At 33.6% G+C, this 110,415-nt stretch carries 140 protein-coding genes and 2 tRNA genes (2 of these 142 only partly in view); 67 read left to right on the top strand and 75 right to left on the bottom strand.

All coding sequences use genetic code 11. The features are described 5' to 3' along the window. Window positions 1-182 carry the 5' portion of a tRNA (guanine-N1)-methyltransferase gene (locus C5F49_RS07585; protein ID WP_179362386.1) on the bottom strand. The gene continues 967 nt to the left of window position 1, outside the view, so only the first 182 of its 1,149 coding nucleotides appear in the window; it begins with the start codon at window positions 180-182; the stop codon falls past the left edge of the window. 60 nt (window positions 183-242) lie between these two features. Between C5F49_RS07585 and rnhB the strand changes: the two genes are divergently transcribed. Further along, window positions 243-863, top strand: a complete 621-nt coding sequence (gene rnhB / locus C5F49_RS07580; RefSeq protein WP_179362385.1) for a ribonuclease HII — start codon at window positions 243-245, stop codon at window positions 861-863. On the opposite strand, the gene C5F49_RS07575 is transcribed toward rnhB, so the two are convergent. Further along, complete coding sequence (locus tag C5F49_RS07575; protein ID WP_246275318.1) at window positions 860-1,612, bottom strand: fibrillarin-like rRNA/tRNA 2'-O-methyltransferase; 753 nt, start codon at window positions 1,610-1,612, stop codon at window positions 860-862. The two genes, rnhB and C5F49_RS07575, sit on opposite strands and share 4 nt — an antisense overlap. Further along, window positions 1,521-3,062, bottom strand: a complete 1,542-nt coding sequence (locus C5F49_RS07570; protein ID WP_246275317.1) for an NOP5/NOP56 family protein — start codon at window positions 3,060-3,062, stop codon at window positions 1,521-1,523. Before C5F49_RS07570 ends, C5F49_RS07575 begins: the two co-directional genes overlap by 92 nt. 78 nt (window positions 3,063-3,140) lie before the next feature. Between C5F49_RS07570 and C5F49_RS07565 the strand changes: the two genes are divergently transcribed. From C5F49_RS07565 to C5F49_RS07515, 11 genes are all read left to right on the top strand, one after another. Further along, window positions 3,141-4,052: a dihydroorotate dehydrogenase gene (locus C5F49_RS07565; protein ID WP_179362384.1), complete on the top strand. Its 912-nt coding sequence runs from the start codon at window positions 3,141-3,143 to the stop codon at window positions 4,050-4,052. Further along, complete coding sequence (locus tag C5F49_RS07560; protein WP_179362383.1) at window positions 4,036-4,848, top strand: dihydroorotate dehydrogenase electron transfer subunit; 813 nt, start codon at window positions 4,036-4,038, stop codon at window positions 4,846-4,848. The genes C5F49_RS07565 and C5F49_RS07560 overlap by 17 nt, the downstream gene beginning before the upstream one ends. A gap of 51 nt (window positions 4,849-4,899) precedes the next feature. Continuing rightward, window positions 4,900-6,624, top strand: a complete 1,725-nt coding sequence (locus tag C5F49_RS07555) for a B12-binding domain-containing radical SAM protein (RefSeq protein WP_179362382.1) — start codon at window positions 4,900-4,902, stop codon at window positions 6,622-6,624. Between the two features lie 40 nt (window positions 6,625-6,664). Beyond that, window positions 6,665-6,847, top strand: coding sequence for a 30S ribosomal protein S30e (locus C5F49_RS07550; RefSeq protein ID WP_179362381.1), 183 nt, complete (start codon window positions 6,665-6,667; stop codon window positions 6,845-6,847). 81 nt (window positions 6,848-6,928) lie between these two features. Continuing rightward, window positions 6,929-8,143, top strand: a complete 1,215-nt coding sequence (gene radA / locus C5F49_RS07545) for a DNA repair and recombination protein RadA (RefSeq protein ID WP_179362380.1) — start codon at window positions 6,929-6,931, stop codon at window positions 8,141-8,143. 90 nt (window positions 8,144-8,233) lie between these two features. Next, window positions 8,234-9,289 carry a dual-specificity RNA methyltransferase RlmN gene (rlmN, locus tag C5F49_RS07540; RefSeq protein WP_179362379.1) on the top strand — a complete coding sequence of 352 codons (1,056 nt, stop codon included), beginning with the start codon at window positions 8,234-8,236 and terminating at the stop codon, window positions 9,287-9,289. A 52-nt stretch (window positions 9,290-9,341) separates the two neighbouring features. After that, window positions 9,342-9,641, top strand: coding sequence for a 50S ribosomal protein L21 (locus C5F49_RS07535; RefSeq protein WP_179362378.1), 300 nt, complete (start codon window positions 9,342-9,344; stop codon window positions 9,639-9,641). A 1-nt stretch (window position 9,642) separates the two neighbouring features. Then, window positions 9,643-9,969 carry an RNA polymerase Rpb4 gene (locus C5F49_RS07530; RefSeq protein WP_179362377.1) on the top strand — a complete coding sequence of 109 codons (327 nt, stop codon included), beginning with the start codon at window positions 9,643-9,645 and terminating at the stop codon, window positions 9,967-9,969. A 20-nt stretch (window positions 9,970-9,989) separates the two neighbouring features. Beyond that, window positions 9,990-10,556 (top strand): DUF655 domain-containing protein, encoded by a 567-nt coding sequence (locus tag C5F49_RS07525; RefSeq protein WP_179362376.1) that lies wholly within the window; start codon window positions 9,990-9,992, stop codon window positions 10,554-10,556. Further along, window positions 10,553-11,260 carry a 16S rRNA (adenine(1518)-N(6)/adenine(1519)-N(6))-dimethyltransferase RsmA gene (gene rsmA / locus C5F49_RS07520; RefSeq protein ID WP_179362375.1) on the top strand — a complete coding sequence of 236 codons (708 nt, stop codon included), beginning with the start codon at window positions 10,553-10,555 and terminating at the stop codon, window positions 11,258-11,260. The genes C5F49_RS07525 and rsmA overlap by 4 nt, the downstream gene beginning before the upstream one ends. Then, window positions 11,235-11,768, top strand: a complete 534-nt coding sequence (locus tag C5F49_RS07515; protein ID WP_179362374.1) for a HemK2/MTQ2 family protein methyltransferase — start codon at window positions 11,235-11,237, stop codon at window positions 11,766-11,768. The genes rsmA and C5F49_RS07515 overlap by 26 nt, the downstream gene beginning before the upstream one ends. On the opposite strand, the gene C5F49_RS07510 is transcribed toward C5F49_RS07515, so the two are convergent. Beyond that, window positions 11,769-12,800: an isocitrate/isopropylmalate dehydrogenase family protein gene (locus C5F49_RS07510; RefSeq protein ID WP_179362373.1), complete on the bottom strand. Its 1,032-nt coding sequence runs from the start codon at window positions 12,798-12,800 to the stop codon at window positions 11,769-11,771. Between the two features lie 111 nt (window positions 12,801-12,911). On the opposite strand from C5F49_RS07510, the gene C5F49_RS07505 reads away from it, so the two are divergent. From C5F49_RS07505 to C5F49_RS07490, 4 genes are all read left to right on the top strand, one after another. Continuing rightward, window positions 12,912-13,658: a metallophosphoesterase family protein gene (locus tag C5F49_RS07505; protein WP_179362372.1), complete on the top strand. Its 747-nt coding sequence runs from the start codon at window positions 12,912-12,914 to the stop codon at window positions 13,656-13,658. A 32-nt stretch (window positions 13,659-13,690) separates the two neighbouring features. Then, window positions 13,691-13,777, top strand: a tRNA-Ser gene (locus C5F49_RS07500). Between the two features lie 35 nt (window positions 13,778-13,812). Continuing rightward, a complete protein-coding gene (locus C5F49_RS07495) occupies window positions 13,813-13,974 on the top strand; it encodes a hypothetical protein (RefSeq protein ID WP_179362371.1) in 162 nt (53 codons plus the stop codon). Window positions 13,975-14,047: 73 nt separating this feature from the next. Beyond that, window positions 14,048-14,218 carry a hypothetical protein gene (locus C5F49_RS07490; protein ID WP_179360484.1) on the top strand — a complete coding sequence of 57 codons (171 nt, stop codon included), beginning with the start codon at window positions 14,048-14,050 and terminating at the stop codon, window positions 14,216-14,218. On the opposite strand, the gene C5F49_RS07485 is transcribed toward C5F49_RS07490, so the two are convergent. Next, complete coding sequence (locus C5F49_RS07485; protein ID WP_179362370.1) at window positions 14,208-15,032, bottom strand: SirB1 family protein; 825 nt, start codon at window positions 15,030-15,032, stop codon at window positions 14,208-14,210. The two genes, C5F49_RS07490 and C5F49_RS07485, sit on opposite strands and share 11 nt — an antisense overlap. Before the next feature lie 3 nt (window positions 15,033-15,035). Further along, window positions 15,036-16,232, bottom strand: coding sequence for a hypothetical protein (locus C5F49_RS07480; RefSeq protein ID WP_179362369.1), 1,197 nt, complete (start codon window positions 16,230-16,232; stop codon window positions 15,036-15,038). Between the two features lie 38 nt (window positions 16,233-16,270). Between C5F49_RS07480 and C5F49_RS07475 the strand changes: the two genes are divergently transcribed. Then, on the top strand, window positions 16,271-17,197 hold the full coding sequence (locus tag C5F49_RS07475; protein WP_246275316.1) for a methyltransferase domain-containing protein: 927 nt from the start codon (window positions 16,271-16,273) through the stop codon (window positions 17,195-17,197). Window positions 17,198-17,216: 19 nt separating this feature from the next. Here the strand turns inward: C5F49_RS07475 and C5F49_RS09755 are convergent, their stop codons facing one another. The 3 genes from C5F49_RS09755 to C5F49_RS07465 form a co-directional block, all read right to left on the bottom strand. Then, complete coding sequence (locus tag C5F49_RS09755) at window positions 17,217-17,342, bottom strand: hypothetical protein (RefSeq protein WP_281361112.1); 126 nt, start codon at window positions 17,340-17,342, stop codon at window positions 17,217-17,219. A gap of 132 nt (window positions 17,343-17,474) precedes the next feature. Beyond that, window positions 17,475-17,708, bottom strand: a complete 234-nt coding sequence (locus tag C5F49_RS07470; protein WP_179362368.1) for a hypothetical protein — start codon at window positions 17,706-17,708, stop codon at window positions 17,475-17,477. A 54-nt stretch (window positions 17,709-17,762) separates the two neighbouring features. Next, entirely contained in the window at window positions 17,763-17,912 is a 150-nt protein-coding gene (locus C5F49_RS07465) for a hypothetical protein (protein ID WP_179362367.1), read from the bottom strand. Between the two features lie 135 nt (window positions 17,913-18,047). Here C5F49_RS07465 and C5F49_RS07460 point away from each other — a divergent pair, with 135 nt between their 5' ends. Together C5F49_RS07460 and C5F49_RS07455 are read left to right on the top strand one after the other, a co-directional pair. Next, window positions 18,048-18,299 carry a hypothetical protein gene (locus C5F49_RS07460; RefSeq protein ID WP_179362366.1) on the top strand — a complete coding sequence of 84 codons (252 nt, stop codon included), beginning with the start codon at window positions 18,048-18,050 and terminating at the stop codon, window positions 18,297-18,299. Between the two features lie 60 nt (window positions 18,300-18,359). Then, entirely contained in the window at window positions 18,360-18,665 is a 306-nt protein-coding gene (locus C5F49_RS07455) for a hypothetical protein (protein WP_179362365.1), read from the top strand. 12 nt (window positions 18,666-18,677) lie between these two features. Here C5F49_RS07455 and C5F49_RS07450 read toward each other — a convergent pair whose 3' ends face one another. Further along, window positions 18,678-19,541, bottom strand: a complete 864-nt coding sequence (locus C5F49_RS07450) for a prohibitin family protein (RefSeq protein ID WP_179362364.1) — start codon at window positions 19,539-19,541, stop codon at window positions 18,678-18,680. Window positions 19,542-19,641: 100 nt separating this feature from the next. Between C5F49_RS07450 and C5F49_RS07445 the strand changes: the two genes are divergently transcribed. Next, the gene (locus C5F49_RS07445) at window positions 19,642-20,070 is read left to right on the top strand and encodes a hypothetical protein (RefSeq protein WP_179362363.1); all 429 of its coding nucleotides are present in this window, start codon (window positions 19,642-19,644) and stop codon (window positions 20,068-20,070) included. A gap of 34 nt (window positions 20,071-20,104) precedes the next feature. Here C5F49_RS07445 and C5F49_RS07440 read toward each other — a convergent pair whose 3' ends face one another. Next, window positions 20,105-20,404 carry a hypothetical protein gene (locus tag C5F49_RS07440; protein WP_246275315.1) on the bottom strand — a complete coding sequence of 100 codons (300 nt, stop codon included), beginning with the start codon at window positions 20,402-20,404 and terminating at the stop codon, window positions 20,105-20,107. A gap of 314 nt (window positions 20,405-20,718) precedes the next feature. Between C5F49_RS07440 and C5F49_RS07435 the strand changes: the two genes are divergently transcribed. Together C5F49_RS07435 and C5F49_RS07430 are read left to right on the top strand one after the other, a co-directional pair. Continuing rightward, window positions 20,719-20,874: a hypothetical protein gene (locus C5F49_RS07435; RefSeq protein WP_179362362.1), complete on the top strand. Its 156-nt coding sequence runs from the start codon at window positions 20,719-20,721 to the stop codon at window positions 20,872-20,874. Between the two features lie 33 nt (window positions 20,875-20,907). Continuing rightward, window positions 20,908-21,330: a hypothetical protein gene (locus C5F49_RS07430; protein WP_179362361.1), complete on the top strand. Its 423-nt coding sequence runs from the start codon at window positions 20,908-20,910 to the stop codon at window positions 21,328-21,330. A gap of 93 nt (window positions 21,331-21,423) precedes the next feature. Here C5F49_RS07430 and C5F49_RS07425 read toward each other — a convergent pair whose 3' ends face one another. The 5 genes from C5F49_RS07425 to C5F49_RS07405 form a co-directional block, all read right to left on the bottom strand. Beyond that, entirely contained in the window at window positions 21,424-22,287 is an 864-nt protein-coding gene (locus tag C5F49_RS07425) for a cupredoxin domain-containing protein (protein ID WP_179362360.1), read from the bottom strand. A gap of 325 nt (window positions 22,288-22,612) precedes the next feature. Then, window positions 22,613-22,957 (bottom strand): DUF488 domain-containing protein, encoded by a 345-nt coding sequence (locus C5F49_RS07420; RefSeq protein WP_218841236.1) that lies wholly within the window; start codon window positions 22,955-22,957, stop codon window positions 22,613-22,615. Window positions 22,958-23,113: 156 nt separating this feature from the next. After that, entirely contained in the window at window positions 23,114-23,275 is a 162-nt protein-coding gene (locus C5F49_RS07415) for a hypothetical protein (protein WP_179361848.1), read from the bottom strand. A gap of 54 nt (window positions 23,276-23,329) precedes the next feature. Further along, window positions 23,330-24,601, bottom strand: coding sequence for a cupredoxin domain-containing protein (locus tag C5F49_RS07410; RefSeq protein WP_179362358.1), 1,272 nt, complete (start codon window positions 24,599-24,601; stop codon window positions 23,330-23,332). Window positions 24,602-24,690: 89 nt separating this feature from the next. Beyond that, window positions 24,691-25,011, bottom strand: a complete 321-nt coding sequence (locus tag C5F49_RS07405) for an ArsR/SmtB family transcription factor (RefSeq protein ID WP_179362357.1) — start codon at window positions 25,009-25,011, stop codon at window positions 24,691-24,693. An 88-nt stretch (window positions 25,012-25,099) separates the two neighbouring features. Here C5F49_RS07405 and C5F49_RS07400 point away from each other — a divergent pair, with 88 nt between their 5' ends. Beyond that, entirely contained in the window at window positions 25,100-25,762 is a 663-nt protein-coding gene (locus tag C5F49_RS07400) for a hypothetical protein (RefSeq protein WP_179362356.1), read from the top strand. A gap of 76 nt (window positions 25,763-25,838) precedes the next feature. After that, window positions 25,839-26,048, top strand: a complete 210-nt coding sequence (locus C5F49_RS07395; protein WP_179362355.1) for a hypothetical protein — start codon at window positions 25,839-25,841, stop codon at window positions 26,046-26,048. An 87-nt stretch (window positions 26,049-26,135) separates the two neighbouring features. Here C5F49_RS07395 and C5F49_RS07390 read toward each other — a convergent pair whose 3' ends face one another. Further along, window positions 26,136-26,486 (bottom strand): hypothetical protein, encoded by a 351-nt coding sequence (locus C5F49_RS07390; RefSeq protein ID WP_179362354.1) that lies wholly within the window; start codon window positions 26,484-26,486, stop codon window positions 26,136-26,138. A gap of 253 nt (window positions 26,487-26,739) precedes the next feature. On the opposite strand from C5F49_RS07390, the gene C5F49_RS07385 reads away from it, so the two are divergent. Then, entirely contained in the window at window positions 26,740-26,913 is a 174-nt protein-coding gene (locus tag C5F49_RS07385) for a hypothetical protein (protein WP_179362353.1), read from the top strand. Here C5F49_RS07385 and C5F49_RS07380 read toward each other — a convergent pair. Beyond that, a complete protein-coding gene (locus C5F49_RS07380; protein ID WP_246275314.1) occupies window positions 26,910-27,338 on the bottom strand; it encodes a winged helix-turn-helix transcriptional regulator in 429 nt (142 codons plus the stop codon). The two genes, C5F49_RS07385 and C5F49_RS07380, sit on opposite strands and share 4 nt — an antisense overlap. Window positions 27,339-27,573: 235 nt before the next feature. On the opposite strand from C5F49_RS07380, the gene C5F49_RS07375 reads away from it, so the two are divergent. Next, entirely contained in the window at window positions 27,574-28,251 is a 678-nt protein-coding gene (locus C5F49_RS07375) for a pirin family protein (RefSeq protein WP_179362352.1), read from the top strand. 150 nt (window positions 28,252-28,401) lie between these two features. Next, the gene (locus C5F49_RS07370) at window positions 28,402-28,728 is read left to right on the top strand and encodes a hypothetical protein (protein ID WP_179362351.1); all 327 of its coding nucleotides are present in this window, start codon (window positions 28,402-28,404) and stop codon (window positions 28,726-28,728) included. A 171-nt stretch (window positions 28,729-28,899) separates the two neighbouring features. Here C5F49_RS07370 and C5F49_RS07365 read toward each other — a convergent pair. The 4 genes from C5F49_RS07365 to C5F49_RS07350 form a co-directional block, all read right to left on the bottom strand. Next, window positions 28,900-29,014 (bottom strand) — tRNA-Met (locus C5F49_RS07365). 43 nt (window positions 29,015-29,057) lie between these two features. After that, entirely contained in the window at window positions 29,058-30,719 is a 1,662-nt protein-coding gene (locus C5F49_RS07360; RefSeq protein WP_179362350.1) for a DNA topoisomerase I, read from the bottom strand. 81 nt (window positions 30,720-30,800) lie between these two features. Continuing rightward, window positions 30,801-31,628, bottom strand: a complete 828-nt coding sequence (locus tag C5F49_RS07355; RefSeq protein ID WP_179362349.1) for an SDR family oxidoreductase — start codon at window positions 31,626-31,628, stop codon at window positions 30,801-30,803. Window positions 31,629-31,670: 42 nt separating this feature from the next. Beyond that, on the bottom strand, window positions 31,671-34,181 hold the full coding sequence (locus C5F49_RS07350) for a DEAD/DEAH box helicase (protein ID WP_179362348.1): 2,511 nt from the start codon (window positions 34,179-34,181) through the stop codon (window positions 31,671-31,673). 94 nt (window positions 34,182-34,275) lie between these two features. Between C5F49_RS07350 and C5F49_RS07345 the strand changes: the two genes are divergently transcribed. Then, window positions 34,276-35,052, top strand: a complete 777-nt coding sequence (locus C5F49_RS07345) for a DNA-methyltransferase (protein WP_179362347.1) — start codon at window positions 34,276-34,278, stop codon at window positions 35,050-35,052. A 1-nt stretch (window position 35,053) separates the two neighbouring features. Here C5F49_RS07345 and C5F49_RS07340 read toward each other — a convergent pair whose 3' ends face one another. After that, entirely contained in the window at window positions 35,054-35,401 is a 348-nt protein-coding gene (locus tag C5F49_RS07340) for a Sec-independent protein translocase subunit TatA/TatB (RefSeq protein ID WP_179362346.1), read from the bottom strand. A gap of 131 nt (window positions 35,402-35,532) precedes the next feature. Here C5F49_RS07340 and C5F49_RS07335 point away from each other — a divergent pair, with 131 nt between their 5' ends. Then, window positions 35,533-35,847 (top strand): P-II family nitrogen regulator, encoded by a 315-nt coding sequence (locus C5F49_RS07335; RefSeq protein WP_179362345.1) that lies wholly within the window; start codon window positions 35,533-35,535, stop codon window positions 35,845-35,847. Here the strand turns inward: C5F49_RS07335 and C5F49_RS07330 are convergent. The 3 genes from C5F49_RS07330 to C5F49_RS07320 form a co-directional block, all read right to left on the bottom strand. Next, on the bottom strand, window positions 35,844-36,998 hold the full coding sequence (locus C5F49_RS07330) for an MFS transporter (protein ID WP_179362344.1): 1,155 nt from the start codon (window positions 36,996-36,998) through the stop codon (window positions 35,844-35,846). The genes C5F49_RS07335 and C5F49_RS07330 overlap by 4 nt on opposite strands. Further along, window positions 36,995-37,654, bottom strand: coding sequence for a class I SAM-dependent methyltransferase (locus tag C5F49_RS07325; RefSeq protein WP_246275313.1), 660 nt, complete (start codon window positions 37,652-37,654; stop codon window positions 36,995-36,997). The genes C5F49_RS07330 and C5F49_RS07325 overlap by 4 nt, the downstream gene beginning before the upstream one ends. A gap of 79 nt (window positions 37,655-37,733) precedes the next feature. Continuing rightward, entirely contained in the window at window positions 37,734-38,459 is a 726-nt protein-coding gene (locus C5F49_RS07320; RefSeq protein ID WP_179362342.1) for an archaeal proteasome endopeptidase complex subunit alpha, read from the bottom strand. Window positions 38,460-38,569: 110 nt separating this feature from the next. On the opposite strand from C5F49_RS07320, the gene C5F49_RS07315 reads away from it, so the two are divergent. Both C5F49_RS07315 and C5F49_RS07310 read left to right on the top strand, forming a co-directional pair. Next, window positions 38,570-38,953: an ArsR/SmtB family transcription factor gene (locus C5F49_RS07315; protein ID WP_179362341.1), complete on the top strand. Its 384-nt coding sequence runs from the start codon at window positions 38,570-38,572 to the stop codon at window positions 38,951-38,953. Window positions 38,954-39,024: 71 nt separating this feature from the next. After that, the gene (locus C5F49_RS07310) at window positions 39,025-40,299 is read left to right on the top strand and encodes a Glu/Leu/Phe/Val family dehydrogenase (RefSeq protein WP_179362340.1); all 1,275 of its coding nucleotides are present in this window, start codon (window positions 39,025-39,027) and stop codon (window positions 40,297-40,299) included. A gap of 2 nt (window positions 40,300-40,301) precedes the next feature. Here C5F49_RS07310 and C5F49_RS07305 read toward each other — a convergent pair whose 3' ends face one another. Further along, window positions 40,302-40,679 (bottom strand): toprim domain-containing protein, encoded by a 378-nt coding sequence (locus C5F49_RS07305; protein WP_179362339.1) that lies wholly within the window; start codon window positions 40,677-40,679, stop codon window positions 40,302-40,304. A 68-nt stretch (window positions 40,680-40,747) separates the two neighbouring features. On the opposite strand from C5F49_RS07305, the gene C5F49_RS07300 reads away from it, so the two are divergent. From C5F49_RS07300 to C5F49_RS07285, 4 genes are read left to right on the top strand one after another with little or no spacing between them, the layout of a single operon-like run. Next, a complete protein-coding gene (locus C5F49_RS07300) occupies window positions 40,748-40,888 on the top strand; it encodes a hypothetical protein (RefSeq protein WP_179362338.1) in 141 nt (46 codons plus the stop codon). Window positions 40,889-40,892: 4 nt separating this feature from the next. Further along, complete coding sequence (locus tag C5F49_RS07295) at window positions 40,893-41,576, top strand: type 1 glutamine amidotransferase (protein WP_179362337.1); 684 nt, start codon at window positions 40,893-40,895, stop codon at window positions 41,574-41,576. Between the two features lie 39 nt (window positions 41,577-41,615). Then, window positions 41,616-43,736, top strand: a complete 2,121-nt coding sequence (locus C5F49_RS07290) for a 3-hydroxypropionate--CoA ligase (RefSeq protein WP_179362336.1) — start codon at window positions 41,616-41,618, stop codon at window positions 43,734-43,736. Between the two features lie 36 nt (window positions 43,737-43,772). Continuing rightward, on the top strand, window positions 43,773-44,534 hold the full coding sequence (locus C5F49_RS07285) for an enoyl-CoA hydratase/isomerase family protein (RefSeq protein ID WP_179362335.1): 762 nt from the start codon (window positions 43,773-43,775) through the stop codon (window positions 44,532-44,534). 57 nt (window positions 44,535-44,591) lie between these two features. Here C5F49_RS07285 and C5F49_RS07280 read toward each other — a convergent pair whose 3' ends face one another. Further along, the gene (locus tag C5F49_RS07280; RefSeq protein WP_246275312.1) at window positions 44,592-44,936 is read right to left on the bottom strand and encodes a cupredoxin domain-containing protein; all 345 of its coding nucleotides are present in this window, start codon (window positions 44,934-44,936) and stop codon (window positions 44,592-44,594) included. A gap of 396 nt (window positions 44,937-45,332) precedes the next feature. Here C5F49_RS07280 and erpA point away from each other — a divergent pair, with 396 nt between their 5' ends. From erpA to C5F49_RS07265, 3 genes are all read left to right on the top strand, one after another. Further along, the gene (gene erpA / locus C5F49_RS07275; protein WP_179362334.1) at window positions 45,333-45,683 is read left to right on the top strand and encodes an iron-sulfur cluster insertion protein ErpA; all 351 of its coding nucleotides are present in this window, start codon (window positions 45,333-45,335) and stop codon (window positions 45,681-45,683) included. 156 nt (window positions 45,684-45,839) lie between these two features. After that, entirely contained in the window at window positions 45,840-46,982 is a 1,143-nt protein-coding gene (gene dnaG, locus C5F49_RS07270) for a DNA primase DnaG (protein WP_179362333.1), read from the top strand. A gap of 5 nt (window positions 46,983-46,987) precedes the next feature. Further along, window positions 46,988-47,671 carry a DUF120 domain-containing protein gene (locus C5F49_RS07265; RefSeq protein ID WP_179362332.1) on the top strand — a complete coding sequence of 228 codons (684 nt, stop codon included), beginning with the start codon at window positions 46,988-46,990 and terminating at the stop codon, window positions 47,669-47,671. On the opposite strand, the gene C5F49_RS07260 is transcribed toward C5F49_RS07265, so the two are convergent. From C5F49_RS07260 to C5F49_RS07200, 13 genes are all read right to left on the bottom strand, one after another. Then, window positions 47,668-48,252: an FAD synthase family protein gene (locus tag C5F49_RS07260; RefSeq protein WP_425489650.1), complete on the bottom strand. Its 585-nt coding sequence runs from the start codon at window positions 48,250-48,252 to the stop codon at window positions 47,668-47,670. The two genes, C5F49_RS07265 and C5F49_RS07260, sit on opposite strands and share 4 nt — an antisense overlap. 77 nt (window positions 48,253-48,329) lie before the next feature. Further along, the gene (gene dph5, locus C5F49_RS07255) at window positions 48,330-49,367 is read right to left on the bottom strand and encodes a diphthine synthase (protein WP_179362330.1); all 1,038 of its coding nucleotides are present in this window, start codon (window positions 49,365-49,367) and stop codon (window positions 48,330-48,332) included. Next, window positions 49,367-50,494: a M20/M25/M40 family metallo-hydrolase gene (locus tag C5F49_RS07250; protein ID WP_179362329.1), complete on the bottom strand. Its 1,128-nt coding sequence runs from the start codon at window positions 50,492-50,494 to the stop codon at window positions 49,367-49,369. The genes dph5 and C5F49_RS07250 overlap by 1 nt, the downstream gene beginning before the upstream one ends. A gap of 3 nt (window positions 50,495-50,497) precedes the next feature. Next, window positions 50,498-51,340 (bottom strand): lysine biosynthesis protein LysX, encoded by an 843-nt coding sequence (gene lysX / locus C5F49_RS07245; RefSeq protein WP_179362328.1) that lies wholly within the window; start codon window positions 51,338-51,340, stop codon window positions 50,498-50,500. Continuing rightward, window positions 51,337-51,504 carry an alpha-aminoadipate/glutamate carrier protein LysW gene (gene lysW/argW / locus C5F49_RS07240; RefSeq protein WP_179362327.1) on the bottom strand — a complete coding sequence of 56 codons (168 nt, stop codon included), beginning with the start codon at window positions 51,502-51,504 and terminating at the stop codon, window positions 51,337-51,339. Before lysW/argW (C5F49_RS07240) ends, lysX (C5F49_RS07245) begins: the two co-directional genes overlap by 4 nt. A 22-nt stretch (window positions 51,505-51,526) precedes the next feature. Beyond that, complete coding sequence (locus tag C5F49_RS07235; RefSeq protein WP_179362326.1) at window positions 51,527-52,693, bottom strand: LeuA family protein; 1,167 nt, start codon at window positions 52,691-52,693, stop codon at window positions 51,527-51,529. A 117-nt stretch (window positions 52,694-52,810) separates the two neighbouring features. Beyond that, window positions 52,811-53,230: an HTH-type transcriptional regulator LysM gene (gene lysM, locus C5F49_RS07230; RefSeq protein WP_179362325.1), complete on the bottom strand. Its 420-nt coding sequence runs from the start codon at window positions 53,228-53,230 to the stop codon at window positions 52,811-52,813. Further along, entirely contained in the window at window positions 53,217-54,398 is a 1,182-nt protein-coding gene (locus C5F49_RS07225; RefSeq protein ID WP_179362324.1) for an aspartate aminotransferase family protein, read from the bottom strand. Before C5F49_RS07225 ends, lysM begins: the two co-directional genes overlap by 14 nt. Continuing rightward, window positions 54,391-55,194 (bottom strand): [LysW]-aminoadipate/[LysW]-glutamate kinase, encoded by an 804-nt coding sequence (locus C5F49_RS07220; protein WP_179362323.1) that lies wholly within the window; start codon window positions 55,192-55,194, stop codon window positions 54,391-54,393. The genes C5F49_RS07225 and C5F49_RS07220 overlap by 8 nt, the downstream gene beginning before the upstream one ends. A gap of 2 nt (window positions 55,195-55,196) precedes the next feature. Then, entirely contained in the window at window positions 55,197-56,243 is a 1,047-nt protein-coding gene (argC, locus tag C5F49_RS07215; protein WP_179362322.1) for an N-acetyl-gamma-glutamyl-phosphate reductase, read from the bottom strand. Between the two features lie 27 nt (window positions 56,244-56,270). Further along, on the bottom strand, window positions 56,271-57,128 hold the full coding sequence (gene lysX / locus C5F49_RS07210; protein WP_179362321.1) for a lysine biosynthesis protein LysX: 858 nt from the start codon (window positions 57,126-57,128) through the stop codon (window positions 56,271-56,273). Beyond that, window positions 57,128-57,295, bottom strand: coding sequence for an alpha-aminoadipate/glutamate carrier protein LysW (gene lysW/argW / locus C5F49_RS07205; protein ID WP_179362320.1), 168 nt, complete (start codon window positions 57,293-57,295; stop codon window positions 57,128-57,130). The genes lysX (C5F49_RS07210) and lysW/argW (C5F49_RS07205) overlap by 1 nt, the downstream gene beginning before the upstream one ends. Further along, window positions 57,292-58,491: an argininosuccinate synthase gene (locus C5F49_RS07200; protein WP_179362319.1), complete on the bottom strand. Its 1,200-nt coding sequence runs from the start codon at window positions 58,489-58,491 to the stop codon at window positions 57,292-57,294. Before C5F49_RS07200 ends, lysW/argW (C5F49_RS07205) begins: the two co-directional genes overlap by 4 nt. 130 nt (window positions 58,492-58,621) lie before the next feature. On the opposite strand from C5F49_RS07200, the gene C5F49_RS07195 reads away from it, so the two are divergent. From C5F49_RS07195 to C5F49_RS07185, 3 genes are read left to right on the top strand one after another with little or no spacing between them, the layout of a single operon-like run. Then, the gene (locus C5F49_RS07195; RefSeq protein ID WP_179362318.1) at window positions 58,622-59,650 is read left to right on the top strand and encodes an ABC transporter substrate-binding protein; all 1,029 of its coding nucleotides are present in this window, start codon (window positions 58,622-58,624) and stop codon (window positions 59,648-59,650) included. Beyond that, window positions 59,647-60,411 (top strand): ABC transporter ATP-binding protein, encoded by a 765-nt coding sequence (locus C5F49_RS07190; protein ID WP_179362317.1) that lies wholly within the window; start codon window positions 59,647-59,649, stop codon window positions 60,409-60,411. The genes C5F49_RS07195 and C5F49_RS07190 overlap by 4 nt, the downstream gene beginning before the upstream one ends. A gap of 5 nt (window positions 60,412-60,416) precedes the next feature. Further along, window positions 60,417-61,175, top strand: a complete 759-nt coding sequence (locus tag C5F49_RS07185; protein WP_179362316.1) for an ABC transporter permease — start codon at window positions 60,417-60,419, stop codon at window positions 61,173-61,175. A 5-nt stretch (window positions 61,176-61,180) separates the two neighbouring features. Here the strand turns inward: C5F49_RS07185 and C5F49_RS07180 are convergent, their stop codons facing one another. Continuing rightward, window positions 61,181-62,281 (bottom strand): MFS transporter, encoded by a 1,101-nt coding sequence (locus tag C5F49_RS07180; protein ID WP_179362315.1) that lies wholly within the window; start codon window positions 62,279-62,281, stop codon window positions 61,181-61,183. A gap of 113 nt (window positions 62,282-62,394) precedes the next feature. On the opposite strand from C5F49_RS07180, the gene C5F49_RS07175 reads away from it, so the two are divergent. Continuing rightward, window positions 62,395-63,357: a homocysteine S-methyltransferase family protein gene (locus C5F49_RS07175; RefSeq protein ID WP_179362314.1), complete on the top strand. Its 963-nt coding sequence runs from the start codon at window positions 62,395-62,397 to the stop codon at window positions 63,355-63,357. A gap of 32 nt (window positions 63,358-63,389) precedes the next feature. Then, window positions 63,390-65,888, top strand: coding sequence for a methionine synthase (locus C5F49_RS07170; RefSeq protein ID WP_179362313.1), 2,499 nt, complete (start codon window positions 63,390-63,392; stop codon window positions 65,886-65,888). On the opposite strand, the gene C5F49_RS07165 is transcribed toward C5F49_RS07170, so the two are convergent. After that, window positions 65,885-66,622, bottom strand: coding sequence for a 5,10-methenyltetrahydrofolate synthetase (locus tag C5F49_RS07165; protein WP_179362312.1), 738 nt, complete (start codon window positions 66,620-66,622; stop codon window positions 65,885-65,887). The two genes, C5F49_RS07170 and C5F49_RS07165, sit on opposite strands and share 4 nt — an antisense overlap. Window positions 66,623-66,696: 74 nt before the next feature. Here C5F49_RS07165 and C5F49_RS07160 point away from each other — a divergent pair, with 74 nt between their 5' ends. The 3 genes from C5F49_RS07160 to C5F49_RS07150 are packed head-to-tail and all read left to right on the top strand — an operon-like array spanning window position 66,697 to window position 67,972. After that, the gene (locus C5F49_RS07160; RefSeq protein WP_179362311.1) at window positions 66,697-67,245 is read left to right on the top strand and encodes an NUDIX hydrolase; all 549 of its coding nucleotides are present in this window, start codon (window positions 66,697-66,699) and stop codon (window positions 67,243-67,245) included. Window positions 67,246-67,282: 37 nt separating this feature from the next. After that, on the top strand, window positions 67,283-67,441 hold the full coding sequence (locus C5F49_RS07155) for a hypothetical protein (RefSeq protein ID WP_008301622.1): 159 nt from the start codon (window positions 67,283-67,285) through the stop codon (window positions 67,439-67,441). Continuing rightward, complete coding sequence (locus C5F49_RS07150; protein WP_179362310.1) at window positions 67,442-67,972, top strand: 50S ribosomal protein L31e; 531 nt, start codon at window positions 67,442-67,444, stop codon at window positions 67,970-67,972. A 35-nt stretch (window positions 67,973-68,007) separates the two neighbouring features. Here the strand turns inward: C5F49_RS07150 and C5F49_RS07145 are convergent, their stop codons facing one another. The 3 genes from C5F49_RS07145 to C5F49_RS07135 all read right to left on the bottom strand — a co-directional run bounded on the left by C5F49_RS07145 (window position 68,008) and on the right by C5F49_RS07135 (window position 71,665). After that, window positions 68,008-68,958, bottom strand: coding sequence for an FtsZ/tubulin family protein (locus C5F49_RS07145; RefSeq protein WP_179362309.1), 951 nt, complete (start codon window positions 68,956-68,958; stop codon window positions 68,008-68,010). Between the two features lie 73 nt (window positions 68,959-69,031). Beyond that, window positions 69,032-70,300 carry a tRNA (N(6)-L-threonylcarbamoyladenosine(37)-C(2))-methylthiotransferase gene (locus tag C5F49_RS07140; protein WP_179362308.1) on the bottom strand — a complete coding sequence of 423 codons (1,269 nt, stop codon included), beginning with the start codon at window positions 70,298-70,300 and terminating at the stop codon, window positions 69,032-69,034. Between the two features lie 3 nt (window positions 70,301-70,303). After that, window positions 70,304-71,665: an aspartate ammonia-lyase gene (locus tag C5F49_RS07135; RefSeq protein WP_179362307.1), complete on the bottom strand. Its 1,362-nt coding sequence runs from the start codon at window positions 71,663-71,665 to the stop codon at window positions 70,304-70,306. A 126-nt stretch (window positions 71,666-71,791) separates the two neighbouring features. On the opposite strand from C5F49_RS07135, the gene C5F49_RS07130 reads away from it, so the two are divergent. From C5F49_RS07130 to C5F49_RS07120, 3 genes are all read left to right on the top strand, one after another. Next, window positions 71,792-73,195 (top strand): multicopper oxidase domain-containing protein, encoded by a 1,404-nt coding sequence (locus tag C5F49_RS07130; protein WP_179363634.1) that lies wholly within the window; start codon window positions 71,792-71,794, stop codon window positions 73,193-73,195. A 68-nt stretch (window positions 73,196-73,263) separates the two neighbouring features. Continuing rightward, complete coding sequence (locus C5F49_RS07125) at window positions 73,264-74,196, top strand: D-2-hydroxyacid dehydrogenase (RefSeq protein ID WP_179362306.1); 933 nt, start codon at window positions 73,264-73,266, stop codon at window positions 74,194-74,196. A 174-nt stretch (window positions 74,197-74,370) separates the two neighbouring features. Beyond that, window positions 74,371-75,135 carry a hypothetical protein gene (locus tag C5F49_RS07120; RefSeq protein ID WP_343045178.1) on the top strand — a complete coding sequence of 255 codons (765 nt, stop codon included), beginning with the start codon at window positions 74,371-74,373 and terminating at the stop codon, window positions 75,133-75,135. Between the two features lie 3 nt (window positions 75,136-75,138). Here C5F49_RS07120 and C5F49_RS07115 read toward each other — a convergent pair whose 3' ends face one another. Further along, window positions 75,139-75,654 (bottom strand): thr operon leader peptide, encoded by a 516-nt coding sequence (locus C5F49_RS07115; protein ID WP_179362304.1) that lies wholly within the window; start codon window positions 75,652-75,654, stop codon window positions 75,139-75,141. Further along, the gene (locus C5F49_RS07110; protein ID WP_179362303.1) at window positions 75,651-76,310 is read right to left on the bottom strand and encodes a hypothetical protein; all 660 of its coding nucleotides are present in this window, start codon (window positions 76,308-76,310) and stop codon (window positions 75,651-75,653) included. The genes C5F49_RS07115 and C5F49_RS07110 overlap by 4 nt, the downstream gene beginning before the upstream one ends. A 585-nt stretch (window positions 76,311-76,895) precedes the next feature. Between C5F49_RS07110 and C5F49_RS07105 the strand changes: the two genes are divergently transcribed. Continuing rightward, window positions 76,896-77,051: a hypothetical protein gene (locus C5F49_RS07105; RefSeq protein WP_179362302.1), complete on the top strand. Its 156-nt coding sequence runs from the start codon at window positions 76,896-76,898 to the stop codon at window positions 77,049-77,051. A 2-nt stretch (window positions 77,052-77,053) separates the two neighbouring features. On the opposite strand, the gene C5F49_RS09750 is transcribed toward C5F49_RS07105, so the two are convergent. Both C5F49_RS09750 and C5F49_RS07100 read right to left on the bottom strand, forming a co-directional pair. After that, a complete protein-coding gene (locus tag C5F49_RS09750) occupies window positions 77,054-77,182 on the bottom strand; it encodes a hypothetical protein (protein WP_281361111.1) in 129 nt (42 codons plus the stop codon). 85 nt (window positions 77,183-77,267) lie between these two features. Beyond that, window positions 77,268-77,651, bottom strand: a complete 384-nt coding sequence (locus tag C5F49_RS07100; protein ID WP_179362301.1) for a hypothetical protein — start codon at window positions 77,649-77,651, stop codon at window positions 77,268-77,270. A 269-nt stretch (window positions 77,652-77,920) separates the two neighbouring features. On the opposite strand from C5F49_RS07100, the gene C5F49_RS07095 reads away from it, so the two are divergent. Then, window positions 77,921-78,061: a hypothetical protein gene (locus C5F49_RS07095; RefSeq protein WP_179362300.1), complete on the top strand. Its 141-nt coding sequence runs from the start codon at window positions 77,921-77,923 to the stop codon at window positions 78,059-78,061. A 27-nt stretch (window positions 78,062-78,088) separates the two neighbouring features. Beyond that, window positions 78,089-79,222 (top strand): tetratricopeptide repeat protein, encoded by a 1,134-nt coding sequence (locus C5F49_RS07090; RefSeq protein WP_179362299.1) that lies wholly within the window; start codon window positions 78,089-78,091, stop codon window positions 79,220-79,222. A 44-nt stretch (window positions 79,223-79,266) separates the two neighbouring features. Here C5F49_RS07090 and C5F49_RS07085 read toward each other — a convergent pair whose 3' ends face one another. The 5 genes from C5F49_RS07085 to C5F49_RS07065 form a co-directional block, all read right to left on the bottom strand. Next, window positions 79,267-79,758, bottom strand: a complete 492-nt coding sequence (locus C5F49_RS07085) for a hypothetical protein (RefSeq protein WP_179362298.1) — start codon at window positions 79,756-79,758, stop codon at window positions 79,267-79,269. Window positions 79,759-79,808: 50 nt separating this feature from the next. After that, window positions 79,809-80,105 carry a hypothetical protein gene (locus C5F49_RS07080; RefSeq protein ID WP_179362297.1) on the bottom strand — a complete coding sequence of 99 codons (297 nt, stop codon included), beginning with the start codon at window positions 80,103-80,105 and terminating at the stop codon, window positions 79,809-79,811. Window positions 80,106-80,207: 102 nt separating this feature from the next. Next, window positions 80,208-80,384, bottom strand: coding sequence for a hypothetical protein (locus C5F49_RS07075; RefSeq protein ID WP_179362296.1), 177 nt, complete (start codon window positions 80,382-80,384; stop codon window positions 80,208-80,210). Continuing rightward, window positions 80,384-81,202 carry a mechanosensitive ion channel family protein gene (locus C5F49_RS07070; RefSeq protein WP_179362295.1) on the bottom strand — a complete coding sequence of 273 codons (819 nt, stop codon included), beginning with the start codon at window positions 81,200-81,202 and terminating at the stop codon, window positions 80,384-80,386. The genes C5F49_RS07075 and C5F49_RS07070 overlap by 1 nt, the downstream gene beginning before the upstream one ends. Then, complete coding sequence (locus C5F49_RS07065; protein WP_179362294.1) at window positions 81,202-81,972, bottom strand: DUF432 domain-containing protein; 771 nt, start codon at window positions 81,970-81,972, stop codon at window positions 81,202-81,204. The genes C5F49_RS07070 and C5F49_RS07065 overlap by 1 nt, the downstream gene beginning before the upstream one ends. A gap of 112 nt (window positions 81,973-82,084) precedes the next feature. Between C5F49_RS07065 and C5F49_RS07060 the strand changes: the two genes are divergently transcribed. The 4 genes from C5F49_RS07060 to C5F49_RS07045 all read left to right on the top strand — a co-directional run bounded on the left by C5F49_RS07060 (window position 82,085) and on the right by C5F49_RS07045 (window position 84,748). Next, entirely contained in the window at window positions 82,085-83,281 is a 1,197-nt protein-coding gene (locus tag C5F49_RS07060; RefSeq protein ID WP_179362293.1) for a hypothetical protein, read from the top strand. Window positions 83,282-83,479: 198 nt separating this feature from the next. Next, complete coding sequence (locus C5F49_RS07055) at window positions 83,480-83,686, top strand: hypothetical protein (protein WP_179362292.1); 207 nt, start codon at window positions 83,480-83,482, stop codon at window positions 83,684-83,686. A 50-nt stretch (window positions 83,687-83,736) separates the two neighbouring features. Continuing rightward, the gene (locus C5F49_RS07050; RefSeq protein ID WP_179362291.1) at window positions 83,737-84,192 is read left to right on the top strand and encodes a 50S ribosomal protein L15e; all 456 of its coding nucleotides are present in this window, start codon (window positions 83,737-83,739) and stop codon (window positions 84,190-84,192) included. 1 nt (window position 84,193) lies between these two features. Then, a complete protein-coding gene (locus C5F49_RS07045) occupies window positions 84,194-84,748 on the top strand; it encodes a hypothetical protein (protein WP_179362290.1) in 555 nt (184 codons plus the stop codon). 116 nt (window positions 84,749-84,864) lie between these two features. On the opposite strand, the gene C5F49_RS07040 is transcribed toward C5F49_RS07045, so the two are convergent. Next, entirely contained in the window at window positions 84,865-85,530 is a 666-nt protein-coding gene (locus tag C5F49_RS07040; RefSeq protein ID WP_179362289.1) for a peroxiredoxin family protein, read from the bottom strand. Between the two features lie 80 nt (window positions 85,531-85,610). Between C5F49_RS07040 and C5F49_RS07035 the strand changes: the two genes are divergently transcribed. Further along, window positions 85,611-86,099 (top strand): HEAT repeat domain-containing protein, encoded by a 489-nt coding sequence (locus C5F49_RS07035; RefSeq protein WP_179362288.1) that lies wholly within the window; start codon window positions 85,611-85,613, stop codon window positions 86,097-86,099. Between the two features lies 1 nt (window position 86,100). Then, on the top strand, window positions 86,101-86,880 hold the full coding sequence (locus tag C5F49_RS07025) for a Kazal-type serine protease inhibitor domain-containing protein (RefSeq protein WP_246275311.1): 780 nt from the start codon (window positions 86,101-86,103) through the stop codon (window positions 86,878-86,880). On the opposite strand, the gene C5F49_RS07020 is transcribed toward C5F49_RS07025, so the two are convergent. The 5 genes from C5F49_RS07020 to C5F49_RS07000 all read right to left on the bottom strand — a co-directional run bounded on the left by C5F49_RS07020 (window position 86,877) and on the right by C5F49_RS07000 (window position 93,507). Beyond that, complete coding sequence (locus tag C5F49_RS07020) at window positions 86,877-88,946, bottom strand: AAA family ATPase (RefSeq protein WP_179362287.1); 2,070 nt, start codon at window positions 88,944-88,946, stop codon at window positions 86,877-86,879. The genes C5F49_RS07025 and C5F49_RS07020 overlap by 4 nt on opposite strands. Beyond that, window positions 88,943-90,085 carry a DNA repair exonuclease gene (locus C5F49_RS07015; protein WP_179362286.1) on the bottom strand — a complete coding sequence of 381 codons (1,143 nt, stop codon included), beginning with the start codon at window positions 90,083-90,085 and terminating at the stop codon, window positions 88,943-88,945. The genes C5F49_RS07020 and C5F49_RS07015 overlap by 4 nt, the downstream gene beginning before the upstream one ends. Continuing rightward, the gene (locus tag C5F49_RS07010) at window positions 90,085-91,617 is read right to left on the bottom strand and encodes an ATP-binding protein (RefSeq protein ID WP_179362285.1); all 1,533 of its coding nucleotides are present in this window, start codon (window positions 91,615-91,617) and stop codon (window positions 90,085-90,087) included. Before C5F49_RS07010 ends, C5F49_RS07015 begins: the two co-directional genes overlap by 1 nt. Beyond that, the gene (locus C5F49_RS07005) at window positions 91,614-92,405 is read right to left on the bottom strand and encodes a DNA double-strand break repair nuclease NurA (RefSeq protein WP_218841246.1); all 792 of its coding nucleotides are present in this window, start codon (window positions 92,403-92,405) and stop codon (window positions 91,614-91,616) included. The genes C5F49_RS07010 and C5F49_RS07005 overlap by 4 nt, the downstream gene beginning before the upstream one ends. 118 nt (window positions 92,406-92,523) lie before the next feature. After that, window positions 92,524-93,507: a hypothetical protein gene (locus tag C5F49_RS07000; RefSeq protein ID WP_179362283.1), complete on the bottom strand. Its 984-nt coding sequence runs from the start codon at window positions 93,505-93,507 to the stop codon at window positions 92,524-92,526. A gap of 251 nt (window positions 93,508-93,758) precedes the next feature. On the opposite strand from C5F49_RS07000, the gene C5F49_RS06995 reads away from it, so the two are divergent. The 3 genes from C5F49_RS06995 to C5F49_RS06985 all read left to right on the top strand — a co-directional run bounded on the left by C5F49_RS06995 (window position 93,759) and on the right by C5F49_RS06985 (window position 96,028). Beyond that, window positions 93,759-94,577 (top strand): aspartate dehydrogenase, encoded by an 819-nt coding sequence (locus C5F49_RS06995; protein ID WP_179362282.1) that lies wholly within the window; start codon window positions 93,759-93,761, stop codon window positions 94,575-94,577. A 93-nt stretch (window positions 94,578-94,670) separates the two neighbouring features. Further along, a complete protein-coding gene (nadA, locus tag C5F49_RS06990; protein WP_179362281.1) occupies window positions 94,671-95,627 on the top strand; it encodes a quinolinate synthase NadA in 957 nt (318 codons plus the stop codon). A gap of 11 nt (window positions 95,628-95,638) precedes the next feature. Continuing rightward, window positions 95,639-96,028 (top strand): tetratricopeptide repeat protein, encoded by a 390-nt coding sequence (locus tag C5F49_RS06985; RefSeq protein ID WP_179362280.1) that lies wholly within the window; start codon window positions 95,639-95,641, stop codon window positions 96,026-96,028. Here C5F49_RS06985 and nadC read toward each other — a convergent pair. The 3 genes from nadC to C5F49_RS06970 are packed head-to-tail and all read right to left on the bottom strand — an operon-like array spanning window position 96,025 to window position 97,662. Next, entirely contained in the window at window positions 96,025-96,843 is an 819-nt protein-coding gene (gene nadC / locus C5F49_RS06980; protein WP_218841245.1) for a carboxylating nicotinate-nucleotide diphosphorylase, read from the bottom strand. The genes C5F49_RS06985 and nadC overlap by 4 nt on opposite strands. Window positions 96,844-96,875: 32 nt before the next feature. Further along, the gene (spt4, locus tag C5F49_RS06975; protein WP_014965554.1) at window positions 96,876-97,064 is read right to left on the bottom strand and encodes a transcription elongation factor subunit Spt4; all 189 of its coding nucleotides are present in this window, start codon (window positions 97,062-97,064) and stop codon (window positions 96,876-96,878) included. Between the two features lies 1 nt (window position 97,065). After that, window positions 97,066-97,662 carry a DNA-directed RNA polymerase gene (locus C5F49_RS06970; RefSeq protein ID WP_179362278.1) on the bottom strand — a complete coding sequence of 199 codons (597 nt, stop codon included), beginning with the start codon at window positions 97,660-97,662 and terminating at the stop codon, window positions 97,066-97,068. 149 nt (window positions 97,663-97,811) lie between these two features. Between C5F49_RS06970 and C5F49_RS06965 the strand changes: the two genes are divergently transcribed. From C5F49_RS06965 to C5F49_RS06950, 4 genes are all read left to right on the top strand, one after another. Next, window positions 97,812-98,924 carry an Mrp/NBP35 family ATP-binding protein gene (locus tag C5F49_RS06965; protein WP_179362277.1) on the top strand — a complete coding sequence of 371 codons (1,113 nt, stop codon included), beginning with the start codon at window positions 97,812-97,814 and terminating at the stop codon, window positions 98,922-98,924. A gap of 36 nt (window positions 98,925-98,960) precedes the next feature. After that, window positions 98,961-99,425, top strand: a complete 465-nt coding sequence (locus C5F49_RS06960; RefSeq protein ID WP_179362276.1) for a GTP-dependent dephospho-CoA kinase family protein — start codon at window positions 98,961-98,963, stop codon at window positions 99,423-99,425. Window positions 99,426-99,579: 154 nt separating this feature from the next. Further along, on the top strand, window positions 99,580-99,957 hold the full coding sequence (locus C5F49_RS06955; protein ID WP_179362275.1) for a hypothetical protein: 378 nt from the start codon (window positions 99,580-99,582) through the stop codon (window positions 99,955-99,957). Between the two features lie 35 nt (window positions 99,958-99,992). Next, window positions 99,993-102,032 carry a sodium-translocating pyrophosphatase gene (locus tag C5F49_RS06950; protein WP_179362274.1) on the top strand — a complete coding sequence of 680 codons (2,040 nt, stop codon included), beginning with the start codon at window positions 99,993-99,995 and terminating at the stop codon, window positions 102,030-102,032. A 117-nt stretch (window positions 102,033-102,149) separates the two neighbouring features. Here C5F49_RS06950 and C5F49_RS06945 read toward each other — a convergent pair whose 3' ends face one another. From C5F49_RS06945 to C5F49_RS06935, 3 genes are all read right to left on the bottom strand, one after another. Further along, a complete protein-coding gene (locus tag C5F49_RS06945) occupies window positions 102,150-102,305 on the bottom strand; it encodes a hypothetical protein (RefSeq protein WP_179362273.1) in 156 nt (51 codons plus the stop codon). 124 nt (window positions 102,306-102,429) lie between these two features. Further along, window positions 102,430-102,642, bottom strand: a complete 213-nt coding sequence (locus C5F49_RS06940; RefSeq protein WP_179362272.1) for a hypothetical protein — start codon at window positions 102,640-102,642, stop codon at window positions 102,430-102,432. A 57-nt stretch (window positions 102,643-102,699) separates the two neighbouring features. Continuing rightward, a complete protein-coding gene (locus tag C5F49_RS06935; RefSeq protein WP_179362271.1) occupies window positions 102,700-102,957 on the bottom strand; it encodes a DUF2024 family protein in 258 nt (85 codons plus the stop codon). Between the two features lie 48 nt (window positions 102,958-103,005). On the opposite strand from C5F49_RS06935, the gene C5F49_RS06930 reads away from it, so the two are divergent. Next, window positions 103,006-103,392 carry a cyclophilin-like fold protein gene (locus C5F49_RS06930; RefSeq protein WP_179362270.1) on the top strand — a complete coding sequence of 129 codons (387 nt, stop codon included), beginning with the start codon at window positions 103,006-103,008 and terminating at the stop codon, window positions 103,390-103,392. A gap of 91 nt (window positions 103,393-103,483) precedes the next feature. Here C5F49_RS06930 and C5F49_RS06925 read toward each other — a convergent pair whose 3' ends face one another. The 3 genes from C5F49_RS06925 to C5F49_RS06915 form a co-directional block, all read right to left on the bottom strand. Beyond that, window positions 103,484-103,957 carry a hypothetical protein gene (locus C5F49_RS06925; RefSeq protein WP_179362269.1) on the bottom strand — a complete coding sequence of 158 codons (474 nt, stop codon included), beginning with the start codon at window positions 103,955-103,957 and terminating at the stop codon, window positions 103,484-103,486. A gap of 97 nt (window positions 103,958-104,054) precedes the next feature. Beyond that, window positions 104,055-104,444 carry a M67 family metallopeptidase gene (locus C5F49_RS06920; protein ID WP_179362268.1) on the bottom strand — a complete coding sequence of 130 codons (390 nt, stop codon included), beginning with the start codon at window positions 104,442-104,444 and terminating at the stop codon, window positions 104,055-104,057. 2 nt (window positions 104,445-104,446) lie between these two features. Further along, window positions 104,447-105,541 (bottom strand): plastocyanin/azurin family copper-binding protein, encoded by a 1,095-nt coding sequence (locus C5F49_RS06915; protein ID WP_179362267.1) that lies wholly within the window; start codon window positions 105,539-105,541, stop codon window positions 104,447-104,449. A 95-nt stretch (window positions 105,542-105,636) separates the two neighbouring features. Between C5F49_RS06915 and C5F49_RS06910 the strand changes: the two genes are divergently transcribed. Then, window positions 105,637-106,524, top strand: coding sequence for a heme o synthase (locus C5F49_RS06910; RefSeq protein WP_179362266.1), 888 nt, complete (start codon window positions 105,637-105,639; stop codon window positions 106,522-106,524). A gap of 3 nt (window positions 106,525-106,527) precedes the next feature. Here the strand turns inward: C5F49_RS06910 and C5F49_RS06905 are convergent, their stop codons facing one another. The 5 genes in view from C5F49_RS06905 to C5F49_RS06885 are tightly spaced (at most 29 nt apart) and all read right to left on the bottom strand, a layout consistent with a single transcriptional unit that may run on beyond the window. Beyond that, on the bottom strand, window positions 106,528-106,824 hold the full coding sequence (locus C5F49_RS06905) for a hypothetical protein (protein ID WP_179362265.1): 297 nt from the start codon (window positions 106,822-106,824) through the stop codon (window positions 106,528-106,530). 3 nt (window positions 106,825-106,827) lie between these two features. Continuing rightward, complete coding sequence (locus tag C5F49_RS06900; protein WP_179362264.1) at window positions 106,828-108,996, bottom strand: CDC48 family AAA ATPase; 2,169 nt, start codon at window positions 108,994-108,996, stop codon at window positions 106,828-106,830. Window positions 108,997-109,004: 8 nt separating this feature from the next. Next, a complete protein-coding gene (locus C5F49_RS06895) occupies window positions 109,005-109,286 on the bottom strand; it encodes an elongation factor 1-beta (RefSeq protein WP_179362263.1) in 282 nt (93 codons plus the stop codon). Window positions 109,287-109,290: 4 nt separating this feature from the next. Next, window positions 109,291-109,497 carry a zinc finger domain-containing protein gene (locus tag C5F49_RS06890; RefSeq protein WP_179362262.1) on the bottom strand — a complete coding sequence of 69 codons (207 nt, stop codon included), beginning with the start codon at window positions 109,495-109,497 and terminating at the stop codon, window positions 109,291-109,293. A gap of 29 nt (window positions 109,498-109,526) precedes the next feature. Then, window positions 109,527-110,415, bottom strand: partial view of an NAD(P)/FAD-dependent oxidoreductase gene (locus C5F49_RS06885; protein ID WP_179362261.1) — the 3' portion only. It continues 248 nt past the right edge of the window; 889 of the gene's 1,137 nt are visible here — the last part of the coding sequence; the start codon falls outside the window, past its right edge — the gene reads right to left on this strand; it ends in the stop codon at window positions 109,527-109,529.

The raw sequence follows: 110,415 nt of genomic DNA, 5'->3' as shown, positions 1-110,415 counted from the left end.
CCTTCAAATTTGTTAAGAAAAGCAGAATAAGCGATAATTGAAAAATCTCTATTTAATTTTGCTTTAGGATTAAAAAATGCTGGCTTCATTGGCGGCACTTTATCTGTAAGTGATTTTTTTGGGACTAGCAGTTTAGTTTTCCCTTCAATTATTTCTTGAAGAGTTTCATCTGGAAATTCCAATTGATTTTCATTTTTTCTAAACGTATAACGGTTTAATACTTGTGTTTTAAGAAACAATTCGTGCAAATTTGTGGTATTGATGATGCTGGACGTGGTCCTATGTTGGGACCATTGGTGATAGCTGGCATATCTATAGACAAAAAAAATATAAATAAATTAAGCAAATTAGGTGTAAGAGATTCAAAAAAACTTACTCCTAAATTACGAGAACATCTCTACAAAAAAATTATTGAAATTGTAGATGATTACTATATTGCAAAAATTTCTCCTAGATCAATTGATGCCAGTGTAAAGAAACACTGTCTAAATGGTTTAGAGGCAAAATACATGGCAAAAGTTGTTTTAAAATTAAATCCAGATGTATCTTATGTTGATTCATGTGATGTCAATCCTACTAGATTTGGAAAAGAAATTTCTAAACTATCTGATAACCATAAAATCAAATCGTACCATAGAGCAGACAGTAGATTTGTTGTAGTGTCTGCTGCATCCATTCTTGCTAAAGTTAGTAGAGATAGGGTAATAATGAAATTAAGAAAAGATCATAATTTGGGTAGCGGATACCCTTCAGATCCTGTAACTGTGAAATTTGTAAAAAAATACTATAAAAAAAATCATGAAATGCCTAAATTTGTGCGTAAAAGTTGGAAACCTGTACAGAAAATAATTAAAAATAACTAATGGTTGAATTTTGCAATCACCATTGCATGATCTTTATCATATGGATGAAGATCTATAGTCTGCAATACCTCAAATCTTGGTTTTAATCTCTCTATTTCTTCTTCAACAATTCTTTTTGGAGCTTTTGTTACATCAATACTTCTAGTCTTGATAACTAGAAAGAAATAACCTCCTTTTTTTAGATACATTTCACAATTATCCATTGCAATTTGTGTTTGATCTGGTTGTGCAATATCTACATACACAACATCAACTTTTCCAAATACTGAAAAATATTCTTTTGGCTTTCTTGCATCTTGTAAAATTGCAACAATATTTTTTCTAAATGTTGCAACTCTATCTAAGAAATCCCTTGCAACTCTGCTTGCATGTTCTACTGCAAAAACAATTCCGTTGGATCCTACAATATCTGATATGTGACTTACTGTAGTTCCAGTTGATGCTCCCAGATATAGAACTGTACTTTTATTTTCAAAAGGAAAATATTCAAGATCATTCATAATTGCTGCAGCTAATTTACTTCTAAATGGATCCCATAATCTGTATTCAATATTTTTTTTAATGATTAATTTTTCTTTGTAAACCTGATTTCCAGGAACCATGTTTTCTGTAGCTAATTTTTTTTGTCCTTCTGATTTTATCCAAAAAAATGATTGATTATCGTCTTCCAAACTTTTTTCTCTTTTTATTTGAATCTGTTCTTTCATCATTCCTTCCACTATCTCTTCTTGGATTATCTCTAAAGCCACCTTCTCTTCTATCTCCACTATCTCTTCTTGGATTATCTCTAAAGCCACCTTCTCTTCTATCTCCACTATCTCTTCTTGGATTATCTCTAAAGCCACCTTCTCTTCTATCTCTTCTTGGATTATCTCTAAAGCCACCTTCTCTTCTTCTATCTCCACCTTCTCTTCTTCTATCTCCACCTTCTCTTCTTCTATCTCCACCTTCTCTTCTTCTATCTCCACCTTCTCTTCTTCTATCTCCACCTTCTCTTCTTCTATCTCCACCTTCTCTTCTTCTTGGTTTGTCTCCAAAGCCACCTTCTCTTCTAAATGATGGAGGTGGTCTCATGTCTTTTTCAGTTGGATTTTCATATTTTTTGCCAATTTCATCAACTCTGATGTTGAGTTTTTCAAGTAAAGTTTGATTTAATCCCTCACCGTAAACATCCACTCTTGCAGCGATTACTGCTTTGGCAGCTACTGCACGAGCAATTTTTCCTCTTTGCCATCTTGGAGCTGCATGAACCATTGCATGTTGGAATAGTAATCCGTGTTTAGGTGGTTGTGAACCTGTCTTCAATGATCTGAATAATGCTTTTTCAGCTCCTAGAACTTGTATTGTACTAGCAGGAAGGGATGCCATTTTTTTGAGACTTCCAGCTCTTCCTAAAATTCTTGCACCGACTGCAGTACCAAGAATTGCTGAAGTGTTTGGTGCAATCTCTTGCATTTCTGCTTCAACATGTTCTTCGAGTTTTTTACGTAACTCGTGAAAATCTAAAACTTGTTTTGCAATTGATTGAACTATTGATAAATTGATATCTGAAATATCTCCACCTCTACTCTTTGATGAAATTAATGACAACATCTCTACTTTAGATTCTGGAAAACCAGCTTCTTCAAAAATTTGTTTAGTTAGTGATTCTCTTTTTCCTGCTAATACAATTTGTGCATATCCGTTAATACTATCAATGATATTATCTAGTTCTGGAAAATGTAATCCGTACCACTCTCTAAGTCTTGAACTTAGCCCATTTGCAATTTTATCAATTTCATCTAGAGAATTAATTGCTTGAATGATGTGAAGATCTGGACTTTCTGAAACTTCGGTAACTTTTGATGATGATAATCCTAATGCAAACTCTCTTAATTTTCCAAGTGTATCTTGAAGATTTGATGCAAAACCAGAATCTACGATAATCTGTGGCTTGTTTGTTTGAATTTCATCTAATTCAGATTCTTCCATTAAATGACAATCAATTGAATATTTTTTTAAAATTGCAAGTAATGATTCATCACTTACAGAAAATCCTCTTTGAGTTGATGCAAGATAATTTACAAGTTCATTTAATTTTGATTCTTTATTTTTGACTAATAGATACTCTTTAACTGGATTTGAGAATGAAAATGCTTTGTCTAGTTTTCCATCATTAAAAACCGAGATTCCTAACTCTGTTAAAACTACAGAATACATGACTAGTTGATTCTAAATGACCTTTAAAAAAGGTACCAGAATCAACTGTTATATTCGAAACTATGCTCATTAATCAAAGTGAAACCTAGTATTGCAACTTCCATAGGTCAAATCCAATTAGATAAACCTGTAATGCTGGCATCTGGAATTTTAGGCATATCATTGGATGTGTTTAATCGACTTTATGCATCAGGGGCAGGTGCAGTTGTAACTAAATCTCTTAGTACCGTATCATGGGAAGGATATCCAAATCCTACAATCTTTAGTGTAAAGGGTGGTGGATGGATAAATGCAGTTGGGCTTTCAAATCCTGGTGCTTCAAATTTTGCTAAAATGATTGAGCCAAATCAAGATGTTCCAATAATTGTGAGTTTGGTTGGGTCTGTACCTGAAGACTTTGAAATGATGATTAAAGAATTCAAAAATTGTAAAGTCAAAGCATATGAATTGAATTTATCTTGTCCTCACGTTGCTAAAGTCGGTTTGGAGGTTGGTGATGATCCTGGATTGGTTAAAGCAATTGTTTCTACTGTTAAAAACGCAACAGATGTTCCTGCAATTGCCAAAGTTGGCTTGGGGACTAGCAATTATCTCAATACCGTTAGTACTGCAATAGATTGTGGAATTGATGCAATTACTGCAATTAATACAGTTAGAGCAATGGCAATTGATGTTGAAACTCAACGTCCTATACTTAGCAACAAATTTGGAGGGTTATCTGGAACTCCAATTAAACCAATTGCATTAAGATGTGTTTATGAGATTTCTTCAAAATATGATATACCAATAATTGGATGTGGAGGAATTTCAACTTGGGAAGATGCAATTGAATTTTTCTTGGCTGGAGCATCTGGCGTTCAACTTGGAAGTGCAATAGGTGATAATTGGGTTGGAGTTTTTGATGATATTAACAAGGGAATTTTAGATTATATGAAGAGGAAAAATTATTCTACAATAAAGGAGATGGTAGGTCTTGCAAAGAAATCTTAACCATCCCACAATTGTCACAATTGAAAAAGTAATTGATGAAACACCAACTGTTAGAACATTAGTTTTTTCTGATGATGTGATGCCAACTGTTCTTCCTGGACAATTTGCAATGGTTTGGATTCCAGGTGTTAATGAATTACCTATGAGTGTAATGATTTCAAAAGAATCTGGAAAAGCTGCATTCACTGTACGAAAACATGGTCCTTCATCTACAGGTTTGTTCAATGTTCCAGTTGGAGGACAAATTGGAATTCGTGGTCCTTATGGAAATTCTTTTGATGTAAAAGAAGGAAAACTTTTGCTAGTTGGAGGTGGAACTGGACTTGTTCCAATGATGCGATTACTTAGTTTTGTAAAACCTACTGATGATGTTACTGTTCTAATGGGTGCAAAATCAAAAGATGAAGTTTTCTTTGAGGATTTATCAAATGAATTATTGAAAAACAATCCTCACCAAGTTATTGTTTCTACTGATGATGGTAGTTATGGTGAGAAAGGATTTGTAACTGATTTAGTTGAAAAATTAGTTAGTGAAACTCATTTTGATGCAGTGTATGTTTGTGGTCCTGAAATTATGATGTACAAAACTGTCCAAGCTGCCCATGCCAAACAAATCTTTGTTCAAGCTAGTCTTGAGAGAATGATGAAATGCGGTGTTGGAATTTGTGGTAGCTGCTGTGTGGGTGAGGATCTTGCTTGCAGGGATGGAACTGTATTTGACGGAGGACATTTGTCCAAAAATAAGGAATTTGGCCATTTTCATAGGAATAAGGCTGGAATCTTAGAAAATTACTAAGTTTGACACGTAAGGTTTAAAATCAATCATAAAATTATTTTCGTGAAGGGTATGGGTACTCCAAAAATAGTCTTAACTGCAGATAGAACTTTGATGTCTCCTTACAGGGGATTGTCTCTTGCAACATTTTTCGGATGTGCTCCTGCAGTAGATCCTAACAGAGATAAGAATAGTTTTTGGTATAAGATTCTTGGAAATCAAGTAACTCCAAAAGTTCTATTTGATTTCATTTGTAATTGGTCACCTGATATTGATGGTGTAGCGAAATATGCTCCATATGGATTAAGAAAATTAGAAGCCGGTTTGTTACGTGATGGTTTTAGTAGACAAGATGTTGTAGTTGCTCATCCAAATCATATTGAAAAATTCATTGGTCCTGAAACTGAAGTTATTGGAACTTATGAAATGGATCCACTTGGAATGGGTCCAGTTACTATGACATTTACTTATGGACGAAAACAAACTTCTTACGATGAATTTTACAATGCAGAGTTACATCATAGAATTAAAGCTGCAAAAGCAAGAACTGGAAGTAAAGCAAAAGTAATTTCTGGTGCATCTGGAACATGGCAATACAATTATGATCCAGCAAAAATTGAAGAATTTGGAATTTATGCAATATTAGAAGGAGAACTGGGAGGTATTGCACCTGAAATTGATGGACATGCAGGTCGCTTCTTTAACTATTTGATTAATGGTGATTTTGAAAATATGGATCCATTCAGAAAAAGAAGTGACTTTAAAGTTAACATTAAAGAATTTGAAAGAGAAGGAAAAAAAATTCACGGAAGATTTGTAAATTTCTGGGATAGACCAGAATTAGAAGATATTCCTAACATTGTAGAGCCTAGCATGCATGGTATGGTTGAGGTAATGCGTGGTTGTGGTAGAGGATGTAAATTCTGTGACGTTACATTAAGATCATTAAGATACTATTCACCAGAAAAAGTCAAAAAAGAAATTGAAGTTAACATAAAGAAAGGCGGTTCCAAATCTGCATGGATTCACAGTGATGATATTTTTGTTTATGGAATGGATCCTCGAACTGCAAAAGGAATGGAGCCAAATAGAGAAGCATTAGAAGAATTATTCACAGCAATCATGTCTACGGGAGTTGAACACACAAATCCAACTCACGGTACATTGGCAGGTGCAATAGCTGATGAAAAACTCCTTCCAAACCTCTCAAAAATAATGAGAGCTAGTCCTGATAACATGATTGGTGTCCAAGCAGGACTTGAAACTGGAAGTCTTAGATTAATTGGTAAATACGCTGATAGAAAACTTGCTCCATACGATCCATCTGAATGGCATTGGGTTGTAAAAGAAGGTGTAAAGTCAATGAATGAGAATTATTGGATCCCGGCATTTACCTTGATTATGGGTCTTGACAATGATGAAACTCCTGAAGATTCATGGGAAACTATCCAATTAATCAGTGAATTAGAACATGAGCAACCTGATTCAATGTTTACTGCCACTGCACTTACGTTTGTTCCAATTGGATTGCTAGAACAATCTGATTTCTTCCACATTGGAAATGAAATGACTCCTGCACAATTGGGAGTTCTTTACAAGACATGGCAACATAATTTCAAATATGGTATTCAAAAATTCATGACTAAAACTGGTTCAAAAGGCCCACAAAGATATGCTTTCAATGCACTTGCAAGATCTCTTGGAGGTATTCCACTTGGAGCCATGGAGAAATATGCACGAAGAAAGAGTAAGGAACACGAAAAAGTCATAGAGACTGTAAAGGCCAAGTACTGGTAGTCATCCAAATACATAAATTCACTAATCTCTCATTCCTATCATGGCAACACACGGTTCACTTACCAAAGCAGGTAAAGTACGAGGACAGACCCCTAAAGTCGAAGGTAGAAAGATTGTAGGTACTAGTTCTAGTGTTGGTAACAAAAGTAACTACAACAAACGATTTGTTTTAGGAAGATATCCTGGTCAAAACAAACCTGGACAAAGAAGAAAGAGACGTTAGTCTATTTTAGAATATTTTATAATTTTACGATCATTTTATCAAACAATAACCTTATAAAGTACTGGTACCGTACTATACGGTATGGTAGAAGATTTAAGATTAGATAGTTTAGAGGGCGTAGGTCCTGTAACTACAAGAAAATTATCCGATGCAGGTGTCCACAACGTCATGGACCTTGTTGTTAGAGGTCCTGTTGAAATTGCATCCATTACTGGAATGGAAAAGGATACTGCTGAAAAGATTGTCAATAAAGCCCGACAACATTTAGTTGATGGTGGATTAATTGCCAATCATTTTACAAGTGCAACTGAAATTTACAAACACCGACAGAGTATTGGTAAAATTACAACTGGTACTAATTGTCTTGATACTCTATTTGATGGCGGTATTGAGACTCAAGCTTTAACAGAAGTTTATGGTGAGTTTGGTTGTGGTAAAACACAATTTGCACATACAATGTCTGTGATGGTTCAAAAAAGCAAAGAAGAAGGTGGTCTTGAAGGATCTGTCTTATACATTGACACTGAAAATACTTTCAGACCTGAAAGAATTGTATCTATTGCTAAAGCACATGATATGGATCCTGAAAAAGTTTTAGATAATATCATAGTAGCTCGTGCATATAACAGCTCACACCAGATATTAATTTTAGAAGAAGCTGGCCCTGTAATTGAAGAAAACAATGTTAAACTAATTGTTGCAGATTCTGCAGTTGGTCTATTCCGTGCTGAATATCTTGGAAGAGGAACATTATCTGTAAGACAACAAAAACTAAACCACTTTGTTCACTTGTTGTCTAGAATTGCAGAAACATACAACTGTGCTGCAATTGCAACCAACCAAGTTATGGCATCACCTGATGTCTTCTTTGGAGATCCAACTAGACCAATTGGTGGAAATGTCGTTGCACATACTAGTACCTATAGAATATACTTTAAGAAATCAGGTAAGAAACGAATTGCCAGAATGGTGGATAGTCCTCATCATCCTGAAGAAGAAGTAATCTTTGCTTTGGCTGAAGCAGGTGTAGTAGATCCTGAAGAAGCTGAGAAAAAGACTACCAAAAAGTCAACTGCCAAGAAAGCAACTAAAAAGACAAAAAAGTCTGAGGTAGAGGCTACAGTAGAAACACCTGAGGTAGAGGCTACAGTAGAAACACCTGAGGTAGAGGCTACAGTAGAAACACCTGAGGTAGAGGCTACAGTAGAAACACCTGAGGTAGAGGCTGAAACACCAAAGGTAGATGCCACTACAGCAGAAATCGAATCTGATGATTTCGATCCGGTAGAAGAGTAATCACTCTTTTCCCTCTTTTCATTATTTTTGATTCTATTCTAATGGAATCATTAAATTATGAAATATCCCACATGAATCTGTTAATACATCATGACAGATCTTTATCGATTACTTCCAGAAGAGATGGAGCAGCTCGTAATAGATATGGGATATCCTAGATATCGGGCAGATCAAATTTTACTTCCACTTTATTACAAATTTCCAAAGGTTCTTGATGATATTCCACAGCTCCCAAAAAAACTAAGAGAGGAGTTGACTGCAGCAGGATACACAATTGGTTCTGCAAAAGAAACTCATCGTATTGTAAGTGATGATGGAGACACTACAAAATTATTGTTAAATCTAACAAATGATAATTCTGTAGAAACTGTTTTGATGCAATATGATCCATCTAAAATTGGTGGCCATCCGCGTTCTACCATTTGTGTTTCCACTCAAATTGGATGTGCAATGGGCTGTGTATTTTGTGCAACTGGACAAATGGGATTTGAAACAAATCTAAAAGCTGAACATATTATATCCCAAGTAATTCATTTTGCAGAAATATTACAACAAAGAGGAGAACATGTGACGAATTTAGTTTTTATGGGTATGGGGGAACCCATGGCAAATTATGATGAAATGATTCGAGCAGTAAAAATTTTAACACATGATAGAGGATTTGGTTTGGGTCAGAGGCACATTACAATTTCTACAATTGGAATTAAATCAGGAATTGAAAAACTAGCTGAAGAAAATCTGCAGATAGGTCTGGCAATTTCTTTACATGCCCCAAACAACGAATTAAGAAAAAAATTAGTTCCTACGGCAACTCCTAATTCTGTAGAGGAGATTATTGAAATTGGAAGAAATTACTTTAAAAAAACTGGACGTCGTGTGACATTTGAATATGCACTTATGGAGGGGATAAATGATTCACCTGAAATTGCAAAAGAATTAGCTAGGCTCTTAGATGGAAATGGATCTCATGTGAATTTGATCCCGATAAATCCTACTGCTGGTGATTTCAAGCGTCCATCAGAAAAAAATGTCAAAGAATTTGAACGAATTTTGTCCAAGGCAGGGGTAAATTGTACTATTAGAGTTGAAAAAGGTACTGAGATTTCAGCTGCTTGTGGCCAACTTAGAACTGATCTTGCTGGTTAAACACCCCTATTTTTCTAAGTCTTAAAATAGGGCTTTCGAAGGTTTTACACTCATGGCAACTAAGAAGTCCTCTGGTCGTTCACATGGATTTAAGCATAAATCTAGATCAATTATGACAAAACAATCTCCTAGGGGAGTTTCGTTTTTGTTACGTGAATACAAAGAAGGCCAACAAGCACTTGTCATTATTGATCCAAGACAGCACAAAGGATTACCACACAGACGATATCACGGAAAAGTAGGTGTTGTTACAAATGTTGGTAGACGTGCCATTACATTAGATGTCAAATTAGGTGATAAAACGAAAGTCTTAATCACTAGATTAGATCACATAAAACCATTCGGTGTATGATATGGAAGAAGTAAAAAAGAAACAAGCAATTTCTCTTGCAGAAGTTAAAGAAATTTTAGGTAAAGTTGATGTTGAAGAGATGGATCAAATTCAACGTTGGACATATGATTATGTTTCAAAATTTGTATCAACAGAACCAAAAGAAGCAAAAGAAATGAAAAAGCAACTCGTCAAAGAATGTGAATTAACTGAAGATGAGGCTGTTGAAATAGTTAACATTAGACCTACAAGTTTAGCTGAATTACGTTCCTTCACATTTGGTTGGAAAAAATTAATTCTTGCTGAAACCCTAGAAAAAATGCTCAAAATAATCAAGGAGCATTCGTAAGTTTTTAGGAGTATTCTATTTTGAATCGGGCACAACCCCCAGCTAGAAAGTATGAGGAGTATGCATATGTATTAGATTTCAATTCTAGAGGAAAGTCCTCCACAGTAAGAGGTAGAGACGGAATTATTATCACGGCTATTGGCGAAGACAGATTAACTCTTTTAGAAGTTCTTGGAATTCCAAACTCTACATTTGAGATAGGTGAGAAAATCTATATTGGAAAAGAAGGACGAACCAAAGTTCTATCTGTTTTAGGGAAGATGGAGTATAGTAAAATTTCATCATCTGCCCAAAGTGAATTAGATTTAGTAGTTGAAACAATAGTTACTGCAAATGAACAAAAATTTGTTTCGTATCTAAACAATGCACAACCACTAACACCAAGAATCCATGCACTAGAATTAATTCCAGGAATTGGAAAAACATACATGAAAACAATGTTAGAAGAACGAGAGAAACAAAAGTTTGAAAGCTATCAGGATTTACAAGACCGTGTTGGATTTAAAGAACCAATAAAACATATTTCTGAGCGAATCCTGGATGAAATTACAGGAGAAAGTAGAATGAATCTCTTTGTAAAAAGATGATAAAACGAAAACGTCTTGGCCAACACTTTCTAACATCAAATTCTATAGCAAAATCCATAGTTTCTGAGGCTAAAATTACTAAAAACGACATTGTATTTGAAATTGGAACTGGTCAGGGAATTCTAACTTCTCTTTTATGTGAAAAAGCTGACAAGGTAATTTCAGTTGATTTGGATGAGGAATTAATTAAAAATGCCAAATTAAAATTTTCACATTTGAATAACCTAGTCTTAAAGTCTGGTGATGGTTTAAAGAAAAAAGATCTTTTTACTATTTTTGTTTCTAATCTGCCCTATTCTAGGAGTAAGGATGCAATTGAATGGCTTGCTCAGACTCCCTTTTCACATGGAGTGATAATGGTTCAAAAAGAATTTGCAGATAAACTCCTTGCAAAATCGTCTAAAAATAGAAAAGCAATAAGCATTATTGCCACATCTGCATTTGAAATAACTGCAGTGCTAAAAGTAGCAAAAAATAATTTCTCTCCACCACCAAAAATTGATTCCGTAGTTCTAAAAATAATTCAAAAAAATAACTTATCTGAAGAACTTATTCAGACAATTAATAAAATATTTTCATATCGAAGAAAAACAGTCAAAAATATTTTAAAACAATTCAATAAAGAAAGTGATATTGATAAACGAGTAGATGACTTATCTGGAGAGGAAATAATTAGTCTTGCAAACCAAATTCTTAAAAAATGACGAGTATCCTCCATCTGAGGATACTTTTTTCATAGTTGACAACATTGAGAATGAAAAAGGAAACTTTGCACTTGATGTTGGTAGTGGTTCGGGATATCTTACAAAATTACTTGCTGAGAATTTCTCCTTTGTAGTTGGAACTGATATCAACTTTGATGTATTGACAAAACAAACCTACAAAACAGAAAATATTGTATGTTGTAATGGTTCAGATGCATTAAAAATAAAATTTGATTTTATTGTATGCAACTTACCATATCTTGCAACTGACAAAATCATTGACATTGCAACAGATGGTGGTGTTGAGGGATTTGAAATCCCCAAAAAAATATTTGATTCTGTAATTTGTAATATGGCTGAACATGGGAAATTTGTATTTGTAACATCATCGCTTTCTAATTACCAGAAATTGATTGATTATGCTCAAAAATTGGGCTTGAAAACACGAATTATGGCAAAAAAGAAACTGTTTTTTGAAGAATTAATTCTAGTGGAAACTATTAGGTGATTATTTTCTTAGATTCTCTTTGGCATATGTGATAATTGCATCAGTCATTTGTGTGGTTGTTGCATCACCGCCAATATCCCATGTTACTGCCTTTCCTTCGTTGATTACTTTATCAGTTGCATCAAAGATTGCATCTCTGATTTCTCTTTCACCTAGATAATCTGCCATCCAAGCTCCTGAAAGAACAGTTGCAGTTGGGTTTACTTTGTTTTGTCCTGCAAATTGTGGGGCACTTCCATGTGCTGCTTCAAACATTGCATAATTGTCTCCAATATTTGCAGAATAGATTAATCCAATAGAACCCACAAGTGCTGATGCAAGTTCTGAAATAATATCCATGAATAAATTGGTACTGACTAGTACTGATCCATTAAACTGCTCAGTTGCAATTACCATCTGTTGTGCCATGTTGTCTATGTAAATTTCAGATAATTCAATTCCAGTTCCTTCAACTGCTTTTTGTGTTTCATCCCAAAATATTCCATCTGTTTCTTTTAGGATATTTCTTTTTGTAATGGCTACCATTTTTTTCATATTGAATTTATTTGCCCAATCTACTGCAGAATTTAGTAATCTTCTGCTTCCTTGTCTTGTAATTTTTCTAATTGCAATTGCTGCATCATCTGTAATTTTTACCTCTACACCTGTATAGAGTCCTTCAGTTGCTTCTCTGAAACATACACAATCAAGTTTTCTATTTGGAGTTAATCTGTCATAAGTTTTAGTCGGTCTGATATTTGCATAAAGATCAAATTTTTGTCTTAATGTGACTGCAACACTTCTAGGTGCACCTGGAACAGGAATTGTAGTTGTTGGGCCCTTGAAACAACAGTCTGATTCTTCTAAAATTTTCATTGTAGAATCAGGAATGTATGATTTATCTTTTCTACCATTTTTTTCCCATTGCTCTGAGCCTACTTCGCACAAAATTAACTCTGATTGCAAGTTACATTCCTTTAAGACCTTTAACATTGAATCTACAACTTCAGGTCCAATTCCATCTCCTTTCATTACAGCGGCTTTTTTACTCAAAACTGCAAGAATTTGAGGTGGTTATTATTTAATTCTACCTTGAAATTGAAATGTTATCTACATATTTTCTATAGAGATGATTTAATACCTAATTTAACAAATAATATTCTAATGCAGATAGTTCAAATCTCTGATCTACATGTGGGCTCTCAATTTATTCAAGAAAAGTTTGATGTCTTGGTAAAAGAAGTAAATGAACTAAATCCTGATGTAATCATAATCACTGGTGATTTAACAAATGAAGGGTTAATGAAAGAATATGAAGAATGTAAATCTCTTTTAAAAAAATTCAACACTAGGAAAATTATTACGATAAGTGGAAACCATGATTATCGTAACACTGGATATCTTTTATTCAAAAAATTTTTCCCTTTTGAAACTGTAAATGAACTAAGTGAAGATGTAGTGCTAGTTACAGTTGGAACTGCAAGACCTGATAGAAATGAGGGTGAGGTGGGATATAGACAAAATTTATGGTTAGAGCGAACTATGAAAAAATACAAAGATAAAGTAAAGATTGTTGCAATGCATCATCATCTAATTGCAATTCCTGATACTGGCTCTGATCAACTAACAGTAGTTGATGCAGGTGATGTATTGCGAACTGTTTTGGATTCCAAAGTTGATGTAGTATTGTGTGGACATAAACATCGGCCATGGGCATGGAATTTTGGAGCACTTACTGTAGTTAATGCAGGAACTGCTACATCTGAGAGAGTTCGTGGATTCTTTGAAAATACTTACAATATTCTTACAATTGATAAGAAAAAAGTACGAGTTGATCTAAAAATTGTAGGTGGGAAACGACTCCCAATTGAGGAAATTGTGAATAATTATAGCCAGTTTGGCGATGAATGAATTTATTTACAGAAAACTTCTAGGCCTCTTATGCGGGGGTCGCCTAGCCTGGTAGGGCGTGAGATTGCTAATTTCATGTTCGCAAGAACTCGTGGGTTCGAATCCCTCTCCCCGCGCCATTAAAACTTAATAGACCGATTCAAGAAGTTTCAACATGGGACGAAGAAAATCACAAAAAATCATTCGTACTGGTCCAAAAAATGCTACTACTGGTATGTGTCCTATTTGTAAAACAATTGGTAAAATTTTCATTCTTGGTTCTCCTGGTGAAGAGAGAGCAAAATGTGAAAAATGTCGTCAGGAATTTGAATTATAGTTCAAAAAACTAACCTGTCCATCAAAACATTTACCCATAACTTTTTAAGACAATTTTTTTAAAACAGATAATCATGAGTTCAGAAGCTGAAACCATCTATGAGAGAGTTGCAAAACTTGAAGACGAAATTGCATTACTTAGAAGCGAAGTTGATATCCTCAAACAAGCACTAAGAAACAAAATTGCTCGTCATGAAATCTCAATGATCAAGAAAGGAACTGATGTAGATTCAATTATTGATTAGTTTTTGTCTTAATACTTCTAATTAATTCTAAAATAAAGTCTACATCTTCTGCATTTGGGTTTATTTCTAAATACTTATTCAAATATTTTAAAGCAATCTCGGAATTTTTCAATCTCTCTTCTAAAATTCCTTTATCTCTGATATCTTCAGCTGATTCTGGTTCAATAGCTAGTACCATGTTTACACATCGCAAAGCTTTTTCATAAACAAATGATTGGACGTACGAATTTTTTAAATTTCTTGTTAACCTTACAAGTATCTGTTCTGGTCTAACCTCATCTAGAAATTCTGGTTTGAATTCTAACTGTCCTCCATAATTTGCATCAAGAATGTCTTGCAAGTCATCAACATCTAGTAAACGACCGTCATAAAATGGATCTAAAATCATTTCTTCATTATATTTTACCAAAATATGGCTGGGAAATCCCACAATCTTTAATTCCAGTCCGATGAATTTTGCAATTTCGGCATATAGAATTGATATAGTGATCGGAAGACCTGCCTTTGTATCGATTACTTCGTTTAGAAAATTATTTTTTGGATTATAGTAGTCATCATCGTCTCCACTAAATCCTAAATTTTCAAAAAGATGTTCATTTAACATTGAAATCAAATATGTTGGATTTTTTACATCACTGATTGATTCTTTTAGTGATTTCCCAATCTGATTAATTTTTTGGATATACTCATCCACATTTAGATCTGGATATTCTAAAATTTGTGCAAACTTGAGACATTTTTCAACTAAGTTAAAACTTGGATTTTTTACAAATGCAAGCCATTCTGCTACTAACGGATCAAATTTTTCTTCCAATTATTACAAACTCAGTTTTTTAAGATATAGTTGAGGATCCTTGAGTTCTCTAGTGTTAGGGGGGACTTCTATCATTTTTTTGAATGTATCTTTGCCTAATTTTTTATATAATATTTTTGTAAAATCCTTACCCATGCTTTTTCTTATCTGATATGTTGAAAAATCTGTGCCCATAAACGTTGATAGATAATTTTGAAAATCTTTATCGTCTTTTAGAATATCTTCAATAACAAATGCTGCCATTCCTTCCATTGCAGTAAAAGCCGCATGGTGTTGTTGGATTGGAACTAGCCATCTCTTGTAAATGTCCAATAATTCTGGAATTGATTCTCCAATTTTGGGATCTATTTCTACGTGTGTGAATGTCATAACATCGGGACCTATCTGTTCAATTAAGAAATGATCTGGATTCAAAAAGAAAAACAAATTAGCTTTTTTTGCAAATGGAAAGTCATCTGGTACTGCTTGTAATTGACAATACTCTGATAATTTGTTGATTGTTTCAGTATCTAATGATAATATGATTTTAGCCAATTCTTCATTTATTTTGTTTACTTCCATTGCTGCCCTTTTGTTAACTTGATGAAGATTTTCTTGTGTTGAATGAACTAATTCTTCAAGCACTGTCATTTTTACTGCTCCGATGTATCCTGAGTTGACACTTTGAAATCTTGATTCATAGGGTTCACCTTGTTTATGTAGAATTATTTGTGGATATCTTGATAAAATGAATTTATTTAAATAAATTTCTGAATCTAAATAATCTCCATATGTTGTTGTAATTTTAGAAATGTATTGTATTGCATATGTAGAATATACTAAATATTTTGCAGTGTCTTGTTGCATCAATTCTGCAATCTTTGTTAGATTTTCTTTTGCAACTGCATTGAACAATTCTTTGACAAATTCTTTAGATTCTTTATCTGCAAATACTTTGTTTCCTTTAATTCTCTTCAATTCTTCTAATTCTGGAAATTTTAATGAAATATTTTCTGGAATTTTAATTCCTACAAATTCTTCCACTTTATTTTTAAAATCAGGTAATATTTCATTCGCGATATCGTCTAATTCTTTGAATTGTACCTTGTTTGCAATATCATCCCTGGCCCTAGATGCTAGTTCCACAATCTCTTTTTCTTCGTTAATTTCTACTGATAATTGCCCAAATAGGGCATCTGCAAACTCTTGAAATTCTCCCAATTTGCATAAAATTCCAAAATACTACATTTAAGATTACCTTGATTTTTAGTATCAAAGAAATTATTAATTCAAAACCTATTGGTTTGTCATCTGACATGTTAGAATCCAGTCTTGAATTTTTAAAATGTGTAAATTGTGGTTCAAGATTAGAATTAGATTCACTCAAACAAGATAAAGAAATCATTGAAGGATTTTTAGAATGTCCAAAATGCAATACACTATACCCAATAATTGAAAAAATCCCTATTTTATGGAATGATTTCTCTCTTTATCTTTCATCACGCAAAAAACTAGGAGGTAAACTCTATCAATTAATTGAAAATTTAAAACTTAAGAAATTTTGTAAATCTTCATTATTGACTACTCGAACTTCTGAAGATAGAACTGCTCTTGAGGAACGTTGGTCTCTCATATATCAAAATAGTAAATCTTCAAAATTTTACTCTGAAATACAAACTAATCTTAATTCTTTACAAAAATCTAATCTTGTTTTAGAGTATGGGTGCTCTATTGGTACCATGACTTCTTTTTTAGCGAAATCTAACAAGATGGTGTTTGGTATTGATAGATCATTTACTGCCTTAAGAATTGCAAAAAAATCTTATAAAAAAAACCTTGATTATGTTGTAGCAGATTTCTTGTCTCCAGTATTTGGAAAATTACGATTTGATCTTGTTCTTGCTCTAAATGTTTTAGAACTTGTAGAACCTACAGAATTTTTAAAACATATTTCAAAACAAATCTCAAAAGGATATTTTGTTATCAGTGATCCATATGATTTTGACAGAGGAATAAATTCTGTGAAAAAACCTCTTGATGAAAAATCATTACGCATGAATTTGATCAAATTAGACTTTGAAATCACCTCTCAGACTAAAACTCCTTCTTACATTTCATGGAATTTGAAACTTAATTCACGTGCAACTTTGAATTATGATGTTGATTTAATTATTGCCAAAAAATAAATTTTTAATTATTTGGTGGTCACATGTCCACTCTTGTATTCTTTGATTGCTCCTTTAGTTTTTTAAACCATGATTTTGTTTTTGTATTGATTTCAGTAAGCAATTCATCCATCTCTTTTTGATAAAGTTCATTTGGATCAGTCATTTCAGGCCCTCATTTTGATTTAAAGTAATTTTGTATTATTTTGAATCTATTTAGTAATTTGTCTAATTGCGAGAGAACATACAAGTATCAATTCATTATTCTATTGACATTTCTTCTTAAAGAAACTAAATGTTATTTTTTCTCTTGTTCTGCTTTTGAAATATCGCATGTTTGATTGCAACTTCCACATCCGTTTTTTCTAGTACCAAACCAGATTAGTGCTAAAGGCATTAGGGCATAAAGTAACGTGGTGTTTGGGAATCCAAGTAATGACTCATTATCAGTAAAATATCCTGATATTATCACTGCAAACATGCCAAGTGCAATTATTCCTGAAATTTTGTTTAACTTGTCCTTTGTAGCCATTGACTATTTTACTTATTCTTGATATTTAATAAAACATCCAAATGAAATTGATTTTTATCCACATGAATTGCATTCAAATTTCTTTTTAGATTGATGGGCTTTTTCCATATGTCGTAATGTTCTCTCTGAATTTGAAAACTCCATGTCACATTTTGGACAAATATTGCCTACGACAATTTCTTTTTTGCGTGAAAATAGTCCCATATTTTTTTATAAATTATTTACAATAAAACTCTTTTACTCAATTGAAATTTATGACAAATTCAGAAATTTAAAGAAAACAGAGTCTCAAAATGAAATAGGAATTAATTTAAGAATCAAAAAGTACTGTTTTTTATCATGGTAAATTATTTTATAAATCAAATTAAACGTGTTTCAAATATACCTTCTAAATGCGTGAACTGTAATGGCTTGGATCTTAAAAATGACGCAGTTTTAGCTACCATTGGTCCGTCTGAAGCAAATGCAGATTATGTATTATCTATTTTGTGTCTTTCTTGTGAAACATTGATGATAATCACTACTCATTCAGAATTAGTTGTTGGAATTCATCATACGGTTGGAAATCAAGTAACTATGCGTAATTCTTGAATAGATAAAATCTCATAAAAAAGAACAACAATGAAATACTGAAATCATGTCTAATTGTATATGGCTGCAATTATTATTATTCCAATCCTTGTTGTTGCAATAATTGGATTATCAAGTTATCTGGCTTATCGATTTTTAATTTATGATTTGATTTGTAAAAGATCTGTTAATCAATCCCTTAGAAAATACAATATCAAAAAAACCCCTTCTGAAATTATCAAGGAGTACTTTGAAAATAAAGGGGAGAAAATATCACATCAGGAAATTCAAAATCTTGAAAAAAATTATAGACAGAATGAACCTGAACAATTCCTTGCAATGTATGATGCAATAAGGGATTATAACAAAAACAAAGATGATAACTAAGTTTTTAAAAATCTAAGGTTTTACTGGGATTTGAATAAATGGGGTTCCACCTTCACCTACCACTAGAGGTAGTTTACCATCCCATGCTTGTGTTTTTAGCCAATCAAGATAATTTGGATTCTCAGCCAATGCTCTATTGATAATTGCAATTGCTTCTGCTTCACCTTTGGCTTCTGCAATGTTTGCATTTGCTAAACCTATGGCATTTGCCTCTGCTTGTCTTGCTTCAACTTCAATTCTTTTCAAGTCATTTTCTGCTCTAAGTGCATTTTGCTCTGCTTCAACTTTAGATTCAATTGCAGATGCAAATAATGCGGAGAATTCAAAGTCTGTAATTGAGATAACTTCTGTTACAACATTAAATTGATTTAATCTCTCTCTAATTGAAAATTCAATATCTTGTTTTACTAGAGGTCTTTTTGTAATTAATTCTTCAGCATTATAATTTGCAGTTACTTGTTTTACTGTTTCTTCTATGGCTGGTTGAATTACTCTATTTTCATAATCCAGTCCTAAATTTTTGTATAAATTATGGACTTGTTCTTTATCTGGATGATAATTGACTGTGACAGTTGTTTCTACTGTTTGCAAATCTCTTGATGCACTTCTAGCTTCACTGGCATATTTTAGAGTACGAACCTCAATGTTGACTACTTCATCTTGGAATGGTATGACAAAATGTATTCCTTCATCAAGTGGTGGTTTTGTAAGATCAACTGCATTCCAGTGTAACAGTACTCCTCGATGACCTGAATCAACTATTTTTACAGAAGCTGATGCTACTACACCGATTATAATTAGAAGGAAAATTGCAACTAAAACGATTTTTGCTCCATTCATGTTGACATTCACTTTAGGAGATTGATATTTTGACACTGTGTTTAGACTTGATCCTTCTACTATTATACCAATCTAATTATCACTAGTCCATTTTCTACTCTTAACAAATTTATGCCATCTATGTATGCAGGAATTAATGGCAGAGCCAAATTTTTCTTGGATATATATCATAATTTTCTTGGCAATTCCATTAGCCAGAATTATCCCCCGTCTTTTGGCAAAACGAGGTATAGGAAAAAGTTTCTTCAAGCCTCAACAACCAAAACCCTTTGAACCTAGTTTTGTTAAACCCGCTCAAGACCGTCAATCTGAACCTTTAGAACGAGAAATGGATTCCTCAAAACCTCAATCAAAAAATGATCTTGTTTTAGGAGCATTAAACCGAGGGTCAAAATCTTTTGAAAGTATCCAGAAAAATACTGGATTAGATAGTCAAGATCTTGATTCTATTTTAGAAGATTTAGAGAAAAATGGATTGCTAAAAGTAGTTCAAAAACAGGGTATGTTTGGTCCAAAAACTGAACTATATCCAACCGATAAAGGATTCAAGGAATATTATTCTTAGATATCTTCATAGAATTGATTCTAAAGAGTAAAAATTAATTTGTTGGATTCATTGCAGCTGCTCTGTCTTTGACCTTTTGATCCACTAGAGCATTAACATATTGACCTGGTTTGACATTACATTCACCAATGTTAACTGAATAACCATCCATTGTTTCAGCAATACATCCTGATTCTGTAACTGCTATCACCTTGACAATCTCTATGTTTGTTTCAGGTGAAGTGTAGAACATCAAATATGCAAAAAGCAGACCTGCTACTAGAGCAATTACTCCACCAATAATGAATGTAGAATTATTACTTGATTTTTTGTTGGATGATTGATCTACTGCCATATTTTGTTATGTCAAATTCTAAATATAAACAACATACTCGTTTCTCAATAATGATTTAGACCTTTATGGATTCAACTATGTTCCTCTCTAAGTTAAAATTCAAACATTCTACAAGTGAATTGCAATAAAGGCAGACTTCCACTGAAGGGAGTGTGCAATTATTTTATCACAAATTCACTATGCCATAATAGTGATTCAAATAATTAAGGAAAATCCTAGTTGACATTATTCAGAATAAACTCAACCGGTTGTGTTGTTGTTGATTTTAAGCAATTTTCATCTGCTTAAATAACTACTTTACATCTATTATCTTCATGAATCAAATCACAATAGACGTTCAAAGCCAGCAATCTGGAATGGTTGAAAGTGAGTCCAAAAAACCTTTCTCAACTAGTGTTCTTGCTATGGATTTGATTGGTTTAACATGGATCTTCAAAAAAGATGAAGACCTGCTTGAGGAGCTCAAGTAATTATACTTAATCAACTAGGAGGAGGTGCGATATATGAGTAAATTAGAAAATACAAACAATCACAAAGATGTCTATTCTATATGGAAAGAAGGCATGGATAATTTCTATTCAACAATAGAAAAATCAATTCCACAATTCCATCAAGCAGCTACTAATCTGTATCAAGAATATGCTAAAGCATTGAATAATGCATCATCATCGATTGTTGAAATTCAGAGAGAATTTGCAACAAAGGCTGGAATTAAATCCAATCTTCCAGAAGCATCAATCAGTATGATACATGATTCAGCAGAAAAGATTAACAAATCATTAGATGTTCAAACCAAGATGTCAATTGCATCAATTGATGCAGCACAACAAAACATCAAGACATGGAATGAAAATTCAAGTGCTTTTGTTAATATCAACAAAAGTATAGCTGACTCTTTGGTTTCCCCATTTAATTCAAAAATATAATGGAGAATTTTTCTCCATTTTTTTATTTCTTTTAAAATAAAATTATTTTATTTAACAATAGGGGATTACAAAAGAAAAAGAAAAAATTATTGTTTAAATTCTTGGAATGATTCGTGATTTTGTAGTTATTCCTATAATACTGATTATAGATACTACGAGTATCATCATTGCAACAGTTCCAAATTCTGGCACTACTTGTTTTTTTGCTATTTCACCAAATACTTCTTGATATTGTCCATCATGTCCAAACCCAATTACATTAACAGTAATTGTGACAGGTGAAGCATCAGATGCATCAATTGTCAAAGCTTTTGTTGTATGGGTGTTAGTCATAGGGCCTGAATGTACATGTCCCTCTTCATTTAGCAATACAATTGTTCCATGTATTGCTTGTATGTTGTAGGTAATGTGCTCTGCAGGAATATCATTCAAATCTGTAATTGTGACATCTATAGTCATTACCTCATTTGCGTATCCATTACTAGATTCAATATTTGCAATTAGATTGTCGATTTTGGAATTTGATTCAACAGTTGATCCTATTGTGATTGTACCCAATTCTTTGTCAGTACCTCCACCTACAGTTACAAGCACTTGTCCTAACATCCAAGGATGCACCGTACAAAAGTAATCATATTTTCCAAGTGTGTCAAATGTGTGTGAGAATGTTGTACCTGCCATGAATATACTGCTATCGAAGATTCCATCAGGGGATCCTGGCATTCCACTTGTTACAGTGTGTGCTGCAGAATCATCATTGCTCCATACAACCTCGTCACGAGGATTAACTGTAATCACATATGGGATGAAACATTCGTTTGTATCTTCACATCCAGTAGTGGACGATCCTTGTGGTAGGCTAACTGATACTTGTTCAGCAAATGCAAATGATGGGATAGTCATAATGAATCCCATGAGGATCATTGAAGTTAGTATTATTTTTTGATTATTAGTCATTAGATTGAAGATTAAAGATTACAGTAAAAACCTTGTCGAAGTTTTTAGACAATTTTTGATGTTATGTATTGTATGATTAGTTTGAAACTCTTCAAAAATGGCATAGTTTTGAACCTGTAATATGGAATCTTGCACTTAATGTTATAGGATAATGTGTGCCGGGGGCGAGTTTTGTGAAATTAGTTTGATGCCGCCCAATTTAGTTTATCTAAAGGGGCCAAAATAATCAGTAAAATAACGATTTACTGTAAGGTTCTATCAATTTAAGAAATTATTTGAAAAATTAAATATAAATGAAGAATTGATATTTTCCAATAAGTGCATCTTAGCGTTCTAATTTTTGTTGCAACACTATGGCATGAATAGGTTTAGAATCTTTTGATGCAGTAAGAAGTGTGATGGTTTTTTGATTGTTTAATATTTTTTTTATATTATTTAATGAATCAAAATTTTTATCAATTTCTACAATGTACTTTTTCTGAAATTCTTCTTGTTTATCCAGATTATCATGATACCATTTCCTCAAGTCAGTACTTGGAGTAATTTCTTTTATCCATAAATCAATTTTAGCGTTTTCTTTAGAAATCCCCCTAGGCCATAGTCTATCTACCAGTATTCTATGCCCATCAGTTTCTGAATAGTTATCATAAACTCTTTTAATTTTAATCATGATTCTTGCCAATTAATCTCACACACATCACATGTTGCTCGAACTCCATTGTATCGGGGCTCCCAATACGGTTTGATTTCACGATTACATATGGGACATTCAACTATATCATGATCATCAATATTTGTATGTACAATTTTGTTTTGAGAGAAAAAATTATTCTTGGTGAACATGTGCATCATCTGTTGTAATTTTGTCATAGTCATGGTTGTGTGTTCCATCGGAGTGACCTTTACCTCGCAATACAAAACAAACTAGAGCAAATGCAATTGCAACACCTACTGTTACACCATATGCTGCAATACTAGCTTCTGCCATGTGAAATTCCTCCTGTTAAATTATTTGAATATTTGTCCATATTAGAAAAAAAAGTTAAGAAACTATGATTGTCCCTTGCATACCAGTATGCAATGCACAAAAATAGTCATAGTTGCCTCGCTCATTGAGAACTAGTTCAAACTTTTCGCCAGGTTGCATCAAACTACTATCAAACTTTCCATCATGTTCTAGAGTTCCAGACTTGACAGAAGTTACAGTATGTTGATTGCCATCGACGTTATCAAAAGTTATTGTCTGACCTGCAGTTGCTGAGATAGTGTTTGGAACATAAAATGGAGATTCTAATCCAACAATGTCCACAGTATTTTCTTTGACTGTTTCCATTTGTTGCATTACCTCTACAGTTCCTTCATTATCAAAGACTTGGATTACAAATCTAGTTGATGCTTGACCAAATAGGGGATTTGAATATGGTATTGCATTAAGATCTGCTGTAATCAAGTATGTTCCTGCTTGGGAGAACGTATGTGTTGTTGAGAGTGCACCTCTATGACCATGATATGCTCCATGTAATGGAATTGGTATTGGTGCGTTAGGTTGGTCACCTGATGTAGATGGATAATGATAGAATCCTCTACTGATGTTTATCTGACCGTCAACGTGTGTAGCGTCCTCGCCTGTTTTTGCGTCATTTACGTCTAAGAGTAAGGTAGTTGGTTGTCCTACAACAATCCGTTCAGGCTGTGTGGTAAACTTTACCTGAATTTCAGTATCAGGTTCTGAACCTTGTAACATCACGGTCTTTCCTTGGTTTCCGACATTTACAGAAAATTCAAAACTTCTTGAACCAAAGTTGTTAGTTGGGTCTTCAGTGAATTTCAGCAAGTCTCCAGATACAACAGCTCTTGTTTGTCCGAGTTCTGGTACTGGGGAGCCAAGCATGAATGGTCCTGATGATAATACTGTATACTTTATGGTGTATGTTCCTGCCTCTGGAAAACTATCTTTAAAGTTCATAATTCCAAAGTGACCATGAAGTGTAGTAGTTCTATGAACTATCTCTCCATTAGGACCAATTATTGCATATGACCAATCTGTGTGCGATAGATTTGCATTACGTTCAGAATCATGTACTCGTGCGTTTACTGGAACTAGAGTTCCTGCCATTATAGTTTCAGGTACGCTGAATTCTATTGAAACGTTGTCTTGTGTTTGAATCTGTGATGTTAGTTTTACAGAATCATTTTTCATTTTTGGTTCTGCAAACACATCTTGCGTAAAATCAAGTGAGGGTTGAACAAACAAAGCCACCAAAGCAATGGATAGTATTGTTGTAGTTATTCCCATGAATCTTGTGGTATTCATGTTAGTTAGGTTATAGATTTAGTTTAAGATAATTTTACCAAACAACACCCAACTCTAACCCTGATCAAAAATAAAAAAGAAATATGAAATTATGCTACATTAATAATTTCATCAAACATTTTTTGGTTTTCCTCAAAGAGGGGAGACACAAAGAATGTAGTTATTCCGCCACCTTGAAGTTTTTCTACCAAGTGATTCTCTTCTAATGCCTTTAGATGGTGAGATGTACACTTGTAATCTATTTCAATATTTTTTGATAATTGGTTTGGATTACTAGGTCTGTTTCTCAGAAGTGACATTATTTTTACTCGGTTTGCAGCGCCTCTTGTTGAGACAAACAAACTCCAGAAAATTTTTTTCATTTCTGGATGTGCTGAAGTTGTGATGGATCTGACGGTGATTGCATTCATAGTATATGATAGCATGATAGCATATAATAGTGTATCTATAATTGATATCATGCTATCATTTTATATACCAGATATAGGCACATAAATCATGACAAAAGATGTTCTAGTACGAGGCGTAGATGAGGAAATATACTCTACATTAGGGGATGCCGCAAAAGAGCAAGGGATTTCAATTAATTCCCTAGTCAAAGACGCCATTGATTCTTGGCTAGCAAAAAAAGATGATACTCTAAAAATTCATCACCTGGTTTTGTATTCTGATGATAAATCCATGGATAGTCTTTTGAAATCACTTGACTATTTTGCAAAAAAGAATGGATGGTTCAAGTGTCACATTAGTCCTAAGAATAATTCAGGTACTAAAACATTAGATGAAATGAAATGGTATGATGGAACAATAATTCCATATGATCTTAATTTCAAAAAATTAACAAGTTATTATGATGGCGTCATGGAAAAAATTTCTAAAAAAGCAAATAGCCAACCAATTTGTTGTGTGGATTTTTTAATTGGTGATATTGCAAACCGAACATCATTATCTCAAGCAGTAAAACTTGAACATGAATATAATCAAAATAAAGCGGGAGGATTGATGTTTTGTCCATACAAAACTCCTGACTTGTTATCAACAGGGATTGAGGATGTAATAGAACTCTTTGAGGAACACGATCAAATATTTATTTTGAAAGGAGACAAAGTGTACAAACTTCATCTCTCACTAGAAAGTACACACAAAATGATCATGGGTTAGACTAGGGTCTAATTTGGTATAGAGTTGGAAATTTTTCTTTAAGCAAGATATTCTAAATTATTCCATGAACCAAAAAATGAAAACCATTGGATTGTTAGCAATCTTGCCTCTAGTGATGGTAGCATTATCACCAGATCTTATTTCTGAAGCTGATGCACAAAAAGGGAAAGGTAGCGAAGGTACACAATCTCCTAAATCATATGGCTCTGCAACAGCTAAGATTGTCTGCGGCGATAGACTGTGTGATGATGAATCCAAACCAGGAAACATCGGCAGAGCACAATAGTGCAGATAGATGAAAGTTCTATCTAATTTTTTATTTCTAAAGATTTGTAAAATAAATAAAAAATAAAAAAACTAGATTAAAAAAACTCTAGTTTGCCGCTTCACTTAGTATTGAAGACAGCTTTTGATGTAGTTCTTGTTCTGATTTTGAACTTTGAACTGCGTTTCTGATTTTCTTTGATATTGCATCAACTACTGCATCTGCACCTTTGTCAAGTGTTGGTCCAAATGATTTTTCTAGTCTTGATTTTATTCTGTCTTTTTTAGCTTCAAACATTGCAGCCATTGCAGCCTTGTGCCACATGATTTCAGCAAATTTCAGCATATCTTGACCTGAGCAGGAGGGGCATTCACAGCCTCCATCACAACTACAGGATTCAGACTCGCTATTACTTGAATTTGTGCGTAAAGTTGAGCATTGTGGTCCGTTACATTCCATACATTTCACCTCCTGGTCTTTGGAGTAAGGTTAGAGTGAATGTGACATTGCTTGGGGGTATTGGCGTGAAGTTTTCTAGAACATACTTGAAAGTTTCTGTTCTTTTGTAGTTATTTTTTGTTGTCATACTCATCTAACTTACCTTATGTAAGTGAATATCATTTGTATATTTATAATAGAAAGTGAACAAATAGAAATCAACTTTCCTTTTGGTTACTATACAACTTAACTTCTTTGTAGTTTTAGTATTATTATGGGTCAAGTTTGTAAAGGAATCTGTGTAAGATACACTGGAGAAAAAATAGCTAACGGATTAAAATATTCTTCTGGTTACAAGAGATGTACTAACTGTTCTTTATTTGTAAAAACTTTAGAGATAAGATGTCCATGTTGTCATGCAAAACTTAGAACTAGATCTAGAAATTAATTTAAAGCAATCATTGATTTTTTAAATACTTGTTTTAATTTACGTGGCTTTCCATCCTTGAAAACTTCTTTTGCATAGTGTTTCATTGAAAAAGCTGCCATCTGCCCTAGTATACCTTTCAAATCTTCTCCTTTCTTCGTTAATTGGTATTCTACTTTGATTGGAACTTCATCATATACGGTACGTGTGATGAGTTTTGCTTTTTCCATTTCTTTTAATCTTGCAGACAATGTTTTTGGATTCGCATCTTCAATACTGTCTAATAATTGATTGAATCTAGAATGTCCCATTATTGCCATGTTACGAATAATGTGAATAGTAAATTTTTTCCCAATAATTTTAAACGTGTTATCAATTGGACAGCACTTCATCATATCAGTTGAAGAACAACAATCCATTACACTAGTTGGCTCATCTGCTGTCATGTTTTGTTTTTAGAGTAATCGTATTTATACTTACTTTATTATAGTTACTAAAAATTAGTAACTTACCTTATGGAAAGTTGATATCTATAATTTCACTACTCTGTTAATATAGTCTTTAGTATACTAACTATACTATGTATAGTAATAAAATACAAAATCAAAAGAAAATTAGCCTCAAAAATGGCATAATATTGGATGTTCTGATATCTCAATTAGAAATTGGGAGGTTATCGTGATGACATTACAAGTATTGCATAGAGATGATCTTAAACTGGGAGGTTTTGCAGGAATACGTGAGCATCGTCTAGTAGTAGATCCTAGAGTTTTTGGAAATAATGACACTAAAGCATGGTCTGGAATTGGAAATTTTGTATATCTAGCTGATGCAAAATTTATTCCAAATGGAGAAACACATTTGCATCCTCACAAGGAAATTGATGTAATCTCAGTAATTGTTGATGGACGAATTTCCCATAAAGGATCATTAGAAGAAGGGAGTATAATTGAGGCAAATCAAGTCCAGGTCCAACGTGCAGGTGGTGAAGGATTCCTACACAATGAAGTAAATCCTGATGATAAAGAAAACAGGATGATTCAGTTGTGGATTACTCCTGAAAAATCTGGAGAGCCTGCAGGATACAAATCATATTCTTTACAACAAGGAAAAATTATTCGTGTTTATGGTGGGGATGAGAATCAAGATGACACATTTGCTAGTAAAACAATACTTGATGTTGGACTAGTTGATGCAAAACAAACTGTATCAATTGATGGTGAGTTTATTGCATATGTTACTCTAGGTAAAGGAACACTAAATGGACAAAAAGTCACTAATGGTGATTTAGTTCGTGGAAATGAGTTAGAGTTTCATGCAGAAACTAATTCACAAATAATTATTGTGAGGAAAATTTAGAGGATAAAAATATGTTGAACAAAATAAAAAATTCACAACAGTTTGAATAATTTGTTCTTGACTTTACCTCTATGGTATTTGTTTACTGTTGTGAAGGGTAGTGTAGTTCATGTAGAATAGTTTAAAATGTATAATTATTTGTAATAATTCATGTCCAAAACATCTCTTTACAATGATAAACACATACAAATTTTTGATGATAAGATTCATTTCAAATCTTGGTGTTTGCCTTGGGGTAAGAAAGATGTCAAGCTATCTCATGTCCGAAAAATTTCTGAGAAGAAAATGGGGTTATTTTCAGGCAGATTAAGAATTTCAGGCTCTAATAATTTTAAAGACTGGTTTCATTTTGATGCAACAAGACCTACAAAAACAAAAGCCATTGTACTTGAAACTGATTTTCAGATCTACAAAAGATTATGGATTACTCCTGAAAGACATAGCATGGCATTTAATGTACTCAAAAAATTAATCTAATATTCACGTTTACCTACACCATTTCACCCTAAAAATAATTAGATGAATCAACGTAGAGTTGAATTTCAAACTCTCAAAGAGTATCGTAAAATTAGTTTGATACCCTACAAAAACTGCCTAGTTCTGCATAGTTTTGATGGTCAAAGTGAGGGTTTCTAACTGAATTATGTGTGCCGGGGGCGAGTTTCGAACTCGCGACCTCCAGATTATGAGTATTGCCTTAGTTGGAGAACCGTTAGAGTTTACCAATTGAACTGGCACTCTAACCAGGCTGAGCTACCCCGGCATAATATTAGGTCAAAAATTTGGGAAATTAAATGATTCTAATTTTACTTTATATCCTTCCAGAGGACATTTTCATTTTTGACCCATAGGAATTTCTTTTGTAAAGCAGAAGTGTAGAGTTTTTCCCATTCGGCCCCAACTTCATCTGTCCATGCCTTGAAGACTCTAGGATCAATGTAATTTCTTAAAGATGTTCCAATGTTGTAATCTTTGGTTTTTTCAGACAAATCAATCTGTAATCCTAATTTTTCTAATCTTTCTTTGTGTTTTGATTTTTGCTTTTTGATTTGTTCATTTAATGTCTTAATTCTTTTAGTTTTACTTTTCTTTTGAGTGTCAGTTTTGGGAGTACTTGATTCTACTTTTTTGAGTGTTTCTTGGGTTTTCTTCCATGCTTGATCTTTTTCTGCCTTTTTCAAAGTGTCTCGTTTCTTTTGTAGAGATTGCTCAAACGTTTTAGGAATTGTTCTCTTGTGGTTACACATCATGGCAGCTTCAAGATTTGCCAATTTTGCATGGTATAGTTTCTCAGTAGCTGATTTTCCTTTCATGTTATCATGTTCTACGAGATAGTTCTTGACTACATTTGTTGCAAGATATGTTCTGAATACTTTGGCTGTTAGGCCCTTTACTATGCTGGAATAATACACATTGACATGTCTTGATGTAATGTCATCAAAAATCTCATCTTTTGGTTTTTTCTTTTCTACTAGTTTTTTTAGATTTTCATGAAATTGTTTATCGTGACCTTCTGCTACTACTGTTTCTTGCCATCTTACACTGTCCTTACCTAGAAAATCAAACTCTATAGAATTTGCAGTAATTTTGATATGTTCCTTTCTTAGGGTTGTAGCACCTACTGTATCTGCCTCATCTGGATCTTTTTCGTCCCCTACCCTCATTGCAGTTCTATAAATCAAATAACATGCAGTAGCAATTCTACTAATTTTTGGATCCTTACTTTTCATGTCTTTGACAATTCTATCTTTTATCTTCTCAATTTCATTTGCAAGCTTTACTGCTTTTTCATATTTTTCTTTGTCTCGACCTTGCTTTAATCCTGCAGTATCTGCTAACCAAACATATTTTCTTTTTTGTGTTAGAAAATCCATCCAACTAGCTAGCCACATGGAATCTTTGTCATGAATTATCTTTCCCCATTTCCCTTCAGGTACTTTGGCTTCTTTTCCAAGATTTAGTGTAACATCTTTTGGAGTAACTGGTGGTTTCCATTTTCCTCGGAGTGGATGTTCTCCACGTCCAATGAAAATACCTGGTGGTTCTGCCATATAATTTCCAACTTCAACTTTTTCTCCATCCATGATGGCGACTCCGTATTTTTCTTTTAATTTCTCTCGTAATTCTTTTCTTTTTGCAGCAAGGGATTTCTTTTCCTCCTTACTCATCATCTCTTTGAGGTCTTTTTCTTTGTCAACTATTTTGTAAGCGTTTGAAAAATCAATATCATCATATGATATTTTTTTAAATTTTGAATCTAATGTTTTTGCAAAATCTGCTGTAAAGTTTTTCTGAAATACTTTATCTTGAGCATATGGGGTGTCTTTCTTTTTTGCCCATTGATACACCATTTCTTCTTGGGTTAAATTGAGATTTACAGTCTCCCCTTTGATCTTTATCTTGATTCCTTGAGCCTCATATGCAGGAGGAAACAAGATTCCATTGTGTTGTAGTGTTTTCCATTTCATTTCATTTCACCTTAAAATTGCGGACTTTGATGAATTTCTATACTATCTGTATATCAATTTAGCGTAGAAGTACGATGTTAGTTAAGGAAATAGCTCTTTACTCATGTATTTCTCAAATTCTAGGTCAGTTTTCATCTTTTTTGCCTCCATAAACATGGCTGCATCTGTACCTACCACATATCGTGGCAACATTTCATCATCATGTATTGCCTTCATTACTACATCTGCAACTTGTGAAGGGGCAGTTCCCATTTCTACCATCATTTTAAGACCAGCTAAAATGTTGTCAGTTAAGGTCTTGTATTTTGGATCAATTTTTGATTCTGGAACTTTCATTGAATTAAAAAAATTAGTTTTGATAACTCCTGGTTCAATCATTGTAGTTTTAATTCCAAACTGTCCTAACTCATATCTCAAACATTCTCCTAACCCTTCTAATGCAAATTTTGAACTGATATAAGCTGGGGATCCTGGTAATCCCATTCTTCCTACAACTGAACTGATATTGATAATGTTTCCAGAGTTTTGTTTTCTCATTATTGGGGCAACCTCTTGAATAATTCTTACAATGCTGAAGAAATTTGTTTCAAATTGTTTTCTAAAATCATCTATTGTTAGATCTTCTGTACACCCAAACTGACCATATCCTGCATTGTTAACTAATACATCCAATCTTCCTCCCTCTGAAACAACTTTTTTGATTGCAGAAACAATTGATTGTTCGCTATCTACATCTAATTCAATTACTTTTATTGGAAGATTTTCTTTTTTTGCAGCATGTTCTAATTCTGCTGCTTTTTCAAGATTTCTCATACTTGCAAATGTGTAATATCCATCTCTTGCTAAAGATAATGCTGTTTCTAATCCGATTCCTGATGAACTACCTGTGACAAGAGCTACTTTTTCCATATTGATTCTAGATTCTTGTTATATTTATCCCATTTTGATTAATCATACTAGGGGTTTGTCACCTTCAGTAGGATCTATCAACTCTGTTTCTTCTCCCGAATTAATCCTCTCCAAAATTTCTAATGCTGAATATTTGTGGAGATATTCATTGTTATTTCCACATCTATATGAGAAAGTACATCTTGGACATCCTGATTCATTTTTGCAAGGACATTCTTTTACGATAAACATACTTCTTTCAAGTGCCTTTTCAAATCTGTCATAGAGGGCTTTACTAGCTCCACTGCCTCCAATAGCCCCATCATAGATGAAAATCAAGCCTGAAGTCCCTAATGAGATGCCTCCTAAATCTTGAGATACTCCTCCAGTAATCATATTGCTACCCTCAATTACTACATGTTCTGTTGCATGGTATCCACTAGCTTCAGTATATTCCTGATCTTCGGATTCTTCAATTACTTTGAGCGGCCTTGGTGCATGAAATACAATTCCTTTGGTTACAAAATCATACTCTAATGGTGTGTCTAGTTGTACTTTTTCACCCTGAGTTATTTCTTGCCCTAACTCGATATTGACATATCCATACACCTTTTTTTCAACATGCAATTTACAAAATGCTACTTCAATTCCATTTGCTTTTCTTCTTTCATAAACTGTTTCAATTGTAGGCCATTCTTCTGTTAATGATTTTGTATAGTATGGGTAATCCCTTGGAATTCTTTCTAGTTTCGCATAGTTTTTTTCTGGATAATCAAATTCCTTTACCTTGTAACGAATACCTGCTAGAAAATAAATTGCATCTTTGTGTAGTTCTTCTAGTGCAATTGGCAATACTCTATCCCCTACTTTTTTTCCATCTAGGAAAATATCGATTGAATTACCAATCCCTCTGATACTATATTCACTTAACATAGAATTGATTTTATCAAAATTTGGAATAATTCTATTGTTGAATTCTTTTAGATTTTCATTAATTATATGCTGTTCTATCACTTCTTGATGTTCCTTTAATTCATGTTTTGAAATGGGTCTATCACATGCCATTGCTAAAATTTGAAATTCTTCAACAAAGGGATTTTTGGGATCGATGTATGTTTTTTCAATATCTTCAAAATAATCATCAGGGTGATTTTTGTAATATTGTGAGATTGGATCATTTCCCAATGCCAAAAATGCATATCCTCTTTGACCTTTTCTAGCAGCTCTCCCTATTCTCTGAACTAGTCTATTTACTGGAATAGTTGATGATATCACACAATCCACATTTCCCACATCTATGCCTAATTCGAGTGTGGGAGTGCATGAAATTGCTTGTAATTGATCTTCTTTGAATTGCCTTTCAACTGATGTTCTGTAATTTGCCATTAATCCAGCTCTGTGAACTTTGATGTTGACTTTTTGTTTTTTTGCTTGAATTGCTAAAAGTTCTGAGTTTAGATGTGAATTATTAAAAACCATTGTCTTGTGATTTTTTTGAGTTAGTTTCTTTGTTAGCTCAACCATCAGAGCTCTCTGTGTTCGAAGTGATGGGAAAAGCATTACAAAATCTGTTTTTCCTTTTTTACCTGAGCCTTGAATTTTTTGCATTTTTTCACCAAATAATTTTTGACAGAATTCTTTTGCATCATCAAGAGTTGCTGATGCTGCTACAAATTGTAATTTATTGGTACAAATTCTTTTTAGTCTTTTTATAATATAGTGAACATTTGTTCCAAAAATTCCTGAATATACATGGGCCTCATCTGTAATGAGAATTCTAGTAGACGATAACAACGAGGAAAATTTTGTTTGATGCCACATGTGATAATGTAGCACATCAAAATTTGTAATTAGAATTTGAGGAGGATGATCAATTATTTCTCTTCGCTCTTCTTGCTTTGTGTCTCCGTCAAAGACTTTGACATTAACTCCTATTTTTTCTGCAAATTTTTGAATTTTTGGATACTGATCACGTGCTAATGCTTTTGTAGGGTATACAAAAATTGCAAAAACATTTTCATCTACAGCTTCTTTTTTAATTCTTTGAATAACTGGAATCAAAAATGCTTCTGTTTTTCCAGATGCTGTAGGTGCTTCAATTATCACATTTTCTCCAAATGTAATTTCTTTGATGGCCTCTTCTTGAAATTTGTAAAATTGATCAATTTTTAGTTCCTTGAGATGCTCAGTTATTGATTCATCTAGTCCTAATTCTTCTACTTTACAGCCCATTTTAGGCTCAGGGTTGCTTAAAACCTTGTATTCTGAAATATAGTCTTTTTTTGAAAAAAGGATTTCTTCAGTAATTTTATCTGGATTATTTTTCCCTATCATTTCTTTAATCTCATCTTCTCCTCTCACAATTCCTTCATCTTTGAGGCCTTCAGATAGTCCTCCCTCAGTTACTAGTCCTTTGTCAAATCTTGAAAGAAATTCTAGAAAGACTTCATCGGCATTTTTTGAAAATTCAAGCAGATCTTCTAATCCACATTTTTCACAAGAAACATGCATTTTTTTGTTGAATGTTTTTTGAATTCCAATTTTTGATTTACATTTAGGACAGGAGAATTTCAAGATCTACTTGATAAGTAATCATTGATGATTTATTGTTTGATAGGTGTTATCACCCACGACATTATTAAGCTAGAAGAGAGTCTTGAATTTAAAAATGAAAAAAATAGAAATTAACAAAATTTACAATCAAAACTGTATTGAAGGAATGAAATTAATTCCTAAAAATAAAATTGATCTTGTAATTACTGATCCACCATTTGCAATAAATTTTAAGGCTAAAAAGGCAAATTATAACAGAACTTCTTCAAGGGTATTATCTGGATACAATGAAATCAAACCTGAGGATTATTATGATTTCACATTTGCATGGATGAGTGAAGTTTTTAGAATTTTGAAGGATTCTGGTAGCATGTATATTTTTTCAGGTTGGAATAATCTCAAAGATATCTTATGTGCACTAGATGATGTTGGATTTACAACAGTAAATCATGTGGTTTGGAAATATCAGTTTGGAGTAGTTACTAAAAGAAAATTTGTTACTTCTCATTATCATTGTCTTTATGTCTGCAAAGATGATAAGAAACGAAAATTTTTCCCATTTTCTAGGTTCAAAAAAGATGAAAAAACAAAAGATGGTAGAAGTCTTCATTATAGAGACAAGGAAGATGTCTGGGACATCAAAAGAGAATATTGGACCGGTGATGAAAAAACTCCGACTAAACTGCCTTCTGAAATTATTGAAAAACTATTGGAATATTCAAGTGAAAAAAATGACTTGGTATTTGATCCATTTCTTGGTTCTGGTCAAGTTGCAGTAGTTAGCAAATCTCTGAAAAGAAAATTTCTTGGTTTTGAAATAGTTCCAGATTATTACAAATTTGCAAAAAAACGACTAGACACTAATACCTATAGAATTAAAAAATCAAAATAGATTATTCCTTTTTTTCAGACTCATCTGTTCTTTTTTGACCAATTTTTGATGCAATACTTTCTCTAATCTCATCATCTGTTTTACCTTCTGTTTTCACGCCAGCTGATTTTGCAATCATCTCTAACTTTTCTCGTTCTGTTTCAACAGGTCCTGAAATTTTGGGAACTTCATCTGTGATATCTTTCATTTGCTCTTGGATTTCATTTTTGGCTTTGTTGTATTCATTAACTGCTTTTCCCATCTTTCTAGCAGCTCCTGGTAATTTCCCAGTTCCTAAAATCAAAACCAATGCTACGAAAATAATTATCATCCATTCACTTCCACCTATATTTAGTGAATAATCAAACATGTTTTGATATTTTTTAAATTGAAATTAAACGTAATGTTCAAAATTTATGCCTAAATTACCAATTTCATCATTGAATATCACTAATGAGAATTCACGTATTGATTTAAAGAAATTCAGAACTGATAATTTTTATGAAAAAAATAGAAGCAATCGTTCAACCAGCAGTAAAAGATGCAGTAATTGCTGCAATCAAAAAAGTTGGTGTTGGCGGTGTAACTACTCATCAAGTACAAGGCCAAGGAGCACAAGATCCTCCACTAGTTGGACAATATTTCAGTAAAGATATGATCATTTGTGTTGTAGATGATCCCAAACTAGATGATGTACTAAATGCAATTACAAATGTTGCATGTACGGGAACTAAAGGAGATGGCAAAGTCTTTGTCACAAATATTGATGATGCACTAGATCTCTGTACTAAAAAACGTGGAACTATGGATATCTAATTTGATATTCTTTGCGGTTCTAATTTCTTTCTAGCATTTATTGCAAATAATGTAACTCCTATTCCTATGATGCAAAATACGACATATGGTGTCTCATTTCCAAATGATTGTGTAATGGGGCCTCCAATAGTTGGACCTATGGCCCAACCCATGCCAAAAACTGTTTCATATGCTCCGATAATTTTTCCTGAAATCTGTTTTCGAGTTTTACTCAAAATAATCTCCAATGTTAACGGGAAGAATATGCTAAATCCAAATCCCATTAGAACTAGGGCTATTCCAAAAGTGAATATTGAATCAGCAACAACTGATATGGCTAATCCTGCTGATACTGCAATAGTTCCTGCAATCAAAGTTTGACTGGTTCTTCTTGCAAACTTTCCTGCCAATGCAAGAGATACAACACGTGAAATCCCAAAAACAAAATACAATAGTAAAATATCTGATGCAGACATTCCATTATCATTGAGAAATGCTGGATAAATTGTTAGAATTATCCCAAATGATGAAGTGCAGAAAATCAATAATACTATAACTTCAGGAAATCTCTTCATTTCTTTAATTGATGAAAATGAGAATTTTCCGTGATGTTTTTTTACATTTTTTCTTGAGGCTAAAAGTGACGTAATTATCGCAGCAGCGAGAATGAATGCTGCAATTTGGAATAATACTCTGTATGTGATATCCATGCCTTCAAGTAATATTGTGCCAAGTAATGGGCCTACCATGAACCCCATTACAAAAAACATTGTAAACCATGAGATGTTTTTCACCCTGTTTTTTTCAGAACTTTCATTTGAAATGATTGCTTCACAAGGTGGCCAGAAAAATGCATGAGCTATTCCTGTCATAATTCTAAATCCCATAATTTCTGGAACTGACTGTGCAATGGATAGAAGATAAACTGATGCAGAATTAATTGCTGCACCTATAGATAACAAGTATCCATTGTTTATTCTATCAAGTAAAATTCCTACAAAAAGTGGAATGAACATGTAAGGAATAAAATTCGTTAATCCAATCAGGCCAAGTTCTGAATATGTTGCACCAATGACATTTTTTGCAAATACTGGAAGAATTGGACCGTGTAATCCATATGAAATCCCAATGATTAATCCCGTGATGTTGACTAGTATCAGAATTCTATTCATTTGTATGCGGCAACCATTATTGCCCCACCCATAAGATCTTTCTCAAATTCTACTCTTGAAAATTTTTCCAGAATTAATCCTTCTAGTTTTTTGTTTTGTGGCCATCTTTTGTATGTACCATAAAGTGTTCCAAACTTTAATCCCAGTCTTCCCCCTGCAGCAAATGCAAGAATTGGTAGAATACATCTTAGATAAAATGAAACGCCTGCTCTGAAAAATGCTTCATCTGGTTTTCCCAAATCAACAATTACAAATCTACCATCTTTTTTCAACACTCTGTGAATTTCAGAAATTGCAATTCTCAAATTAATTGCGTCCCTTAATGAATATCCACATAACACTGCATCAAATTCTTCATCTTTGAATGGAATGTGCTCAAAAACACCATTTGCCATGTCTGGAGATTCTTCAAAAAACGTACTTGTGTTTTTTAGCATTGGCACAAGTGGATCATACAGTGTAATTGAAATTTTTCCATCAGTTAGATTCATTGCTGTTTTTGACATGTTTCCAAAACCTGAACCTGCATCTAGAATTTTGTTTCCTGGAAATACTCTGTTTGAGATTCCTCTAATACGATGCTCTTTATCTTTGCCTAATGAAATGATTGAATTGACTTTGTCATAAATTGGAATAATTTCTCGAAGTACTTCCATTACTTCTCCCCAATAACTTCCTAAACCCATAATCTATCGTCTCAGTATACTAGTTTGAATAGGTTTCAAATCAAAGAGTTTACTCTGGAGCAAACTTTGATGCGTTTTGAGAATAATTTTGTAGATCAGAGTCTGAAACTTTCTCAAATATTTTAGATTCAGTTGTAATTTTTGCCATCTTTATGTTGTTGACTCCGTCTTTTGCTTCTGCTTTTAGATTAATTGCTGCGATAGCTAATGATGCTGCATCTTCTAAACTCAAATCTTCTTTGTAATGTTTTTCCAAAAATGCATTTACGTCATCAGACCCTGCTCCAATTGCAACTGCTGAAAATTGGACATATGTTCCGCTAGGATCTGTTACATAGATTGATTCACCTTTTTGATCAATTCCTGCAATAATCATAGAAACACCATTTGGACGTACTCCTCCATATTGTGTGAATTGATGAGCTTGATCTGCTAAATGTTTTGCAACTGTTGCAACTTCGACAGATTCATCATATGTCATTCTATTTCCCTGTGAGAAAAATCGTGCTCCATCAACTTGGACTCTTGCATCTGGAATGTATCCTGCTGCTGCAACTCCTATGTGATAATCAACTTGAAATATTTTTTGAGTAACATTACTAGTTTGTAAAGTTCGAGGTTTCTCTTCAACTGCCATAATGACACCTTGTTTACTGCTGACACCAATAGCTAAAGTTCCTCTTTTTACTGTCTCAATGGCATATTCGACTTGGTATATCCTACCGTCAGGAGAATACATTGTAGGGGTCATATCGTATCCACGTGATGCCATCATATCATCACGAGTTCATTCTGAGTCAATTTAAGGGTAATTGTCTTGCCTGAATATGGAGTAGATCTGGAAATAGGGTTTTAAGCAAAAATGACTAATTGAATTCAAGAACCATGGTCAACCAACTCCTAGAATTCAAAGAAATTATTAGATCAAAACAAGTTTCAACCACAAGAAAAACCGATAAACAAACAAGGAAACTTTTACTTTACTTATTCACAAGCACCAGAGGTGGTTTTACGCGACTACGGATAATTATTCATCTTCTAGAGAAACCATACAATACACACCAATTGGCAAAGGAATTAGATCTTGACTACAAAGCAGTCCAACATCATATGAAAGTCTTGGAAAAAAACAATATGGTTTCAAAGATTGGAGAAAGATACGGTGCTATTTTTCATCTATCAAATTTTCTAGAAATTAACATTGGTGCACTCGATGAGGCAATTGACAAATTAGATAGAAAGATGAATCACACCAAAGTCTATCTCTGATAAATTTTTAAATTTGCGATCTAATATTTTGAACTAAACTTAATATAATATGCACCGTTTTCAAAATCATCTTGGTCAAAAATGATCCGTTTGCAAATGCAACTGGACAAGTTAATGATGCTTGTGATATTTTAGGAATTAAAGATAAAGGTATTAGAGAATATTTGGCAATGCCAAACAAAGTTTTGCGGGTTAAAATTCCAGTAAAAATGGATAATGGTAAAATTAGAATTTTTACAGGTTTTAGAAGTCAACATAACAATGACCGAGGCCCATACAAAGGTGGAATTCGTTACTTTAATCCTGAAGGTGGCGTTGAATACATGGAACGTGAAGTCATGGCACTTTCTTCTTGGATGACATGGAAATGTGCAATTGTTGATGTACCACTTGGTGGAGGTAAAGGTGGAGTTTATGTTAATCCAAAAACTGAAAAAATTAGTGAAGGTGAATTAGAACGACTCACTAGGGGATTTGCATTTAAAATTAATGAAATTATTGGTCCTGGAAAAGATATTCCTGCACCTGATGTATACACTACAGGAAAAGAAATGACGCAAATTATGGATACATTTAACAAATTAAACGGAAATATCTCTACCCCTGGTGTAATTACTGGAAAACCAATTTCGATGGGTGGTTCACTTGCAAGAAATGTTGCAACCGGATTGGGAGCAGCATATACAGTTAGAGAAGCTGCAAAGACATTGAAATTAAATTTGAAAGGTGCCAAAGTTGTTTTACAAGGATTTGGTAATGCATCAACATTTGCAGGAGAGTATCTTGAAAAAATGGGTGCAAAAATTATTGGTGTCAGTGATTCTAAAGGTTCAATCTTAATTCCTAAAGGTGCAAAAGTTAGTGCAATTCTAGCTCACAAAGCAAAGAAAGGTTCCGTCGTTGGATTCCCTGGCAGTAAAAAAGTTTCAACTGAAGAATTACTTACAACAAAATGCGATGTTCTAGTTCCAGGTGCACTAGAGAATCAAATCAATGCAAAGATTGCAAAAAATCTCAAATGTAAAATAATTGCAGAAGCTGCAAATGGTCCAACGTTACCTGAAGCAGATCCAATTATCTATCAAAAGAAAATTCTAGTAATCCCTGATATTTTGGCAAACTCTGGTGGTGTATGTATTTCATATTTGGAGTGGGTTCAAAACAATATGGGATACTATTGGACTTTTGATGAAGTTGCTAACAAAATGGAGGCAAACATTACAAAGGGATTCAAAGACGCATATGCACTCAGTAAAAAGCACAAAATCGATATGAGGAAAGCAACTATGGTTTTAGCTGTTGAAAGAGTACTAGAGGCATTTAACCAAAAAGGTATTTGGCCATAATCTTAGGCTAAATAAGATTCGTAACTTACTAGTTGTTCAATAAACATTATTTTCCCTTTTGTAATAATGCGTAATTTTCTTTTGAAAGTGAGATCTACTTTTGTCCTTCTTTGCAATAACTGAATTGTTTTCCCAGTTAATGTTCTACCTTTTTTATCTCTATCAAAGAGAATGATCAATCTTTCAAATTTTGCTACAGAATCTGTAAAATTTATCATACCTGTAAATCTATGAAATTCTAAAACTTTTCCAGTATAGCCAATCTTCCTTAATGCATTAGAATCTCGTTTCCCTTCAACTATTACAACACCATTTTCTATGGCATTTAATTGAAAAATAAATTCTTTCAATTCTAGAATTTCTTGTTCTGATACTAGCATACTCTTTGAGAGATTATAACATATTAAAACAGAGCATATTTTTACTTGCAAATAATTTATTGAGTAATATGAAAACTGAATTAGAAATTGCAGAATATAGAAAAGTAATTGAAGAAAGACTAGTAAAAACTGAATCCATGGATGCCATGAAATACTATCAAGGAGTACTCCGAAGTCTTGAGTGGGTAGTTACAGGACTAGAAGTTTAGGAAAATGTCAGATGTACTCCTTGTACAAAATACAAGAATAGAAGGCTCAGGATATCTGGGTGAACTTTTACAAAAAGATGGATTTGAAATCACATCAATAAATGCAAAACATGAAAAGATACCTGACAAAAATTTCTCTCTAGTTGTAATTTTAGGTGCACCTGAAAGTGCAAATGATGATTTAGATTATCTAAAGGCTGAGCAACTTTTAATCAAAAATTCTGTAGAAAAAAACACCCCCGTACTTGGAATTTGTTTGGGTTCACAATTAATTGCAAAGACATTTGGTGCTAAAGTGTATAGTGGACCAAAAAAAGAAATTGGATTTTACCATGATTTGGAAATTACTAACGACTCTTCATTTTTTTCTGGTTTCAAAAATCCATTTACTGTTTTTCATTGGCACGGGGATACATTTGATTTACCTCAAGGTTCAGTCCAATTAGCCTCATCAGAGCATTATTCTAATCAGGCATTTCAATACAAGAGTGCAGTTGGGTTACAATTTCATTTGGAGGTAAATGAGGAGATGGTGAATTTGTGGCTTGATAATACTGAAACACAATTACAAAAAATACCCTACATCGATCCAAAAAAAATTCGCTCAGATATTATTGAAAATATTTCAATTGTAAAATCAAATATGAATAATTTTTACAATAATTTCAAATTATCATTTGACCTTTGACCAAAGTTTAATATAGTTAATTCTAATTCCATCGATCGAATGGTAACTGCTGTGAAGAAAATTTTTGAAGAAATTATTCAAACAGATCATAAAGTTATCACTGAAGAAACATCAAAATCTATTCTCAAAACCTATGGAGTTAAAGTTCCACCTTATGCACTTGCCACTTCTGCAGATGATGCCGTAAAACAAGCAAAAAAAATTGGATTTCCTCTTGTTATGAAAGTTGTATCTCCACAAATTTTACACAAAACTGATGTTGGTGGAGTTAAAGTTGGAATTGATAATGTCAATGATGTAAAAAAGACATTCAATGACATGTATGGTCGTCTTTCTAAAAAGAAAGGTGTTGAAGTTAAAGGAATTCTTTTGGAAAAGATGGTTCCAAAAGGTGTTGAGTTAATTGTAGGTATTCAAAATGATCCGCAATTTGGTCCAATGATCATGGCTGGATTAGGTGGTGTAATGACCGAAGTCTTCAAAGATGTTGCATTTAGAATGCTACCAATTACTACATCAGATGCAAAATCTATGATAAATGAACTCAAAGGCTCTAAACTCCTCAAAGGTTTCAGAGGTAGTGCACCAGTTGATCTTAACATGGTGGCAAAAATGTTAGTTCAAATTGGAAAATTAGGCGTAGAAAATGCAGATTACATTAACAGTATAGATTTCAATCCAGTAGTTGTTTATCCAAAATCCCACTTTGTAGTTGATGCAAAAATTATTCTAAATAATAAACTAAGAAAGAATTCAATTTCAAAAGAAAAACCAGTCATTACCTCAATGGAGTCATTCTTTACTCCAAAGTCTGTTGCACTAGTTGGTGCATCTGCAACACCTGGAAAAATTGGTAATTCTGTATTAGATGCACTTGGAAAACAAGATTACAAAGGTAAAGTATATCCAATTAACCCTAAACAAAAATCAATTCTTGGAATCAAATGTTATCCATCATTAGATGCAATAACTGAAAAGGTTGATCTAGTTGTTGTTTGTATTGATCTTTCCTTATGTGGACCAATCATGAAGACTTGCGCTAAGAAAGGAATCCATAATGTTGTAATCGTTTCCGGTGGTGGTAAAGAGCTTGGTGGCGATAGAGCCGCTATGGAAGCTGAAGTGAAAGAATTATCTCTAAAACACAAAATTCGTGTAATCGGTCCTAACTGTATTGGAATGTTCAATGCTGCAAATAGACTTGATTGTGCATTTCAAGGACAAGAAAGAATGGTACGTTCAAAATTAGGTCCTGTTGCATTTTTCTCACAAAGTGGAACCATGGGAATTAGTATGTTAGAAAGTGCTGATTTGTTTGGATTATCCAAGATGATTAGCTTTGGTAATCGTTCTGATGTTGATGAAGCAGATATGATATGGTATGCTGCAAATGATCCTCAAACTAAAGTAATTGGATTGTACGTTGAAGGATTTGGTGATGGCAGAAAATTCATCAATACTGCAAAACGTGTAATGAAAGAGAAAAAGAAACCTATCGTTATTTGGAAGAGTGGTAGAACTGCTGCAGGTGCAAAACAAGCTGCATCTCATACAGGTTCACTTGGAGGCTCAAATGCAATGATTATGGGTGCATTCAAGCAAGCAGGAATTATTTCAGTTGATAGTTATCAAGAACTAGTTGGAGTCTTAAAGGCACTAGCATGGCAACCTCCTGCAAAGGGCAATCGTGTTGCTATGACAAGTAATGGTGCTGGTCCAATGATTGGCGGAATTGATCAATTGGAGAGATTAGGGCTTACAATAGGAAAATTATCTCCAAAAATTACGAAAAAGATCAAGGATCATTTCCCACCTACTGTTCCTATTCATAATGGAAATCCAGCAGATGTTGGTGGTGGTGCAACTGCCGATGACTATCGATTTGTCATTCAACAATTCTTAGATGAGCAAAATATTGATATTGCAATGCCATGGTTTGTCTTCCAAGATGATCCACTTGAAGAAACAATTGTTGGTTATCTAGCAGAACTTTCAAAGAAAAAGAAGAAACCAATTCTTGCTGGAGGTAATGGTGGTCCATATACTGAAAAAATGATAAAATTGATTGAGAAACATAATGTTCCAGTTTATCAAGATCTTAGAACTTGGGTTGCCGCAGCATCTGCATTGGCTCAATGGGGCAAAGTCCTCGGAAAATAGAGAACATTTAATTCCTATATCACTTCGCAAATTATTATGTCACTAGTTACCACATCTACTTCTGATGGCATTTGTACTGTCAAGATCAACAGACCTGACAAACTCAATGCTATGAATACTGATGTTGCAAAAGAACTAATCAAAACTTTTGAAGAACTAAACCAAAACGATAATGTCAAAGTTATCATTTTGACTGGTGAAGGAGAAAAGGCATTTTCTGCTGGTGCAGATATAGAATACATGTCTAAAATCTCTGCAGATGAATCAGTTGAATATGCAAAGACAGGTCAGCTTGTCACTGCAACTGTTGAATTAGTTAAACAACCAACTATTGCAGCAGTTAATGGTTTTGCTTTAGGGGGAGGTTGCGAACTTGCAATGTCTTGTGATATTAGAATAGCAGCGGATACTGCTAGACTAGGTCAACCAGAAGTAACAATAGGTGTACCTCCTGGATGGGGTGGTACTCAAAGATTAATGAGAATCGTGGGAATAGCAAAGGCAAAAGAACTTGTTTACACAGGTAAAATGGTCAAAGCAGAAGAGGCTAAAGAAATTGGTCTTGTAAATCAAGTAGTTCCTCTTGCATCATTACAAGAAGAAGCTTTGAAAATGGCCCAACAAATAGCTGGAAACTCTACAATGGGTGTTCAGATGTCTAAAGTTGCAATCAACAAAGGAAGAAATGCAGATCTTGATACTGGTCTTGCTCTAGAACTTCTTGCTTGGAGAAATTGCTTCACTCATCCTGACAGGGAAGAGAGAATGACTGCATTTGTTAACAAGTCAAAGAAATAGCTATTTCTAATTTCTTTCTTATTTTATTAATTTAAAAAAGCTAGAGTTTTACTAATTCTACTTTACTGTAACTATTCCTACTCTCCATGGATGAAATGAACAATAGTAGTTGTATGCCCCCGCTTCATCAAATGTATATTCGAATCTATCTCCGGTATTCAATGGTGGACTGTTAAAGATATCAATTACTTTTCCAAATTCATCTTGACTTTGGATGTTATGTGGAACAGAGTCTTCATTTGCCCAGATGACTTTGGTGTTTGTTTTAATTTCAAGATTCAGTGGCAAGTAAAATCCACTACCTGATACATCAAAATTTCCATTAGGAATTATTATTTGAGCTTCCATCCTTTTTGAAACAACATCTGTAGAGTCTAGTATAATGATGCCGCTATCAACCAAAAATTTAATGGCATTGAGAAATTCTAATTCTGAAATATCTCCTTGACCATACCATAATGCGTTATTTTTGACCTATTCTGGAACTGATTCTGCAACTGCGTCATTGACTGTAAATGAAATCAAAAGGATTGAAAATACTATAGTTAGAACAGGCATTTTCACAGATCTGCACTTCATATCCTGAAATATCTTGTAGATGATTTATCACCTGAGTACACATTGTCTTGCAGTGCACAGCCTTATTTTCATAGATTAAACTAATTCTTGCATGAAAGAACAATTTAGTCAAATATTTGCAGATCTCTGAAACTATGTAACTATTCTCTAATTTTGTAAATTACTAGTATGCCTGGGGGGAAAAGATTATTATAATTTGAATCACCTTTTGTCTTTATTATGGCAACTGAGCAAACACAAAAGATGGTCACAGTTACCGCAAAAGCAGCTGAAAAAATTCATGAATTCATGAAAGAAGAAGCAGAATCCCCTGAATACCTTAGAGTATATGTTCAAGGTGGAGGTTGTTCTGGTCTATCTTATGGAATGGGCTTTGAAAAAGCACCAGAAGAAGATGACATCGTCATGGAAGAAAATGGAGTAAAACTCCTAATTGACAGCTACAGCGTTGATCATCTACAGGGTGCAAACGTAGACTATATTGAAAGCCTAATGGGCTCAGGATTCAAAATTAACAATCCAAATGTTACAAAATCCTGTTCATGTGGTTCTTCATTTAGCACTGAATAAACAACTACATTATTTTTCATTTTTAGATTATTCTATAGCGTTTGCTGTATCGATAAATTTTTGAAAAATTTTATATTTTTCAGACTATTTTTTGCGATACCCTCATATATCGCAGGTAGAGACTCAAAATATGATAATAAAGGAGATGAATAGTTTATGCCTCAATCAGGAATTGTCAAATATCACGTTAAACTTTCCTATGAAGTCGATGGACTCGTTGAAAGAGCAGATATAATCGGAGCCATCTTTGGCCAAACAGAAGGACTGTTAGGCCCAGAGATGAATTTGAATGAACTGCAACGAGTTTCCAAAGTCGGCCGCATTGAAGTTAATGCAAAACCTACCTCTAACACCACTAATGGTGATGCATTAATCCCAATGAGTACAGACATTGATACTTGTGCATTAATTGCTGCTGGAATTGAAAGCATTGACAAAGTAGGTCCGTTTGATTGTAAATTCAAATTAGAAGCTATTGATGATGTACGAGCTGCAAAGAAAGATGATATTGTAAGACGCGCAAAAGAGATCAAGCAAAAATGGGCAACTAAAACTGTTAGTGAAGGTGAAACTATGTTAAATGATGTTCACCAAGGTGATACTGGAAAATTATCAACATATGGACCATCAAAATTAACATGTAGTTCAGGTGTTTTCGATTCTAATTGGGTAATTCTAGTTGAAGGAAGAGCTGATGTAATCAATCTTCTAAGAGCAGGCTATGATAATGCACTTGCAATTGAAGGTGCAAAAATAGATGAATCAATCAAAGAACTATGTGGCAAGAAAGATACTGTTGTTGCATTTTTAGATGGTGATAGATCAGGTGGATTTATTCTTAAAGAACTCAAATCTGTTGTTACTTTAGATTATGAACTTCAAGCAGACACTGGTGTTGAAGTTGAAGAACTAACTCCATCGAGAATTGATGAGATTTTAAGTCCAATTGCTACTGAGATTAAAGATGGAAAGCCTGCACCAGAGATAAAAAATGAAGATGATAAACCTGTTGCAGAGATGGCTGCCAAAGTGTTTCCAAATCTAAATGAAACACTTGAAGCAGTAGCATTAGATGCTGATCAAAATGAAATTTTCAAAGTTCCAATCAGTGAAGTTGTAAGCAAACTATCCTCACAATCTGGAATCAAATATCTTCTACTGGATGGAATTATCACTCAGAGACTTTTAGAAGGTGCCAAAAATGCTGGTGTTGAATGTGTAATTGGACACAGAGTTGCAAAATTATCAAACTCTGATGGAATGACACTCAAAACATTCGGTGACTTGGGCATATCTTAGAATAGATGACTGAGCTAAAAATTCAGCACATCCTAACTCTTTCATATTTACTTTCAAAAGGTGCCAAATACAACTATGTTTCAATCACTACTTCATCTTTAGGAAAAAATATCAAAAAATCACAACAGGCAGCCTCGAAACATCTTCTAGAATTAGAACAAAATCAATTCATTGAGAGAATAATTAGTGGACGAAATATCTCTGTAAAAATTACTTCAAAAGGATATTCTGAAATGGTAAAACTTTCAGCAATATTACAAAAAAGTCTTGATTCTTCTCCTTCTCATGTTGAACTCAAGGGAACTTTAGTTTCTGGAATGGGTGAAGGTGCATACTATATGGGATTAAAGGGATACACGAAACAATTCCAATCTAAAATTGGATATGTTCCATATCCTGGAACTCTTAATGTTAGATTGGATCAAAAAATTCATCAAGAAGCAATTAAACAATTTGAAACCTTGAATGGTGTAAAAATTAATAGCTTTTCAGATGGAAAGAGAACTTATGGTTGGGTGAAATGCTTTAATGCAAAATTAAACAACTCTACAAATTGTGAATTAATAATTCTTGAGCGTACACATCATGATGATTCTATTATAGAATTGATTTCAAAATCATGTATGCGAAAAACTGCAAAACTAAAAGATGGTTCGAAAGTTTCTATAAAAATTCCAATAAATTCCTAAATTCCATGAATAGATTCGCCATACTCTTTCTGAATTTTTGAACTAGAACTCTCAGGTATTGGGGATTGTAATCTTGCAACTTTTGCATCAAGTTGTATTTTTTTACATCCTTCTGTTATGAATTTCTCTTGATGAACTTGATCATATCCTAATGCAATAATTTGTGGTTTTACATGATTTACAGTTTTGAATATGTCGTTTTCTTGTCCAATTAAACAAAGATCTACCATTGATAATGAATTTACTAATTCTTGTCTTTGTTCTTGTACATGAAGTGGTTTTCTTTTTTTCATTTTAACTGCTGTATTGTCAGTTGCAACTACAACAACTAAAACATCGCCTAGATCTTTTGCTGCATTTAATGTGTGAATATGCCCTGGATGAATAATATCAAAAACCCCTCCTGCTAATACAACACATAGTGATTTTCTTCCTTTTTCAGTAATTGATTTTCTATCTTCATTAACCAATTGGTTTTTGATTAAATTGTTAATTTCTCCATTGATCAAATCTTCAGAAAGCATGGTTTTTTTCTTGAGTATCTCAAATACTTCTTTCCCCTCAATTTGACAGACATACATGATGGATAGTATGGTTTTTTGAATTTGCTCCAATGTTTTTTCTATTTTTGACCCACTCTTTAATTCATCGCTAAAAATTACATCTTTGGATCAAGGCCTTTTGCCAATCTCAATGCATCAACAAGACCATCTGCATACCCTATACTCAATATTGCTACTTCATCTTGACCATCTTCTAGAAATTTTTCTGCATCCTTGACATACAATTCTGCATTTTCTAAAATTCCTTGAAATTCTTTTTGATCTTTGTATAGTGGTCCTACTTCCTCTAGTGCTTCTCGAACCATTGGAACATATTTTTTCATCATTTGGATGGATATCTTTTTTGTTTTTTCTGTATTGTCAAATGGTTCATCAATACATTCTCCGAATAATTTCAAAGCATCTGACTCAGTAAAATGTAATCTGCCTGGAATAATTACAGTATGTGGGGGCTTGCCAAAGTCAATTTTCTTCAAACTTGATATTTTACCTGAAATAATTTTTTGATCTTTGAACCCTATCCTGGATGCTACAATTACATATGTTGACGAACTGATAACATTTCTTATTTGACCTTTTTCAGTTTCTAATAATCCATTTAATGCATCTTTAGGATCTAAGAAAAAATTCTTGTCTTGATTGTATTCTAAGAGAAGAACTGTATGATTACCTTCAATGATATTTTTGTATATTACATAATATGGCGTTGTCAGTGATTTCATTTCACTCATTATTGTTGCAATTCTTCCCACTTTGTAAAAATGCAAACCGCACTCTCCTATCATTGAGGTTAGCGATGATGCTGCATGAATTGAATGCGTTTTAATTTTATCTTCAATTGCCCTTGTTCGTAGTTCTATGTGAGTTGTAGCGATGTAGGGATCTCCGTATGCTAATAAAACCACTTTCTTTTTCTTTGCATTTTTTAAAATTTCACTACCGTCTTCAACTAACCATCTCTTTGCAAGTTTGAATTCTCCTTTTGTTGCATTTTTGATTTTTGTTAAATCTGATTTCCCTATTGGACTGGTAAATTGTTCTAAATACACAATATCTGCTTTTGATAATACATCTAATGCCTCACTAGGGATAGACTTGAATCCAGAAATCCCTAAACCGATAAACCACAGCATTATTGATTTTTTTTGTCGTGAAGTCTTTTTAAATGCTGTAGTGTTTTCTTGAGAATTTCTATACCTCTAAGATATTCATCAACTGAAACTTTCTCATCAATTGTGTGGGCTTCATGAGGATCTCCTGGCCCATAAGTTACAACTGGAATTCCCCATTGATTTCCAAGTACATTCATGTCTCCTGTACCTGTTTTTCTAATCAAAGTAGGTCGTGAATGTTCAGTTTCCATTATGCCTAGAGTAAATGCTCTAACTAGCGGTGAATTATGGGGTGCTTCAAATGGTTCAGTTTCATCTAAAATAGAATAAAATGCTTCTACTTCTCTTTCTTGAGATATTTCTTTTACAAGAGTTGAAATTTTTTGTTCAATTGTTTTACAATTCATATCTACTGGAATTCTAATATCAAAAGTTGTTTCACAATCTTTCGGAGTTACATTATGACTTGTTCCACCTTTTACTTCAGTCATTGTAGCAGTAAGTAGCATTCCTTTTGTTTTACCTTCTTGGTTTGCTTCTAATTTTTCTTTTAACTCTCTTGCAAATATCATGGATTCTAAAATTGCATTCTTTGACAGCCATGGTGCACTTGCATGAGAACTATCTTCGACACTAATTTTGAGATTTATTGCCAACCTTCCCTTGTATGCAATTGTTACTTTTTTAATTCCACTTGGCTCCCCAAAAACTGCATAATCAATATCCATTTTTTTCTTGACTAAATTTTTAATTCCTGTTGCATTTCCTTCTTCATCTACTGCTCCAACAAAAATTATTGTTCCGTTATTATTTTGAATTGAAGCTGCGGCAAATAACATTGCCATTAATGGTGCTTTTGCATCAGATGCCCCTCTACCATAAAGTGCATCTCCTTCTTTTCGAACTTTTACCTTTCCTGGTACTACATCCATATGTCCACACAACATAATTTTTGGAGACCCCGAACCTTTCTTTGCAATTACATTGCCGACTTCATCTATCTGGATATCTTCAAATCCCAAATCATCACATTTATCTGCTAAAAATTCAGCCATTGGTTTTTCACTTAGGGATGGAGTATACAGTCTGAGTGCTTTCTCTAGCATCTTGACTGCAAATCTTGGGGTTACTGTAAAATGAGTGTCCAATTCTTACTTTTCTATCTTCAGTGCATAGTCTAGCATTAAGGAGGGAATATCTACATCACACACTCTAACTGTGTTTTTGTATTCTGTTGTATTGTTTACTTCATGTACAACTAGTCCTTTCTCATTGCTTTCCATCAAATCTACACCTACGATATCTCCTTCAACTGCGTGTTTTGCTTTAATACACATCTCTTCCATTTCTTGTGTTACTTTACATGGCTCTGCCACTCCGCCTAGTGCCATGTTTGTTTTCCAATGCTTGGAAGATCTGTAGATTGCTGCAACTATTTTATCTCCTACCATTATTGCTCTAATGTCTCTTGGTGGTCTTTGTACAAATTCTTCTAAATAATGAACTTGATAAATTGGATACATGTTTTCTCTGCTTTCAATAATTCCTTCAGCTGCGTCCCTATCATTTAATTTTGAGATTAATCTTCCCCAACTACCAACTGTTGGTTTGATTACTCTTGGATATCCTTCTGAATCTAATGCTTCTAGTGCTGCATCTTTTGAAAAAGCTACAGTCGCATCTGGTGTTGGAACTCCAAATTTTTTTAATAACATATGTGTAAATAATTTATTTCCTGCATACACTCCAGTGTTTAGACAATTGATCACCTTAACACCTAATCCTTCAAGAGCTGCTGTTGAATGTAAATTTCTATAATAACTAACACATCTCTGAATAACTACACCGTAATCTTCTGGTTTTTTTTCTAAATTTATAGCCAATTTTTTACAATCAACCATCTGGATGTTGATATTCTTTTTTTTACCTGCTTCTAGTAGAGCTTTTTCTTCCCAACGGATGGTATCGTAAAGAATGGTAACGTCAGGATTCACTGTCCCCAATCCTCGCCAACCGTTTGGGCCGGCTTTAGATCGAAACCGCTTGAACCTTTAGATAATTCAAAACTTGCGCCACATTCCGGACATGTTACAATTTCACCTTCAAGTGCATCACTTGGGATGGAAATATCTGCATCACATTCTTCACATTTTGACATATTTTCTCTTCATTACTCCTCTTTATTTATCATTAATTATCTTTTTTTCAATTCTGTCTTCTAAAGGGATCTCTATTAGATCACCCATTCTTAGACCCTTTAGTCCTGCAGCAACAGCCTTTGCACCTTCATCATCTTTTTCCAATCCTAAAAGGGACATCAAATAAGCAGCACCTGTTTTTCCAGCTAGTTCTCCAAATACAATTCTTCGTCTATTCCCTACTGCTCTAGGGGGAATTGGCTCGTAAGCCGCAGGATTTCGAAGGATTGCTGCAAGATGGGTACCAGCTTTGTGTTTGTAAGCTGATGAACCTACTATTGGTTTAGAATCATATGGTTTGATTGAAGTGTATTCTTCAATCAATCTGGATAGATCAAGTAACATGTCTAATCTGAAATCATTTGGTGATTTGTAAAGATACGTTAATGCCACTGCAACTTCTGCAAGGGGGGGAATCCCTGTTCTTTCTCCAATTCCATCAATTGTAGTATGGATTTGATCAACTCCTGCATCACATGCCGAAAATGCATTTGCAACTGCAAAGCCAATATCATTGTGAACATGTGCATCTAATGGGACATCTACTACTTCTCTTACCTTTTTAACAAAATTGTACATTCCAATTGGACGTAAAATTCCTACAGTATCTGGCAAACTAATTCTATCAACTCCTGCTTCTTCAATTGCCTTACATACTTTTAGTAAAAATTCTGGCTCTGCTCTACTTCCATCTTCAACTGTGAATCTAATTTTAAGTCCATGAGATTTTGCATATTCTACAGTTTCTACTGCTCTCTCAAGTGCCTCTTCTCTTGTAATTCTTAATTTATCTTTTAGATGAATATCTGAAATCCCTAAATATGCTGCACACCATTTTGCATCACAATCTAATGAAATATCTATATCTGATTTGAGTGCACGTCCGTGAGAAACAATGTCTGCTTTTAATCCTTGTTTGATAATTGTTTTAGTAGCTTCTTTATGATCATTTGATACTACTGGTGAAATTTCAATTTGATCAACACCGAAATAATCTAGCATCCATGCAATCTGAATTCTTTGTTTATTTGTAAATGAAACACCTGGATGTTGTTCACCTTCTCTTAGAGTACTATCCAAAATTCTAATTTTCTTTGGATTTTTTTCATATGCGTTGTATATGTTTGCATAGTGATTCGGATCTTTCATTACTAATATCGTTGACATAAATTGATGATATAAACATATTCGTACTAACTTCGTTGATAAAATGCAAAAATGATCCTAAATTAGTTTTGAAATTAAATTTTGAAACGAAAGTCGTAATTAGATAATTTTTCTTAAAATGATGACAGTGTTAGTATCAACTACCCCTGAAATTTTTCTTAGTGCATCTATGGTAGTATTAATTTCTGCAATGTTTGTTGCACTCATTATTGTTGTAATGTCATATTGACCAGTAATCTCATAAACTGTTTTTACACCTTCAAGCTTTGCAAGTTTTAGTGATACTTTGGATGTATCTGTTGCAGAATCTACTGAAACTAAAACAATTGCACTAGTTGAATTCTCTTCCCCAAGTTCCAAAGTAAACTTCTTAATTGTTCCACTGTCTACTAGGTTCTTTACACGTCTTCTGACAGCTGATTCTGATAGTTTTAGTTTTTTTCCAATATCTACAAATGATTCTCTAGAATCTTCTTTCAAATAGCCTATAATTTTTTCGTCTACTTTATCCTTGTACATTTCTTTTTTCTTCCTCTTCTGTTAGTACTGAATCAAGAGCATGTAAAACTTTTGTTACGTCATCTTCAGATATTACCAATGGAGGAAGTATTCTGAGTATGTTTCTTCCAGAATAGAGCATTAAAACTCCTTTTTTGATTAATCCCATTAAGATGTCTTTGACCTCAAATTTCATTTCAATTCCTATCATGAGTCCTTTGCCTCTCACCTCTCTAATCATAGAATGTTTTTCTTTTAATTTTTCTAAACCTTCTCTGAATATTTTTCCCATCTTATCTGAATTTTCAATTAAACCGTCTTCTGTAATTGCTTTGAGTGCTGCAGTTCCTGCTGCACAAGATATTGGATTGCCTCCAAATGTTGATGAATGCTCACCTTTATTGATTGAAGCCAAAATATCTGGTCTCACAAGAGTTGCACCCATTGGTACCCCTCCTGCAATTCCTTTTGCAAGACATAAAATATCTGGTGCAGTATTCCAATGATCACAGGCCCATAATCGTCCGGTTCTACCTAAACCAGCTTGTATTTCGTCAAAAATTAGCACAATTCCTTTTTCATCACAAAGTTTTCTAACTTCTTGCAAAAATCCTTCAGGTGCAACAATAATTCCACTTTCACCTTGAATAGGTTCTAAAATTACAAATGCAGTATCTTCATCAATTACTGAACGTAATGATTCAATGTCTCCATATGATGCAAAAGAAACTTTCTCTACTAATGGTGCAAATGGTTTTCTATATTTTGGATTAAATGTTAATGATAATGCTCCAAATGATTTTCCATGGTATGATCCTTTCATTGCAACCATTCCTTTTTTCCCTGTGAACTTTCTTGCAAATTTCATTGCAGCTTCAATAGCTTCGGCCCCACTGTTGTTTAGATGAACTTGTGTCAAACCTTTTGGTGCTAAGCCGATAAGGGTTTTCAAAAATTCTTCTCGAGTTTTATTGTATAGAGAACTGTGAACTGTAATTATTTTATCAATCTGCTCTTTGATTGCATCATTTACTCTTTGATTTTTATGACCTACCAGTGCTACTCCGTATCCTCCCATACAATCGATGTATTCTTTTCCGTCTACATCCCATACGTGTGATCCTACACCTTTTTCAATTGTTACTGGAAATCTCTGATATAGATTTCCCATAAATTGGTCTTCACTCATGTTCAATCACCGTACAATTATCATGTGCTATTGCTGATGAAATTGGATTTTCTCTTTGTCCATTTCCAATCAATGCTTCTTTTACTCCCATATCTAATGCTTCAGTTGATGCCAAAATCTTTTTTTCCATTCCTGGACCAATTTTTGGTCTAATTGCTTTTGCTTCTGCTAATGTTAATTTTGGAACAAGTTTGTCATCCATCAATAATCCATCAACATTTGTGATGAATAATACTTTATCACAACCAACTTTACCCGCAACATATGCTGCTGCCCTGTCTCCATCAATGTTCAAAAATTCTGACTCTTCGCTTATTGCTATGGGGGAAATCACTGGTGTTAGGCCTTGCTCTAAAAGTGATAAAATGAATTTTGAATTCACTTCTCTAATTTTTCCTGTATATCCGCCGTCAATTGCTTGTTTTCTGCCTTTTTCATTCACAATGAGCAATTTCTTTTTTCTATCTGCCTCTATGACCTTTGCATCTACTCCTGAAAGACCAATTGCATTAATGCCATTTTTCTGAAGCATCTGAACAATTGTTTTATTGATTCTACCTGACATCACCATGGTAAAAATTTCTGCAGTTTCTTTGTCAGTATATCTACTCTTAATGCCACTTGGTGATGTTACAAATTTTGGCTCTTTACCCAGTTGTTTACAAACTTTGGTAACTTCTTTCCCTCCTCCATGAACAATAATAATCCCTTCAGTCTCTGCAATTTTTTTAATATCTAAAATTGTTGATGGATGTAAATCATCTACTACACTTCCACCAATTTTGATTGTGATCATTTCTAAACCGGAGTTAATGGTGTATATCTTAGTCCGTCCATTTCATCAAAACCACACATTACGTTCATGTTTTGAATGGCAGAACCAGCTGCACCTTTCATCAAGTTATCTGATGCAGAAAGTGCAATCAATCTATTGTTATCTTCATCTAAATCAAATCCAATATCACAAAAGTTTGAACCTACTAAGAATTTTGGATCTGGGAATTTGTACAATCCTTTTTTATCTCTAATCAATCTGACGAATCTTTCTTCACCATATGCTTGACGGTATATTTTCCATAGTTCTTTTTCATCAATATCTTTTTTCAAGAATGTGTGATTTGTACACAGAATACCTCTAACTACATCTACTGCATGTGGACTCATTGATACACGAATTTTATGTCCTGCAATTTCACTGAGCTCTTGTTCAATTTCACCGGTGTGTCTATGTTTTGCTGGTTTGTATGGTCTGATTACACCTGCTCTCATTGCATGAGCAGTTCCAGAACCAGAACCTGCTCCTGATGAACCTATTTTTGAATCAACAATGATGTGTTCTTCATCAATAAGATTATTTTTGATTAATGGTGCAAGTGCAAGCATTGATGTAACTGCCATGCATCCTGGACAAGAGACTAGTTGTGCATTTTTAATTTTATCTCTATGTAATTCCGGTACTCCAAAAACTGATTTTTCTAAATAGTCTGGATGTGGATGTTCCCAACCATACCATTTGTCATATGCATCTTGATTATGTAATCTATAATCTGCACTCAAATCAATTACTTTGACTCCTCTATCGTAGAGTGCTTTTACAATTTCAGTTGCAGTTCCATGAGGTACTGCAGTGAAGACAACATCACACTTGTCTGTTAATTTATCATAATCTAATTCTGAGAAAGTAAGATCGGTAAATCCTTTCAAACTTGGTTGGATTCTATGTAGATACTCACCCACATGTTGTCTTGATGTGACCATTGCGATCTCTACATCTGGATGGTTTACTAAAAGACGAAGTGTCTCTCCACCTACATATCCTGATGCACCTACAACTCCTACTTTCATGATAAGACACCTCCTAAAGGAGTATAATTATTTTCTTACGTAGTTTAAAGCAAATTCTATCATTTCTTTTGGTATATTTCGCGTAGCAACTTTTGCCAATCCTTTGAATTCTACTGTGTTGTTGACTTCATGTACAACTAAACCTCTCTGGTCATCTTCCATCATATCTATTCCTAAAATCCCGCCACCCATAGCTTTTGATGCTTTTACTGCCATATCCTCCATTTCTTTTGTGATCTCACAAATCTCTGGATCTGCCCCTAGAGCGATATTGGTTTTGAATCCGCCTGAAGATTTTCTATACATGGCTGCAATAGGCTCATCTCCTACTGTAATTACTCTGATATCTCTTGGTGGTCTTTGAATTAATTCTTGTAAATAGTAAATTCTGTCATGAGGACTGTCTGTAATGTCTCTGATTTCAAAAACTGCTTCCATTGTATCTCTATCTTTTAGTGGCATTACACCTCTTCCCCAGCTTCCAATTACTGGTTTAATTACAAGTGGAAATCCCACTTTATCTAAATTCTCTGCTGCACTTTCACTTGAAAATGAAAAGTATGTTTTGGGTGTTGGTATATTATTTTTTTTCAAAAGTAATGTCATGAACATTTTGTTTCCACAAACATTTGCAACTTCAAATTTGTTTAATACGGGAATATCCATGAATTCTAGACTTGCGGTAAAATGGAGTCCTCTAAAATAACTTACACATCTTTCTAAAACAACATCTCCAAAATCAAAATCTTCTTTTTTACTATCTGTGTTGATTTGAGTGATTTTTGCATCTAACATCAATGCTTCATGTCCTAGTTCCGATGCTTCTTTTTGTAGCATCTTTTCTTCCGCTCTTAAGCGGTCAAAAACGATACTAACTTTTGACATTACTCTCCCCAGTCTTCGCCTACGGTTTCTGCTTGTTTAAGCTCGACATTTGCTCCGTCTTTTTTTGCGATTTCAAAGTCAGCGCCACAATCAGGACAGGAGACAATTTCTCCTACTGAGGCATCGTCTGGGATGTTTAGTGTTGCATCACATTCTGGGCAGTTCATGTTTTTGTAGACCTTTTCTTTTGTAATTTATTAGCTTCTGTTGACTGCATTCCCCATAATTCAACAAATCCTTTGGCTAATCTCTGATCAAATGTAGATTCTACTCCATAAGTTGCAATATCGTGACTGTATAATGAATTACCAGACTTTCTTCCGACTACTCTAAGACTTCCTTTGTACAATTTTAGTTTCACAGTTCCAGATACTGGCTTTTGTGATGTTTCGATAAATCCATCTAGATCTGTTTTTAGTGGATCTTGCCAAAGTCCAGAATACACCAAATATGCCCATTCATCGTCAATCATTGACTTGAATTTATTTTCATGTTTAGTGTGAACCATCTTTTCCAAATCTGAATGAGCTTCAATCAGACAAGTTGCTGCTGGAGTTTCATACACTTCACGTGATTTTATTCCAACCACCCTATCCTCAATATGATCAACTATGCCGACCCCAGCATCTCCTGCTTTTTTATTAATATATTCAATTAATTTTATTGGTTCCATTTTTTTACCATCAACCTCAATTGGAATTCCTTTGTTGAATTTTATTTCCAAGTATGTTGGTTTGTCAGGTAAGTTTTTTGTTTTAACCCAAATGAAAGCATCGTCTGGAGGTTCATTGTATGGATCTTCTAATACTCCTCCTTCTATTGCACGTCCCCACAAATTTTGATCAATACTGAATTTTTTTGCTACAGTATCAATTTCAATCCCGTGTTTTTTTGCAAATTTTAATTCTGTATCTCTATCTAAATTTTTATCTCTAATTGGAGCAATGATTGGAAGATCAGAACCTGATCTTAATGTAATGTCAAATCGTACTTGATCATTTCCTTTTCCAGAACAACCATGAGCAAGTGATGTGACTTTTTCTTTTTTTGCAATTTCTAAAACTTTTTCTGCAATTAATGGTCTAGCAAGTGCTGTTGCAAGACAATATTTTTTTTGATAAAGTGCATTTGCTTTAATTGAAGGAAAAATATAATCTGTGACAAACTCTTTTCTTGCATCAATATTGTAGTGTTTTTTTACACCTAATTTTTTTGCTTTAGATTCAATTTTTTTCCAATCGTCTCCTTGTCCAACATCCACTGTGACAGTAATGACATCCATATCATGTTCGTCTTGTAGATACTTTACAACGACTGAAGTATCTAGTCCACCTGAAAATGCAAGAATTCCTTTTTGAGTCATAAAACATCTTTTCCGTCGTATTTTGGAATTTATCTTTTGTGATGTGCTCAAATCATTTTTTTCAAAAAGTTTCTGACTAGCTTGAGCTAAAATTCGATGATTATTTAACCGCCAAATATAACGCTGTTTTATGAAAACTCGATCGGTAATTTTTGCCAGTATTGCAGGCATTATTTTGTTATCTGTATTGGGAATATCTTTTAGTTCTAATTCTGAATCTAATGAAAATAAAATTCGTATTGCTTACTTTCCTAACATTGGTCATGCAATTCCAATAGTAGGTATGGAAAAAGGATTCTTTGAAACCGATCTGGGAGAGCAAGTAACAATTGAAACTCGTGTTTTTGACAGCGGTCCTCAAGCTATAGAGTCTCTATTTGCTAATTCTATTGACTTGGCATATGTTGGTCCTGGTCCTGCAATTAATGGATTTTTAATTTCTGAAAACCATAACATAAAGATTCTTGCAGGAGCTGCAAGTGGTGGTGCAAGTTTCATTGTTCATCCTGAATCTGAAATAAATTCTGCATCTGATTTTACTGGAAAGAAAATTGCTGCTCCACAAATTGGCAACACTCAGGATGTATCATTGAGATATTATCTATCTGAACATGGATTGAAAACTGCTGATAAAGGTGGTTCTGTAATCGTTTACAATATTCCAAATCCTGATATCTATACACTATTTGTTAAAGGTGATATTGATGCTGCATGGGTGGCAGAACCATGGGCTACTATTTTAGAAACTGAATTAGATGGAACAAGATTATTCTTTGAAGAGGAATTGTGGCCAAATCAAGAGTTTGCATCTGTTCTTCTAATTGCTAATATTGATTTTGTAGAAAAAAATCCTACTATAGTTGCAAATTTTTTAGATTCACATCATAAAACGGTGACTTGGATTAATCAAAATCCTATTGAGACTAGAGATGTGTTTAATAATTTTTTAAATTCTCATTTAGGACAATCATTGTCTGATGATGTTGTAGATATTGCATTATCTAATCTTGTAATCACTGCAGATCCAATACCTGATTCTGTTTATTCATTTGCTGAAAAGGCTAATGCTCTAGGATATCTTGGAAGAAATGGATATGATTTGTCTGGTATTTTTTACTACTTTGATACAAATCCCATTGAAGGAGGAAATAACACATGACAAAACTTGAAGCAAAAAATATTGTAAAATATTTTAGTCATGATTCTCACAAACTCAAAGCTCTTGGAGGCATTAATCTCAAAGTTGAGGCTGGAGACTTTGTGTGCCTAGTGGGTCCTTCAGGATGTGGTAAATCTACTTTTTTACGCATAGTTGCAGGTTTAGAAAAACCTGATGAGGGTCAAATTTTGTTTGATGGTCGTAATGTTACTGAAACTGGGCCTGAAAGAATTATGGTGTTTCAAGAGGGGGCATTATTTCCGTGGTTGAAGGTTCAAGATAATGTGGAATTTGGATTAAAGATGGCTGGTATTCCAAAAGAGGAACGAGCCAAAATATCTCATAGATATTTGGATATGATGCAATTGACAAAATTTGCAGACTCTTATGTTTACCAACTTTCTACTGGAATGAAGCAGCGTGTAGCTATTGCAAGAGCTCTTGTGATGGATCCTGACGTATTGTTAATGGATGAACCATTTGCTGCACTTGATGCACAGACTCGTGATTTATTATTAGTTGAAATGCAATTGATTTGGGAGAAAACAAAAAAGACAATTTTGTTTGTTACTCATAGCGTTTCTGAAGCTGCAGTTCTTGGAACTAAAGTTGCAATTTTTAGTAATCGTCCATCTGTAATTAAAAAAGAAGTTGATAATAATTTCCCAAGACCTAGAATAACTGACGATGAATCTTTACTTAAATTTCAACAAGATATTTTAGCAGAACTTAGACCTGAGGTAAAGAAAAAACCCGAGTGATAATAATGGTAAAAAATTTCACACCTCACAGAATTGCATTTTACATTGGAATTATTGCAGTATGGCAAATTATTTCCATGGTCGGAATTTGGCCTGACAACATATTTCCTTCTCCATATGAGGTAGCAGAAGATTTAGCTTATGGTGTATCTGATGGTAGTTTGTTATATGGAATAGCAACTAGTATGTGGAGATTAGCTATTGGATTGGGAATAGCTATTGGTGGAGGAATTGTACTTGGAATATTTATGGCAAGGGTAGAGGTAATCAATCAAACTGTTGGTTCTCTAGTTTTAGGATTACAATCAATCCCATCAATTGCATGGGTTCCTTTGGCTATACTCTGGTTTGGATTAACTGATGGTGGAATAATCTTTGTCACTGCAATTGGCGCAATTTTTGCAGTTACAATTAACACCTATACTGGAGTCAAAAATATTAATCCGCACTTTATTGAGGCTGCTCGAAATATGGGTGCAAAGGGAAGTCAATTGATTACTGCGGTATTAATCCCTGCTGCCTTCCCATACATGATTTCAGGCTTTAAACAAGGCTGGGCATTTGCTTGGAGGGGTGTTATTGGTGCAGAAATCCTATTTTCGTTCCTAGGTTTGGGGTTCTTGCTTAATGCTGGTCGTTCCTTAAATGATGTATCTCAAGTAATTGGAATCATGGTGGTAATAATGGGAATTGGTCTTGCAGTTGATGGTGTGATTTTCAAAAGGGTTGAAAACAAAGTAATGTCTCGTTGGGGACTGAGATAGTTTTTTTATTTTTTAATTTTCAATGATACTACAAATGCACAAATGATTATTGCAATTGCAAAATACATTACGGCAACATAATCAAAAGTATATGCAATTGCTCCGGCTACTACGGGACCAATTACTGTTGCAATTGATAAAGTTGAACTAAATATTCCAGTAGATGTAGAGCGAGGATTATTTTCCATCAAGTGAAAGTTTCCACCAATAAACAAAAATGCCCATGTTGCTCCAACTAATGACATGAATGGCATTGCCATCCACCATTCTGTAACTACAGACAAACCTACAAAAACAAACGTTGTACCTCCAATTCCAATTTTAAATTTTGTTACATTGGATAGATGAATTTTACTTGCCATCACATTCATCAAAATAAATGCAGTCAGTGTATTTGCTATGTATACTATTGAAATATGATATATTTCCCCTCCTAACTTTTCTACAATCATTATAGGAAGAATTACCCATACTGCTGCTGCACCAATATGTCTTAGTAATAGTGATAAGAATAGAAATTTATTTTTTGATATTACTTTTTTAGTGGTTCCTGGAGTAATCTCTTTTACTTGTTCAGGATTTGGGAGTTTAATTGTAAATAACAATCCAATTAAAAATGAAGCAGCACTTAACAAGAAAATTAATTTAAGATCATTTGCAATTCCAGCAGCTGCAATTCCTGCAAGCCATCCTAGAGCATGAAATGAGATTACTGTTGCTGCTCTTTTTTTATCAATATTTGCCTCATAGGTATATGCAATCATTGCAGGAATCATAATTCCACTTGCAACCCCAGCTGCAATTCTCACCAAGAAAAACAAGCCAAGATCATCTGCAAAATAATGTAATCCAAAGGCAATGGCACATCCAATGAACCCAATTCTGATGAATTTGAGCCTGGTTCCTTTCTTATCTGAATGTCTTCCAAAGTAGATTTCAGATAAAATTTGAGCAAAACTAAATGATGCTACTAGTAGCCCAATTTCAAAAATAGAATCTGTAACTCCTTTTGCAATAATAGGCATGAAAACAAAGATTATGGAAATTCCAGCATGCTGAAAAAATGTGGCACTACGAACTAGATTATTGACTGATGTCTTTTGCATAAATGTACAAAAAAATTCTCACCCACCTAATTTCAACATACGTATCAATACCACAACATATGGTTATTTTTTCTGAAAAGAGTTAAACTGTGTTAAAATATTTTGAAATTAGGTTGACCGAAAAAGAGCCGTTCCTTGATGCAATGAAAAATCGTGTATTATTATTTGATGGTGCAATGGGAACTGAAATCCAAAGACATGATCCACAACCAGAAGATTTTCCTAATAATCAAGATGGTTTTAATGATGGATTAGTAATTACACATCCTGAATGGATTAAAGAAATTCATAGAAATTATTTGGATGCTGGGTCTGATTGCATTGAAACAAATTCTTTTGGTTCAAATAAAATTAAACTTGCTGAATATGGTTTTGGGGATCAAACAATTGAATTTAATAAAAAAATTGCCTTACTTGCATCTGAAGTTTGTGCAGAATATTCTGATAAACCGCGATATGTAATTGGGTCGATGGGTCCAACTGGTTATCTTCCAAGTTCTAATGATCCTGATCTTGGCCAAATACCGCTGGATGAAATACGTGAAGCATTTGAGTTACAAGCTGAAGGATTAATTCTTGGTGGTGTTGACGCATTACTGATTGAAACAAGCCAAGATCTTTTAGAAATCAAACTTGTCATAGAGGCATGTCATAATGCGATTAAAAAAACTGGTAAAAAAGTTCCAATTATTGCAAATACTACATTGGATCAATACGGAAAAATGCTACTTGGCACAAATGTCCAAGCTGCATACACAACTGTTTCTGATATGGGAATTGATATTTTTGGATTAAATTGTTCCACTGGACCTATCGAGATGAATCCTAGTGTTCAGTGGCTAGATGAGCAAAATGAACATAGCATATTGGTTGTTCCAAATGCAGGTATGCCTGAAAACGATGGAGGGCAAGCAGTTTACAAAATGACTCCTGAAAAAATGGGTAATGCCTTAGGTGATTTTCTTACTCAATACAAAAAAGTTCGAATTATTGGTGGTTGTTGTGGAACAAATCCTGAACACATCAGGGCCTTGAGGAAAGTAATTGACGAAAAAACCAGTTCTATTGAGGGTTAAGTATTTACGAAAATAGGTGTGATTTTACAATATTGACAGTTCCAAGAGTTAGTTCGGCATTGAAAGCAGTTGATCTAAAACAAGTTCCTGCTCCTTTGATTATTGGTGAGAGAATCAATACTCAAGGTTCTCGTAAAGCAAAGAAAATGGTTCTTGAAGATGATTATGAGGGCTTGGTTGATTTGGGGAGAATACAAGTTGAGGACGGTGCACATTGTCTTGATGTTTGTGTTGCAACTACGGAACGTGCAGATGAAAAAGAGTTTATGTTAAATTTAGTAAAACGATTAAGCTTAGAAATTGATGCACCACTAGTAATTGACTCTACAGATCCTGAAGTCATTGAAGCGTCTGTAATACAGATACCTGGAAGACCTATAATTAATTCAATAAATCTTGAAGGCGATGGAAGTAGATTTGAAAAACTAGCTCCTATCATGGCAAAGTATGGTTTACCTGCAATTGCATTGTGTATTGGCCCTGAAGGAATGGCTAAAACTTCTCAACAAAAAGTTGATACTGCAGAATTACTTTATGAAACAGGAAAAAAATATGGATTAAAAATTGAACAATTTATTTTTGATGTTCTTACATTTACTTTGGCCACAGGGGAAGATGAATTCCTTGATGCAGGAAAAAATACTCTAGAAGGAATTAGGCTAGTTAAAGAAAAATTTCCAAATTGTTTCACAACTTTGGGTCTTAGTAACATCAGCTTTGGTCTTGCACCCTATGCTAGAAAAATTCTCAATTCGGCATTCTTGTATCATGCAGTTAAAGCTGGTCTTGATTCTGCAATAGTTAATGCAAAAGAGATTATTCCTTATGGTGAAATTGATGAAAAGGAGAGAAAACTTGTAGATGATCTTATCTTTAACACGCATCCTGATGCATTATCTGATTTGATTACATATTTTGAAAATCTAGGATCTCAAGTTGGTACTGCTTCAAAGAAAGTTGATGTTGATCCATCCTGGCCTGCAGGAAAACGTGCGAATTTTAGAATTGTAAATAGACTCAAAGATGGAATTCAAAATGATGTTGTATCTGCAATTGCAGAGAAACTTGGGAAAGATGATATTATCAAAGATATTGATGGGGTTCTCTCCCTTGATGCTCCAAAAGAAGTTACACATGAAGGTGCCATTAGAACTCTCAACGAAGATTTACTTCCTGCAATGAAAGAGGTTGGCGATAAATTTGGTTCAGGAGAATTAATCTTACCTTTTGTTCTCAAGTCTGCGGAATGTATGAAAGCCTCAGTTGGCGAACTGGAAAAATATCTAGTAAAAGAGGAGGGAACAAGCAAGGGAGTACTTGTTTTGGGTACTGTTTATGGAGATGTTCATGATATTGGTAAAAATCTTGTAAAGACAATTTTTCAAAATAATGGATATACAGTACATGATTTGGGAAAACAAGTTCCATTACAAAAATTCATTGAAAAAATCGATGAAACAAAACCTGACGCAATTGGATTATCTGCATTGTTGGTATCTACTTCAAAACAGATGAAGTTCTTTGTAGAACATGCAAGAAAAAACAATATGACTGTTCCAATCCTTTGTGGTGGTGCTGCAATTAACAGTAATTACATAAATCGAATTGCAAAAGAAGATGGGATTTACGAACCTGGTGTATTTTACTGTAATACTATGTTTGAAGGTCTCAAAACAATGGATACTTTAGTTTCTGATGAAAAACCAAAACTTCTATCTGATTGGAAAGAAAAGTTAGAAAATTGGAAAGACAAATCTACTGCAACAATAGATCCTGATACTCTTCCAAAAAGTGAGATTAAGCCAGTTCAATCTCCTACTCCAAAAATAGTTGGAGAGCCAATTCGATTAAAATTAGATCAAATCAATATGGCTGAAGTTTGGACTATGATTGATAAAAAATCCCTATTCAAATTATCTTGGGGGTTGAGAGGAAAGGCAGGTTCTGAATCTCAAGATGAACATGAACAATTACTCACTGAATGGAAAATGAGAATTATTAGAGACAAACTCATTGAGCCTGAAATTGTTTATGGATATTTCAAATGTCACAATAAAGATAGAAAATTACTCGTTGAAAATCCTAATGGGAATGATGTGGAATTAGAATTCCCACGTTCTACAAAATCAGATCACTTGTGTCTTACTGACTATTTTGGCGATGATGATATTGTTGCATTTCAATCTGTAACTGTGGGGAATAAAGTGGCTGATATCATTGAACAGTGGAATAAAGAAGACAAGTATACTGATGCTTATTATCTACATGGGCTAGCAGTTGAAATTGCTGAGGCTTTAGCCGAATGGGTTAATCAGAGAATCAAAACTGAACTAAATTTGGAAAAAGGTGGTTTGAGATATAGTTGGGGATTTCCAAGTTGTCCTGATGTTGCACAACATCATTTGGTATGGAAATTATTACAACCAGAAAAATCTGGAATGACTTTAACTGAATCTGGGCAAATCATTCCTGAACAATCCACTGCAGCAATTGTAATACACCATCCAGATGCAAAATATTTTGTTCTTTAATTGGATAGTTTTTCTAAAAATTCATTCAATCCATTAAAGTCGCTAGGTGATGTTAGTAACACGTCTCCAGTTATTTCTTGTGTTTTGTGTAACAACTCTTCAAATTCTTTACTATATGATTCTAAATCTAAATTCAAAAACTTTGCCGATTTTTCATTTTTAGGTGATGGATACAGGAGAATTGGTATTATTGAAAATCCCTTTAGATTGTCTGATAGACTTTGAACCTGTTCTATGTTTTGAATAACTTGAGTCATGAATCCTTTGGGATTTGCATCTATTTTTTTTCCAATTTTGGAAAAATTAGGCTTGTTTGATATTGAAAGATACAACTCAATTTTAGTATCAATTCCTTGTTGTTTCAATCTCTTTACAGTGGTACTTGGAAGTTGACCTGAATCTTCTTTACCTGTTTGAGATGGGTCTCCCATTAAAATCAAAATTCCTGAAAATCCTATTGTGATACAATTTTTTACAAATTCTAAAATTTCATCTTCGCTCTTATCTCTAACTCTTAGACTAACTGTAATTGGTAAATTTGGAATTTCTCGCTTAATTATTTTACCAACTTCAATTGGGGATACTCTTTGAAAACCTAATACATTTTCTGTTAAATGAATTGCATCACATTTTTTTGAAATAATTTTTATTTTATCTACAAATTTTTTAATTGATTCATTTGTATCTACATCAGGTAGAATTTTGGGAGGATTAGCTTCATACCTAACTGTCATATTTTCAATTCTTTTATCCTTGGTTAAAACCTTTGAATACCAAAACCCATATGGAATAGTAGGAAAGAACCACGATGCTTTTAGATGAATTAAAATCCAACCTTTCTACTAAAATTAATCCTAAAATTGAATCTGATGGAAAATATCGTTTAGCATCAGTACTGGTAGTGATTTATGGTAAAGAACCAATTGTTGTAATGACTGAAAAACCAAAACATATGACATTTCATGCTGGTGAAATTTCATTTCCTGGTGGAAAATTGGAATCTGCTGATTCAGATCTTTTAGAAACTGCATTACGTGAAACAAATGAGGAGATTGGACTTGAAATTTCTCCAGAACAAGTGATGGGTCAATTGGAACCGGTTGTAACATTAAATTCTGGATTTTTGATTTTACCATTTATTTCAGTAGTAGATAAAGTCCCTACACTTTCAGCCAACGCAGAAGTTGAAAAAATTTTTCATATTCCACTAGAGTCATTTTTAAAAACTGGAGCAAAGGATCCAGATCCATCTCATAATATTATTCAAGAAATGTATACATTTGAATATCAAAATCAAATTGTCTGGGGAGCTTCTGCTAGAATTTTAAAACAGATTCGAGATTGCCTAAAATCCTGAGATTCATTTAAAAAGAGCTCTTCGTGCCTGAAAATCTATGGCTGCACGTAAGTCCTCTCCAAGGAAAATCCGTCTACTCAAAAAGACTAGACAAACATCTGCAGTACCTGCATGGATTATTCTCAAAACAAAGAGAAATGTTAGAACCAATCCAAAACGTAGAGCTTGGAGATCAACTGATGTGGAGGTCGGATAGATGTCTCAAGAATTAGAACGAGTTTATACAATTCCACTTGGTAAAGTAAAAATTTCACAATCTCAACATAGAGCTGTTAGAGCAATTAACATGATTAGAGAATTTGCTCGACATCACATGAAAGTTGAGACAATCAAAATAGATGAAGAATTAGCTCGCGAAATTTGGGCAAAAGGGGTTAGGAATCCTCCACGAAAAGTTAGAGTAAGAATGACTAAAACTGATGAAGGATTCATTCTCGTTTCTAGATATGATGAAGATGCAGAATCTAAAGTAACTCCTGAAAAAGAAACCAAAAAAGTTTCAGATAAAGTAGAAGAACCAGCTAAAGAAGCACCAAAGAAAGAAGAACCAGCTAAAGAAGCACCAAAGAAAGAAGAACCAGCTAAAGAAGCACCAAAGAAAGAAGAACCAGCTAAAGAAGCACCAAAGAAAGAAGAACCAGCTAAAGAAGCACCAAAGAAAGAAGAACCAGCTAAAGAAGCACCAAAGAAAGAAGAACCAGCTAAAGAAGCACCAAAGAAAGATTAATTCTTTTCAAAAAATTATAATTTTAAAAAATAAATTTATTCTAATTGATACAAGTCTAATTCACAATCAATACTGCAGTCTGGTGTTGACCAATCAAGTGTATCTTCTTGTGGAATCATTCCTAAAGGATCGTAGTTATCAAATTTTGTCATTCCTTGAATTGATGATAACATTACAACTTTGGATTCTTCTACAGATGATGTCATGTCAATCTGTGAATTGCTTTCATTAACAATTCCTGCTGTAAGGTTTGTAATTGAATTAATAACTCCTACTGGGATATTGCTTCCTCCAACTACATACAACATTGAACGTTTAACTGAATTTGGAGGTGCATTTCCATAAAGCATTTTGAGTGAATCTCTTAGTGAGTCTTCAATATGTTGACCATTTTTGCTTGTGGATAGAATGCTTGTTTCATTGGATATTTCTGAAGAACCTAATGAACCTACAACATGCATCATTGCAGAATTTGCAATTTCATAACATGCTTTTGGACTCAAATCTGGGTTGCTTTCTAGCAATGAATCATTATCAAGTACAATTGTGCATTTTGAGTTTTCTCTTACTCTTTTTAGTGATACTCCTGAATTGAAAATTCTATCTTTCTCATATTTGAAAGGCATAATTGCAAAGGAAACTAATCCTGCATCTGCTTCTTTACACATTTCAGATACTACGGGTGCTATGGCTGAGCCTGCTTTACCTGCTAAATTACTCATTAAGACAACTGTGGAATAACCTGAAATTTTTGATTTTATTTCATCGGCAACTTTGTATGTTGAGCCTCTGATTAATTGGACTGATGGATTAACTACTGATTCAGTAGAAACATGAACTGATGGAATTTCTGATGATAAGTCATTTTTATCGTTACTAATTACTAGACAATCTGAATTTAGAGCATTTTTTGCTTCTATTGCTAATTTTGAGCCTACGCCACCCAGGCCTATAACTAATACTGGTTCTTTAACTTGGAAGCTCATTTCTGATCTTATTTTCTGATTTAGATAAAAAACCTTCTTACGTTTTTTTAATCAAATTTTAGATCGAAAAAATTTAGCTTGCGATCTTACCAATCAATCTCTTCACAGTGGCATTTGTGATTTCAACTGTATGTGATTGGCCTAATTCCACCTTATCTTCAACTGCTATAGGCTTGTAAGCAAAGTTTCTACCCTTTATCCCCTCTTCTGTCATTTCATCAAATAGGACTTTGCCTTTCCAACCGATCCATTTTTGATTGCTCTCCATTGACAATTTACTGATCTGCTCAAAAATTATCTTGGTTCTTCGCTTAACTTCTACTGCATCAATTTGATCCAATTCCGCAGCATCTGTTCCTGGTCTTGCACTATATTTTGATAGATTAACTACATCTGGCTTTGTTTCATCTAGTAATGCTATTGTTTTTTGGAATTCTTTTTCTGTTTCAGTTGGGAAACCTACAATGATATCTGTGGAAATAGTAAAGTCTCCAAATTTCTCTCTCACTTTATTTACAATCTCTCTAAACGTTCCAGATGTATGGCCTCGCTTCATATCGTTTAGTACTTTGTCACTTCCACTCTGTACTGGAATATGTAAAAATTTGAAAACTTTATCGTTATCAAAAGATTCAATTAAATTTTCTTTAATTCTTGGCATGTACATTGGGTTCATCATGCCAACTCGTATCATGAAATCATTTGGAATTTCAGAAACTGCGTTCACTAATGATGGTAAATCTGTACCAATATCAAATCCATAACATCCATTATCTGTAGATGTTAACCACACTTCTTTACATCCTTCTTTGATTTCTGTTTGAACTTGTCTTACAATGTCTCCTAATCTGTAACTTGAAAGATCTCCTTTAGATAATTTGGTTTGACAAAATGTACATTCACTCATACATCCACTTGCAATCTCTACAATTCCTACTGTCGGGTTTAGTCTTACTTTGGGAAGTCCAACCTTGGATAAGTCAGTGTCTTCTAATGCAATTTGCTTTCTTCCTTCTAGAGTTGAATTAATCACTTGAAGTGTTTTTCCTAATGAATTTGGCCCTAGTAGACTTGCATTCTCTGAATATTTCTCCACATTTTCTTTTTCAGCTTTTGGAAGACATCCTGCTACGATGAGTGGTTTTGATTTTAATGAATTAATCCTATACATCATTTTATTTGCAGTTGAATCTTTTACAGAACAAGTGACTACGATATTTAGATCCGAATCTGATGAATTATCCGATAAAGTATGCCCTCCATTCAAAATTAGTCCTGAAATCATTTCTGAATCTGCAAAACTTGCAGAGCATCCATAAGCTTCTACAAAGATCTTTGCCATAATCTATCCAAATAGAGAATCAATTTCTTTGTTGCTCATTAGTTTCTTTGAAACTACAAGTTCTCTGATGGTTTTTCCAGTTTTCAATGATTCTTTGAAAAGTTCTGCAGACTTTAGATATCCAATTTTTGGAGTTAACAATGTGACAATTACAGGGCTATTTTCAATATCTTCACGTAATTTGTCTTTGTTAGCTGTTAATCCGTCAATTAGATTTGCAGAAAATATTGGCAAGAAGTTTTTTAGCATGTCAGTTGATTCCAACATACATTTTAGCATTCCAGGAAGCATAACGTTTAGCTCAAACTGTCCTCCTTGAGCTGCACACGAAACTGCTGTATCATTTCCAATAATGTTAAAGCAAATCATGTTCATGCATTCTGCCAATGATGGGTTTACTTTTCCAGGCATGATTGATGAACCTGCATGAACTGCAGGAATTCCTAGTTCTGCCAATCCTGCGATTGGACCTGATGCCATTAATCTAATGTCGTTTGAAATTTTACCAATTTCAATTGCCAAATTTCGTAAAGCACTTGATAAGTTTGCTACTGCAAATTTACTTTGTAAACTATGTTGCATATCTTTTTCTGGTTTTAATGATAATTTTGAAATCTTTCCTAGTTCTGCTATAGCAATTTTTCTATATCCTTTTGGTGTGTTAGCTCCAGAACCTACAGCAGTACCTCCGAGTGCAACATTTTGTAATTCTTTTTGTGCATCGATAATTTCTTTTCTAGCTTTAGTAATTGATGTAACATATGCTGCAAATTCACTACCTAATGTCACTGGTAATGCATCCATCAGGTGAGTTCTTCCAATTTTCTTAAATGATGAAAATTGTTTTGCTTTTTTAGATAATGATTTTATCAAAATATCAATTGCAGGAATAGTCTCTTTAAGATTCATCAAAATTGCAACATGCATTGCAGTAGGGTATGTATCGTTACTTGATTGAGACATGTTGACATGGTCATTTGGGTGAAGGAATTCATACTGTCCTTTCTTTTTATGTAGTACCTCTAATGCAACATTTGAAATAACTTCATTTGAATTCATGTTAAACGCAGTACCTGCTCCAGAATTTATCATATCTACTACGAATTGATCAACATATTTTCCATCTAGAATTTTGTCACATGCTGTAACAATTGCTTTTCCTCGTTTTGTATCAATTGCCTTTGTTTTCATATTTGCAACTGCTGCTGAGCGTTTTATCATTACAAATGACTTGATTAAATTTTCATGGCTCTTGTTTCCAGTTACGTGATATTGCTTGATTGCTCTTCCTGTGAATGCACCATAATATGCATCTGCTGGGATTTTGACTTTTCCAAGTGAATCTTCATCTAATCTAAATTTCATGATGACTATACTAATTTCCCACCATTATTCATTCTTTTTCAGATCTTTTCAAAAAATTACGTACCAATAATGGGAATTATTATATAGGAATTGTAAAGTCCTTGCTTTATGAATAAGCGTATTAGCATGCTCTTCACAATTGCAGCAGTAGCTGTAATGGGAGCAACCTTATTCGGAAGCACATACACACAAACCCAAATTAGCGGACAATCCCTTGACATGACCCAAATGGATGTCGATGTCATGGATCAAATTCGTAATATGGGCGGTTTACAACTTGTAATGCCTCAAGCATTTGCAGAAACTGATTGTGGTGCACTTGCACAAACTGGACGCACTGTCGTCGAGTTTGATTTGACTGGTGAAAGTGTCGAACTTCCAATTATGGGAGGAAAAACTTACAACGCCATGACCTTTAGTGGACAAGTCCCAGGACCAACACTAAGAGTTACACAAGGTGATGTTGTAAAAATGACATTAACAATTCCAGCCGATGAAGTTACTGGACACGGTAACGATATGCACGCATCTCAAATATCTGCTAGCGCATTCGAGTCTGTCAATCCTGGTGAAACAAGCATGTACTGCTACATTGCAGAATCTGCTGGTGTCTTCAAATACCACTGTTCTGGTGTCAAATTAATTGGCATGGATCAACACGTTCTTTCCGGCATGTACGGAATTGCAATCGTTGATCCTGTTAATGGATACAAGAAATTAATGGTAGAGAAAACTTCAGTTAGTAACGGCAAAGTTTCATTAGATAGACAATTCTACGATGCAGACGCATTAGAGTTCCAACTCCAATACAATCAATTGTACCTAACACCTGAAGGTAATTATGATGCTGGAAAAATGTTCAAGCACCAAAACACTGCAACAGTTGTTAATGGAATGCAATTTGGTTATGTACCAAACATGGCTCATAACTTACTCGTCAATGGCGATGTAAACAAGAACATCTTTGTCGCACAACCATGGAATGGACTTGAACACAAGCAATACCAATCACAACTCTTGTTTGTTGAAAATGATCAACACGTGAGACTCTTTATTGAAAACCAAGGTAACGAACCAGTTTTCTTCCACATTGTTGGAGAAATCTTGGACAGAGTTACACAAGGTAATAGAGTACAATCCGCAGCAACTGAAACATGGTTACTCGGAGGTTCACAAAACATGATTGTTGACTTGGTCTTTGATGAACCAGGTGCATATGCAGCAGTAAACCATGATTATGCAGCAATTTACACTGGCGCAGCTACAGTATTTGTAGCAGGTGACCCATTCGGCTTGAACCCAGTTCTAGTTGAGAAAGGAGTTATCCCAGCACCAGTAGCATCTTATGCATACGCTTTAGGCAATCCAAGTGATGCTGTCCCTCCAATGGGAAAGAACAGTATTGCTCATCCTGCACTAAACATTCACGGTTTATACACTGATGAAGTAGCTTCTGAAATGCAAGCAAGTGGCGATTATGTCGCATTATGGGAAGTAATTCCTGTAGTAGCAGAAATCCTTACTTCTTGATCTTTTAACATCTTTTTTTCTTTTTATTTTCTTAATGAATTATATTCCGTTGTTCATTTTCTATTCTTATGGGATTTGAAGACTCTGTACTAATTTGTGATGAAGTCGATCCTATACTGAATAAAATTCTGATTGATAATGGACTAAAAGTTTCATATGAACCCGAAATTACTCCTGAACAAATAATAGAAAAAATTTCCACTTTTAATATTGTAATTGTTCGAAGTCGAACTACAATTACAAAAGAAATGATCGAGAAAGCAGATAATTGCAAGATTATTGCACGTGTTGGAGTTGGATTAGACAATGTTGATCAAGAAGCAGCTAAAACAAAAGACATCCGTGTGATTAATGCAGTTGAAGGTGCAATGAATGCCGTTGCAGAATTAGTTTTAGGTTTAATGCTATCTCTTGCAAGACAAACTAGCAGAGGGGATAGAGCAATTAGAAATCAACAATGGCTTAAAAAAGAACTCAAAGGAACTGAACTACGAGGAAAATATTTAGGAATTATTGGTTTAGGAAACATTGGTAAAAGATTGGGAAGACTTGCACGTGCATTAAACATGAATATTATTGGTTATGATGTAGTGCCAATTGATGAGGAATTTGCAAAAGAAGTTGGTTTGATGAAAGCTGATTTGAACACTCTGTTACAAAGTTCTGATTATGTTTCTATCCATGTTCCACTTTTAGATTCGACTTACCATCTTTTAGATGCAGAAAAAATGTCAACAATGAAAAAGACTGCAAAAATTATCAACACTTCGAGAGGTGGGGTTGTTGATGAGGATGCTCTTTACAATGCTCTCAAAAATGGCACATTGGGTGGTGCTGCATTAGATGTGTTTGAAAAAGAACCTGCAATTGGAACAAAACTTGCAGAACTAGATAATGTAATTTTAACACCACACATAGGGGCTCAAACTAAAGAGGCACAATCATTGGCAGCAAATGTAATTGCTGAAAAGATTATTCAAATTCTTCGTGGCGTAATCTAGTATTATTTCTGCCTGAACTTTAAAAATAAGTAAAAAAGTTGACTTTTACGTGATTTATTATCGTCTCTTCGTTTTTAACGTCAATTTGGAATTCAAAATATACAAATGAATAATTTAGCTGTAAAGGAACTCTATTCGGAAAAACACACACAGTTACCTAGTGTTAATTCTCTCTTGAAAATATCCCTTGGATTAATCTTGTTTACTATGATTTCAACTGCATTAGTTTATGCAGAAACAATGCCTGTTGATATAGATGGAACTTCTTATGATGTAGAATATTCTGTAACTGGAATGACTGTTTCTGGAATTGAGGCTGATACTGAATTCATCTCATTAATTTTAACTGTAGATGTAACTGAATCAAATGGATCATTAGACATTACACTAGATCGTACTTTCTTTGATTCAACATATGAGGGAGTAGATGAAGACTTTTTTATTTTAGCAGATGATGATGAAGCTAATTTTTCAGAAACAACTACTTTAACTCAAAGAATTTTAAATATTGATGTCCCATCTGGAACTCAAACTATTGAAATTATTGGTTCTGTATTTGGACAAACTCTAGAGGAAACACCAGTTGAAGAGACACCTGTAGAGGAAACACCAGTTGAAGAGACACCTGTAGAGGAAACACCAGTTGAAGAGACACCTGTAGAGGAAACACCAGTTGAAGAGACACCTGTAGAGGAAACACCAAAAACCCAATGTGGTCCTGGAACAATTCTCAAAGATGGAGCATGTGTATTAGATGAACGATGTGGTCCTGGAACAATTCTCAAAGATGGAGCATGTGTATTAGATCCAACATCACAATCATCAAGTTCTAGTGGAAAAGGAATGGGCAAAGAGGCAATAATGGGATTTGTTGTAGCATTTCTAGGTGCTGGAATTGTTGCAGTTGTTTTTGGAATAATTGCTAGAAGCCAGAGATAATATTTAATTACAAGACAAATCTTCTGCATTCATCATTTTATCAAAATCAAAACCTGATATCTGAGTTGTAGATGAGTATGGAATTAATCCTAAAATTGGTATATCTGCCTTAACAACTACGATGAATTGATTTGGGTCTAGTCTAATGTCTCCTCCATCAAATTCAAAATCTAATGTTATGAAAATATGCTGAGATGCTGATAATTCTTCTGAAGAAAAAATCCCCTGTTGTACTGTTGATGACATCGGATTTATTGTGGATGGCTCTACTGAGAATGAACCTAAATTACTTGCCTCAAAATATGGGACGATTTCAAATTTTTCAAAACTCATCCAAAATGGCACGGTATTACATAATTCAATTTCTCCATGATTGGACATTGTAAAAAAATTAAACTGTCCTGGGCTGTCCCATCTGTATTCTAATTGATGCATGCCAATTACACTAAATCCCCAATGTGCAAATGGCAAAACTATTACAATTATTGCAATAGTTGTAATGATTGAATGTTTATTCATATTTCATTTTCTATTTTTTCTGGAAATCCAATAATATTTCTTTCAAGCAAGTTATTCATAGCATTAGAAAAACTATCGTCAGATATTGCGCCTTCTAACCACCAGTAACCAATATTTTTCACCCATTCAGGAACTTCTACATCATATACGTTATCTTCATTTATTTCAAATGGAATATTTACTAATTTAATATCTACATATTTTTGAAATGCATCTAATAGAAATCCATCTGAGATATTTCCAGAAAGCCAGTTTGCCATTATTGGTTTAATTAATTCTGGAATACAAATGGAGTCTGATTCTATTAATTCAAATTCTGCAGAAGTTGCTGCTCCTGAATATTCCACATCGATGAGATATTTTCCTAATGGAAATATTTCTGCTTCAAATGGGATTAATGAAGGGATGGGATTTTGTAATCCTGTTATTGCTATTGGTATGGCACTACTGCCTTTTCCTGATTCATCACTAATGTGAATTATTGCAGGATCTCCAGTTACTTCAGAAACCTCAATTGTATAGAATAATTTTTCACAATAACTGTATGTGGTTTGTTCCATAATTATTGAAATTGATGGCTCTGCATGAACTAGGGGTAAAAAAGGAATAATCCCAATAAAGAAGAATATTGATAATGTTGATGTTTTAGATATCATCTTTTCTTAAAATTCACACTGCTCAATAAAAATCTCAAAGTAATACTGAGGAATCTTTTTTAATAACTTTAGCCGACTTTAATTATCGAGTTTTCTGCGGAAGCAAAATCTTTGGGTGTGTGGCTTGTGAAACCCCACTCAAGGAAATTTTCATTGGTTAGCGTTGCTTAGATGTGCTCTTGGATTTACAGTTGGAGAAGTGGGTGTTATTGACTTTTTTATGACTAAAATAATGATTCAGATTTTAAAATAATAAGTGCGTCATCAGGACTGTGCTGTCTGGATACGAAGGCATCACTATGACATGCTATGTCTATGCCGCACAGATTAGATTATGGCGAATTTAATATTAAAGATATATTATTTTGATTTAATTCTGAATCAAATCAACTAGAATCCATCTTAATAATTTGAATCACTCTCATGATGTAGTGAATTCGTGATAAGACAGCTGTACACTCCATTCAGTACAGGTCTGCCTTCATTTGAATTCACTAAAAAATGATAATTCAAACGATGTAGAGTTTTTAGATAAATGATAATCCTCAAAGTTATATTTTTAGTATAGAATGTATTTTAAAAATTATGCATGTTGAAACAGTTCAAACAGAGGAATTATCCAAATTAGATGCTCTTGTAAATGAGATAGTTGAGCAGAGAAAAATTGTCGATATTAAACTGACAACTACTGTATACCAAGAAAAAATTCTATATACTGCCCTTGTAATTCTTGATGATTAAATCTACTTTCCTTTAATCTCTTTTTTTAATTCCTCTAAGGATTCCAGATATTCTTTTTTCATTAAATTTTCAGGAACTGTTTTGTTGTTCTTATTTTTTTGTGGTGCTTTAACTTTTTTTGGTTCAGTCATACCTCAAATGTGTCATTCAAGTATTAAACGCTTGACACTGCAAAAAATATGAAATTGCTTTTTTGTAGAGATCCTATCAAACTATTCATTTGATAGGATTCCCTGACAATATCTTTTGAATACGTTTTACGATGTCGCTTGGGTTCCCTGCATTATCTAGTGAAACTACAAGAAGCATTTCGCTATTGATTGGAAATATTGCTCTTATCAAATTATCATAAACTTGAAGAGTATAGTGGGTATTTCCAATTTTTTCAGAAATAGAATTTCTAAAATTCCATGATTCAATAGTGTGTTTTAAAGCCATTTTGTTCTCTGCTTCAGTTAGTAGATCTACTACCCCGTCCATTTTACGCCTAAAGATACTGTTACCTTTTAAATCATAAATCATTACGTATCGTATATTTCCAGAAACATGCATGATGCTGTTTAGGAATTTTTCTTGATTTACCAGTTTTAGTTGTTCCATAACGAAGTGTCATGTGATTGCAATAATTAATGAAAATGGAAGTTGATTTAATTCAGAATGAACTCAACTATGGATTAGATTTTAAATAATTTCCCTTAAATTACCATGATGATAAAATATCGAGAAATAATAACCGAAAACAAGGCATATGACAAATCAATGCATTGTGATTATTGTGGATGTAAGTTAAAAATTCAAGAAGATTATTGTTCTGAACCTTGTAAACAGAAAGATTCAGTTTGGCATAGGAATGATGAGGATTAAACACAATGTCGTATTCAAATTCTAATGATGAACATTCTATTGAGGAACAATTTGAAAAGATATACCCCCAGTATGATTATTCACTAGAGTCTACATATCGTGAAAAAGATATGAGAAAAAGAAAAAGAATGAAAACAATGGATTAATGGTTGTTCTTAAAATGGAGATAAAAAATGAAATTAGTTCTAATTTTAATAATTTTAGGAACAATTTCAACTGTTTTTCCTGTAGTATATGGTCTAACTAACCTCGAAGAAACTCAATATCTGGATAATTTCACTCGTCTTTACCAAGAAAAAAAATATGAAGAGTCAATTATAGAATTAGACAAAATTTTAGAAGTTGATCCAGATAATGTCACAGCATTAAATAAAAAAGGCAATGTTCTCTTAACTCAAGGAAAATATGTTACTGCGTTACAAACTTTTGAAAGAGCATTTACTATTGACCCAAAAAGCTTTGATTCCATGAATGGTCTTGGTAACTCGTATTATAATTTAGACCGTTATAATGATGCAATAAAACAATATGAGCAAGTTTTAAAAAAAGATCGTAAAAATATAGATGCTCTACTTGGAAGTGGAAATGTGTTGTTAAAAGTAGAACAATATGATGATTCTATTCTGTTCTTTAATCTTGTATTGGCAATAGATCCAAACAATTTACCTGCTCTGATAGGAAATGCAAATGCTCTATTATCTGTCAACCAATACAAACTATCATTAAGTTTGTTTGAAAAGATTCTTGAAATTGATTTAAACAATATAGATGCTCTTAATGGAAAAGGTCAAATATTTTTAGACCTTAATCAATATGAAAAGTCAAGAATTGCTTTTTTAGCTGCACAAGAAGTTGATCCTGAAAATATTACTACATTACTTGGTCTTGCTGAACTAAATTTTTTAGAGAAAAAAAATATCAAATCTCAGAAACTATATGAAACCATTCTTTCCATTGATCCTGATAATACTCGGGCCTTAATTGGAGAAGCATCTGTTCTTGTGGAATTGGGACGATTTGAAGATGCAATGGAGTATTTTGATGAGGCATTGGAAGTAGATCCTAATAATTTAGATGCTCTAAATGGGAAAGATATGATTATGAATGATAGAGTAAATGACTCTCTTGATTTGATTCTAGTGGTTACTATAATTGGAAGTATCACTTCGGTTGTTTCATTTTTTGTTGTTCTATTCAAAATTAAAGAAAATGCTGAATTAAAAGCAAAATTAACTATGTCAAATGAACAGATTGAGGATTTAGTAGATAAAATGATGAAGAGTATGGGGAAACCTCAAACAAAGTGATTGATCTAAAAATTGAAATTTATTTAATTTTGAACTAGATGAATTCAAATTTGTAATTCTTTTAATGCCATTCTTGCAGCAATTCTAGCTGTTTTTGATGCTATTGTTGCTTTTACAATTTCATTTTCTGCAACCATCGCTGCACGAATTGATGATTCTATTTGTATATTGTATGTTTTTTGATATTTTTTTTCTAGTTGTGGGGTTGTCATTTTCTTTGATGTGATCAATGCAGCATTAGCTGATTTCCTTGATACAATTGCAGCATATTTTGCATTTCTAGTATGAGTAATTGTTTTTGATGTTTCTTTTTTTACTGCAGCTAATCTAGATTTTGCTCTAGATTCAGCTAGTTTAGCTCCTTTCATTGCTTTATCTGTACTTGAAACCACGCTTTGCATAATTTTACTTAATTTTGCAATATGTTCAGGGTGGGAATTAAATTTTTTTGCGAGAAGTTTTTTTGATGTATTTCTAACGATTTTTGCATTGTGAATTGCCTTTGTTGCATTTTCTATGTGGGGATCTATCTTCATACTGTATTTCATATCTTGATGTCACAATTTATGCTTATGTAAAATTAGAATTATAGTTTTTCACATTTTCCACCTGCTTTCTTCCAACTTTTTCCACCTTGATGTTTACATTGTGTTTTTGTAACTTTTCTGGATCTTACTCCTTTACAATTTTCTTCAAGATAACATGTCCCGACAACGATTTTACTTGGTTTTTTGTGTGTAATGTGTTTTTTATGAACCGTTTTTGTCTTTATTTTTCCCGCTGAAAGTGTAGGTGCTTTTTTTACAATACGTTTACGTTTAGAAATTAAAGGTTTTTTTATTTTAGGAATTTTTGGTTTTCTAATTGGTCTTTGTATTGACATGATTAATATTGAACAATTTACTATTAAACTCATTCGTAATTTTAAAATTAAAAACAATACAAAATATTCAGAGTATTTTACAAAAGAAATTGTAATCTGATATTATCTATTTTTAATTTTATAATATCCGAATAATCCTCCGGCAATAGCACTTCCGATGACTATGCCGAGTCCTATTAGCCATTCTTGAGAAAACCATGCAGAATTTGTAATTAACATAATTCCAATTAGAATAGAAATTATTACAATCAATGAAATGATGATTATATTTTTTGACATTATTCGCTCTCTTTTCCATTCCACACAACTCTTTGTGGGAATGGAATTTCAATTTCTGCATCATCTAGAGCATTTTTGATAACTTTTAGTAAATTAGGCATTACTTCAAGCAAATCATCACGAGGATACCAGACACGAACCAATATGTTGACACTATTATCTGCCAACTCAGAAATTGAAAATTGTGGTGCTGGCTCCATCAATGAATATACTACATTGTTTTCAATTGCATTTTTAATTACACGAATTGCATTGTCAATATTTTCACCATACCCAATTCCCACTGTAACTTCACTTCGTCTTACTTCAGAAAGAATAAACGTTCGAAGATTTGAGGTGAACATTTTTTCATTAGGTATGCGTACCACTGTTCCATCAAACTGCTGAACTTTGGATGAAAATGTGTTAATGTCAATAAGCTTTCCTGTTACATTTACATCAACTACTTCAACAGTATCTCCTTGTTTTACAGGTTTTTCAATTAACAAGAATGCTCCTGAAATCATGTTTGATACTACAGATTGTGCTGCAAATCCAATCACAATTCCCATAAATCCAGCCCCTACAACTAGTCCACCAATATCAAACCCTTGACTTGCAGTAGCTGCTAAAAGAAAAATAATGATTATTCCATAATAGATTAGTTTGTTTAGTGTTTTTACAGTGTGTACTGGCATGGTTGGTGCGAATTTTTTATTAAAAATCATTCGGGCAATTCGTGCAACGATAACTCCAGCAGAGACAAGAATTCCTATGATAAGTAGACCCCATACTGATAATCCATCCATTAATTGCATGTCTAGAATTTCAAACATCATTAATCAAACCCCTTATCCATCATAAATGATGATTTTTCTTTTTTTACAGCATAGGATACAATATTCAAATTTTCTTCTTTAGTTGAATAGTCTTCACGATCAATTTCAATGATATCTTTACCAACATCTTGTTTTATCACACATTTAACATCATCAATATGTACTTCATGTGAATTATCACGATAGTAGATGACATGAGAAGTAATTGGAAATACAATCTTTCCTACAAATGCTCCTTGGCTTAGTTCATTAGATAATGTAACTTTCATTTTAGCAAAAACATATGGATTAGATTCATTGTTTTCCAAAAGTTTGACTTTGGAGTACATGCAAAGATTTCCTTTCTCAGGGGTTCCATACAATGCAAATCTAGAATGCATTGGCTCACAGGTAAAACAATCAAAGAGTTCTTTTGAATTATCACTTGAATTAATCACAAAAATACCAATTTCGATTGGAAACTGAATCAATACATTTACTGTTGAATTCTTTTCTACAAAGAGGGATTCTTCTAGTCTAAGAAAAATTAAATCATTTGTTTTTTTAGCTGGAAGATGAAGCGGTAAGACTGGACATAATTCAATTTTGGTATCTTTATTTGATTGCTGAATTGATTTTCGAATTTCTTGGCTTGTAGAGTTTTTTCTATAATATGATAGTCTTCCATCCAACTTGCGTGTAATGTGAATTTCTGTTTTAGGTAATACTAAATCTAGTTTATCTGAAACATCATACATTCCATAACCTGAAAAATTCTCTTCTTTACTCAAATCAAATACTCTGACTCTGATTAATTTTTACTGAATATAAAGGACGTACATTTTGATTTAGGTTTGGGACTTTCTAATGTTGTATAAATATGGTTGAATTAGAATATTTATGATGGAACACAAGCTAATTTTTGCATCAATTCCATTGTTTGTGTTAATCACTGTTTTTTCACTGACCATACAGGACAGCTTTGGAGAAACAAGGATAGAATGCAGGGGTTTGATGATCAGTGATGCGTCACTGACTCCAGTTGAAAGGGTTTACGCATTAAAAACATGTGATCAATCAGAAAATAAAATTTCTCAGTTTCAAAAATATTATTCAGAGGAATTACATAATGAATGTCCGAGAATATTAAAGGAAAAAACAAATCTTAACCATGTTTCAAGATTAAATGATCTTAAAGAATGCAATAAATTACAATTACCTGAGTCTTTATCAAAATCTCAAAAACTTACAAAATTTACTAAAAGGACAATTGACATTTGCGATGAAAAATATGGAGTATATCTATTTGTAGGTGCTAAAAATATGAGAAATCAGGCTGGAGGACTAGCTGAGCAATGTGTAGAATTGTATTTGGCCCCTATGTGGAATTCTACTGCATCTGATAGAAAAACTCAATTACATAATTTCATTTCTGAGAAAATAAAGCAAAGTGTTCAAGAAGATGAAGATTTAAGACAAAAAGGAATTGAAGAAGCACAGCTAAACGATCCTGTCTTCTTACATTTGAAATATTTATTCGTTGAACAAAAAGAAAAAATTGAATACATGGAAAATCAATTACGACAAAAAAGCATAATTCCAAATTATTCAAATCAGAATTTCTTTAATGAAAAATATGAAGATTGTATTGATCTTATTTATGATAAAACAATTTCAGGAAGAGAAAAAATTAACGCGTTGGATGAGTGTCCTACTGAAACTACAATTTCATTTGATGATAAAGAAATTTTAAGACACAGTAAACACCTAGCCCAATTATGTGAAAAAGCACATAATTCATTTCTTAATTTAAGCCTAGAGGACTATTACGCTTCTATGAGAAATCAACCTGCAAGTGAATGTGTTTTACTCTACAAAGATCCAATTTGGAAATACAATCAAGATGATAGGATGCAAGTAATTGAAAAATTTGTTTATGACAAAACTCTAAGTGACAATCAAAAGTATATTGAAAGAAAAAACTTTGTTACAGAAGCTCATCTGAATGCTGGAATGGTGCCTATTTTATCTGATTTATATCAATACCAGAAACAAAAAATTGAATTATTGGAAAATTTCCTAAAAACAGAAAAAAATTAAAAATATCTAGTGATTAAATTAAATCCTTTATGAGTTGGCACTAGCCAAAATACCGTTTTCTCTTTAAATAACGAAAACTAGAAAAAAATTCATGAAAAATATCTGTGAGAACTGTAAAAAAGAATTTGAAAATAGAGCAAGTGATTGTTGTTCAAAAGAATGCTTTAGTGAATATATGAGTAACATTGTGGTAACGGAATGACATTGAATCAAGCAATTACACAATTACAAATTTCTAATCAAGGAATTGAAGTAATTTTAGATAATCTAGATGGGCAATTAGCAGATATTCGTCGAGATCCTAGATTAGAATGCCTGGTTGATGATTTGGAGAATCTATTTCATTCATATCTTAAAACTTGGATGAAAAGTAACAATGAAGTTCTTGATATTTTGAAAAAATAGCATCAAGTCTTTGGAAATCAGTTATTAAAGGGAATTTTTCTATTCTCGATATGCCTAGTTATCAAGACCAGACGTGGATCAGACTATGGAAAGAAAATTCCCCTGAAATACGTGAACGTGTAATTGGATGGCGTAAACAAAATGCAGTCACTCGTATTGACAAGCCAAGTAGATTACAACGGGCTAGACGATTAGGTTACAAAGCAAAACAAGGTATCATTGTAGTTAGAATGAGAGTTGGTACTGGTGGTATGAGAAAACAAAGACCAACTGGTGGTAGAAGGCCAAAACATCTGGGTGTTACCAGAATCAAGGCAGATGATGATATGAAAACTGTTGCAAATAGAAGAGTTATTCAGAGATATCCAAACATGAAGTTTTTAGGATCTTATTTTGTCTATAAGGATGGAAAACATTATTGGTTTGAAGTAATTTTAGCAGATCCTGATCATCCTCGAATTGCACAGGATAAAGAAATAACCAAAAGAATCCCTAGAACTGCATAAATTGAAAATATTATTTGCGTTAACTGTTGCATTACTTTTTGTAATAACTCCTGTCTATGGTCAAGCATTATCTGATGCTACTGGTTTAGTTAATAGATTGGATATTCAAACAGGCGGTCATACGTTTGAAGTACAAACTATTTCTAATTTTCAAATTACTGATTTTGAATTTTATAAAGATGAGAAAAAATTAACTCTTTACATATCAAGTGGATTGGAGAATAATCTAAGTGAAGTAATTCTTCCTCAGAATCTTTTGGGAGGTAATCTAACATTTTATCTTAATGGACAAGAATATGTTCCTCAGGTAAAAACAAATCAAGAAATTTCTTTTATTACTTTAAATTTTACAGGGATTGGAGATAACACTTTAGATATTGTTGGAACTGAGTATCTTTCTGGTTTAACTGAAAAAACTACTGACATGCCTCCACCTGATTTAATGCCTTTAGAAGATGATGATGAGGGATTAATCTACATCACAATAATCCTTGCACTTTTGATTATTGGTGGAATAGTTGGTACAATTTTACTCGTAATTAAAAGAAGAAAATAAAAGATACTAGAATTTTATATTTTTGATACTAGGTATGGATAATGCAAAAATTGCCCTTGTATGTGGGTTTGTATTTGTTGTAGTATTGTCTGTTGCACTAGTTTTGATTAAATAACTTAATTTTCATTTATCAATTTCTGAATTATGGCATCAACGTGACCTGATTGTCCAAATGACACATCTCTGAGAATCCCTTTTCTGTCTACTATTATCATCGATGGTGTTCCTTGTAGGGAGAATTTTTCAAATGTCTCGGCTGAATATTCTTTAGATTTCATGTAACTTTTCACTCTTTCAATGATTTGATTTTTGTATTCATCTGGTTGTGAGTCAAAATCTGGAATTTGAGGATAGATAAACTCCATGATTTTTTCCTGATTAATTTCTCCAGAGGTTTTTGTGAGATTATCCATTGCCAATGGAAATGGAATTTTATATGAAAGCTTATTCCCATCTTTTAATTGGCCATATGATGAAAGTGCATCTTTTGTTTCTCCAATTACTTCACCTGTTTCAGCAAGCATTTTCAAATTATCTAATGTATTTTTATCAAAATCTTCAAAAGCAGTAGCTAAACCTAAAACTCGAACACCTTCGTCTTTGTATTTATTATAGATCTCAATTGCTTCAGGAATTGCATTCATGAAACATCCTGGGCAATTCACTTGGAAGACTTCTAGCAATACTATGTGATCTTTTTCTTGATCAAAATTTGTTGGAGCTCCTTGTACCCATTCAGAAACTCCGAAATTTGGTGCTTTTTCGCCAATTTTTATGCCCATTATCAATTATCTGACTTTTTCCATTAAATAGATATCTGAACTAGTAACCTAATATAGGACACAAAAAATTCCAAAACAAAATGCAGGTAATTACTGAAGATAGGATGGCACTTTTTGCAGAGATGGAATCAAAATATGAACAAAAAGATACTGAATATTTTATTTCTCTTTTAGAACATCCAGATTATGTTGTTAGAACAAGAGTTGCATGTATTTTAGTTGATTTTGGTGGAGAAGATAAAGTTCCACATATTGCTAAAGTTTTAAAAAATGATGAAAATGAATTAGTTCGACATGAGGCAGCTTTTGCTTTAGGTCAAATGTCCTATTCTAGTGCTATTCCACCATTAACTGATGCAACTCTTAATGATCCTAGTATGTTCGTACGTCATGAAGCTGCAATAGCTTTGGGTGTTGTCGGTTCTAAAGAAGCAAAAGAAGCTCTTCAAAAGGCTCTAAACGATCCAGAACATCCCGTCGTTGAATCTGCAGTTGTAGCATTATCTAATATTGAATTTATGGAAAAGTTAAGTAAGAACGAAAAGTTTGCAAAGTTGACAGGTGGATGAGATGAATTTTTCTTATGGAGTAATTGGTATTGTAGGTGTTCTTGCAGCAATAACTATTGGATTCATAGCCATGGATCCAACTGGAATTATTGAACCAAGAATAGTTGCTGAGGAAAAACCAGTTGCATGTACAATGCAATGGGATCCTATGTGTGGAGTAGATGGTGTAACTTATGGAAATATGTGTATGTTGAATGCTGCTGATAAAAAATTAGATTATTCAGGTGAATGTGTTACTGATTCTAAATCAAACATGAAACCATGTACAAAAGACTATAGGCCTGTATGTGGAGTTGATGGTAAAACTTATGGAAATATGTGTACTTTGGAATCTTCTGGAATTTCATTTGATTATGAGGGTGAGTGTATAGTGGTACAACCAAAAGTTGAACCAAAAGTTGAACCAAAAGTTGAACCAAAAGTTGAACCAAAAGTTGAACCAAAAGTTGAACCAAAAGTTGAACCAAAAGTTGAACCATTACCAATGACTGCTATTGTTTCAGTTCCTGCAGGATCTGCAGTTCCAGGATGTGATGATACAAATGAATGCTATTTGCCTTATGAGACTAATGTTGCAAAGGGTGCAACTGTTTCTTGGATTAATGATGATTCAGCAGCTCACACTGTAACAAGTGGATTGCCTGGAACTCCTGATGGTGTATTTGATAGTAGCTTGTTTATGGCAGGTGCTGTTTACGAATTCACTTTTGATGATGCTGGAACTTATGATTATTACTGTATGGTTCATCCTTGGATGACTGGAATAGTAAATGTAAACTAGAGTGCTGTAACTTTACTTCCTTGTTCACTTGATTCAAATCTGTAAATCTGTTCTACTGTTGAATCTTCAAAAATTTCTGCATCGTGAGTAATAATTAGGAATTGCATTCTAGTCTCTGAATTAGAAATATCTGATAATTGTGATAATACTCCGACTAGAGATTTTTTACGTTCAGCATCAAGGTGTGTTGTTGGCTCATCCAAAATCATCAAATTAAGATTTGATGCTCCGAGCAGACTTGACATGCCTAATCGTAATGCAAGTGCAACACTGACTTTTTCACCACCACTTAGGGATTCTAATTCTAAAACTTCGGTTTTTGAATAACATGCTATTGAAATGTCTCTTGTTTTTTCTGATAGCATAATTCTTTGAATTTTAGTATTTAGTAATGTCAGATATTCTGATGCTTTGGCAGAAATTGTGTTTAATGCCCAAGATCTTAAGCTTGTAGCAACAGGTCCATCCCTACTGAAGATATTTGTTTGAATATCATTAAGGTTTGAAACATATTCTTTTACGACCTTTAATTCTGTAATTGCTTTTTCAATTATGTTTATTTGCTCTTCCCCTTTAGAAATTTTCTCTGAAATCCCACCAATCTGTTGATCTATTTGAGATAAACTCATTTGTTTTTCATTAATTAAAATTTTTAGAGAATTAAATTCTTGTTGATCAAAGCCTACAGTTTCCTCTTCTAACTTTGAAATATTTTCATAAATCATTTTTGCATGAGAATCTATAGTTGATATTTCAAGTAAACTTCCATTAGTTGTTAAAGGAATTCTTTGTTTTTTAGCTTTGACCTCTTCTTGTATTTTCATTAATTCTTCTTTACTGTTAATTGAATGAGCTCTAAGTGTTGCTTCAGCATCTCTTGCAATTTGTAATTTTGTTGAAAACTCTTTCTTTTTTTGATTATACATGACTTTTTCTTTTTCTTTTGAAATAATTTGGCTTTCAATATCTGTAATTTCTTGACGAAGATGATTTTCTTGAAATAATGGATTTAATTTTTCTACATTTGAATCACAAACTGGACATTTGTTGTCTTTTAATTGAAGTTTTGATGCCAGTGATAATTTTTCTTTTAACGATATTGTCTGGTTTGTCATTTCTTGAATTTGTTTGAGTGTTTCATCGATGGCCTCCTCGACTTTTAGAATTTTAGATTCCAAGTCTGATTTTAGCACTGCATGCTCAAAACAACCCTCACAATCATGAATTTTACGCTCATTTTCGCTAATTTCGCGCTGGATCTCTTGAATTGCTTCTTTTGCATATGATGATAGCTCTTTTTTTCTCAATTCTAGTTGATTGATTTTATCTATTTTTGGTGCTTCTGTCTCTACTTTTGTTCTTAGATTATCTACTTCTTTTTTCAGTTGTTCTTGTTTTATTTCTAAATTCTTTTTTTCTGGTTTTGATTTTTTAATTTCTTTTTGATATCTTTCTAATTCTCGAAATAGAATCTCAATATGTGTATCATCATATCCTATGGAGTCTCGAATTTTCTCTCGAAATTCTTTGTTTACTGTCTTCATTACTTCTGATGCTACATCAAGCTTGTCAATTCCTATGATTGCATTTAATAATTCTTTGAACTCTTTTGGTTTGGCATTAATTATTGCATTTAATTCCCCCTGCTGAACAATTGAAGCAATTTTTAATTTTTCAAAATCTAAACCAATTACTTTTTCAACTTCTTGAGTCATTGATTCTCCAAATTGTTTTCTTTCCCCTGCTGCAATCTCCACGCGTTCACCATTCACCACTTCAGCAAATGTTGCAGCTAGAGCTCCCTTACTATCGATTTTTCTTACAGCTTCGAATTGTTTGTCATTGATGGAAAAACTAATTTTTGCAAATCCTTGATTTGATCCACGTTTTATCAATCCTTTGTTTGATTTTCTAGTATGCTGACCAAACAATGCAAATGTAATGGCATCTATGATACTTGATTTCCCAGCACCATTATCTCCAACAAACACTGTGACCCCATTTTCAAATTCTAGTTTTGTATTTGAGTGAGCTAAAAAATCTCCTAACTCTATTGATGTGATCAAGACTTGGTCTCCTTTTTGAATTTTTCAAAATTTTCAAAAACTAGTTGTGATGCTTCTTTAATTTCACCTGTTGCTAAAATTGGAAGTAGTTCTTTTATTGCAAATTTTGCTGATTGCTCAGAACCTAGTGCATCTACAGATAATCTGTACATTTCATCATCAATTACATTTGGTCTGTCTAGAAATATTGAGGAGTCTGAAATCTGTTTTGTACTAATTCTCCAAAAACACCTCAAAACCAATGAGTTTAGTCTGGCTATTTGTGCCTGAATATGGTCTGTTTCTATGTTTTCGCCTTGAATTTTCACTTCAACAATTGGCTTTTTTCCTTCAGTTACTATTTTTTCAGAGATTTCCCCTATCGTTTTTTCCAAATCCTGATATTCTGTTTTAAATGAAATTTGGGGTCTTGCATCTAGTTCAATCCAATTTGGAATTGCATCTTTTCCTGAGATGTCTACTTCAAAGAACCCTTTCTTCGTTTCTTTAATTCCCTCACTAGTTGTTAATTCTATGGACCCCGGGTAAACTACTGGTCCACTTAGATGGCTAAATTGTTTGACATCTTTATCATGAAGATGTCCCATTGCATAATACGTGAAGTTTTTTGGCAAGTCTGTTGATTGTATCTCTCCTGCAAACTTGTTGAATTCTGTGATGCCTTGATGTAAGATCAAAATTTTATGACCTGAATGATCTTTGACTTTGTTGTCTATTGCAGCAAATTTTTCTTCATATTGTAAAATTTCTGCTTTTCTTATTTTATCGAATCCTGCTAAAAGTATTCCTTTGTACTCTATGGGGATTCCTTGACCGATATATTTTGAAAATTCTAAATTATGGTAAACATATGGTATTGGTGTAGTTCTAATTCTACTAATGTCATGTTCTCCTAAAATAAAAAATGTATCAATGTTATTTTGTTTTAATCTTTTTAATCCATTTGCCATTTGTATAATTGCAGTTCCATTTGGATTTGGAACATGAAAAATATCTCCTGCAAAAATTACAAAATCAACATGATCTTTAATTGATGTATCTATTGCTTGATTAAATACATCATAGACATCTTGTGCACGTTCTTCTGAACCGTACTGAACTAATCCCAAATGCGTATCTGAAATGTGTGAAAATAACATTAGTCTAATAACAAATCTTTTTGTACCAACCCTTGAGTTGATTCCACTGCAACCTCATTCATTTTTTCTGCTTTTGCCCATGCATTAACTGCACTTTGATCTGCCCCCATTACCTTCTCTTTTACCTCTTCCACGTGAACCAATGATGGAAGATTAGTCCATTGTCCAACAAGAACTGCGTCTCCTACGTTTAGTGATGTTAATTGAGCAATTAATTCACGACTAGTTGACTCTGTTGCTGAGGCTATTTGTCGCTGGTCATCTTCTTGAATTATTTTCATTATTGCAAATGATCCCATCTGACTGAGAACGTTAAGATCCACACTTCTGGGTCGCTGAGAAACAACTCCTAACCCCAGCCCGAACTTTCGACCTTCTCTGGCAATTTTAGCAGCCCAATATTTTGCACTAGTGTCGTGGTCTTTTGGAATGAAGACATGCGCTTCTTCAATGATTACAAAAATTGGTGAATTAAATCTGAAATTTCTTTCTCTCTTAGTTTTTCTGTGTCTTGCAATACTTGCATCTTTTCTATCTTTGAGTAATTGCTGTAGATAAAATGCAACTGCTACATTTGCCTGTTTTTCAGATAGTTCTGAAATATTTAGAATATTTGTTCTACCTTCTTTGATGAAACTAATTGGGTCTCCCATATCTGGATCTAAAATATCTTCAAATCTTCTCTGAGCGTCTTCTATAATGTCTTGAACTCTATATGCTGATGTCCTAATTTCTTTTAATTTTTTATCTTCAGAATTTACAATAAATTCTACTTCATTCTCTAATTTACTCCAAAATTCTTTTGATTCTTTTACATGTTTTGTAAATGCCATTCTCAAAACACGTTGTTGAACATTAGCACCGTCTCTGATTTCTAATACTTCTGATAACTGATCAGCATCTAATAGTCTGGGATTAATCTTTGCATCAATTACATTAATTCGTGGAATGTTTAGACTTGTATAGTCATTGTGATAATCAAAAATTATTACAGTTCCTTTTAATTTTGAAATTTGTTTTGTAATTAATGATACTAGATTACTTTTACCCATACCTGTCATTGCAAGAATTCCTAAATGTCTTGACACAATTTTATCCAAATTCACTTTGGCATCAATTGATTTATTTCGTAAAAGATTTCCAATACTTACCCATCCTTCTTTTTCTGGACTGAAAATTTCTTTCAAGTCTTGTTCACTTGGCAAAGTAATTTCTGTGCCTGGAATTGGGGGAATTGCAGGTATGATTGATTGACCTTTTCTTAGATTTTTTAAAAATCCTAAAATTCCAATATGTGCAGTGAAAGTTTTGTCTCTTTTGTTTAATTCAGCAATTTCAGTACTTTCTGAAGCTTCATCAAAATTCCTTACATCTGTAAATGCTGCACTTGATACTGACGATCTTTCTACTAGTCCTAAGATTTCTCCTTCATCTGTACTAATTTTGATATATTCTCCTACTGATAACGCTCTTGATGTGATTGCTGTAACAATTGTAGGTTTTGATTCCCCAATTACAAAACCTAAACTCAACCCAGTACCTCCCGTGAACCTATTTCATTACTTAATCCTAACAAACTAACCATCTTTGCAAGTTCTTTATCAGATATTTTACAGTTATTATGTGCAAGCTTTAGAGCGTATGGATATCCTCCGACACTAGTTTTGTATAATTTATTCATAATTGATTTAACTTCATTTTCATCATGTTGATCTCCTAAGAATTCCAATTTAATTATTGGAGTGGAATCACTTAATCTTACAAATGTTGAAGAAATTATTTTATCTGCTCCATATTTTTTTTCTACAAAAATTTTACTAAATCCTGGACTATTTGTTACATGATTGTAATAGAAGATATCTCCTGCAAGCGAACCTAAATTTTCAAATTGTTTCTTTGTATTTGACGTCTTTGCTATGAAAATAACATTGTCTTTCTTTTTCATTATTCTTACAATTGATGCACCCAAGTTTGCTTGTCTGGTCATCAATTGTGAATGTAGAGAGCCATCCATCAATACCATGTCTACACTATCTACTGTTTTCTCACATGCCTCAATTTCCATTTTACTTGCAATACTTGAAATGTCATCTGCAGATCCTAATCCTGATTTATGCAAATCAACTAAAATTTCACCATCTGATTTTACAGAAACAGCAGTGGTTGCCCATAACTCGATTCCTTGAAATTTTGTATTGTTGAAACTAGAATCAATCCCTGCAGTTACTACCTCTTCTTTTGTAGGTGTGAATTCTATCCAATTATCACGTGCTTTTTGTAAAATCTGTTCAAATTTAGGCCCTTTTAGTATAGAGAGCATTTTGTCTCTGTTGATAATTGCGTCTTTGTATACAGTGTTAAGCACAACAATACTTTGTAGGTTTGAATAAAATCTTTAGGTTATGCTGAAAATTGACAAAGTTGATCCATCAAACCTCTTATCCTATTCTACCTTTGAGGATGATTTTTTCATTTGTATTTGATGGTGTGGATTTGTCAATGTATCTAATTTCATAATAATCTCCGATGTGGATTGTTTTCCCATCTAATTGACGTGGAATTTTAATTTTCACTTCAAAAATATTTGAATTGGGTCCTGTCTCTATGAGAAATGCTGAATTTGCATCAAAACTTGGATTTGATAAAGTTGTTCTAATTCCTCCCTCTCCTCTGAATTCAAATAAACTTAGTGGGATCTTGTCTTCATTTTTAGAATCTCTATTTGCATCTGGTTCGTAAATTCTTAATGTAAATTCATGTCCAATCCTAGAACCTCCGCCCAAAGTTTCAACTTTGGCAAATGTCGAAGTTAATGGGAATGATTTTACAAGCACTCTTTTATCTCCAGAATAATCTGATGCGTCCAAATATCTTATCAAAACAATATCGTTTTGACTTAATGGTTTCCCATTAATTGATTCAGGTAATTCTAATTTAATGTAAAATTGTCCTGTGTTAGGTCCTGTCTCAATCATATTTTCAGGTCCTTCAATTGAAACCCCGTTGATTGTAAATTCAAACAACCCATCAGTTGGAATGACTTCTACACCACTATGTGCAATATTCAAATCATGATCTGTAATGTAAAAATTAACAATAGACATTGATGATGCAGGAATTGTTTGGATTTCTCTGTCAGTTGCTTGGATTAATTTTTTTACTTCATTCAAATCTGTAAATTTTATTGGGGAAAATAATGTGCCTCTTTTTTCCATTTTTATTGCAGTTTCTGTTTTTACGCAAGCTGGAGATCCATTTGATCTAATAACTAATTCTAGTGCTTCAACACAAAGAATATTTTCTGGAGAAACACCTTTGTTCATTTGTTGTTTTGGTGTGTCTATTTCCGCATTTACTGGAAGGATAAATGATAAAGTCAAAAAAAGTATTATTCCAAATAATACTTTATTTTGAAAAATCATCTGTCTCAAAACCCTTATTTTATTTTAAATAGATTTAGTATGAATTCTATGTCTTTTTGTGCTCATTTCTCTAGTAAATTTCTAATTGTGGATTAGACAGGTCTTCGATTCCTATCCAACCCACGAAGAATAGTATTTCTAAAGGGATAAAAATCATTTGAGGTGGTTTAGAATCTCATTCTATTTGCAGGAAACTTCAACACACATCAATCCATTTAGACTAATTAAGAGATAGTTTCTATGATTAATCGATGAAACGAGTTGGTCTATTGGGATGCGGTGCTATGGGTACTCAAATTGCACTAGCAATTGATTCTGGAAAAATTCCTGCAACTCTTACACATGTTTATGATGACTCAAAAGAGAAATCTGCACTATTAGTTGAAAAATTAATAAACAAACCTGAAATTGTTGAAAATTCTCATTTACTATCCTCAAACCCTGTTGACATTGTTGTAGAAGCTGCATCGCAAGATGCTGTTAGAGATGCATCTTTGAGTGTATTACAAAACAAGAAGGATCTGATGATAATGAGTGTTGGCGCCTTACTAGATGAATCAATTTATGATATTTTATCTGATGCTTGCAAGGATTTCAAAAAAACAATCTATCTTCCTTCAGGAGCAATTGCAGGATTGGATGGAATTAAATCAATTAAAGATGAACTTGAATCTTTATCCATAACGACAACAAAACATCCTCGCTCATTAAAGGGTGCAAAGTTTTTTGAAACCTCTGACATCAATCTAGATGAAATTAATTCTTCAACTGTAATCTTTCAAGGAATGGCAAAAGAAGCAGTATCGTTATTTCCTGCAAACATCAATGTTGCAGCACTATTGTCTTTATCTGGAATTGGCAGTGAAAAAACTAAAGTGAAAATTATTGCAGATCCTAATACTGACAAGAATACTCATCATATTGAAGCTGAAGGGAAATTTGGGAAGATGACTTTTACTATAGAAAACTATCCTGATACAATTAATCCTAAAACCAGTAGATTGGCAATTCTATCTGCAATTGAAACTTTGAGAAAGTATTGCTCAGATGACATTCAGATTGGTACGTAATATGGCAATAATTGCCACATTTGCTAGCTTTTCAGAGAATTCTGGACTATTTCCCATTCTTTAAATCCCCTCAAATTCAATTTTTATTAGTTTATGCTCGTACAACAATCCTCTGAACTCAAAGAAGAGATTATGAGACTCAAAAAAGAAAAAGATGTGGTAATTCTAGCACATAATTATCAAATACCTGATGTCCAGGATGTTGCTGATTTCACTGGTGATTCATTGGGATTGTCTAGACAAGCTGCAACTGTTGATCAAAAAACAATTTTGTTTTGTGGTGTACATTTTATGGCAGAAACTGCAGCTATTATTAGTCCTGAAAAAAAGGTTTTAATTCCTGATTTAGAGGCTGGGTGTTCATTATCAGATTCTATTACTGTAGATGAATTAAGAAATTGGAAAAATCAACATCCTGATGCAATTGCAGTTGGATATGTTAACACTACTGCTGAAATTAAAGCAGAATTAGATTATTGTTGTACTTCAGCTAATGCTGTAAATGTTGTAAAATCAATTCCAGAAGATAAAGATATTTTATTTTTGCCTGATATGTTTCTGGGATCTTATGTTGCTAAAATGACTGGCAGAAAAAATATGCACATTTGGGCCGGTGAATGTCATGTTCATGCAGGTATCACCCCTGAAGATGTCACTAAAAAATTAGAATCTATGCAAGATGCAGAATTTCTTATCCATCCTGAATGCGGTTGTACAACTCCTATGATGTATGATGTTGCAGATGGAAGTTATGATGACAAAAAAGTCTCGATTCTTTCTACTGAAGGAATGCTCAAACATGCAAACAAATCCAAATCAAAGAATTTTGTGGTTGCTACAGAAACTGGAATTTTATACAAAATGAAACAACAAAATCCTGGTAAGACATTCATTCCTGCATCTGAAAAAGCAGAATGTCAATATATGAAAATGATTACTCTTGAAAAGGTGTATGACGCACTGATAAATGAAAAAAATATTGTCACCGTTCCTAAAGAAATTGCAGATAAGGCCCGTTTAGCAATTGATAGAATGCTTGCAATTAGCTAAATCCTTCTACTATGACTGGATTATTTTCTCGTGAACCCAAAGATCCCCAAAAGAAAAAAAACGTTCAAAAATTAAAGGAACTTAAAAAACTAGTAAAAGAAAAAAAATATGCTGAGGCTTTAAAATCAGGCACAGATTATTTACATAGAGTACCAAATAATCACGATGTTTTGTTTACTGTTGGTGGAATTTACTATTTACAAAATAAACACAAAACTGCAATCTCTTATTTTGAAAAGGCTCTTGAAATTGGAACTTATGATGTTGATGTTTTGTTGTTAAAGGCATATTCTCATCAAAAATTAGGAGAAGATAAACGAGCTATACAATGCTGTGAAAAAATCAAGGAAATTGATCCTAAGAATAAATCCGTATCTAATTTGTTAGAAGAATTAAACTAAATCTCTAAACTCATGTCAATCCCTTTGACAGAATTTGTGATACTTCCTACTGAGATTATATCGACTTCAGTTTGACCATACTTTGAAATATTTTTGGAGGTTATACCGCCTGATGCTTCAAGTAATACATTGTTTCTTAATTTCTGATTTTTCAAAGTTTGAATTGTTTTTTTAATTTGGGCTGGGGTAAAGTTATCTAGCATAATTATGGTTGCTCCTTCTTTTGCCGCTAATACTGCATCATCTGTATTTTCAACCTCAACTTCAAATTTTTTGTATTTTTCCTTTGTTTTTTTAATCAAAGATAGCAATGAATCACCTATTGCAATGTGATTGTCTTTAATCATAACCATTTCATCAAGCGAAAGTCTGTGTTTTTTACCTCCTCCTATTTCCACTGCTTCTTTATCAAAATATCTTAGGCCAGGGGCTGTTTTTCTTGTTGCATACAATTTTGTTTTCTTTGGGATTTTTTTTACTAGTGCATTTGTTTGAGTTGCAATTCCACTCATTCTTGTTAAGAGGTTTAATGCAGTTCTCTCACAAGTTAGTATGTTTCCTGCATTACCAGTAATGATCATTATAGTTTGATTTGGCTTTATTTTAGAACCATCTTTTTTCAAAATTTTTGAGTCACATCCTTTTAATTTGAAAATCTCTTTTGCATATGATGCTCCTGCAACAATTGCATTCTCTCTAGAAATTATTTTAACAGAAATTTTTTTCTTTGGTAGTAAATTACTTGTGATGTCTCCCTTACCAATATCTTCAGCAAGAAATTGTAATAATTGCTTTTTTGGATTAAATGTCAATATATTGATGAAATGTTAATCTGATTTTAAAGATTTTATGTTACTTTAATTGCGTATTTGCCTTTTGTAGTAATTCCTAATGTTTTAGAAATTTCTGAATTTGTTGGATCAACTACTAGTACAACTCCATTCCAATCTGGTGTCAAGTCTGATGATTTACAATTTGGACATACTTTTAGAGTTGTTACATGTTTACATTTGCGGCATGCCATTTCTCGTGCCATTCTAACTTGCCTCTACTTTTTCTTCCTTTGCTGGCTCTTCTTTGCCACCGCTGGCTTTTTTAATTTCTTCAACAATCCAATCATCTGCACCCAGGAATGGTTGTCTACATGTAATTCCAATCTTACCCATTGCAGCAGCTTTTCCTAATGATACTGCAGTAATTCTTGCACGAAGTGTAGAACCAACTTTGAGTGTTCTACCACTTTGGTTTGCTAATATCATTCCAGATTTTACATCACTCTTAAGATAGTCATCCATCACTTGTGACAAGTGAAGTAATGCATCAGTTGGACCAATTCTTACAAATGCTCCAAAGTCTGTAATGTCTACAATTTCACCTTGAACAATTTCTTGTAATTTTGGATAAAATGTTAATGCTTCAAATTCTACTTTATGAAATGTTCCACCGTCACCGGCAATCATTTTCCCCATCTCATCTACTTTGGCATCTAAAATCATAATGATATATCCTAAATCTGCATTAATCATACTCTCGTATTTTTCTTTGAGAATGTTTACTGCTGCCTTTTTGAGTGTCGTTCCAAACAAGCTTGGAGGAATCCTGACAACATCAACTAGGGTAGATATAGAAAACAAATGTACAGTTTTTCTCGAATTTCAATTTATGAATGTTTAGGTGATTTCAGGCTTGAATTCTCAAAGATTTTTGATATTTTTCAAATAAATGGCAATTTCTTTTGGACTCTAACTTATGTTTAAATAATGTAGGATGACTTTTTGACGCAATGGTTGGAATCGATCAAGTTCTTGAAAAACTCAGCACTGTGATTGATCCTGATTTGAAAAAAGATATCGTATCAATGGGTATGATTAAAGATTTAGAACTTAATGATGGAAATCTAAAGTTTACTTTAGAATTAACAACTCCTGCATGTCCGTTTAATGTCGAAATCGAAGATGATGTTCGAAAGGCAATTGCAGATATTTCTGATTTGAAAAATTTTGATTTGAAAGTAACTGCCAAAGTAATGGAGGGGCGTTCCCTTGATGATGATACTGGAATGGCAACTGTCAAAAATATTATTGGTGTTGCAAGTGGAAAAGGTGGAGTAGGAAAATCAACAGTCTCTTTGAATTTAGCATTAGCATTATCTCAATCTGGAGCAAAAGTTGGTCTATTGGATGCTGACATCTATGGTCCTAGTATTCCTTTGATGCTTGGAATGAAAGATGGATTTATGGAAGTTGAAGATAACAAACTTCAACCTGCCGACTCTAATGGATTAAAAGTTGTATCCTTTGGTTTCTTTGCTGATCAATCAAACCAAGCAGCAATTTATCGTGGCCCCATTATTTCTGGAATATTAAAACAATTTTTAGTTGACACTAATTGGTCTGAATTAGATTATCTTATTGTAGATCTTCCTCCTGGTACTGGTGATATACCACTAACTCTTGCACAGACAATTCCTATCACTGGTATCCTTGTAGTTACAACTCCTCAAGATGTTGCAAGTGATGTAGCAGTCAAAGCAGTTTCAATGTTTGAAAAACTAAATGTTCCAATCATTGGAGTTGTTGAAAATATGTCTCATTTTATTTGCCCAAACTGTGATGATAAACATTACATCTTTGGTGAAGGTGGTGCAAAGAAAATCAGTGAAAAATTTAACATTCCATTCTTAGGTGAAATTCCGTTAAACTCTGGAATTATGGCTGGCTCTGATTTAGGAAAACCAATTATGATTACAAATCCTGATTCTCCAAGTTCAGTGGCTTTTAGAAAAAGTGCAAAAAATATTGCAGCACAATGCAGTATTATTGCAGCAAAATTACAAGAAGAGATGGCTTCTGAAAGTACTAGTGAAGAATCTGCACCTGAACCAAGCGCTAGTTAGATTCCTGTGAAATTACCTACTTCATTAAGAGAACAAATGAAAACTCCTCTAGGGGTACTCTTACCTGAAAGTCAAGCTGATAAATCACATATTCAAAAATATCTTTCTGAGGATTCGTATGTCATTACTATAGGGGATAGAACTACAGAAAAAATGATTAATTTTGATTTGATTCCGTCATTACAAATTATTGATGGATTAGAAAAAAGAGAAAAAAGAGAACCTCCTAAACTAGAAAATGCAACTGAATTGACTGTTGATAACCCTGCAGCTGAAATTACTTCAGAAAGTATTACTGTGATCAAAAAGGCTTTCACTCTGCAAACACCTGTGAGACTTTTAGTTGATGGAGAGGAAGACTTGCTTGTTTTACCTGTATGTATTCATGCACCTGAAAATGCGGTTGTTTTGTATGGTCAGCCAAACGAAGGGCTAGTAATAGTGCAAATAACTCCAGAAATAAGAAATAGAGTACAAACACTACTTGATTTAATGGAATAATCGGGGTGTGATGAGACGGTGGCTGTATGATATTGATGATTACCCCACTATTACCTCTGACCCTATTAATTCATAATTAGCCAAATCAAAATACACTAAATTTCATACAACAATTGACATTTGAAGATAAACACTGATTTGATGATGTATTGTTGTGAAATTAGATCCTGAACTTTCGTTGCAAATTTTAGAAAAAGTTGGAATTTACTCTAATCGTTTTTCAATTCCTGAGCCTAAAATTCTCTTAACTACCAAAGAGGTATTGGACGCTCCAAAAGAAATGACTGAAGGTAGGAGAACATCTGCTTACAAGTATTATGGAGTTTCATATCTTCAGCATAATCTTGTATTCATCAATGTAAGAAAAATCCCTGATGAGAAGAATTTGGAAAATACTATAGTTCATGAATTAATTCACATGAGATTCCCATATCTTGCTCATGGGAAAAGATTCAACAAATTAGTACGACAAGGACTTAGAGGAAAAGAATTTCCTCCATATCGAAAAAGAAGTAAGATCTCTGCTATTTGATTTATATTTACTAGGATTTGGCAAGCGAGTATACGATGGAAATAGCTGAAATTCTGCCCTTTATCGCAGGTATTGCATCATTTTTAGTTGCAGGTGGTTTGGTGGCATGGATTGTCAAACAACCAGCAGGAACAAAAGAGATGATGGATATTTCCAACGCAGTCAAAGAAGGCGCTTCTGCATTTCTAAAAAGAGAAATGAAAATAATTGTTCCAGTTGCTATCGCACTATCTTTGATTATTGGTATCTTCTTAACTCCGTCAAACGGAATTGCATTTGCTGTAGGTGCAGCACTTTCTGCAGTTGCAGGAATTATTTCATTAAAAATTACAGTAAAAGCAGCAGTTAGAGCTGCAAATCTTAGTGGAAGTGGGCTTGGACAAACATTTGCCATGGCCTTTAGAGGTGGAGCAACAGTAGGTTTAGCAGTTCCTGCAATGGCACTTTTAGCAATTACTGGACTTTATCTTATTTTCCCTGACCCAATTACCATTGCAGGAGTTGGAATTGGAGCAAGCTTAATTGCATTATTCATTAGAATTGGTGGCGGTATTTTTACAAAAGCTGCAGATATGGGTGCTGATTTGGTAGGAAAAGTTGAAGCAAATATTCCTGAAGATGATCCTAGAAATCCTGCAACTATTGCAGATAACGTAGGAGATAATGTTGGCGATGCCGCAGGAATGGGCTCTGATGTTTATGAATCTTATATTGTTACAATTCTTGCAGCATTACTCATTGCAGCATTAATTGGCGCACCAAACTTTTTCCTTTATCCTATCTTGATTGGTTCATCTGGAATGATTGCATCCATTATTGGTGTAGTGATAGTTGGTTCTAAAAATATCACAGATGTAATGAAACCACTTAATCGTTCATTTTATGTTTCAGCTGCAATTGCAATTGGACTCAACTATGTCTTTATTACACAATTCATTGGAGATTCTCCAGCATCATATGCACTATTTGGCTCAACTGTCATTGGAGTACTTTTAGTTCCAGTGATTCAGAAAATTACAGATTACTATACTAGTTACAAACAGAAACCAGTTATTGAAATTGCAGAGTCTGCAAAATGGGGATATGCATCATTAACATTAATGGGAATTATCAAAGGAATGCAATCTACAGGACCATTTATGATTGCTTTAGTTGTTGCAATTATTCTCTCTTACAGTATCGCATCAGGTGCAGCACCTGAAGGTTCAGATCCAGTACTTTATGGAATATTTGGAACTGCAATGACTGCTATGGCTATGTTAAGTCTGGCAGGAATTGTTCTTAGTATCGATGCATTTGGTCCAATTGCAGATAATGCAGGTGGAATTGTTGAAATGACTGGAATGGGTGAAGAAAATCGTAAAGTTACTGATGAAATTGATGCTGTTGGAAATACAACTAAAGCCGTCACCAAAGGCTTTGCAATTGCTAGTGCTGCATTAGCTGCATTGGCTATGATTCAAGCATTTCAGTTTGAAGCAGCACATGTCTTTGAAGGTGTACTAGATTTAGATTATAGTTTAACAAATCCTGCAATTATAGTTGGATTACTCATTGGTGGATTAATCCCATTTATCATTACAGGTCAACTAATTAATGGTGTATCACGTGCTGCAGGAAAAATGGTTGATGAAGTTAGACGTCAATTCAAAGCAGATTCTGGAATTCTTGCAGGAACATCAAAACCTGATTATGCTAAATGTGTAGATATTGCTACAGTTGCATCAATTAAAGAACTGTGGAAACCAGCTATTGTTGCAATTCTTGCCCCAATCATCTTAGGTATCTTGTTAGGTCCAACTGCAGTAGCTGGATTACTAATGGGTGCAGTAGTCACTGGAATTTTACTAGCATACCACTTGGCAAATACTGGTGGTGCATGGGATAATGCAAAGAAACTAGTTGAAATGAGAGGAGAGAAAGGCTCTGAAGTTCACAAAGTTGCAGTAGTTGGAGATATTATTGGTGATCCTTACAAAGACACTGCAGGTCCAGCACTTAACACTGTCATTAAACTACTAAACACAATTGCAATTGTATTCGTATCTGCATTTGTTGCAATTATTGCAATCTAACCCATAAAATTTCTTATTCTAATCTCTAACAATTCAATACTCTCTGTCTTTGTTATGGTTTGGGTTTTGTCAAATCAGATTAATTCAACATACACAAGAAAATGTATTGTTAATTGATTATTCTTGATAATGGACTAGCAAAGTTTTCTCCATAACTGGATGAACAGCTATGATTTTGTCTTTTTTTTCTGCTAGAAAATCATTTACGACATCCTGAAGAAAAACCCCTGCCTTTAATTCATTAGCGTCAAAATATTTTATTTTATGAACCATGTAAAATAGAAAGTAAAACGAGGATATAACAATGATGAATGGATAAACAAACTCTTTAAGCAAAATCAGCGTAATAACAGTAACGTAGTGGTGTGAGTTTGCATATCTGTAAAGAAGGACTGAATTAACTACTCAGATACGTGGAACTAATTGCCTTATCCTCAACAATTAACGTCATGTCTAATTCATCGATTTGAGCTTGAATTGCTTTTTTTAAAGTGACATTATGTGTCTCACAGAATTTGAAATAGTTGTCAGCGGTTTGGAAACATCCACAAATCCACTTTGTTTTCTTGTCTCCCTCAACTGTCCATTTTGAGTATTTGTTTTCAGACATGGTTATTCTATGTAGACTGATCTAAAAAATATGTCTTTTAATAAAAAGGAAAAATGATTAAGGACAGCCTTCCATCTTTTGAATGAAGTAGCCTTTTTCCTTAATTGCCTGTTCAACAGGTTCTGGTGCTCCTTGTGAGTGGCAGAATTGACATTCATTTGTAGTCATCTCTGCATCTCCCTCACCGACTGATTGTAACCACTCTTTGCCATATGTGATGGCTTTATCGTGGTCTTTTTCACCAGTAATTACATCAAAGTGCATGGTGTGACCATCTTTTGCTTTGACATAAGTGTCGTATACGTGAATTTCCATGAATGTAATTGAAAAAAGGGATATTTAATTCAAAGATCATCAATATTTATGAAATATTCAGTTGTAATTGAAATTCCAAACTCTTCAAACATCCTTTTAGAATTAGATGATGCTAATTCTCCAAATACTGTTAATGACTTTGTTTCAAAGTTACCATTTACAGTAGATCTTAATGTTTGGGGCGATGAAATTTACACATCAAAATCTCCCATATCTCAACCTGAAGAAAATGCAAAGTCTCCAGTTGATCTAAATGATGTTGCATACTGGCCAACAGGCAAAGCAATCTGTTTGTTTTATGGGCCTACTCCTATTGGAAATCCTGGAGAAATAACTCCTGCATCTCCTGTTAACATCATTGGAAAAATTATTTCTCCTGATAAATCAATTCTAAATGATATTCATAGTGAGAGTGCTTTGTTTCGTAAAACATAATCAATAATATTCCCTTATGTCAAGTTGCTTTTGTATTTTTTTACCAATAGTTTCTTCTAGAATTTTATCTATTTGTTAGGTTTGATTTTTATCATTTAATATCTTGAATGTCACTTCCAACTGGATAAATTGTATGAAAATTATCCAATTTATAAAAATCATCATTATTGATTTCATTTAAATTTATTTTTTGTTTTGCTTTAACTTCTTCTAAATATACTAATGCAGAGAATAAAATATGATTTCTTGAAATTCCGTGAGATGTATTTTTGTCATTCTCCATTCTTTGCTCAAGAGCTGATGGGGTTTCATCAATTAATGGCTCTGCTGGCATCCAGTTTACCCATGTAGGATATTTTCTTGTATCTTTATACTCAAAATCAAATCCTACCATATTGAATTCTTTATTTTTGGATTTTTTTATTAGGTCCTTTTGCTCAATACATAAATCACAAAAAATTGTATCTGTTTCTCCCGGCATTACTGCACTTCCATATGCTGTCTGAATTGATATTGTAAATCCTACCATAATTAGAATTATCAAAACTTTTTGCATAATTCCCATTTTTGGGAAATAACATAACTTTCAGTATGTCTTTTGACGAAAGAACACCTCGAACCCTGTGTGTCATAGTTTGACACACTATTTTTGGAGCCTAGAATTATTCTATAATCGGAATTTCAATTATATCTGATTCAAGAATAAATGCTCTGAAATTTTTATTGATTCCTGAGTAAATTACCCACACTACTGGGTTACTTTGCATGAATTTTTTATCTGTGTTTGAGGGGTAGGCATCTGACTGTGGATGTGAGTGAAATATGCCTATCACATCCATTTTTTTCCCCTCTGCAATGCTATACCCTTCAATTAATTGATTGTTTGAAATTGTAAAGTTTACAGAAGATTTTTCAATATTTTCTGTTAAAAAAAGATCCAAGACCGTACCCTCTTTACCAAACAATAACGCACATGATTCATTTGGTTTTTGATTTTCTGAAAATTCTTCTAGGATTTTTTTATCTTGTTGTGATAATTTGATTTTCTGCAAATCTATTCTACGTTAACAGTTCCAATCATCCATGGGTGTAAAATACAATAGTAATCATAACTCCCTGCATCACTAAACGTAAACTCGTACGTATCACCTGCAGATAAAATGTCTGAGTCAAATACTCCATCAGCTCCGTTGTTTGGTGTACCTGATGTTGCAGTATGCATTGTGTTATCTACGTTATCCCAAATTACCGTAGTTCCAGCTGAAATTTCTAAAATTTCTGGATCATAGTATATTTGTCCGTCTTCAGGAATTGCTGCTCCTTGAGGAATTATTACTTTGGTTGGTTCTTTTGCAGCTTCAATAACTATGGATGCCACCATCCAAGGATGTACAATACACAAGTATTCATATTCACCTATCTCTAAATTGCTTGTATCTAGTGTGTATATTTCACCTGCACTCATTAAACTAGAATCAAATGTTTCTCCATAGTCTACTGCACTTGTTACAGTATGCGCTGCTGCATCTGCATTAGTCCATTCAATTATGTATCCTTGTGTAACTACTGCTACATCTGGTGAATAATCTGGATTTCCTTCTTGAGCTGAATCTTCAAGAATTTCAATTGCAAATATTGGACCTGATGGTGTAAGATCTTCTGCTGGTTCATCAACACCTACTTGTTGAGGAATCATGTATGTGTCAGGAGATGAGAAAATTCCAAATGATATCCACATGATAATTCCAGTAGCTGCTGCCATTGAAACAATTGCTCCAATTGGTTTTGCTACAGCTGGGTGTTTCATATACAGATATGAAATTATAATTGCAGGAAATGCAATTGCCATTAAAATTCCGGCTATTGTAACTGTATAGTTTGATGTATTCAATACCATCGCATACATTCCAAATCCTAATGATATTGATAAAATCACCAAAGTTGTGGCTTTGGCTCTATTACTTGTTGAAACCCCTCCATCTAAGATACCTGCTGCTAGGAAAATTAATCCAACAAACATGGTAAGGCCAGTAAGTGCGTGCATTCCATCGATGAATGTATGTGCGATGCCTGCATACGATAATGTAAGACCAGCTAATCCTATAGCTGTTAGTCCCATTCCTGGCATCATGAGGTCCCAATTACTCATTTAAGATAGCTGATAGGACTGAGATACTTATTCCTTGCGAAATCATATGGATCTAGACGAAGAAATTAAATGGCTTTGGAATAGGATAGAGTGAATTGGGATTTAATGAAATACTGGAGATATCCAAACCCCGAATTGTGGTTCTTTTAGTAATTACTGCAGTTACATCCATGTATGCTGCAAGTAAGCTAGTTCCAGGTGTTCCTGAACTAGATTATTGGTCATATTTGCATATTATTATTGCAGGCGCTTTGGCATCTGCTGGCTCTAGTGCACTAAACCACTATTATGATAAAGACATTGATCCTAAAATGACTCGAACTAGTACTAGACCTATTCCTTCTGGAAAGATGGCAGCATCTAATGTTTTGATATATGGATTGGCTGTAAGTTGCATCTCTGTAATTTATGGTTACTTTGCATTGAATGCAGTTTCTGCATTTTTTATTGCAGTGGGAATTTTTTCATATGTTGTAATATACACAGTTTGGCTAAAACGAAGACACACATCCAATATTGTTATTGGAGGTATTGCTGGTAGTGCCGCAGCTTGGGCTGGATGGGCAGCAGCTACTGGTAGTATGGATTTACTAGGTTTCTTAGTTGGATTTTTGGTTTTTGTTTGGACCCCTTCTCACTTTTGGTGTCTTGCAATGAAGATCAAAGATGAATATGCAAAAGCCGAAGTCCCAATGCTTCCTGTTGTGATTGGAATGCAAAAAACTTCAAAATTTATTTTAGGTAATACATTAATTTTAATTCCATATTCATTAATACTTTCATTTATTCCAGATGGATTAGGAATTGTTTATACTGTTATTGCAATAGTTTCTGGGGCATTGATGTTGGTATATCATTATAAATTAACAAAGAATCCTACATCTGAATTTGCATGGAAAGCATACAAAGTAACTGCTCCGTATCTTACAATAATTTTCGTAGCTGTTGCATTAGATGCAGCATTTCATTTCCCGTTATTTTAAAATTTATTTATCTACGCCTGGGAAACTAGCTTCGTAATCACTTTCCATAGTTTCCTTTACCTGAGCTTCATGCTTGTCAATTGTTTTCTCAACTGCAACAACTTCAATTCTACGCTCCTCTTTGGTAATCCATGAGACTGTGATTAATCCCAGTATCTCCAAGTCTAGTAGAATTTTATTGAATCTGTCCTCTGCAATTACATGCCCGTCTTTTGCAAGACTCTTGAAAAGCTCAACATCTGTTAAACGATTTGCTTCCTTAATCTTATCAAATACTGTATTTCTTATTGGTATTGCCATTTTTTATCCGTAGAATGATTTATCCCCTGACTTTGGTACCACGTTAGATATACTTTCCTTTACAGTGTTGTACCATTGGTCTACCTCTTTTGTGATTGATGGTCTAATTTGCTTTAAACTATTTGCAAAGTCATGACTTGAAATCTTTGGTGAGTTATTTCTCATTGCTTCAACTGCTGCTTCTCTGCATAATGCTGCCAAATCTGCACCTGAATAATTTTGAGTAGCTACTGCAATCTCTTGCAATTTTACATCGTTTGCCAATGGCATTTTTCTTGTTAAAATTTTGATAATCTCTAATCTTCCTTTTTCATCTGGTGGAGATACATAAAGCACCAAATCTAATCTTCCTGTTCTAAGTAACGAGTTATCTAAAACATCTGGACGATTTGTAATTCCAATAACTACCACTCTTGATGAGCTACCTTCTTCAATTTCTGTTAGTAGTTGACTTAGAATTGTTTCACCAGTTCCACCTTCCCCTGACTTGAAGCGTGCAATGGAATCTAGTTCATCAAATATTACTACACATGGTGATGATGATTTGGCTTTTCTAAAAATTTCTCTTACTGCTTTTTCAGACTCTCCTAGCCATTTGGAGAGGATTTCAGGACCTCTAACCAAGATCATATTGGCTCCAGTCTCAGTAGCTAAAGCTCTTGCAAGCAGTGTTTTTCCACAACCTGGTGGGCCATAAATTAAAGCACCTTTTGGTGGCTTTATCCCCATCTTTGTAAATTTACTGGGCTCTTTCATGGCCATTATGAGATTATCTGTAAGTGATTTTTTAATATCATCTAATCCTCCAACGTCTTGCCACCATACTTTTGGTCTCTCGACGTAGAATTCTCTCATTGCTGTAGGGACAACTTCATGCATTGCATCGTAAAAATCAATTAGTTTAATCTGCATTGATTGTAGTACTTCAGACGGAATTTTTTCAGTCTCAAGATCTATTTCTGGAAGATATCTTCTGATTGATTTTAGTGCGGCTTCTCTACATAGTGATTTGATATCAGCTCCAGTATACCCGTGCAATTCTGATGACAGATCTTTGAGATCAACATCATCACTAATTGGCATTGATCTTGTGTGAATTTCAAGAATCTCAAATCTCTCATCCTCATTTGGGACTGAAATCTCAAACTCTCTGTCAAATCTACCTGGTCTTCTAAGGGCGGGATCTACACTATCTGGTCTGTTTGTAGCTCCTAAAACAATTACATTTCCTCTATCATTGAGACCATCCATTAATGCCAATAGTTGTGCAACAACTCTTTTTTCTACATCTCCGTATGCTTCCTCTCTTTTTGGTGCAATGGCATCAATTTCATCTATGAAAATTATGCTTGGTGAATTGTCTTTTGCTTCTTTGAAAATATCTCTTAGTTTTGCTTCTGTCTCTCCATAATACTTGTTCATTATTTCTGGACCGTTAATTGGAAACATGTTTGCCTCTGATTCACTTGCCATAACTTTTGCAAGTAGTGTTTTTCCACAACCTGGTGGTCCATAAAGTAAAATTCCGCTATGTGGCTCAATTCCTAATCGTACAAATAATTCTGGATGTTTTAATGGAAGTTCCACAATTTCTCGCATTGCTTTTACTTCACGTCTTAAACCTCCTACCTCTTCGTATGTTACTCTGACTTTTCTATCCACTGATGTCTCAGTTGATATGCTAAGGTTTGTAGTACGGTCTATCTTTACTACCCCTTTTGGAGATGTCTTTGAAATTTTAAAATCAATAGAGTTTCCTAAAATCATAACTGAGATTTCATCTCCATGAGTAATTGGCAATCCTTTCAATCTATTTTTTACAAAGTCTGTAAACTCTTTGTCAACTGTAACTGTATCATTTAATGGTGTCAATGAAACTGTTTTTGCAAACTTTGATGTTACTTTTCTAATTTTTACAAAGTCATTTAATGATGCACCAACATTTTTTCTTGTTTGTCCATCCACTCTGATAATATCTGGTAGTTTCTCGTCTTCATCTACTGGCCAGACAACAGCACAACTGGATCTTGAACCCATCACCTCGACAATATCTCCTGGTGTTACTTTGAGAAAATCCATAGCTTCAGGACCAATTCGAGCACGTTTCTTTCCTACGTCTCGTTGTTTTGCTTCTCCAATCCTCATCTGCAAAGGTTCTTCTTTGCGTGCCAAAAAATCACCTATTTCATGTCAACTGACATTCTACTCATGTTGAGAACTTCAAACTCACTTACCCCGTCAGTTGATCTAATTGCGTTCTCTAGAGCGTCGCTTTGACCTTCTTTATCTTCTAAAACAAATTCTGCTTTGATACACTCTAAACCAAATGCTAATGGCTCTTTTGCATGCCTTTTCATTGACATTCCTTCTGGTAATGTTGTTTTGATGGTTTCAGCCAATTTATCTAAATCAATTTCCATACCCTTTGGAAGAATTTTTGTTACAAATAGTAATTGAGTCATTTCTCTATGGTCCCTGAAAGTTACATGAGGAACAAGTATAGTTTCTTGCTGCTTCTCTGCAACTTTGACATCTCCAAATTAAATCTGCACCACAATTAGGACAATTGAATTTTACACATTTATCATTAGGCATAATTGGTCTATGACAGCAACTACATGTTGGTAATGATATGGTAGATGATGACATACCACGATTTTCTTCAAACATCATTTATACCTTCCTTGAAAATTATGCGTATTCTAACTGAGTAGTTTTTTGATTTCTCCACCAATTAGAGTTTGAGCAGTTTTAATCGATCCCTTTAATCCTAATAATTTTATGATTGAACTTGTATGAAAATCAAAATCATCTTTTTCTGAAATATCTTTGATAATTTCTGGTGTAATTGATTCAAATAATTTGTTGATTGTATTGTTATCTACTCGCTCTAGAATTTTTCTTGCCAAGAGTTGTTTTTCAAATTCTTTGCCAAATCTTGCAGTCCATTTTTTTTGATATTGCTCCAAGTCTGCTTTGTTGTTTGTTTTCAAAAATTCTGATATTGCTTGTCCTGCGTATACTCCTCCCATTCCGCTTGTGAATATGCCTCCTGCAGTTGTTGGTTTTGCTTGCCCTGCAGCATCTCCAATAATTACCGTTTTACCTTCTACAAATTTTTTGATGGGGCCTTTAATCCAGATTGGTGCATAAATTTTCCTAATGGTTGAATACTCTCCTTTCTCTTTGAGAATTTTCTCTAGTGATTCAGATACGTTAATTCCTTTACCTGCAACTCCGACTTTACCTTTGCCTTCTCCTGATGGAATAATCCATGCAAAAAACCCTGGATATTTTTCTTGGTCAAAAATTACTTCTACTTTGCCTTTCTTTATCCAGTCTGCATAGATTTCGTATTGAGCTGATGATAAAATTCCTGTTCTATCTTTATGAATTAATGATGAAACTCCTCTGGCATCAACAAATATTTTACAATTGATCTTTTCATTATTAGTTCTAATTCCAGTATCTGTGATCTCTTGGAAACTGGTTCGGACTTTGATGATTGCACCATTTTTTTGAGCTTGAAAGGCAATCTGTTTGTCTAGTTCTCTTCTACTGATTTCAATTACTTTCTGTTTTGCAGAGTTT

It is taken from the genome of Nitrosopumilus oxyclinae, from assembly GCF_013407165.1.
Taxonomy (GTDB): Archaea; Thermoproteota; Nitrososphaeria; order Nitrososphaerales; family Nitrosopumilaceae; genus Nitrosopumilus; species Nitrosopumilus oxyclinae.
Note: the sequence above shows the minus strand (reverse complement) of the source record. Positions and strands in the feature narration are given on the sequence as shown.

Bases quoted from the DNA above. Each gene is read 5' to 3' on its own strand.
- C5F49_RS07570 (WP_246275317.1), bottom strand. From the start codon at position 3,062: ATGTATTCTGTAGTTTTAACAGAGTTAGGAATCTCGGTTTTTAATGAT.
- C5F49_RS07555 (WP_179362382.1), top strand. From the start codon at position 4,900: ATGGGTACTCCAAAAATAGTCTTAACTGCAGATAGAACTTTGATGTCT.
- C5F49_RS07550 (WP_179362381.1), top strand. From the start codon at position 6,665: ATGGCAACACACGGTTCACTTACCAAAGCAGGTAAAGTACGAGGACAG.
- radA (WP_179362380.1), top strand. From the start codon at position 6,929: ATGGTAGAAGATTTAAGATTAGATAGTTTAGAGGGCGTAGGTCCTGTA.
- rlmN (WP_179362379.1), top strand. From the start codon at position 8,234: ATGACAGATCTTTATCGATTACTTCCAGAAGAGATGGAGCAGCTCGTA.
- C5F49_RS07535 (WP_179362378.1), top strand. From the start codon at position 9,342: ATGGCAACTAAGAAGTCCTCTGGTCGTTCACATGGATTTAAGCATAAA.
- C5F49_RS07530 (WP_179362377.1), top strand. From the start codon at position 9,643: ATGGAAGAAGTAAAAAAGAAACAAGCAATTTCTCTTGCAGAAGTTAAA.
- rsmA (WP_179362375.1), top strand. From the start codon at position 10,553: ATGATAAAACGAAAACGTCTTGGCCAACACTTTCTAACATCAAATTCT.
- C5F49_RS07505 (WP_179362372.1), top strand. From the start codon at position 12,912: ATGCAGATAGTTCAAATCTCTGATCTACATGTGGGCTCTCAATTTATT.
- C5F49_RS07495 (WP_179362371.1), top strand. From the start codon at position 13,813: ATGGGACGAAGAAAATCACAAAAAATCATTCGTACTGGTCCAAAAAAT.
- C5F49_RS07490 (WP_179360484.1), top strand. From the start codon at position 14,048: ATGAGTTCAGAAGCTGAAACCATCTATGAGAGAGTTGCAAAACTTGAA.
- C5F49_RS09755 (WP_281361112.1), bottom strand. From the start codon at position 17,342: ATGACTGATCCAAATGAACTTTATCAAAAAGAGATGGATGAATTGCTT.
- C5F49_RS07470 (WP_179362368.1), bottom strand. From the start codon at position 17,708: ATGGCTACAAAGGACAAGTTAAACAAAATTTCAGGAATAATTGCACTT.
- C5F49_RS07465 (WP_179362367.1), bottom strand. From the start codon at position 17,912: ATGGGACTATTTTCACGCAAAAAAGAAATTGTCGTAGGCAATATTTGT.
- C5F49_RS07460 (WP_179362366.1), top strand. From the start codon at position 18,048: ATGGTAAATTATTTTATAAATCAAATTAAACGTGTTTCAAATATACCT.
- C5F49_RS07455 (WP_179362365.1), top strand. From the start codon at position 18,360: ATGGCTGCAATTATTATTATTCCAATCCTTGTTGTTGCAATAATTGGA.
- C5F49_RS07445 (WP_179362363.1), top strand. From the start codon at position 19,642: ATGGCAGAGCCAAATTTTTCTTGGATATATATCATAATTTTCTTGGCA.
- C5F49_RS07440 (WP_246275315.1), bottom strand. From the start codon at position 20,404: ATGGCAGTAGATCAATCATCCAACAAAAAATCAAGTAATAATTCTACA.
- C5F49_RS07435 (WP_179362362.1), top strand. From the start codon at position 20,719: ATGAATCAAATCACAATAGACGTTCAAAGCCAGCAATCTGGAATGGTT.
- C5F49_RS07430 (WP_179362361.1), top strand. From the start codon at position 20,908: ATGAGTAAATTAGAAAATACAAACAATCACAAAGATGTCTATTCTATA.
- C5F49_RS07425 (WP_179362360.1), bottom strand. From the start codon at position 22,287: ATGACTAATAATCAAAAAATAATACTAACTTCAATGATCCTCATGGGA.
- C5F49_RS07420 (WP_218841236.1), bottom strand. From the start codon at position 22,957: ATGATTAAAATTAAAAGAGTTTATGATAACTATTCAGAAACTGATGGG.
- C5F49_RS07415 (WP_179361848.1), bottom strand. From the start codon at position 23,275: ATGGCAGAAGCTAGTATTGCAGCATATGGTGTAACAGTAGGTGTTGCA.
- C5F49_RS07410 (WP_179362358.1), bottom strand. From the start codon at position 24,601: ATGAATACCACAAGATTCATGGGAATAACTACAACAATACTATCCATT.
- C5F49_RS07405 (WP_179362357.1), bottom strand. From the start codon at position 25,011: ATGAATGCAATCACCGTCAGATCCATCACAACTTCAGCACATCCAGAA.
- C5F49_RS07400 (WP_179362356.1), top strand. From the start codon at position 25,100: ATGACAAAAGATGTTCTAGTACGAGGCGTAGATGAGGAAATATACTCT.
- C5F49_RS07395 (WP_179362355.1), top strand. From the start codon at position 25,839: ATGAAAACCATTGGATTGTTAGCAATCTTGCCTCTAGTGATGGTAGCA.
- C5F49_RS07390 (WP_179362354.1), bottom strand. From the start codon at position 26,486: ATGGAATGTAACGGACCACAATGCTCAACTTTACGCACAAATTCAAGT.
- C5F49_RS07385 (WP_179362353.1), top strand. From the start codon at position 26,740: ATGGGTCAAGTTTGTAAAGGAATCTGTGTAAGATACACTGGAGAAAAA.
- C5F49_RS07380 (WP_246275314.1), bottom strand. From the start codon at position 27,338: ATGACAGCAGATGAGCCAACTAGTGTAATGGATTGTTGTTCTTCAACT.
- C5F49_RS07375 (WP_179362352.1), top strand. From the start codon at position 27,574: ATGACATTACAAGTATTGCATAGAGATGATCTTAAACTGGGAGGTTTT.
- C5F49_RS07370 (WP_179362351.1), top strand. From the start codon at position 28,402: ATGTCCAAAACATCTCTTTACAATGATAAACACATACAAATTTTTGAT.
- C5F49_RS07360 (WP_179362350.1), bottom strand. From the start codon at position 30,719: ATGAAATGGAAAACACTACAACACAATGGAATCTTGTTTCCTCCTGCA.
- C5F49_RS07355 (WP_179362349.1), bottom strand. From the start codon at position 31,628: ATGGAAAAAGTAGCTCTTGTCACAGGTAGTTCATCAGGAATCGGATTA.
- C5F49_RS07345 (WP_179362347.1), top strand. From the start codon at position 34,276: ATGAAAAAAATAGAAATTAACAAAATTTACAATCAAAACTGTATTGAA.
- C5F49_RS07340 (WP_179362346.1), bottom strand. From the start codon at position 35,401: ATGTTTGATTATTCACTAAATATAGGTGGAAGTGAATGGATGATAATT.
- C5F49_RS07335 (WP_179362345.1), top strand. From the start codon at position 35,533: ATGAAAAAAATAGAAGCAATCGTTCAACCAGCAGTAAAAGATGCAGTA.
- C5F49_RS07330 (WP_179362344.1), bottom strand. From the start codon at position 36,998: ATGAATAGAATTCTGATACTAGTCAACATCACGGGATTAATCATTGGG.
- C5F49_RS07325 (WP_246275313.1), bottom strand. From the start codon at position 37,654: ATGGAAGTACTTCGAGAAATTATTCCAATTTATGACAAAGTCAATTCA.
- C5F49_RS07320 (WP_179362342.1), bottom strand. From the start codon at position 38,459: ATGATGGCATCACGTGGATACGATATGACCCCTACAATGTATTCTCCT.
- C5F49_RS07315 (WP_179362341.1), top strand. From the start codon at position 38,570: ATGGTCAACCAACTCCTAGAATTCAAAGAAATTATTAGATCAAAACAA.
- C5F49_RS07305 (WP_179362339.1), bottom strand. From the start codon at position 40,679: ATGCTAGTATCAGAACAAGAAATTCTAGAATTGAAAGAATTTATTTTT.
- C5F49_RS07300 (WP_179362338.1), top strand. From the start codon at position 40,748: ATGAAAACTGAATTAGAAATTGCAGAATATAGAAAAGTAATTGAAGAA.
- C5F49_RS07295 (WP_179362337.1), top strand. From the start codon at position 40,893: ATGTCAGATGTACTCCTTGTACAAAATACAAGAATAGAAGGCTCAGGA.
- C5F49_RS07290 (WP_179362336.1), top strand. From the start codon at position 41,616: ATGGTAACTGCTGTGAAGAAAATTTTTGAAGAAATTATTCAAACAGAT.
- C5F49_RS07285 (WP_179362335.1), top strand. From the start codon at position 43,773: ATGTCACTAGTTACCACATCTACTTCTGATGGCATTTGTACTGTCAAG.
- erpA (WP_179362334.1), top strand. From the start codon at position 45,333: ATGGCAACTGAGCAAACACAAAAGATGGTCACAGTTACCGCAAAAGCA.
- dnaG (WP_179362333.1), top strand. From the start codon at position 45,840: ATGCCTCAATCAGGAATTGTCAAATATCACGTTAAACTTTCCTATGAA.
- C5F49_RS07265 (WP_179362332.1), top strand. From the start codon at position 46,988: ATGACTGAGCTAAAAATTCAGCACATCCTAACTCTTTCATATTTACTT.
- C5F49_RS07260 (WP_425489650.1), bottom strand. From the start codon at position 48,252: ATGTATGTCTGTCAAATTGAGGGGAAAGAAGTATTTGAGATACTCAAG.
- dph5 (WP_179362330.1), bottom strand. From the start codon at position 49,367: ATGCTGTGGTTTATCGGTTTAGGGATTTCTGGATTCAAGTCTATCCCT.
- lysW/argW (WP_179362327.1), bottom strand. From the start codon at position 51,504: ATGTCAAAATGTGAAGAATGTGATGCAGATATTTCCATCCCAAGTGAT.
- C5F49_RS07235 (WP_179362326.1), bottom strand. From the start codon at position 52,693: ATGAAAGATCCGAATCACTATGCAAACATATACAACGCATATGAAAAA.
- lysM (WP_179362325.1), bottom strand. From the start codon at position 53,230: ATGTACAAGGATAAAGTAGACGAAAAAATTATAGGCTATTTGAAAGAA.
- C5F49_RS07225 (WP_179362324.1), bottom strand. From the start codon at position 54,398: ATGAGTGAAGACCAATTTATGGGAAATCTATATCAGAGATTTCCAGTA.
- C5F49_RS07220 (WP_179362323.1), bottom strand. From the start codon at position 55,194: ATGATCACAATCAAAATTGGTGGAAGTGTAGTAGATGATTTACATCCA.
- argC (WP_179362322.1), bottom strand. From the start codon at position 56,243: ATGAAAGTAGGAGTTGTAGGTGCATCAGGATATGTAGGTGGAGAGACA.
- lysX (WP_179362321.1), bottom strand. From the start codon at position 57,128: ATGTCAAAAGTTAGTATCGTTTTTGACCGCTTAAGAGCGGAAGAAAAG.
- lysW/argW (WP_179362320.1), bottom strand. From the start codon at position 57,295: ATGAACTGCCCAGAATGTGATGCAACACTAAACATCCCAGACGATGCC.
- C5F49_RS07200 (WP_179362319.1), bottom strand. From the start codon at position 58,491: ATGACTCAAAAAGGAATTCTTGCATTTTCAGGTGGACTAGATACTTCA.
- C5F49_RS07195 (WP_179362318.1), top strand. From the start codon at position 58,622: ATGAAAACTCGATCGGTAATTTTTGCCAGTATTGCAGGCATTATTTTG.
- C5F49_RS07190 (WP_179362317.1), top strand. From the start codon at position 59,647: ATGACAAAACTTGAAGCAAAAAATATTGTAAAATATTTTAGTCATGAT.
- C5F49_RS07185 (WP_179362316.1), top strand. From the start codon at position 60,417: ATGGTAAAAAATTTCACACCTCACAGAATTGCATTTTACATTGGAATT.
- C5F49_RS07180 (WP_179362315.1), bottom strand. From the start codon at position 62,281: ATGCAAAAGACATCAGTCAATAATCTAGTTCGTAGTGCCACATTTTTT.
- C5F49_RS07165 (WP_179362312.1), bottom strand. From the start codon at position 66,622: ATGACAGTTAGGTATGAAGCTAATCCTCCCAAAATTCTACCTGATGTA.
- C5F49_RS07160 (WP_179362311.1), top strand. From the start codon at position 66,697: ATGCTTTTAGATGAATTAAAATCCAACCTTTCTACTAAAATTAATCCT.
- C5F49_RS07155 (WP_008301622.1), top strand. From the start codon at position 67,283: ATGGCTGCACGTAAGTCCTCTCCAAGGAAAATCCGTCTACTCAAAAAG.
- C5F49_RS07150 (WP_179362310.1), top strand. From the start codon at position 67,442: ATGTCTCAAGAATTAGAACGAGTTTATACAATTCCACTTGGTAAAGTA.
- C5F49_RS07145 (WP_179362309.1), bottom strand. From the start codon at position 68,958: ATGAGCTTCCAAGTTAAAGAACCAGTATTAGTTATAGGCCTGGGTGGC.
- C5F49_RS07140 (WP_179362308.1), bottom strand. From the start codon at position 70,300: ATGGCAAAGATCTTTGTAGAAGCTTATGGATGCTCTGCAAGTTTTGCA.
- C5F49_RS07135 (WP_179362307.1), bottom strand. From the start codon at position 71,665: ATGAAATTTAGATTAGATGAAGATTCACTTGGAAAAGTCAAAATCCCA.
- C5F49_RS07130 (WP_179363634.1), top strand. From the start codon at position 71,792: ATGCTCTTCACAATTGCAGCAGTAGCTGTAATGGGAGCAACCTTATTC.
- C5F49_RS07125 (WP_179362306.1), top strand. From the start codon at position 73,264: ATGGGATTTGAAGACTCTGTACTAATTTGTGATGAAGTCGATCCTATA.
- C5F49_RS07115 (WP_179362304.1), bottom strand. From the start codon at position 75,654: ATGAATAAACATTCAATCATTACAACTATTGCAATAATTGTAATAGTT.
- C5F49_RS07110 (WP_179362303.1), bottom strand. From the start codon at position 76,310: ATGATATCTAAAACATCAACATTATCAATATTCTTCTTTATTGGGATT.
- C5F49_RS07105 (WP_179362302.1), top strand. From the start codon at position 76,896: ATGCATGTTGAAACAGTTCAAACAGAGGAATTATCCAAATTAGATGCT.
- C5F49_RS09750 (WP_281361111.1), bottom strand. From the start codon at position 77,182: ATGACTGAACCAAAAAAAGTTAAAGCACCACAAAAAAATAAGAACAAC.
- C5F49_RS07100 (WP_179362301.1), bottom strand. From the start codon at position 77,651: ATGGAACAACTAAAACTGGTAAATCAAGAAAAATTCCTAAACAGCATC.
- C5F49_RS07095 (WP_179362300.1), top strand. From the start codon at position 77,921: ATGTCGTATTCAAATTCTAATGATGAACATTCTATTGAGGAACAATTT.
- C5F49_RS07090 (WP_179362299.1), top strand. From the start codon at position 78,089: ATGAAATTAGTTCTAATTTTAATAATTTTAGGAACAATTTCAACTGTT.
- C5F49_RS07085 (WP_179362298.1), bottom strand. From the start codon at position 79,758: ATGAAGATAGATCCCCACATAGAAAATGCAACAAAGGCAATTCACAAT.
- C5F49_RS07080 (WP_179362297.1), bottom strand. From the start codon at position 80,105: ATGTCAATACAAAGACCAATTAGAAAACCAAAAATTCCTAAAATAAAA.
- C5F49_RS07075 (WP_179362296.1), bottom strand. From the start codon at position 80,384: ATGTCAAAAAATATAATCATCATTTCATTGATTGTAATAATTTCTATT.
- C5F49_RS07070 (WP_179362295.1), bottom strand. From the start codon at position 81,202: ATGATGTTTGAAATTCTAGACATGCAATTAATGGATGGATTATCAGTA.
- C5F49_RS07060 (WP_179362293.1), top strand. From the start codon at position 82,085: ATGGAACACAAGCTAATTTTTGCATCAATTCCATTGTTTGTGTTAATC.
- C5F49_RS07055 (WP_179362292.1), top strand. From the start codon at position 83,480: ATGACATTGAATCAAGCAATTACACAATTACAAATTTCTAATCAAGGA.
- C5F49_RS07050 (WP_179362291.1), top strand. From the start codon at position 83,737: ATGCCTAGTTATCAAGACCAGACGTGGATCAGACTATGGAAAGAAAAT.
- C5F49_RS07040 (WP_179362289.1), bottom strand. From the start codon at position 85,530: ATGGGCATAAAAATTGGCGAAAAAGCACCAAATTTCGGAGTTTCTGAA.
- C5F49_RS07035 (WP_179362288.1), top strand. From the start codon at position 85,611: ATGCAGGTAATTACTGAAGATAGGATGGCACTTTTTGCAGAGATGGAA.
- C5F49_RS07025 (WP_246275311.1), top strand. From the start codon at position 86,101: ATGAATTTTTCTTATGGAGTAATTGGTATTGTAGGTGTTCTTGCAGCA.
- C5F49_RS07015 (WP_179362286.1), bottom strand. From the start codon at position 90,085: ATGTTATTTTCACACATTTCAGATACGCATTTGGGATTAGTTCAGTAC.
- C5F49_RS07005 (WP_218841246.1), bottom strand. From the start codon at position 92,405: ATGCTCTCTATACTAAAAGGGCCTAAATTTGAACAGATTTTACAAAAA.
- C5F49_RS07000 (WP_179362283.1), bottom strand. From the start codon at position 93,507: ATGATTTTTCAAAATAAAGTATTATTTGGAATAATACTTTTTTTGACT.
- C5F49_RS06995 (WP_179362282.1), top strand. From the start codon at position 93,759: ATGAAACGAGTTGGTCTATTGGGATGCGGTGCTATGGGTACTCAAATT.
- nadA (WP_179362281.1), top strand. From the start codon at position 94,671: ATGCTCGTACAACAATCCTCTGAACTCAAAGAAGAGATTATGAGACTC.
- C5F49_RS06985 (WP_179362280.1), top strand. From the start codon at position 95,639: ATGACTGGATTATTTTCTCGTGAACCCAAAGATCCCCAAAAGAAAAAA.
- spt4 (WP_014965554.1), bottom strand. From the start codon at position 97,064: ATGGCACGAGAAATGGCATGCCGCAAATGTAAACATGTAACAACTCTA.
- C5F49_RS06965 (WP_179362277.1), top strand. From the start codon at position 97,812: ATGGTTGGAATCGATCAAGTTCTTGAAAAACTCAGCACTGTGATTGAT.
- C5F49_RS06960 (WP_179362276.1), top strand. From the start codon at position 98,961: ATGAAAACTCCTCTAGGGGTACTCTTACCTGAAAGTCAAGCTGATAAA.
- C5F49_RS06950 (WP_179362274.1), top strand. From the start codon at position 99,993: ATGGAAATAGCTGAAATTCTGCCCTTTATCGCAGGTATTGCATCATTT.
- C5F49_RS06945 (WP_179362273.1), bottom strand. From the start codon at position 102,305: ATGGTTCATAAAATAAAATATTTTGACGCTAATGAATTAAAGGCAGGG.
- C5F49_RS06940 (WP_179362272.1), bottom strand. From the start codon at position 102,642: ATGTCTGAAAACAAATACTCAAAATGGACAGTTGAGGGAGACAAGAAA.
- C5F49_RS06935 (WP_179362271.1), bottom strand. From the start codon at position 102,957: ATGGAAATTCACGTATACGACACTTATGTCAAAGCAAAAGATGGTCAC.
- C5F49_RS06930 (WP_179362270.1), top strand. From the start codon at position 103,006: ATGAAATATTCAGTTGTAATTGAAATTCCAAACTCTTCAAACATCCTT.
- C5F49_RS06925 (WP_179362269.1), bottom strand. From the start codon at position 103,957: ATGGGAATTATGCAAAAAGTTTTGATAATTCTAATTATGGTAGGATTT.
- C5F49_RS06915 (WP_179362267.1), bottom strand. From the start codon at position 105,541: ATGAGTAATTGGGACCTCATGATGCCAGGAATGGGACTAACAGCTATA.
- C5F49_RS06905 (WP_179362265.1), bottom strand. From the start codon at position 106,824: ATGGCAATACCAATAAGAAATACAGTATTTGATAAGATTAAGGAAGCA.
- C5F49_RS06895 (WP_179362263.1), bottom strand. From the start codon at position 109,286: ATGACTCAATTACTATTTGTAACAAAAATTCTTCCAAAGGGTATGGAA.
- C5F49_RS06890 (WP_179362262.1), bottom strand. From the start codon at position 109,497: ATGATGTTTGAAGAAAATCGTGGTATGTCATCATCTACCATATCATTA.